The following is a 112,453-nucleotide window of genomic DNA, read 5'->3' on the forward strand; positions in this document are numbered from 1 at the left end:
TGCACCACCTTTCATCACCCGGTGCAGGCGATCGGCCGGAGCGGTCCGGCCCGGTGCCCCGCGCGCCCTTCATCCCCGAAGGACGCAAGGTGCCTCATCCACACCCCCGGCCCGTCAGGGCGCGGGGCGATTGGTGCTGGGGGAGAGGCCATCGCGTCACCTTCTCCGCCGCCCGGAACAGGCCTCCGTCATGCTGAGGTGCCGGCCATCGGGCCGGCCTCGAAGCACGCAGGCGGGTGCCACGAGCCAAGGCCAGCGCCCTGCACCGGCCGTCTGCGCGTCCCTCAAAGCTCGCTGCGCGAGCGCCTCGGGATGACGAGATGGTGAGCCGTCCCGCGATCCCGGAGCGGCCGCTGGGCGCGCGGAAGCGTCAAGGACACGACACCGAGGCGGTAAGTTGGGAACCCGATCCTATTCCGCCCAGAGCCGCGCATAGACGGCGTTGATGCGGCGGGCCTCCTCGGCGATGGAGTGCTCCTCCAGCGCCTGCGTCCGCGCCGATTCCTCCATGGCGCGGCGGGCATTGTCGCCCTGGTCCATATAGGCGGCGATGGCGGCGGCCATGGCGGAGACGTTGCCCGGCGGCACCAGCGTTCCCGTCACCCCCTCGGCGATGAGCTCGGGGAACGCGCCGACCGTGGTGGCGACCACCGGCACGCCGCACGCCATCGCCTCCAGAGGGGTGACGCCGAAGCCCTCCCAGCGCTGGGGCGACACATAGAGGTCTAGGGCGCGGTACCAGGCCGGCGTCTGCGACGTGGCGACCTCGCCGGGCATCAGGATGCGGTCGGCGAGGCCGGCGTCAGCGATGCGGCGGCGCAGATCCTGCTCGAACTCGCCATGCTGGCCGGTGGCGCGGCCGAGCACCACGCCGCCCCAGTCCGGCCGGGCGGGGAGCACCTCGATGAGCGCGTCGACAAAGACGTCGGTGCCCTTCTGACGGCGCACGCGCCCGAAGCAACCGACCATGCGGAGTGGCGGCAGGCCGAGCGCGGCGCGGGCCTCGGCGCGGTCCGCCGCCGGGCGGAAGGTCTCGGTGTCGATGCCGTGCAGGATGACCGTCGAGGGCCGCTCGAGATAGTCGGCGGTGGCGCCGGAGGTCGAGATCACCGCGTCCATGCGGGAGATCAGGAACCTGGTCCAGCGCGTGTGATGGCGCTGCGAGGCGGAGGTGAAGACGAGCCTCAGCGGCATGCGCAGCAGGTCGCGCAGCACGACGCCGGCCAGCATCTCGACATTGCGCCGGGCGTGCCAGATGCGCCGGGCGTGCCGCTTCGGCCGTCGCCACAGGGCGGGGAGCTGATGCCAGCCGATGCGCGGCACGCCGGGCGCGAGGTTCGGCCCGAGCGCGGCGATGCCGACCTCGCCGGCCTGCACCGGCACCACGCGCTCCAGCGTCGCGGTGACGCCGGACAGGCGGCGCTTGAAGTTCGGCGCCACGACGTCGATCTCGGCCATATCGCGAACGGCGACGTCGGGCACGGCCGCGTCGGGCATGGCCGGCGCGGCGTCCGCCCGGTCCCCGTCGGCATTGCTCAGCGCGTTCGCCATGGCAACGCTCGCCCCCCGTGGCATCTCTCAGAACGGCAGGGCGAGGCCGCCCGTCACCGTGTGCTGCTGGTTCTCCGGCGCGATGTCGCCGCTGTAGCGCAGCGCGCTACGCCAGCGCGACTCGGCGAAGGCCGCGTCGAAGCCGGCCCGCACCACCAGCGAATTCTCCGCCAGCGGCACGCCGGCGACCGGCACCGGGCCGTCGGCACCGAAGAGCAGAAGCGGATCGACGTCGCCGACGACGTGCTGCCAGCCGAGGTCGAGGCGCGGCGTCACCAGCGCGGCGCCGAGATCGAGCGTGCCGGAAAGGCGCAGGCCAATCACCGTGAAGGGCCAGGCCGCCTCCTGCGTCGCGGTGAGGCCGGTCGCGCCGTCGGCCAGGCTGTCGAGCTGCACCCAGGAGGCGCCGGCGGCGCCATAGGGGGCGAGCGAGACGGCATCGCCGAGCACATAGACATAGCTGAGCTCGGCCCGTGCCTCGGCATAGCCGGCGGTGACCTCGGCACCGTCCGCGAAGCCGGCGTCGAGCCTGGAGGCGGCCGGCGCGGCGAAGGCGGCGAGCGGGTCGGCGACGGTGCCGTATTCATAGGCTATGAGGCCGGAGGCCTGCCAATTGTCCTCCCGCGTCACCGCGTAGAAGGCCGAGCGCCAGTCCTCCGCCTCAAGCCGCCCGTCGCCGCCGTCGATGGCGAAGCGCGAGCGTATCCAGCCGCCGGCGAGGCCGATGGCGAGGTCCTCGTCGAGCGGCAGCTCGATGCCGGCGAGGTCGCCGTCGGCGCCGGCCGGATCCGGCAGGACCGCGTCGAAGGGCAGGGCGGTGCCGAGCGCGCGGCTCCAGATGAAGTTCGGCTCGATGCGCGCGGCGGGAGCGGGGCGGGCGGTGAGGTCGGCGCCCGGTCCGCCGAGGCTGCGGTCGAGCACGGTGAAGGGATTGGCGTCGCCGGAATCGGGATCGGGCGCGTAGCCGAGGGTCTTCTCCGGCGCGCCGCCGCGCAGGCGGTCCGGGATATCGCCGGTACGGGACGGGGAGGCGAGGCATTCGCGGGGCAGCGGCCAAGCGATGGTGACGTCCGGCGACCAGGTCGCGGTGCTGGCGGGCAGGCCGGCGCGGTCTGCGGGCTGGGCCATCATCTCGCTGCCCGGCAGCCGGGTCTCGGCGCCCGGCGGGGGCGGCGGCGAGGCGCAGGGAAAGCGCATCTCAAAGCGCGGTTCGGCGTATGCCCCGCCCTGCGCGAGCACGACGATGGTCGCCGTTGCCGCGGTGAGACAAGCGGTGCGCCTGAGGTGCCGCATTCGTCTGTCCCCACACAAACCCACACCGACGTCGCACGGCAGGCCGACGACCTTTGCGCGAGACGATCCCCCCATTCCCGCAACGGCTGCCGCGCCCGCGAAGAAAGCGCGGGGCGCAGGCAACCACGTGCGGGCAGGCAGGTCAATCGGCGAAGAAGGTTCCGTCAAGGAATCGTTAACGCTCGGAAGGATGCGGATGGAGGCCGTGGCGGGCGGTCGCGGGCACCGTCATGTCCGGCCCGGTATCCGCGTCCCGCCGAGGCCGGCAACCAAAGACGTGAATGGCCGGGACGAGCCCGGCCATGACGAAAGTTGTCCTGAATCTCGAGGATCCGTCAGACGAACCGCACCTCGGTGATCTCGTAGGAACGGGCGCCCCGCGGGGTGACCACCTCGACCGAGGAGCCGGATTTCTTGCCGATGAGCGCCCGCGCCATTGGCGAGGAGATGGAGATGCGCCCGGCCTTGGCGTCGGCTTCCATGTCGCCGACGATCTGCCACACGCGCTGCTCCTCGGTGTCCTCATCGATCAGCGTCACGGTCGCGCCGAATTTCACGATGTCGCCCGAGAGTTTGGTCACGTCGATGATGTCGGCGCGCGACAGCTTGTCCTCGAGCTCGGCGATCCGGCCCTCGTTCAGCGCCTGCTGTTCCTTGGCCGCGTGATATTCGGCATTCTCCGAAAGGTCGCCATGCGAACGCGCCTCGGCGATCGCCGCGATGATGCGCGGACGCTCAACCTGCTGGCGCTCCTTCAGTTCCAGTTCGAGCGCGGCATGACCCTTCGGGGTCATCGGTATCTTTTCCATAGGTCTTCCGACCTCCCTAAAGGCAATCGCGCCCCCGCGGCAGGCCTTCGACGTCCTTCATGGACATCGAAGTCCTCCCGCGACGGCGGCGGTGTTCGGTGGGCGCCGTCGTCCAGGCCGCTACAGCGGTCAGGAACGCTCGGCGCCGAAGTAGTCCTGCAGCGCGCGCACTTCGAGATCGCCGCCGATATAGGCCTTGATCCCGCGCGCGGCTGCGACGGCACCTGATAGCGTGGTGTAATACGGCACTTTGTGCAAGAGGGCGGCACGGCGCAGCGACCGCGAGTCGGCGAGCGCCTGGGCCCCCTCGGTGGTGTTGAAGACGAGCTGGACGTCGCCGTTCTTGATGGAATCGACGATGTGCGGCCGGCCTTCCAGTACCTTGTTGATCTTGGCGCTGGGGATGCCGTTCTCGGCGAGATAGCGCTGCGTGCCCGAGGTGGCGATCACCTTGAAGCCCAGCGCGAGCAGGAGGCGCACCGAATCGAGGATGCGCGGCTTGTCGTCGTCGCGCACCGAGACGAAGACGGTTCCGGACTTGGGCACCTTGGTGCCGCCGCCGATCTGGCTCTTGGCGAAGGCGACGTCGAAATTGCGGTCGAGGCCGATCACCTCGCCGGTCGAGCGCATCTCCGGGCCGAGCACGGTGTCGACGCCGGGGAAGCGGGCGAAGGGGAATACCGCCTCCTTCACCGCGACATGATCGAGCTTCACCGGCTTCAGGCCGAACGAGGCGAGTTTCTCGCCGGCCATCACCCGCGCGGCGATCTTGGCGATCGGCCGGCCCACCACCTTGGCGACGAAGGGCACAGTGCGCGAGGCGCGTGGATTGACCTCGAGAACGTAGATGTCGCCGTTCTTGATGGCGTACTGCACGTTCATCAGTCCGCCGACCTTGAGCGCGAGGGCAAGGTCGCGGGTCTGCTTCTCAAGCCTCTCCACCATCTCGGGCGAGAGCGAATAGGGCGGCAGCGAGCAGGCCGAATCGCCGGAATGGATGCCGGCCTCCTCGATGTGCTCCATGATCCCGCAGACATGCGTGTCCGTGCCGTCGGCGAGGCAGTCGACGTCAACCTCGATGGCGTCGGACAGATAGCGGTCGAACAGCAGCGGGTTTTTGCCGAGCACCGTGTTGATCTGGCCGGTCTTGTCGTTCGGGTAGCGCGCCTTGACGTCGTTGGGCACCAACTCGGGCAGGGTGCCGAGCAGATAGTCGCCGAGCTGGGAATCCTCGTGGATGATCTGCATGGCGCGCCCGCCCAGCACATAGGACGGACGCACGACGAGCGGATAGCCGAGATCGCCGGCCACCAGCCGGGCCTGCTCGACCGAATAGGCGATGCCGTTGGCCGGCTGGCGCAGCTTGAGCTTGTCGAGCAGCGTCTTGAAGCGATCGCGGTCCTCGGCGAGGTCAATGGCGTCCGGCGAGGTGCCGAGGATCGGCACGTCGGCCTCTTCCAGAGCGCGGGCGAGCTTCAGCGGCGTCTGCCCGCCGAACTGCACGATCACGCCGTGCAGCGTGCCCTTGCTGCGCTCGCGGTCGATGATCTCGATCACGTCCTCGGCGGTCAGCGGTTCGAAATAGAGCCGGTCCGAGGTGTCGTAGTCGGTCGAGACGGTCTCCGGGTTGCAGTTGACCATGATGGTCTCGTACCCGGCGTCCCTCAGCGCGAAAGCGGCGTGGCAGCAGCAATAGTCGAACTCGATGCCCTGGCCGATGCGGTTCGGACCGCCGCCGAGGATCACCACCTTCTTCGCATCGGAGGGACGCGATTCGTCCGCCGGCGCGCCGATGAAGGGCGCCTCATAGGTCGAGTACATATAGGCGGTGGGCGAGGCGAACTCGGCCGCGCAGGTGTCGATGCGCTTGTAGACCGGGCGCACGTCCAGCGCGCGGCGGCGCTCGGCCACTTCGTGCTCGGAGAGCCGGGCGAGGCCGGCGAGGCGGCTGTCCGAGAAGCCCATGGCCTTGAGGCGCCGGAAGGCGCCGGCGGTGGACGGCAGACCGTGCTGGCGGACCTTCTGCTCGGTCTCGACGATGCCGCGGATCTGCGCGAGGAACCACGGGTCGATCTTGCAGCCGGTGTGGATCTGCTCGTCGTCGAGCCCGAGGCGCATGGCCTGCGCCACCTTCAGCAGCCGGTCGGGCGTCGGGGTGCCGATTGCGGCGCGGATAGCGTTCTTGTCGTCGCCCTGGCCGAGGCCCTCGATCTCGATCTCGTCGAGGCCGGTGAGGCCGGTCTCCAGCGAGCGCAGCGCCTTCTGGAGCGACTCCTGGAAAGTGCGCCCGATCGCCATCGCCTCGCCGACCGACTTCATCGAGGTGGTCAGCACCGGGTCGGCGCCGGGGAACTTCTCGAAGGCGAAGCGCGGGATCTTGGTGACGACGTAGTCGATGGTCGGCTCGAAGGAGGCCGGGGTGGCGCCGCCGGTGATGTCGTTGGCGATCTCGTCGAGCGTGTAGCCGACGGCGAGGCGCGCGGCGACCTTGGCGATCGGGAAGCCGGTCGCCTTGGAGGCCAGCGCCGAGGAGCGCGACACGCGCGGATTCATCTCGATGACGATCATCCGGCCGTCCTCGGGATTCACCGCGAACTGCACGTTGGAGCCGCCGGTCTCCACCCCGATCTCGCGCAGCACCGCCAGCGAGGCGTCGCGCATGACCTGATATTCCTTGTCGGTCAGCGTCAGTGCCGGGGCGACGGTGATCGAATCGCCGGTATGCACGCCCATCGGGTCGATGTTCTCGATGGAGCAGACGATGATGCAGTTGTCCGCCTTGTCGCGGACCACCTCCATCTCGTACTCCTTCCAGCCGAGCACGCTCTCCTCGACCAGCACCTCGTTGGTCGGCGAGGCGTCGATGCCGCGCTCTATGATCTCGATATATTCGGCCTTGTTGTAGGCGATGCCGCCGCCCTGTCCGCCCATGGTGAAGGAGGGGCGGATAATCGCCGGCAGGCCGATCTCGTCCAGCACGCCGAGCGCCTGCGCCAGCGTCTTGATCTGCTGCGAGCGCGGCGTCGACAGGCCGATCCTGGTCATCGCGTCGCGGAACAGTTCGCGGTCCTCGGCCTTGTCGATGGCCTCGGCGGTGGCGCCGATCATCTCGACGTCATACTCGTCGAGCACGCCCATCTTCTTCAGCGACAGCGCGCAGTTGAGCGCGGTCTGGCCGCCCATGGTCGGCAGCAGGGCGAAGCCGCCCGGAACGGCGTGGCGCTCCTTGGCGATGATCTTGGCGACGATTTCCGGCGTGATCGGCTCGACATAGGTGGCGTCGGCCAGATCCGGGTCCGTCATGATGGTGGCCGGATTGGAATTGACCAGCACCACCCGGTAGCCCTCGGCCTTCAGCGTCTTGCACGCCTGTGTGCCGGAATAGTCGAACTCGCAGGCCTGGCCGATGACGATGGGGCCGGCGCCGATGATGAGGATGGTGGAGATATCTGTGCGTTTCGGCATCGGATCCCGTGCGGCTCGCGCATTCCACCGGGCACACGAAAAAGGACGCGCGAGTGACGCGTCCTTGGCTGGACCCGGGTCAATTTCTTGGCGCGGGAGGCTCCCGCGCGACGGCTCGTCTAAACGTGGCGCCTCCCATAGACCAGATTCCCCGGAGGGGGAAGGGCGGCATGCGACGCCCCGCCGTCGGCCGCCGCCGAAGCCCGCTTGACGGCGGCGTTCATTCTCCACTATTCGATAGTCGTTGAAATATCGGATTGATGAGATGGACGCCGCCACCGTGGTGGATGCTTTGGCCGCGCTCGCCCACGAGCACCGGCTCGCCGCCTTCCGCCTGCTGGTGGAGGCGGGACCCGCCGGGCTGCCGGCGGGAACGATCGCTGAGCGCCTCGGCATCGCGCCGTCATCCCTGACCTTCCACACACGAGAGCTCATGCAGGCCCGTCTCGTCACCCAGCGCCGGGTCAGCCGGCAGCTCTTCTACGCGGCGAATTTCGACGCGATGAACGATGTCCTCGGCTACCTGACCGAGAATTGCTGCGCCGGCGAGGCCTGCGGGCTCGAATGCGGCCCGACCGGATCGGCCGGCAGCGCGGCGCGATAGATCAGCACCGGCAGATGCGGGTTGTTGGGCACGCCGCCGGAAGGTGAAAGGACCAGCGTTTCAGGTTCCGACATGGTGCGATCTCCCGCGTCCGCGGACACAACCCGGCGCCGGTCCCGCGGTTCCCGCCGGAAGCCTCAGCCCTTCCTTTCGTCGAACAGCCGGCGGGAGGATTCGATGCGGTCGAGGTTCTTCTCGGCCCAGATCCACACGCCGCAGAAGGCCTCCGCGAGGCTGAGGCCGAGATCGGTCAGCCGGTACTCGACCTTGGGCGGGATCACCGGATGGACGGTGCGGACCACCAGCCCGTCACGCTCCATCTGACGGAGCGTCTGCGTCAGCATCTTCTGGCTGATATTGCCGGCAAGCTCGCCGATGCGGGTGAAGCGCAGCTCGCCATGCTCGGTCAGCACCTCGAGGATGATCATCGTCCATTTGTCGGCGACGCGGCCGATGAGCTCGTTCACCAGCGCCTCGACGCGCGGATCGGTCGGCGCCGACGCGCCGTCGGGATGCGCGTGGGGCGAGGGGCGGGCACTTGTAGAGACCATGACGCTCTCCATCAGGTAAGTATAGATATTTTGGGTGCCTACTTTCTATCAGTAAGTGACGTTCATATAACACGCCGCATCGCAGACACCAGCATCCGGGAGACAGTCATGAACATCACCGGCAACACCATTCTCGTCACCGGCGGCAATGCCGGCATCGGCCGCGCGCTCGCCGAGGCGCTGCAGGCGGAAGGCAACAGGATCATCATCACCGGCCGTCGCGAAGACACGCTGAAGGCCACCGCCACCGCCAATCCGGGCATGGACTGGCGCGTGCTCGACATGGCGGATGCGGGCGCGGTTGCCGCCTTCGGCGCCGCGGTCACGAAGGACTACCCGGCGCTGAACGTCGTCATCAACAATGCCGGCATCATGGTCACCGAGGACTGGACCGCCGATGCGGTCGACCTCGCGGTGGCGGAGGCGACGATCGCGACCAATCTGCTCGGGCCGATCCGGCTCACTGCGGCGCTGCTGCCGCATCTGCGCCGCCAGCCGGACGCCACGGTCATCACCGTGTCGTCAGGCCTCGCCTTCGTGCCGCTGACGATCACGCCGACCTACAACGCGACCAAGGCGGCGATCCATTCCTGGAGCCAGTCGCTGCGCCACCAGTTGCGCGGCACCACGGTCGGGGTGATCGAGATCGTGCCGCCGGCGGTGGCGACCGACCTGATGCCGGGGCATGCGGCGAACCCGAACTCGATGCCGCTCGCCGACTTCATCAGCGAGACGGTCGAGCAGCTCAAGGCGCACCCGAAGGGACCCGAGAACCGCGTAAAGCGGGTCGAGTTCCTGCGCGGCGCCGAGGCGCGGGGCGACTATGAGGCGGTGTTCGGCATGCTGAACGACGGCGCGCACTGAGACGGTGGACGCGTCAGGCGTATTTCCGCGCTAGGCCGACGCACAGTACGACGGCGCCGGTCGCTGCAACCATGGTCCACGCGACCGGCTCGCCGAGCAGCAGCCCGGCGAGCGCAAGGCCGAAGAACGGCTGCAGCAATTGCAACTGCCCGACGCGGGCGATGCCGCCGCGCGCGAGGCCGCGATACCAGAACACGAAGCCGACCAGCATGCTGAACACCGAGACATAGCCGAGCCCGACATAGGCCGGCATGCCGATGTCCTGCCACGAGGCGGGCAGCGTCAGCAGGGTCAACAGCGCCATCAGCGGCGCGGCGAGCACCAATGCCCAGGAGATGACCTGCCAGCCGCCGAGCCGGCGCGCGAGCTTGCCGCCCTCGGCATAGCCGAGACCGCACAGCAGGATGGCGGCGATCATCGACAGATCGCCCATAGGCGAGCCCGAGCCGCCGCCCGACAGCGCGAAGGCCACCACGGTGGCGCTGCCGAGAATTGAGAACAGCCAGAACAGCGGTTTCGGCCGCTCGCCGCCGCGCAGCACGCCGAACACGGCGGTTGAGAGCGGCAACAGCCCGATGAACACGATCGAATGCGCCGAGGTCATGTGCCGGAGCGCCAGCGCGGTGAGCAGCGGGAAGCCGATTACCACCCCCAGCGCGACCACGGTGAGCGAGGCGAGGTCCTTTCCGGACGGCCGCGGCTGTCGCAGCGCGAAGAGCAGGACGGCGGCGAGCAGCGCCGCGATCAGGGCGCGTGCCGAGGTGAGGAACAACGGCGTGAAGCCGGCGACCGCCACCCGCGTCGCCGGCAGCGAGCCGCTGAAGATGATGACGCCGAGCAGGCCGCTTCCCCAGCCGTCGAAGGCGCCCGGCTCGATCCGTGTGGTCGCGATCGCGCGCGTTTCGACCGATTCGGCGTCCACCATTGCCACGTGTTCCTCGCTTCGGGCCCTCCTTCAGGCAATAGGCGCTTTGCGCTGGCCGCGACAGCCACGGAACGGTACAGTTTGGTCAAACTGTATGGATAAAGGAATCCGAACGGTTGACGCGCTCCCGACCCATCCTCCCGCGCAGCAATACGCGGACCGCCGATGTCATGGCGTCGATCCGCGCCCGGGTGGCGAGCCGTGCGCTCGCCGCCGGCGACCGGCTGCCCTCGATCCGCCGCTTCGCCGCGACCATGGGCGTTTCGCCCTCGACGGTGGTCGAGGCCTATGACCGCCTCGTCGCCGAGGGACTGATCCGGGCGCGGCCGGGGTCGGGCTTCTACGTCTCGGCGACCGCCCTGCCGCCGCTGGCGCCGGCAGCGGACAGACCGCCGCGCGAGCGTGCGGTCGATCCGTTCTGGGTCTCGCGCCAGTCGCTCGATGCCGATCCGACCGCGCTGAAGCCGGGCTGCGGCTGGCTGCCTGCCGACTGGATGCCGGTCGAGGCGCTGCGCCGCGCGGCGCGGGGGCTGGCGCGCGCGGACGAGGCCCTTCTCGCCGACTATGGAAGCACGCGCGGCTCCCCGGCATTGCGCCGGCTGCTGCTGGGCAGGCTTGCCGGCGAGGGGCTCGATCTTTCGGCCGATCAGCTCATGCTGACCTCGTCCGGCACGCAGGCCATCGACCTCATCTGTCGCCATCGGCTCACCCCCGGCGACGCGGTGCTGGTCGACGATCCCTGCTATTTCAATTTCCGCGCACTGCTGCGGGCCCATCAGGCGAGGATCGTCAGCGTGCCCTACACCGCCTCGGGGCCGGACATCGCGGCGTTCGAGGCGGCGCTCGTCCGCGAGCGTCCGCGCCTCTACATCACCAATTCCGCGCTGCATAACCCGACGGGCGCTACCCTTTCGGCGTCCACCGCCCATCGCCTGCTCAACCTCGCCGCCGCTCATGACCTGACGGTGGTGGAGGACGACATCTTCGCCGAATTCGAGCCGGAGAGCTCGGTGCGGCTCGCCGCGCTTGACGGGCTCAGCCGGGTCATCCGGATCGGCAGCTTCTCGAAGACGCTCTCCGCTTCGGTGCGCTGCGGCTATGTCGCGGCGCGGGCCGACATCGTCGCCGATCTCGTCGACCTTCAGGTCGCGACCAGCTTCGGTGGTCCGAGCCCGGTGGCGACGGAACTGATCGCCAGCGTCCTTTCCGGGGGCGGCTATCGCAGGCACATCGAGGAACTGCGCCGGCGGCTCGCGAAGGCGCGGCGCGACATCGCCGAAAGCCTGCGGGGGCTCGGCATCGAGCCGTGGCTGATGCCGCGCGGCGGCTTCTATCTGTGGTGCCGGCTGCCGGAGGAGCGCGATTCCGCCGAGGTCGCCCGCGCGGCGCTGGCGGAGAGCGTCGTGCTGGCGCCCGGCAACGTGTTCAGCGCCTCACAGTTCGCCGGGGCCTTCATGCGCTTCAACGTCGCCCAATGCGGCGATCCACGTCTCATGGCGACGCTTGCGCGGGCTCTCGGCCGCGATGCCGGCCCGGCGTGAGCGGTGCTCACGCCACCTTCTTGTTCTTCGCGATCATCTCGACGAAGCGGTCGAACAGGTAGTGGCTGTCCTGCGGGCCGGGGCTCGCCTCGGGGTGGTACTGCACCGAGAACACCGGCCTGTCGGTAAGCTGGATGCCGGCATTCGAGCCGTCGAACAGCGAGACATGCGTTTCCTCGGCATTGGCCGGCAGGCTGTCGCGGTCGACCGCGAAGCCGTGGTTCATCGAGGTGATCTCGACCTTGCCAGTGGTCTGGTCCTTCACCGGGTGGTTCGCGCCGTGGTGGCCCTGGTGCATCTTCATGGTGCGCCCGCCGACCGCGAGGCCGATCATCTGGTGGCCGAGGCAGATGCCGAAGGTCGGTACGCCGCGCGCGATGATCTCGCGGATCACCGGCACCGCATATTCGCCGGTCGCCGCCGGATCGCCGGGGCCGTTCGACAGGAACACGCCGTCCGGGGCCAGCGCGAGGATGTCCTCGGCCGAGGTGGTCGCCGGCACCACCGTCACCTTGCAGCCGGCGCGGGCGAGCAGGCGCAGGATGTTGCGCTTGATGCCGTAATCGACGGCGACGACGTGGTGCGCCGGCGCGGTCTGGCGGCCATAGCCCTCCGGCCACTGCCAGGGCGTCTCGTCCCAGGTGAAGCGCTGGGCGCTGGTCACCATCGGCACGAGGTCCATGCCGACGAGGCCGGGCCACTCGGCCGCCTCCTTCTTCAGCGCCGGCAGGTCGAACCGGCCGTCCGGCGCATGGGCGATCACCGCGTTCGGCATGCCCTTGTCGCGGATCAGCGCGGTGAGCGCGCGGGTGTCGAGCCCGGCAATGCCGATGATGCCGCGCGCCTTCAGCCACAGGTCGAAGTTGCGCGTGGCGCGATAGTTCGAGGGATCGGTGATGGAGGAGTGCAGCACCACCCCGCGCACGCCCGAGGCGCCGGCCATCGAGACGGTCTCGATGTCCTCTTCGTTGGTGCCGACATTGCCGATGTGCGGGAAGGTGAAGGTGATGATCTGGCCGGCATAGGAGGGATCGGTGAGGATCTCCTGATAGCCGGTCATGGCCGTGTTGAAGCATACCTCGCCCACCGCATGGCCGGCAGCGCCGAGGCCGAAGCCTTCGAGCACCGTGCCGTCGGCGAGCACGAGAATGGCGGTGGCCGTGGGCTCTGCCCACACGTCGCCGGCGGCGCCAGCGCCGCTGATGTGGTCTTGTTCCTGCGTCATGGGTGCCCTAATTAGTCGTTCGCCGCGGCGGACGCCAGCGCGAAGCGTGCAGGCTAGACCCGAGAATCGTGAATGACCGGTCTTTGCCGGCGGCGACTCACAGAACCAGAACGAGGCATATGTGCTGCGCGACGTGATCAACGCATCGCTGAAGGATGCGCTCAAGGCCCAGGACAAACGGCGGCTCGGCACGCTGCGGCTCATCAATGCGGCCATTAAGGACCGCGACATCGATGCGCGCGGCCATGGCCGCGACCCGCTGTCGGACGACGAACTGCTCGGCCTGCTGACCAAGATGATCAAGCAGCGCGAGGAATCCGCGAAGATCTACGAGGAGGCGGGACGCGCCGACCTGTCGACGCAGGAGCGCGAGGAGATCGACGTCATCCTCGGCTTCCTGCCGAAGCAGATGAACGACGCCGAATCGAAGGCCGCCATCGCCGCCGTCATCGCCGAGATCGGCGCCCATGGCCTGAAGGACATGGGCCGCACCATGGCGGCGCTGAAGGAGCGCTATACTGGGGTAATGGACTTCGGCAAGGCGAGCGGCACGGTCAAGGAACTGCTGACCGCCGGCTGAGGACGCGCCACCTCCGAAGATCGGCATCGCCATGGCCCAGTCCCCCGAATCGCATCGCGGCGGCGCGGTGCTGACGCTCGACGGCGTGCGCCGCGGCGCGCTCGCCATGGGGCCGGTGCTGATTCCCATCTTCGTCTTCGGCGCGGCCTTCGGCATCGCGGCGCGCGGCGCCGGCCTCGAGGGATGGGCGGCGGCGCTGATGAGCGCCGTCGTGTTCGCCGGCGCCTCGCAATTCGCGGTGCTCGACCTGTGGCAGACGCCGGTGCCGTGGGTGCCGCTGCTCCTGGCGACCTTCGCCATCAATGCGCGGCATCTGCTGCTCGGCGCGTCGCTGCGCATGCTGACGCGGGGACTGGCGGCGTGGAAGCGCTACGCCGCCATGCTGGTGCTGAGCGATCTCAACTGGGCGGCGCTGATCGCGGCGGAGGCGCGGGGCGAGCGTGACCTCGGCTATCTGGTCGGCGGCGGCCTCGCCATGTGGGTGGTGTGGCTGGGGGCCACCGTCCTCGGTGCGGTGGCCGGCGGGCTCACCCTCGCCGACGTCCAGCGCTACGGCCTCGACCTCGTGCTGGTGGTGTTCTTCACCACCACGCTGGTGGGCCTGCACCGCAAGCGGATCGACGATCTGCCCTGGCTGGTCGCCGGCCTCGCCGCGCTGGCGGCGGTGTGGTGGCTGCCGCCGAACTGGCATGTTCTGGTCGGCGGCCTTGCCGGCGGCATCGCCGGCCTGATCCAGCACGGGCGGCGCCCATGAGCACGAACGATGCCGTGCTGGTCATCCTGGCGATGGCGCTGGTGACCTACGCGACCCGCGCGGGCGGCCTCTGGCTGGTGGGCTTCATGCCGATGTCGCCCCGGCTGGAGGCCTTCCTGCGCTATCTGGCGGGCGCCGTGCTGGTCGCCATCGTGGTGCCGGCGACGGTGCGCGGCGGCGCCGCCGCCTTCGTCGCGGTCGGCACCACGCTCCTCGCCGTGCTACTCATGCGCCGCGCGCTGCCCGCCATGGCGCTCGGCATTCTCGCCGCCGCGCTCTACCGCGGCTATGCTGGAGTGTGAAGAGCGGGGAAAAGGCCCGCGCGCAGGCGCGCCGCAGTTCCACGCCGTGCGACCGTCAATCCCGAGCCGAGACATCCGAATCGTCATGCGCTTCCCGCCCTCGTTCCTCGACGAGATACGCACCCGCCTCCCGGTCTCGGAGGTGGTGGGAAAGCGCGTGCAGCTCAGGAAGCAGGGCCGCGAGTGGCGCGGGCTCTCGCCCTTCAACCCGGAGAAGACGCCGTCCTTCTATGTCAACGACCAGAAGGGTTTTTACCACTGCTTCTCATCGGGCAAGCACGGTGACCAGTTCGACTTCCTGATGGAGACCGAGGGCCTCGCCTTCCCCGAGGCGGTAGAGCGGCTCGCCAATATGGCCGGCGTGCCGATGCCGGCGGTCTCGCGCGAGGAGGAGGCGAAGGAGACCCGGCGCAAGACGCTGCACGAGGTGATGGAGCTCGCCGCCAAATATTTCGAGGCGACGCTGCAGGGCCGCGCCGGCGCCAAAGGCCGCGGCTATCTCGCCGATCGCGGCCTCGGCCCGCCGACGCAGGCGCGTTTCCGGCTCGGCTATGCGAGCCCCGAGCGCTTCGCGCTGAAGGAGGCGCTGGGGGCCAGGGGCGTGCCGGTCGAGGACATGGTCGAGGCGGGGCTGCTGGTCCATGGCGACGACATTCCGGTGCCGTATGACCGTTTCCGCGACCGGGTGATGTTCCCCATCACCGACCTGCGCGGGCGTGTCGTCGCCTTTGGCGGGCGGGCGCTGGAGAAGGATGTCGCCGCCAAATATCTCAACTCGCCGGAGACCTCGCTCTTCCACAAGGGCTCGCTGCTCTATAACGGTTTCGGTGCCCGTGCGGCCGCCCACAAGGGCGCGCCGGTGATCGTCGCCGAGGGCTATGTCGACGTCATCGCGCTGGTGGAAGCGGGCTTTCCCGGCGCGGTCGCGCCGCTCGGCACCGCGCTGACCGAGGAGCAACTGGCGCTGGCGTGGAAGATGGCGCCGGAGCCGGTGCTGCTGTTCGATGGCGACAAGGCGGGTCGCCGCGCCGCCTGGCGGGCGCTTGATCTCGCTTTGCCGCATCTGAAGCCCGGCGTGAGCCTCGGCTTCGGCACCCTCCCCGAGGGGCAGGATCCCGACGATCTGGTGCGCAAGGGCGGGCGCGAGGCGGTCGAGGCCGTGCTGGCGCAGGCGCGACCGCTCGCCGACGTGCTGTGGTCGCGCGAGACGGAGGCCGGCAGTTTCGAGACGCCCGAGCGCCGCGCGGCGCTGGAAGCGCGGATCGGCGAGATCATCAGCGTGATCCAGGACGAGACGGTGCGCCGGCATTATCGCAGCGAATTGATGGAGCGGTTCCGCCGTCTCTTCGCGCCGACCTCCGCCAATGCCGGTGGCTCGCGGCGCGGGACGGGGGATTATCGCGGCGGAACCGGCCGGGCAGGGGACCGGCGCGGCGGCAATGTCCGCGAGGCGATCGGCATGCGCGGCGAGAGCCTGCGGCGCTCGGCGCTGCTGCGCGGCACGGCGGCGGAGATTCCGCGCAACGAGGCGCTGCTGCTGTTCGCCGTGCTCAACCATCCCTGGCTGCTCGACGACGGCGCCGAGGAACTGGCCGACCTGCCGTTCCTCAACCGCGAGGCCGACCAACTGCGCCGGGCGCTGCTCGACGCGCATATGGAAGGCGAGGCCGAGGATCGCGAGCGTCTTGGCGCGCGGCTTGCTTCCGAAAAGCTCGACGGAGCGGTCGCCCGCGTGCATGCGGTAGCGGTGGCGCGGCACGACTGGCCGACCTTCGCCGATGCAGGCCGGGCGGACGTCGCGTTGTGGTGGCGGCAGCGCACGGCCTTGCACCGGCGCTCGCACGCTCTATCTAAGGAGCTCAAGGAAGCCGAGAAAGCGCTGGCCGACGACCCCACGGAGGTCAACTGGGCACGCTTCCTCGATGTTCAAAATCGAATCGCGGCTCTTGACGGAACCGAAGCTTTGGTAGAGGGGTTCGGCGCCGCGTCGGGCCGTCCGGTGCGGTCGATGTAAGGAATCTGGGTCGCCCGCCCGCGAGCGTCGTGTACGCCGTGGAGCGTGTGGCCCTGTTTGCGTCGGTCGTCCGTCGGGCGTCGACGTGCGGTTGGTCAGGGTTAACGCGCGGTCGGGACGAGGCGGTCACTCGTCCTGTCAGTTGGTTGTCTGGGCGGAGCGGATGGCGTCCGCCGCGCGTCGCGGCCGAATGGCCCCGGCGGTCAAGGAGCACATGCATGGCAAAGCAGGCGGCGGAAGCGACGGAAGCCCCGGAGAAGGACGGCGAGACCCCGGACAGCCCGTTGCTCGATCTCTCGGACGCCGGCGTCCGGAAGATGATCAAGCTCGCCAAGAAGCGCGGCTATGTGACGTATGACGAGCTGAACGAGGTGCTGCCCTCCGACCAGAACACGTCGGACCAGATCGAGGACATCTACGCGATGCTCAGCGAGATGGGCATCAATGTCGTCGAGGCCGAGGAGGCCGAGGGCGAGGAGACCGAGGAGGCCGAGCCGGTCGCCGACGACGAGGAGGAGAGCGGCGGCGAGATCGCCGAGACGACCTCCCGCGCCGTGGTCCGCTCGGAGACCAAGTCGGAGCCGGGCGAGCGCACCGACGACCCGGTGCGCATGTATCTGCGCGAGATGGGCTCGGTCGAGCTGCTCTCCCGCGAGGGCGAAATCGCCATCGCCAAGCGCATCGAGGCCGGCCGCGAGGCGATGATCGCCGGTCTCTGCGAGAGCCCGCTGACCTTCCAGGCCATCATCATCTGGCGCGACGAGCTGGTGGAGGGCAAGGTCCTCCTGCGCGACATCATCGACCTCGAAGCGACCTATGCCGGCCCCGAGGGCAAGAACGCCCCGATCGTCGACGGCGGCGCGCTGGCGCCCGACGGCGACGAAGAGCGCGAGCCGACGCTCGGCGAGAGCATCGCTTCCGACGATGAAGACGACATGGAGAACTCCCTGTCGCTCGCCGCCATGGAAGCCGAGATCAAGCCGAAGGTGCTGGAGACCTTCGACCGCATCGCCGACGCCTACAAGAAGCTGCGCCGCCTGCAGGACCAGAACGTCGAGTCGAAGCTCAAGAACGAGAGCCTCTCGCCCTCGCAGGACCGCAAATACAAGAAGCTCAAGGACGACCTGATCCTCGACGTGAAGTCGCTGTCGCTCAACCAGGCGCGCATCGACAACCTCGTGGAGCAGCTCTACGACATCAACAAGCGCCTCGTCTCGCTCGAAGGCCGGCTGATGCGCCTTGCCGAGAGCTTCGGCGTCTCCCGCGAGGACTTCCTCAAGCAGTATCAGGGCTCGGAGCTCGATCCCAAGTGGATCAACCGGGTGAAGAACCTTGCCACGCGCGGCTGGAAGGGCTTCATCGGGCAGGAGCTCGACACCATTCGCGACCTGCGCTCGGAGATCCACGCGCTCGCCACCGAGACGGGGCTGGAGATCCAGGAATTCCGCAAGATCGTGCAGATGGTGCAGAAGGGCGAGCGCGAGGCCCGGCAGGCGAAGAAGGAAATGGTGGAGGCGAACCTGCGCCTCGTCATCTCCATCGCCAAGAAGTACACGAACCGCGGCCTGCAGTTCCTGGACCTGATCCAGGAAGGCAACATCGGCCTGATGAAGGCGGTCGACAAGTTCGAGTATCGCCGCGGCTACAAGTTCTCGACCTATGCCACCTGGTGGATCCGGCAGGCGATCACCCGCTCGATCGCCGACCAGGCCCGCACCATCCGCATCCCGGTGCACATGATCGAGACGATCAACAAGATCGTGCGCACCTCGCGCCAGATGCTGCACGAGATCGGCCGCGAACCGACGCCGGAGGAGCTGGCCGAGAAGCTCGGCATGCCGCTGGAGAAGGTGCGCAAGGTGCTGAAGATTGCCAAGGAGCCGATCTCGCTCGAGACGCCGATCGGCGACGAGGAGGACAGCCACCTCGGCGACTTCATCGAGGACAAGAACGCGATCCTGCCGATCGACGCGGCGATCCAGTCGAACCTGCGCGAGACCACGACGCGGGTTCTGGCCTCGCTCACGCCGCGCGAGGAGCGCGTGCTGCGCATGCGCTTCGGCATCGGCATGAACACCGACCACACGCTGGAAGAGGTCGGCCAGCAGTTCTCGGTCACGCGCGAGCGCATCCGCCAGATCGAGGCGAAGGCGCTGCGCAAGCTCAAGCACCCGAGCCGCTCGCGCAAGCTCAGGTCGTTCCTCGACAACTGAGGACGCGAAGCCGCTCATGGCTCGCAGGGAAACATCGGGGGCGGCGCCCCGGACGGAACGTCCGGCGCCGCCCCTTTCGTTTTTCCGGCGTCTCGGCCAGCCTTACACCACGCGACGCGTCTTCTTCGGGCGCCTCGGCAACGCGGTCGCGATCTGGTTCGCGATCATGCTGTTCGGCCTGGCCGTCGGCATGGCCGGCTATTCGGGCTTCGAGGGGATGGGTCTCACCGAGGCCTATCTCAATGCCGCGATGATCCTCTCCGGCATGGGACCGGTCTCCGAACTCCACACCGAGGCCGGCAAGATCTTCGCCGGTTCCTACGCCATCTTCTCCGGTCTCGTCATCGTGCTGGCGACCGGCGTCGTGCTCTCGCCGATCGTCCACCATGTGCTGCATGTCTTCCACGCCGACATGGACGATGACGGCCGGCCGGACGAGCCGAACTGACGCTCACAGCGTCTTCGCCAGCGCCACCAACTGATCCAGCGCGGTGGCCCAGCCCTGGTGGAAACCCATCTCCTCGTGCTGCTTGCGCGCGGCTTCGTCCTTGTGGACAGCGCGGGCGATGTAGAGCGTCCCGGTCGCGGTCGGGCTGATGGCGACCGAGCCGGTCATGAAGCCTTCGCCGGTGGGGCGATAACCCGGTCCGAGCGCGTCAGTGAACACCAGCAGGCTCTGCGGCACGACGGCGAGCACGCAGCCGGTGCTGTCGTGCCGCTCGCCGTTCGGTCCTTCCATCACCGTGCGGAATCTGCCGCCGGGCCTGAGATCGAGCTCGCAGGCGGTGGTCCGCCATGGGGCCGGAGTGAACCACTTCATCAGCAGCTCCGGTTCGGTCCACGCCCGCCAGACCAGATGTGGAGGAACGTCCACCTCTCGCCTCAGCTCGAGATCGAGTGCCGGGTCGAAGACGGTTTCCGGGGTAGGCATCATCGCGTTTCCTCCTGGTTCTTCAGTTGCAGCAGCAGGGCGTCGAGCTGGTCGAGCCGCTGCGTCCAGAGCGAGCGCTGGGCCTCGAGCCAATGGCCAGCGGCCGCCAACGGCTCGGCGCGCAAGGTGCAGGTCCGTACCCGTCCGACTTTGCGTGTGGCGACCAGCCCGCTGTCCTCCAGTACTTTCAGATGCTGGAGGAAGCTCGGCAGCGCCATCTCGAAGGGACGGGCGAGATCGCTCACCGACGCCGGCCCGCGGCCCAATGCTTCCAGCACCGCGCGACGGGTCGGATCGGAAAGGGCGCGGAAGGTGTCGTCGAGGGCGGGTTGCGCGGCCATCATGACGCAAGGTTATGCCGGGAAAATAGTTAGGTCAATGCCTAACTATATGCGTGTCGCGGCTTCGGCGCGGAACGATCGATGCGCCCGGTCATTGTCTTCCGAGGGGCATCACCAACCATGGAGAACGATCATGCCGGGACCACTGGAGGGTAAGCGCATTCTCATTCTGGCGGCCAACGGCTTCGAGCAGTCCGAGCTCGAAGTGCCGCGCGACCGGCTGCGCGAGGCCGGCGCTACGGTCGACGTGGTTTCGCCCGAGACGGGGGAGATCAAAGGCTGGCAGATGAAGGACTGGGGCCGGCCGGTGAAGGTCGACAAACCGCTGAGCGAGGCGCGCGAGGCCGACTATGACGCGATCGTACTGCCGGGCGGCCAGATCAACCCCGACCTGTTGCGCGTCAACAAGGACGCCCTGAAGCTGATCAAGGCCTTCTACGATGCGGGCAAGGCGGTCGCCGCCGTCTGCCATGCGCCGTGGCTGCTGGTCGAGACCGGGATCGCCAAAGGGCGCCGGATGACGTCCTACCAGTCGATCAAGACGGATGTGATCAACGCCGGCGGGCGCTGGGAGGATGCCTCCGTAGTGGCGGACGCGGGCGTCGTAACCTCGCGCAATCCCGGTGATCTGGAGGATTTCTGCCGCAAGATCATCGAGGAGATTCGTGAGGGCCGGCATCAGCGTCAGGCCGCGTGAGGGATGGCGACCTCGGCGTCCGATGAGATCCACTGACGGCGGGCGGCTGACGGGCCGCCCGTCGCGTTCGGCAGCCGAGGCGCGCGGACAATCCGGAAGGGTACGACTTGCTGCGGTGCCGCGTGGCGGATATATAGTTTAGATCAATTCTAAATTATGAAATCCAGCCATGCTCCCCAGTTTCGGTTCCCGCCGCCGCTTCTCCGATCTTTCGGAGGCCGAAGTCCTAGCGCTTGCCATCTCCTCGGAGGAGGATGACGGGCGCATCTACGCCACTTATGCCGAGCGTCTTCGCGCCGACTATCCCGACACCGCCTCCACCTTCGACGCCATGGCGGCGGAGGAGGACCGGCACCGCTCGCTGTTGATCAGTGAGTTCGAGCGGCGCTTCGGCAAGGTCATCCCGCTCATCCGGCGCGAGCACGTGGCCGGCTACTACACGCGCCGGCCGGTCTGGCTCGTCGAGAACCTCGGCATCGACCGCATCCGAGGGGAGGCGGCACGGATGGAGGACGACGCGGCGGAGTTCTATGTCCACGCCGCGCAGGCCAGCACCGATCCCGGCACGCGGCGCCTGCTCGGCGATCTGGCGGCGGCCGAGCGCCAGCATTACGACATGGCCGAGCACATGGAGACCGCTCGCACCGGCACCGAGGCGCGTGAGGAAGAAGACGACCGCGCACGACGGCAATTCGTCCTCACCTGGGTGCAGCCGGGCCTTGCCGGGCTGATGGACGGCTCGGTCTCGACGCTGGCGCCGATCTTCGCCACCGCCTTCGCGACCCAGAGCTCATGGACGACACTGCAGGTCGGCCTCGCCGCCGCGCTGGGCGCCGGCATCTCCATGGGCTTCACCGAGGCGGCGCATGACGACGGGGTCATCTCCGGGCGCGGCTCGCCGATCAAGCGCGGCATCGCCTCGGGCGTGATGACCGCGATCGGCGGGCTCGGCCACGCGCTGCCCTATCTGATCCCGGACTTCTGGACGGCGACGATCATCGCGGTGGCGGTCGTGTTCGTCGAGCTCTGGGCGATCGCCTTCATCCAGAACCGCTACATGGAGACGCCGTTCCTGCGCTCGGTGGTGCAGGTGGTCATCGGCGGCCTGCTGGTGCTGGCGACCGGCATCTTCATCGGCGGCAGCTAGAGCCCTTTCCGATCAGGTGGAATCCCCTGATCGATAAGAAAGTGCTCTATTTCAATACGTTGGAGCATGTTCTCATCGCGAAAGTCTCTCAACTTTCGCGGAACATGCTTCAGCCGCCGCGCCCTCACTCGCCAGGAATGGGGTTGTGCTTCCGGCGCGCCTCGGCGGTGCGCAGGTCGGTGATGATCAGCGTCGCCATGAAGCCGCCGAAGGCGAGCAGCGTGATGGCGAGAAAGATGATGGTCTCTGTCGGCATTGGGGCATTCCTCCTTGAATCGGAGGCAGCTTCCGACGCGGCCGGCGCCATCGCCTTGCGGAAGATCAAACTGCGGTGAGACCGTCCGGCGGGTGGAACGCGCCAGCGCCACGCAGGTTGGCAGAGAGCGCCTTCAGAAGGCGCCGTTCCAGCGGACAGGAGACCGCCATGCTCGACCGTCGCACGCTTCTCGCCGCCAGTGGCACCGTCGCTGCGGCGGCGCTGTTCCGCCCGCACATCGCCCGCGCCGCCGCGCCCTTCGCCCAGCCGCCGCTGCCCTATGAGGAAAGCGCGCTCGCTCCGACCATCTCGGCGCGCACCGTCGGGCTGCATTACGGCAAGCACCACAAGGGCTATTTCGACAAGCTGAACAAGCTTGTCGACGGGAAGCCCTATGCCGGGATGACGCTCGAGGAGGTGATCGTCGAAGCCAAGAAGGCGGGCGACACCGCGGTCTTCAACAATGCCGGGCAGGCGTGGAACCACAATTTCTACTGGGCCCAGTTCGAGGGCGGCGCGGCCGCGCCGCCGCGGGCGCTGGTCCAGGCGGCCGAGCGCGATTTCGGCGGCTTCGACGCGCTGAAGGCGAAGATGGTGGAGGTCGGCGACGGCGTGTTCGGCACCGGCTGGGTCTGGCTGGTGCGCGACGGCGACAAGCTCGCCATCCTTGGCCTGCAGGATGCTGGCAACCCGGTCGCCGAAGGCAAGGCGCCGCTGGTCGGCGTCGACGTGTGGGAGCACGCCTATTACCTCGACTGGGAGAACCGCCGGACCGCACATATCAAGGCGGTGCTGGACGATCGGGTGAACTGGTCCGCAGTCGGCGAGAAGCTGGCCGGGTAGGGCGGCTTGCGCTCAGGCGCCGTCCGAGCGGCCGTCTTGCGGGGCGAGCGGATCGACGTCCTCGACAGCCTCTTCGCGGGGCGCCGCAGGATAGCGCGAGGCGGCGGGCGGCGTTTCAACCGGCGCGGGTGAGGGGGCGGAGGTGCGCCTCATATCGGCCTCGGGAACGCCGACCATGCCGACCGGCGCGGCGGGCACCAGTTCGTGGCTGGCCTTGCGCGCATCCTGGGTCGGCGACTTGCGATGCATGCGCCACAGCACGAACAGCAGCAGCGACGTGTAGCAGACGCTCATGAAGAGGAAGAGCGCACCCGGTCCGAACTGCGCCATGCCGATCGAGGCGATGGACGGGCCGGCCACCGAACCGATGCCATAGGCGAGCAGGATGCCGGCGGCGGTCTCGACCGCCTCTTCAGGCGCCGTGCGGTCATAGGCATGGGCGGCGGCGAGGGAATAGGCCGGGAGTGCCAGCGCGCCGAAGAACAGGCCCAGCGCACTCAGGCCCGCGAGGCCGGCTGACACCAGACCGAGCGTCAGGGAGGCGAGCACCGCGCCGACGAGGATGATGGCGAGGACCCGGCGTCGGTCCATGCGGTCGGAAAGGCGACCCACTGGCCACTGCGCCAGCGCGCCGGCCACCACGATGGCGCTCATGAAGGTCGCGGCGGCATCGGCGGTGAGGCCGCGCCCGATGCCGAAGATCGGCCCGAGACTCCACAGCGAGCCGTTGGTGAGGCCGATGACGAAGCACCCGACCATCGCCACCGGCGCTGCGCGCAGCAGGCGGATGGGGCGAATGCGCGCCGCCTCTATCGGCGAGGGCTGGCCGGTGCGCGAGATGGTGACGGGCAGCGTCGAGACCGCGAACAGCAGCGAGGCCACCGTGAAGAGCTCGAAGCCGCGCACCGGATAGACGGTGATCAGCATCTGGCCGGCGGTGAGCGCGGCATAGTCGACCATGACGTAGACCGACATGACGTAGCCGCGCGTCTGGTTCGTCGCGCGGTCGTTCAGCCAGCTCTCGATGACGAGATAGAGGCCGGCGAAGCAGAAGCCGGTGATAGTGCGCAGCACGAACCACACCGGCGGGGCAAACCACAGCGAATGGGCGAGCATGGCGGCGATCGCCGCCGAGGTCAGCGCCGCATAGGCGCGGATATGGCCGGCGCGCCGCACCAGCCGCGGCACCAGCAGGCAGCCGAGCACGAAGCCGAGGTAATAACAGGAACCCAGTATACCGAGATTGACGGCGCTGAAGCCCTCGAACGCGCCGCGCAGCGGCAACAGCGTGTTCTGCAGGCCGCTGCCGGTGACGAGGAAGAACACGCCGAGCAGCAGCGCGACGACAGGGCCGAGAGTCTGGGCCATGATGGAACCGGTGATGCGTGAGGCCTGCGGCGCCGCAAGGGGCGCGCAGGGGTTCGGTTAGACCCGAACCAAGGCATTGTCGAGATGGCCGTTGGGCTTGTGGGACACGTGACGAAACATGGTTGATGGACCGGTGAAACTGACCTCGCCGCTGATGTCGGCACAGATCGCGCCGCTCGGCGCCGAACTGGTACGCCTTGCGGATGCGGAAGGGCGCGAACTGCTGTGGAACGGCGATCCCGCCTTCTGGAGCGGGCGGGCGCCGCTGCTCTTCCCGATCGTCGGGCGCCTGCCGGGGGACGAGCTGAGGCACGAGGGCGTCGCCTATCCTATGGCGCAGCACGGCCTCGCCCGCCGGCGCAGCTTCGCACTGGTCGAGGCTGACCCCGGCCGCGCGCTGTTCCGGCTGGAGGCGGACGAGGAGACGCGCCGGCAATATCCCTTCGCCTTCCGGCTGGACGTGACCTACACGCTCGCCGAGGCGACACTGTCGATCGAGGCGAAGGTGATCAACACGGGGGTGGTGCCGCTGCCGGCGAGCTTCGGCTTCCATCCCGCCTTCCGCTGGCCGCTGCCTTACGGGGGGACGCGCGCTGACCACGTGCTCATCTTCGAGAAGGCTGAGGTGGCGCCGATCCACCGTCCCGTCGGCGGCCTGCTCTCGCGCGCAACCGAGCCGAACCCGGCGATCGAGGCGGTGTTCACGCCGACCGATGCGATGTTCGAGCGCGACGCGCTGATCTTCACGCAGGTCCGCTCGCGCCATGTGCGCTTCGGTGTGCCGGGCGAGCCGGGACTGGAGGTCGCCTTTCCCGGCATGCCGCAGCTCGGCATCTGGTCGAAGCCGGGCGCGCCGTTCCTGTGCATCGAGCCATGGTTCGGCTATGCGAGCCCGGAGGGGGACGAGGGGCCCTTCATCGAGAAGCCCGGCCTCGCGCATATTCCGCCCGGTGCCGAGCAGAGCTTCGCCATGTCGGTGCGCTGGCTGCCAGACGTGGGCCGTGAAAGCGGCGCGAGTCTGCATTCACCTTGACCCGGCCGGAATGCGCCCGCCGCAGGCCGGCTGAGGATCAGACGAGGCGCAGATTGCGGCGGCCGGCATCGTCCGGCGGCTGCCATGCCATCACGCGGTCGCGTCCGCCATGCTTGGCCTCGTAGAGCGCGCTGTCGGCCGCCGCCACCAGCGCGGCGGTGCTGGCGTCGCGCCCGGCGAAGGTCGCCACGCCGATGCTGGCGGTCACCCTGGCCTGGGTGGGATGGGGAATGGCGGCCTGCTCCAGAAGCCGACGGACGAGCTCGCCGATGTGCCGCGCGCCGGCGGCGTCGGTGTCCGGCAGGACGACGGCGAATTCCTCGCCGCCATAGCGGCACACCGCGTCGTAGGGGCGCGAGACCGCGCCGGCGAGAAGGCCACCGAGCCGGCGCAGCACATCGTCGCCGGCGGGATGGCCGAGCCGGTCGTTGAGCGTCTTGAAATGGTCGATGTCGATCAGCAGCAGCGACAGCGGCATCTCGGTCCGCCGGGCGCGGCGCACGGCCCGGTCGAGCGCGTCGTCGAAGCCGCGCCGGTTGGCGAGGCCGGTCAGAGCGTCGACGCGGGACAGGCGCGTCAGTTCGAAATTGAGCTTCCACAGCTCGATCTCGTCGACGGCGATCGCCGCTAGCTCGATCAGCGGGGTGAGGTCGAAGGCCTGCTCGTCCCCGGGGTCGCGGCGCATCACGCACATCGAGCCCAGCACCAGATTGGGCTCCATGACGAGCGGTACGCCGGCGTAGAAGCGCAGCGAGAGGCGCGGCACCACCGGGTGACCCTGCAGGCGCGGATCGGTCCTGAGGTCGCCGACCACCAGCGGCCTGCCGCTCTGGACGATCATGTTGCAGATGCTGTCCTCGCGCACGATGAAGGGCGCGATGTCCTCGGAATTGACCGACTTCATCCACTGGAAGCCGCTGTCGACCAGCCCGATGAAGGCGACGTCGGCCTGATAGAAGCGGGTGGCGAGCCGGGTCAGCCGCTCGAAGCGCTCGTCGCGGCCGGTATCCATGATGTTGCAGGCGGCGAGGACTTGGAGGCGTTCGGCCTCGTTCGCCGGCGGTTCAGGCAGCTTCCACACCATGGCATCGCTCTCGGCTATTCAGGCAGCCCGGCGCTCCGGCCCCTCGGGGAGCGGAGTTTCGCTCGAAAGGTCTGAAAGGAAGGTGTCGCACCAGGCGTGAATCGTATTGGACGACACCTTGTCCATGTTGGCCCGCCAGCGTTCCAGCCGTTCCTCGAGTGGCATGGTGAGCGCGAGGTCGAAGGTCTCGGCCATGCCCTCCACGTCATAGGGGTTCACGAGCAGGGCGCCGGTGAGCTCGTCGGCCGCGCCGGCGAAGCGCGAGAGCACCAGCACGCCGGGGTCCTCGGGATCCTGCGCGGCGACATACTCCTTGGCGACCAGGTTCATTCCGTCGCGCAGCGGCGTGACGAGGCCGAGGCGCGCGGTGCGGTAGATGGCCGCCAGCGTCGCACGCGGAAACGGCTTGTTGAGATAGCGCAGCGGCACCCAGTCGAATTCGGCATAGCGCCCGTTGATGGCGCCGGCCGATTCCTCCAGCTCGCGCCGCAGCGCCTGATATTCGGCCACCTCGCCGCGGCTGACCGGGGCGATCTGCATCATCGTGACGTGCGAGCGGTGCTGCGGGTAGCGCTCCAGCAGGTTCTCGAAGGCGTGGAACTTGTTCGGCAGGCCCTTGGAATAGTCGAGCCGGTCGACCCCGACGGCGAGCGCCCGGCCGGCGAGGCTCGCCAGCAGGCGCTGGGTGTCCTCGCTGTTGGCGGCGGCCTCGGCGTCGGTCACGAAGGCCTTGGCGTCGATGCCGATCGGATAGGCGGAGACCCGAAAACGCCGCTCCCTGATGCCGACCACGCCGCCCGGGCCGATCCAGCCCTTCGCCTCGGCGGAGATGTAGGTCAGCAGGGCCCGCACATCGTGTGCGGTCTGCAGGCCGACGAGGTCGTATTGCGACAGGTCGCTGACCAGCGCCGCGTGGGAAGGCAGCGAGTAGAACACCTCGGGCGTCGGCCACGGAATGTGGTGGAAATAGCCGATCCGGCCGCCGAAGCCGAGCTTGCGCAGCTCTGCGGCCAGCGGGATGAAGTGATAGTCATGCACCCAGACGATGTCGCTGGGCTTCAGCAGCGGCATTAGAGAGCGCGCGAAGGTCTGGTTGACGCGCCGGTAGCCCTCGAAGTCGCTGCGGCGGAACGACAGGGCGCCGAGCCGGTAATGGCAGAGCGGCCAGAGCGTACCGTTGGCATAGCCGGCGTAATGCGCGCGCTGGTCCTCGGGATCGAGCGTCTGCAAGGCATAGGTGACGCGCCCGCTCTTCATCAGCTTGGGCGCCTGGGGCGGGTTGACCTCGGTCTCGCCGCTCCAGCCGAACCAGAGTCCACCCCGCCGGCTGAGCGCCTCGCGCAGGGCGACGGCGAGGCCGCCGGCCTTGGCTGCGCGCTCCTTCGGAGACGCGACGCGGTTCGATACGATCACGAGCCTCGCCAGAACGCTTCCTCCCACGTCTTGGACAGCCGCATCGCGGTGTCGATCAGGCCGACCATCGAATAGGTCTGGGGGATGTTCCCCCACAGCTCGAGGGTCCGGTTGTCGATGTCCTCGGAAAGCAGGCCGGCGCTGTTGCGGCGCGCCAGCAGGCTTTCGAACATCGCGCGCGCCTCGTCCCGGCGGCCGATCATGTCGAGCGCGCCCGCATACCAGAACGAACAGATGGTGAAGGAGGTTTCCGGCACCCCGAAATCGTCCTCGCCGGCATAGCGCATCAGATAGCCGTTGCGTTTCAGCTCGCGACCGACAGCGTCGACGGTGGCGACGTAGCGCGGGTCGTCCGGACGTACAAAGCCGAGTTCGGCGAGCAGCAGCAGGCTGGCGTCGAGCTGGCCGTTCTCGTCGGCGTCGACGAAGCTGCCCATCTCCTCGTTCCAGGCGAATTCGAGGATGCGGGCGCGGATGGTGTTGGCGTTCTCGGCCCAGAACTGCGCGCGGTCCGAGAGCCCGAGCACGCGGGCGATGCGGGCGAGCCGGTCGCAGGCCGCCCAGCTCATTGCGGCCGAGTAGGTGTGCACACGCCGCTTGCCGCGCAGCTCCCACAGGCCGGCATCGGGCTCGAAAGCGTGTTCGACCGCCCGCGTGCCGACCCCTTCCAGCAGGCGGAACAGCGCCTCGTCGCCGCGATTAGGCAGGCGGCGGTCGAAGAACATCTGCGCCGCAGCCAGCACGACATGGCCATAGCCGTCGTTCTGCACCTGCTCGGCGGCCTGGTTGCCGACGCGCACCGGCCCCATGCCGCGATAGCCCGCGAGCCCTTCCGCAAAGCCTTCCTCAAGCGTCGTGCCGGGCACGATGGAATAGACTGGCGCCAGCCGGCCGGACGGTTCGGAGGCGATCACCGTGGTGAGATAGCGGATGAAGTCCTCCATCGTCCGGGTGGCGCCAAGCTGATTCAGCGCGCGGACGGTGAAGTAAGAATCGCGCAGCCAGCAGTGCCGGTAGTCCCAGTTGCGGATGGAATGCGGCGCCTCGGGAACCGAGGTGGTGAGCGCCGCGACGATGCCGCCGGTCTCCTCATAAGCGCAGAGCTTGAGCGAGATAGCGGCGCGGATCACCGCGTCCTGCCACTCGAAGGGAACCGAGAGGTAGCGGACCCATTCGTACCAGTAGTCGCGGGTCTTCTCCTCGAATGAGCGGGCGGTCTCGGAAAGGCCGGCGGCGAAGGGCTCGTCCGGACCGAGCACGATGGTCGCCGCCTTGCTCAGCACGAAGGGCCGCTCCTCCATCAGATAGACGATGGGCAGGTCGGTGGTCGCGCGAATTGTGACGTCGCCGCCGGAGAAGCGGATGTGGTTGCTGCCGCGCACCGGCGTCGGCTTCTGCCGACCCCAGTCGAAATGCGGGCGCAGGCGCACGGTGATCCGGCAGGTGCCGCCAAGCGGCTCGATGCGCCGCGCCAGCATCGCCGGGCGGTAGATGCGGTCATAGAGCTTGAAGCGCGGTGCGAAGTCGGTGATGCGCAGCTTGCCGCCCCGCGCATCCTCGACGATCGTCTCGATGATCGCGGTGTTCTCGACATAGCGGCGGCTGATATGGGTGGCGCCGTCCACCTCGATGTCGAAGAAGCCGCTCGACGGCTCCTCGCCGCCAAGCAGGCTGGAGAAGATCGGATCGCCGTCGATCCGCGGCCAGCAGCACCAGGCGAGGCGGCCGGAGCGGTCGATCAGCGCGGCGATGGTGCCGTTGCCGATGGCGGCGAGGTCGAGATCCGCGCTCACGATGTCACCGCCTCCAGCGCCTGCGGGATGCGGTGCAGCCAGGAGCGCACCTCCACCGGGCCGGCGAAGTGATGATCGGCCTGCCGCGTCGGGCGCGGGCCGACCGCCACCGCGATGCCGCCGGCGGCGCGGGCGGCGCGGAAGCCGTCTTCGTCGGTCACGTCGTCGCCGACGAAGACCGGCGTGCGGCGGGCGAACACCGCCGTCTTGAGGAACTGGTCGACCGCGGTGCCCTTGTCGTGGCCATGCTCGCGCACCTCGATGACGAAGCGGCCCTTGAGGAATTCGACGTCGGGGTCGAGCCCGCGGCCGAGCTCAACAACGCGCTCCATCACCGCATCGCCGAACTCCGGCACGGCGCGGAAATGCACGGCGAGGGACAACGCCTTGTGCTCGACGAAGACGCCCGGCCAGGAGGCGAGATGCACCTTCAGCGCCTCTTCGAGCGGCGCACGCCATTTCGGCATGGGGATGGGCACCGCCGGCGTATCGGGAGCGAGGCGCAGCTCGGAGCCGTGCTGGCCGGCCGCGGCGAGCCTGGCGGGGGCGAGCTTCTCGTCCATCCAGTCGATGGTGCGGCCTGAGACCAGCGCCACCGCGCCGTTGAGCGCCTTCTGCACCGCCATCAGCCGTTCGGGAAGGTCCTTCGGTATGAACACCCCTTCGGGGTGGTCGGCGTGCTCGATGAGCGTGCCGTCGATGTCGAGGAAGAGCGCCCAGTCGGGCCGTGGTGAGAGGGACATGCCGTTTCCCGATGCCATTCCGATCGCTGCACCGACCTATAGACGCTGGAGGGCCCGGCGCGGTGGTAATCCACGCCTCGCAGCAAGAGCGGCCATTGCGATGCAGCATCACGGTAACGCGGTATCGGAGCGCCTGTTCCATCGATGCGGCCGGAAAAGCGCGCCGCGCGGGGTGCGGACGCGCGGATACGGAGTCCGTCTATGGCGCGCGCCCTTGCCCCTTCGGGGCGCGGAAGCTACATAGCGCCCGACCCCATTTTCCCGCTGCGATACGGCTCCGCCATCACGCGCCGGCGCGGCCCGAAGCCCTTGCGACGAGGCACCCCCGACATGGCTTCCTATCAGTACGTCTATCACATGCACGGCATGACCAAGGCCTATCCGGGCGGCAAGAAGGTGCTGGAGAACATCCATCTCTCCTTCTACCCGGACGCCAAGATCGGCGTGCTCGGCCCGAACGGCGCGGGCAAGTCGACCCTGCTGAAGATCATGGCCGGCATCGACAAGGACTTCTCGGGCGAGGCCTGGGTCGCCGAGGGCGCGCGCGTCGGCTACCTGTCGCAGGAGCCGCAGCTCGATCCCACCAAGAGCGTGCGCGAGAACGTGATGGACGGCGTTGCCAAGCAGAAGGCGATCCTCGACCGCTACAACGAACTCGCCATGAACTACTCGGACGAGACGGCGGACGAGATGACCGCCCTGCAGGACGAGATCGAGGCGCAGGGCCTGTGGGACCTTGATTCCAAGGTCGACCAGGCGATGGATTCGCTCGGCTGCCCGGCTGACGACGCTGACGTTTCCAAGCTGTCGGGCGGCGAGCGCCGCCGCGTCGCGCTGTGCCGCCTGCTGCTGGAGCAGCCCGAGCTCCTCCTCCTCGACGAGCCCACCAACCATCTCGACGCCGAGACGGTGAACTGGCTGGAAGGGCATCTGCGCACCTATCCGGGCGCGATCCTGATCGTCACCCACGACCGCTACTTCCTCGACAACGTGACGAGCTGGATCCTCGAGCTCGATCGCGGCCGCGGCATCCCGTACGAGGGCAACTATTCCTCGTGGCTGACGCAGAAGCAGAAGCGCATGAAGCAGGAAGGCCGCGAGGAGGAGGCGCGCCAGCGCGCGCTCGCCGCCGAGCAGGAGTGGATCGCGGCGTCCCCGAAGGCGCGCCAGGCCAAGAACAAGGCCCGCATCCAGCGCTATGACGAGCTCGTCAAGAAGGCCTCCGAGAAGGCGCCGACCACCGCGCAGATCATCATCCCGATCGCCGAGCGGCTCGGCCAGAACGTCATCGACTTCAACGGGCTGACCAAGGGCTTCGGTGACCGGCTGCTGATCGACGACCTGTCGTTCAAGCTGCCGCCCGGCGGCATCGTCGGCGTCATCGGCCCGAACGGCGCCGGCAAGACTACGCTGTTCCGCATGATCAACGGCCTCGACAAGCCCGATGCCGGCACCATCACCATCGGCGAGAGCGTGCAGCTCGGCTATGTCGACCAGAGCCGCGACGCGCTCGACGACAAGAAGACCGTCTGGGAGGAAATCTCGGGCGGCAACGAGGTGCTTTACCTCGGCAAGCGCGAGATCAATTCGCGCGCCTATTGCGGCGCCTTCAACTTCAAGGGCGGCGACCAGCAGAAGAAGGTCGGCATGCTCTCGGGCGGCGAGCGCAACCGCGTGCATCTCGCCCGGATTCTCCAGAAAGGCGCCAATGTGCTGCTTCTGGACGAGCCGACCAACGACCTCGACGTCGAGACGCTGCGCGCGCTGGAAGAGGCGCTGGAGGATTTCGCCGGCTGCGCGGTCATCATCAGCCATGACCGCTTCTTCCTCGACCGCATCGCCACCCACATCCTCGCCTTCGAGGGTGACAGCCATGTCGAGTGGTTCGAAGGCAACTTCGCCGATTACGAAGAGGATAAGAAGCGTCGCCTCGGCACGGATTCGATCATCCCGCACCGGCTGAAGTACAAGAAGTTCACGCGGTGACGGACGGAAGGGGGTGGCGATGCGTCAGGCAAACGAAGACTGGAAGCCGACCCTCTATCTGAAGTTCGAGGATGAGCGCACGCGCCCCTCGCGCGATCTCGTCGCGCAGGTGCCGCTGGAGCGCCCGCGCCTCGCGGTGGATGTTGGCTGCGGGCCGGGCAACTCCACCGAGCTGCTGGCGCAGCGCTGGCCGCAGGCCGAGGTGATCGGCATCGATTCCTCGCCCAACATGGTGAAGCAGGCGAGCGAGCGCATGCCCTCGCTCCGCTTCGAGGTCGCCGACGTCGCCACCTGGCAGCCGGCGGCCGGCACCGACCTCATCTTCGGCAATGCCGTGTTCCAGTGGGTGCCGGACCATCTCATCGTGTTCGAGCGGCTGCTCGACACGCTCCCCGAGGGCGGCGTGCTGGCCGTGCAGATGCCGGATAATGTCGAGGAGCCCTCGCACCGGCTGATGCGCGAGACCGCCGCTTCCGGCCCTTGGGCGGGCAAGCTCGCCAATGCCTCGCGCGACGTGCTGCCGACGGTCGGCGAATATTACGACCGCCTGAAGCCGCACGCACAGCGCGTGGAGATCTGGCACACCAACTACAACCACGCGCTGGACGGCGCGCCGGCGATCGTCGAGTGGTTCAAGTCGACGGCGCTGAGGACCTATCTGTCTGCGCTCGACTCCAGCGAGCAGGCGGCTTTCCTCGATGCCTACACCGCCCGTATCACCGAGGCCTATCCGGCACGGGTGGATGGCAAGGTGCTGCTGCGCTTCCCGCGCCTGTTCATCGTGGCGGTACGGTAGGGGGCTTCGCCGGCTTCAGGATGGTGCCGGCGGTTCCCTTCACGGCGGGCTTCGGCTATTGCGAAAAGATGCGCCGCCTGCTCATCGCTCTCGCGCTGACGCTCGCCGTCACGCCCGCCCACGCCGATCCCGGCTTCGACCGCTGGCTGGCTGCGCAATGGCCGGCGGCGCAGCAGCTGGGCATCTCGCGTGCCACCTACGAGCGCGAGACGCGGGGTCTGGAGCCGGATTACGGGCTGCCCGACCTTGCCATCCCCGGCAAGCCGAAGAAGCCGGACGGGCAGGCCGAATTCGTGCAGACGCCGGCCGCCTATGTCTCTGACGCGACCATCGGCAAGCTCGCCGCGCGCGGACGGCAGATCGCCCGCCAATATGCAGGCGAACTTTCCGCTATCGAGAAGCGCTTCGGCGTGCCGGGCAGTGTGGTGCTGGCCATCTGGGCGCGCGAGACCGCCTATGGCACGGCCAAGCTGAACTACGACGCGCTCCGCGTGCTGGCGACGCAGGGCTATGTCGGCCGGCGCAAGGAGCAGTTCCGCGAGGAATTCCTCTATGCGCTGAAGGTGCTCGACGAGGGCCATGTCAGCCGCGGCCAGATGAAGAGCTCATGGGCCGGGGCGATGGGGCTGACCCAGTTCCTGCCCTCCGACTATCTGCGCTACGGCGTCGACCTCGACGGCGACGGCACCGCCAATATCTGGACCTCGGTGCCAGAGGCGCTGGCGGCGACCGCGAGCCTGCTTGCCGAGAAGGGCTGGCAGCGCGGCAAGCGCTGGGGCTATGAGGTCCGCGTGCCGCGCGGCTTCGACTGCACGCAGGCCGAGCCCGATGTGACAGCGAGCATCGGTGAATGGCTGAAGCGCGGCGTCACCATCGCCGATGGGCGCAAGGTGCCGGCGTCGGCGCTCGCCGACGAGGCCTCGATCATCATGCCGGCGGGGCCGTTCGGGCCGGCCTTCCTCACGCCGAAGAACTATTTCGTGCTGAAGGGCTACAATTTCGCGGATCTCTACGTGCTGTTCGTCGGCCATCTGGCGGACCGCATCGAGGACGACCGGCCCTTCGCTCAGGGATGGCAGGACATCCGCCTCGTGAAGACGCGCGACCTCGAATACATGCAGAAGGTGCTCACCCAGCGCGGCTTCTACGACGAGAAGATCGACGGCAAAGCCGGCATGAAGACCCGCGCCGCGCTCGGCGCCTACCAGAAGGCGAACGGCCTCGCGCTGGACTGCTGGCCTACCCAGGCGCTGCTGGAGCATATGCGCGGCGGGTGAGGGCGCCCGCCGTTAGCCTGCCACCCGCGCGAGCGCCGCTTCCGAAGCGGGACCCGCTCCCGCGGGCAGATGGGCGGAGATCGCGCTGATCGCCACCGCATAGGCAAGGACGATGACGATAAGCATGCGCGCGGTCATGAGCGGCTCCCCTGTCGTTCGCCATGGCGACGTCATGGGAAAAGCTACCGGGCGCCGCCCGGCGACGACATCATCCGCAGGCGTGGGCGGCTGACACGTCGATATCGGCGCCTCATCCGTTGGTTGGTGGCGGGCGCCGCTGCGATCACTTCAGGCGGTCGAGCATCCCCGGCAGCTCCGCCAGCATCGCGTCGCGGGCGCGGAAGCTGGTCGGCGTGTCTTGCTGCTTCTCGTCGCGTTCCAGTTTCGCGAAGGTCACCGAGCGCCCGTCCTTCTGCGCCCAGCCGACAAACCAGCCATAGGGCCGCCCGCGCACCGGCTTGCCTTGCTTGTCGAGGGCAAAGCCCATGCCGGTCTTGCCGTGTACCTGCCAGCCATTGGCGGTGTCGGGGAAGCGGCTGATCGCGGCGGTCATCTCCACCGCCCGCGTCGACACCGGCAGCTCTCCGCGCAACATGCGGCCGAGGAAGCCGAGCTGCTCCAGCGGCGAGATGGCGAGGGAGGTGGAGAGCCAGGCCTGCGTCAGCCCGTCATCCTTGCCTCTCGTGCCGGACACGTCCTCATTGCCGTAGCCGAAACCCTCAACATACCGCCGGAACCGCTCCATGCCGAGCCGGGCCGTGATCTGCTGCGAGTACCAGACCACGGATTCCTTCATCCACCAGGTCGGATCGGTGTCGCGCTTCCATTCTTCGCGCCAGTCGGCATAGCCCGGCTTGAACGGCCAGACGGGGTAGCGCGCGTCGGTCAATATGCCGGCGTCATAGCCCATTAGCGCGATGGCGATCTTGAAGGTGGAGGCGGGGGTGACGCGGCCGGCGCACTCGCCCTTCTGCTCGATCACGCTACCCGTCCGCGCGTCCGCGAGCGCCGTGCAGACGGTCTTCGCCTCGGCGGGGAACGCCGCGAGGAGAAAGGCGAGGGCGGCAGCGAGACGCGGGAACATAGCGGCGGCTTATGGCTGGCGGGGAGGGAACTCGATCACCGCGGCATGGCGACAATCCGGCGATGGTGGGACAATCCACCGCCGCCGCCATTCATCACCTCGGCATGCGGCTGTCACCTCAGGTCCTTGCCGGCGCCGAGATCGCGGGCGGTGAGCCAGAACACCTCGCCCTCGCTGTCCTCGGTGTCGAGCCAGAGGAAGGGCAGGTGGGGGTATTCCTCGTCGAGGATCTCGCGCCCGGTGCCGATCTCGCAGATGAGCCCGCCCGCGCGCGCCAGATGCGCCGGCGCCTCGGCGAGGATGCGACGCACGATGTCGAGCCCGTCCGGTCCGCCGGCGAAGGCGAGGCTCGGCTCATGGCGGTATTCCGCCGGCAGCGCCGCCATAGCTTCGGCGTCGACATAGGGCGGGTTGGTGATGATCAGGTCGTAGCGGCGGCCCTTGAGCGGCGCGAAGAGATCACCCTCGAACAGGGCGATGCGATCGGCGAGGCCGTGTTCGGTGACATTCTCGCGGGCCAGCGACAGCGCCGCCGGCGACAGGTCGACGGCGTCGACCTCGGCATTCGGGAAGGTGAGGGCGGCAAGGATGGCAAGGCTGCCGCCGCCGGTGCAGAGGTCCAGCACGCGCTCCACCGCATCGGGGTCCGGGACGAGCGAGAAACCCTCGCCACCGAACAGGCCGCCGGCCAGCAGTTCGCCGATGAAGGAGCGCGGCACGATGGCGCGTTCGTCGCTGCGGAAGGGCACGCCCCGGATATAGGTGCGCCCCAGCAGATAGGCGGCCGGCTTGCGGCTGGTGCAGCGTTCCTCGATCAGCTCGGCGAGGCGCGCGCGCTCCGCGCGGGTGAGGCGGGCGTCGAGCCACGGGTCGAGCGCATCGACCGGCAGATGGAGCCCCTCCAGCACGATGAAGGCGGCCTCGTCCAGCGCCGTGGTGGTGCCATGACCGAACACGATTTCGGCCGCGTTGAAGCGGCTCACCGCATAGCGCACGAAGTCGCGCACCGTCCTCAGATCGTCCGCCGCCGTCACGCCTGCCTCCTCGAAACGAGGGCGCAGCAGCAGCACGCCGCGCCACGGAATGCAAGACGGCTGGGCCGCGTCATCCTCCTGAGACATGGAGGCGGCAGGGAACGCGCGCGCAGGCGCAGGGACGGAGCGCGGGCGAGCGCCGCGTGCTATGCCTTCGCGAGAGCCCTTTCCGATCGGGTGGAATCACCCGATCGACAAGAAAGTGCTCTCACTCAATAGCTTGGAGCATGTTCTCGTCGCAAAAGTCTCTCAACTTTTGCGGAACATGCTCTGACCAGGAGGAGCGAGCCATGGCCGAAACCCCCGCCGACGAGATCACGCTGCGTATCGACCACGATGTCGCCCTGGTGCTGTTCGAGTTCCTCTCGCGCACCATCGACGACGAGGACGGCGAGGCGCTGCTCGACTTCGTGGAGGACGAGGCCGAAATCCCGGCGCTGTGGGCGCTGATGGCCGGGCTCGAGAGCGTGCTGACCGAGCCGATGGCGGCGGATTACGAGCGCAAGGTCGATGCCGCGCGCCGGACGGTGCTGAAGCGTCTCGGCGGCGCGTTCTCCGGAGAGGATGGGGAATGAGCAGCGAGGCGCTCTGGGTCGAGGTCGACGACTACATCACCGGCCATCTCGTGCCGTCCGAGCCCGCCCTTGAAGCCGCGCTGGCGGCGAGCGAGGCGGCCGGGCTGCCCGCGATCAACGTCGCGCCCAACCAGGGCAAGATGCTGATGCTGCTCGCCATGCTGAGCGGCGCGCGGCGCATTCTGGAGATCGGTACGCTGGGCGGTTATTCCACCATTTGGCTCGCCAAGGCGCTGCCGCCGGGTGGCCGGCTGATCACGCTCGAGGCGGTGCCGCTGCATGCGCAGGTGGCGCAGGCCAATATCGCGCGGGCGGGCTTCGCCGATGTGGTGGAGGTGCGGCTCGGGGCGGCGCTCGACACGCTGGCCGATCTGGTAGTGGCGGGCGAGGCGCCGTTCGACCTCGTCTTCATCGACGCCGACAAGCAGAACACGCCGAACTATCTCGCCTTCGCGCTGAAGCTGACGCGGCCCGGCAGCCTGATCGTCGCCGACAATGTTGTGCGCGACGGCGCCATCGTCGATCCCACCGATGATGATCCCCGGGTCGCGGGCGTGCGCGGCTTCTACGAGCTGGCGGCAGCCGAGCCGCGGCTGACGGCGACGGCGGTGCAGACGGTCGGGCTCAAGGGCTACGACGGCTTCGCGCTGGCGCTGGTGACGGGCTGAGGCCTGCTATCCCGGCTCGATGCCGGCATGACGGCGGTCGGGCGGGAATGGTGCCAGGTCGCGCCGTCAGTTCGGCGTCGCCAGCTTCGGGGCGAGCTCGGCCGAGGCCGGCGTTGTGCCGATGCGTTCGCCGGTCTTTCCGCCGGTCTTGCTGTCGAGGCTGGAGCCCGGCTTCGGCGCCGCCTCGGCGGAGCGCTGCTGCGCCTCGACATTGGCGCCGATCGAGCGCGCGAGGTCGCGGGCGAGGCAGTCATAGCTCCAGTCGTTCATGTGGAAGCTGTCCTTGGCGAGGAACGCCTCGAACGGCATGCCGCCTCGCTCGTGCCAGTCGCGCATCAGCGCGAAGCGGTGGAACACCGGCACCGCCTCCTCGGCGGCCACGGTGTTCATTAGCTTCACCATCGGGCCGGAATCGGCGTCAGCGATGACGCGCGGCGCGTATTGCGGATCGATGATGACGAAGTCGGAGCCGATCTGGCGGGTACGCCGGATCGCCTCGCGCAATATGCTCTCGGCAGTGCCGAGGCCATTGTCGCGGAACATCGCGTTCACGCCGCCCTGCCACAGCACCACGGCGGGCTTGAGTGAGACGACGTCGGCGTCGAAGCGGGCGATCATCTCGGGCTGGTCCTGCCCGTTGATGCCGCGATTGACCACCCGGATGTCGCGGCCCGGATAGCGCTCGCGCAGCAGCGCTTCGAGGCGGCTCGGATAGGAGGCCTGGGCCGAACTCGCGCCGGCCCCGGCGGTCGAGGACGAGCCGATCGCCACGATCACCACAGGCTGGTCGCCGGCAAGCCGCGCCGCGAGCTTCGTCAGCGGCATGTCGAGCTTGGTCAGCGCGGTGCTCGCCGGGCAGGCGGCGGGCAGCAGCGAGGCCGCCGCTGCGGGCGGCACGGCGAGGGCAAGCCCGGCGAGGGTGGCGCCGGCGAGGAAGGTGGCTGCGCGTGTGCTCATACTCAGAGGGACCCGGAGGTTTTGACGTCGACGCCGTCCGCGATCATGCGGACCAGCAGGCGGCCGATGCAGCGATGGACGTTGTTGAACAGGGAAGGGCTCGCCCTCAGCGCGTCGAAGTCGAACACGCTCTCCTCGTCCCAGTAGCGCATCAGCGCGTAGCGGTCGAAGAGTGGCACGCCGTTCGAGCGCGCCACCCAGCGCAGCGTCGAGACATAGGGCGAGACGTCGAAGGCGAAGTCGGTGCGCGGTGAATATTGCGGGCTGATCAGCACGACGTCGACATTTGCCGCGCGGGCGATGCTGAGGCCGGTATCGACGCCAGCGCCGAAGTCGTCGACGTCGACGCCTCGAATGGCGTCGTAGGTGCCGGTCTGCCAGATGAGCAGCGCCGGCTTGCTCTGGGCGATGAGGGCGGGCAGCAACGAGACGATCGCCTCGGCGGTCAGGCGCGGCTCGGAATGGGTGACGACCTCGACATTGCCCTCGGGGTAGCGGGCGACGAGGCCGGCCTTGATGTAGGTCTGGAAACTGCGGGGCATTCCGTCTGCGCTTTTGCCATCCGCGGATTTGCCGTCGGCGGGCTTGCCGCCCGCGGTCACGGCGGGCGGGGTGCCCACCGGCGTCTTGGCGGCGCTGTTGAGCACCAGGATGGTGGTCGGTGTGCGCTGCTTCAGCGAGGCGGCGAGGAAGGGCAGCCGGAAGCCGGCGCGGAGCAGCGTCGCCGGAGCGGAGCAGGCGGGCTCCTCCGCCGCGCGCACGGGAACGCCCGCCGCGACCAGCAGCGCGAAAGCGAGCGAAAAAACCAACCCCGTGCGTGCCACTCTCGACCGCGCGTTTGCATCATCCCTTGCGCGCGGCATGCACGCGCTCGACGCGAGCATACCACGACAGCAGGATGGACAGACCAACCATAAGCATGATGCCGGTGACGCTGAGCAGGATCTGCATAGAAAGCGTGCCGACGATCTCGTTGAGCACGAAATGTGCGGCGAAAGAAAGGAAGACCCCGAAACAGAAGATCTCGAGCGAGTTCTGCCCGCACAGGATCATCGGCCGCAGCAGCGGCGAGCGCAGGCCGGACCATTGCTCGGGAACGAGCCGCACCACGACGATGGCCAGCGCCAGGAAGTGCAGCAGCCTGAGCGGGGCGAGGTCGGTCTTGCTGATCGGGTAGATCCATTCGCCGATGCTCTCGGGTACCAGCCCTTCGAGCGGAGGCCACCACCAGCTCACCACCACCGCCAGCGAGACGAGGAGATAGGCGAGGGCGGCGGTGAAGACGAGGCGCGACTGCACGAGGAAGGACAGCCGGTCGCTGCCGCCGATGCCGCACCAGGCGCCGAAGGCGAACAGGAACTGCCAGGCGAAGGGGTTGAAGAACCACATGCGGTCGTCGGGATAGCCCGGCAGGTTCCAGCCGAGCTGGCCGGCGCACAGATGGAGGACAAAGGAGGCGAGCAGCGTCAGGTCGGACCGCCGCTTGAGGCACCAGAGCACGAGCGGAAAGCTCGCCATCAGCACGATGTAGAGCGGCAGCACGTCCATGTTGGCCGGGCGGAACTTCAGGAGCAGCGCCTGCACCAGCGCCACGTCCGGCTCGGAGAGGAATTGCAGCGCGCCCATCTCCTCGGCGTAGAGCGGATTGGAGAAGCGGCCGATGACGTAGGAGATCTCGGCGAGGTAGACGACGAACAGGAAGATGAAGGCGACGTAGAGCTGCCAGGCCCGGCGCAATATGCGCGCGGAGGTGACGAAGCTGCCGTGCTGCTCCATCTGCCGGCCATAGACCATGGCGGCGGTGTAGCCGGAGATGAAAACGAAGATCTCGGTGGCGTCCGAGAAGCCGAAATTGCGGGTTGTGAACCAGTTCAGCACGTTGTTCGGGATGTGGTTCAGGAAGATGAACCACAGCGCGAGGCCGCGGAACAGGTCGAGCCGCAGATCGCGCCCACTGACGGCGGGCGCGGTCTCGGGAACATTCGGCTCCGCGGCGCCGGGTTCCTGCGGCGCGGGGACGGCGGCGGTGGGTGGCGCAGCCGCGTCGGTCTCGGGCGAGGACGCGGGCCGGTAAGCGGCGCTGATGGCGGCTCCGGCCTGTGCCTCCTTCCTCATCCCGACGGGCGTGCGCGCGTCCACCTGCCCTCCGTCACTTCTTGAGGCGCAGACCGAGCAGCAGCACGGCGACGCCGTTGAACAGCAGGTCGATGCCGAGGAAGAGGCCGAGGATCCAGACCGAGTTCACCGGCCAGCGGATCATGATCTCGATGCCGAGCAGCAGCGTGATGGCGGCCGAGAAGGCGAGCCAGCCCCAGCCCTCATGCGGACGGAGCTGGAAGGCGGCGATGCCGCGGAAGATGCCGGCGACGACGAGCGAGACGCCGAGCACCAGCGTGAACACGCCGGCCGCCAGCAGCGGGTTGTTGAACACCATGGCGCCGGCGACGAGATAGAGCACGCCGGCGAGCAGCCAGAAGAAGAATGCGCCCCAGCCCTTCACGCCGAAGGCATGGAAGATCTGGCCGACCCCGGCCACCGCCATCATCACGCCGATATAGAGCACCGACACCAGCGTGCCGAGCATCAGATTGGCGAGGGCGATGAGGCCGGCGATTATCATCAACGCGCCGAGCGCGACGAACCATCCCCATTTGGCGCGCAGCGTGCTCAATTGTCCGGCAAGCGAGCCGGCCGGCGTCGGCGACAGCGAATCCGTCGGAAGAGACATTGGACTGATCCCCAGTGTGCACGTCCGGCAACCGGCGAAACCAGAACGCTTCTGGCCGACCTCTGTTCCGGGCGACTCGTCCCATGCGAGCGGCGCCATGTTACAGCCGGACCATCGGACGGTCTGTAGGTGGTTCACAGGATCGCCGACCAAGGAGGAGAGAAGATGGCCGAGGCAGAACTCTTCGCGGACATGGCCTTCCCTGCCGCTTCCGCCGTGCCGGCGCGGCGCCTGAAGGCCCGGCTCGCGCGGCTCCTCGTCGCCGACGGGGAAGGATTCGCGACGCGGGACGTGCCGCGGCTGGCGCTCGAGCTCGACGGCATTCCGGGCGACCGGCACCACGGCGCTTCGCGGCCGGCGGATTCGCGTGTGCCGTGGTATCCGCGCGGCGCGCCGATCCGCAACAGCCGGCAGGTGTCGATGGTGGCGGCGGACGAGCTCGGCGAGGTTGCCCGCCGGCTCGCCATCCCCGAGCTCCGGCCGGAATGGATCGGCGCCAATCTGGTGGTCGAGGGCGTGCGGCGCCTGACGCTGCTGCCGGCCGGCACGCGGCTGCATTTCCCCGGCGGGGCGGCGCTGGCGGTGGAGGGCGAGAACGCGCCGTGCCGCCATGCCGGCGCATCGGTCGCAGCCGCGCTCGGTCTTGGTGGCGATGCGGCGGCGCAACTGGCGCTGGCCTTCGTCGAGGCGGCGCGGGGCTGGCGCGGGCTGGTCGGCTGGGTAGAGCGCGCGGGCGAGATCATCGCCGGGGACGAGATCAGCCTGCGCGTGCCGGCCCAGCGACTATGGCGCGGGTAGCGTCCCCGGCGCGAGCCCCATCTCGGGAGGCAGACGAAAATGCCCGGCGCGAGGCCGGGCATTGGATCGTCTCAAGTCCAGCAATCGCCGGAGATCACCGGGTGGCAACGCCGCCGGGATCGGTGCCGGGCAGCGGCTCGGGCGTGCTGGCCGCAGTCTTGGCCGGCGGGTTGCCCGGGAGCACCACCACGCGGGTGCCGATCTTCACCTTGTCGTACAGGGCCTCGACATCCTCGTTGAGCATGCGGATGCAGCCCGAGGACATGAACTGGCCGATGGTCGAGGGCTGGTTGGTGCCGTGGATGCGGTAGATGGTGCCGCCCAGATACATGGTGCGCGCGCCGAGCGGGTTGCCCGGGCCGCCGGCCATGAAGCGCGGCAGATAGGGCTGGCGCTCGATCATCTCCGCCGGCGGACGCCAGTCGGCCCATTCCTTCTTACCGGAAATCTTCTCGGTGCCGGCCCAGGTGAAGCCCTCGCGGCCGACGCCGATGCCGTAGCGCTCGGCCTTGCCGCCGCCCAACACGTAATAGAGATAGGTGTTCGGCGTATCGATGATGATGGTGCCGGCCGGCTCCTTCGACACATAGTCGACGACCTGGCGCTTGAGGTTGGCCGGCAGCTCCTTAGGCGGGCCTTCCTCGGGCTGGTCTTCCGGCGGCAGCATCGCCACCGTCGAGCCGTTGGCGCCCGAGGCGCTGCTGTCGTAGCCGCCGCCATAGGGCGCGGCCGAGCTGACGGGGGCTGGAGGCGCATAGCCGCCATTCGCCGGCGGCTGGGCCGGATAGGCGGCCTGCTGCTGCGGCGCCTGCTGATAGGTGGGCGCGTTGCCGTAGGGCGAACTCATGCCCGCCGGCTGCTGCCCGGAATAGGCGCCTGCCGGATAGCCGGAACGCGAATAGCTCGGCGGCTGGGTCGCGGCCGGCGGAGCCTGATTCGGAGCGCCATAGCCCGGCGCCGGCGCGGCGGCGACCGGCGGCGCGTAGACGCCGCCCGGCTGCGCATAGGGCGCGTTCGCGGGCGGGGCGGCGACCGGGCCGGTCGATGCGGAGGTTCCATAGGGATCGTAAGCGGCCGGAACCTCGACATTGTCCGCCGGCGGCGCGTAGGTCGGCTCGGCGCTCTGCTCGGGCGGATAATACTGGGCGCTGGCGACCCCGATCGATGCAACCATCGAGAGGGCGACGGCGGAGGCGAAACCAAGGCGAAGGGCCATCATCGAGCCTGCGTTCACTGTTCCGGAGTGTTGTTGACCTTGCAGATGACGCAGGAACAAGGCGGGTTCAAGACCAGAACTGCCCTGTCTGTGTCACGGATGTGTCAGATATGCGTACAGCGCAGAGGCGATGCAGGCCTGCAACACTCCTGCCGCCTGTGCCGCCTTCATTAACCCAGTCTGCCGACGCTCCATTAACCAAAGCTTGCTTGCTCGCCGCTTTCGCGCCTTTGCCGCCAGCCGACCACCGCCTCGGGGATCGCGTCGGTCGAGGCGAAATAGGGCTTGATGTCGAGCAGCGGCGTGCCGTCGAGGCAATCGAGGCCGACCACCGAAAGGTGGTTGCCATCGATGCCGAGCAGACGCACGGCGCTCATCGCGATCGGATTCGGCCGTGCCGGCGAGCGCAGCGCAAACGTGCCGCGCCCCGTCCCATAATGGCGGGGTGTCTGGACGAGCAGGTCGCGCGGCGCACGGTCCATGAAATAGAGCAGCCAGAGATGCGTCGTGCCGTCGAGGTCCTTCAGCGCGGGCGCGAAGGCGGGATCGAGCTCGACGGTGCAGACGGCATCCGATTCGCGCCCGTTCTTCGGGCAGGCGGCGCGCTCGGTCCAGGGCGTGCGGATGCGGCCGATGAAATAGAGTCCGGCGTCGAAGGAGGGCGGCAGGTCGACGGCGATCTCGCCGGGGCGGGGGCCGAACTCCGGGTAGGGACCGGCGCCGGGGGGCGCTTCGTCGTCTGCTTCCATGTCGCCCGCTCCCATCGGCCTGATCGTGCTCATCGTCCATCCGCACGGATACGGGTCGCGCAGTCAGCCCTTGCGCAGTTGATCGAAAAGACATAAAGATATCTTTATATCTGTTTTCGAGGCCGCCGTGTCCGGATCGCTCCTCAGTTTCGCGCTGCTGCTCGACGGCCTCAAGGCGGCCGGCGAGGATACGCGCCTGCGCCTTCTGGCGCTGATGAGCGAGGGCGAACTCACGGTCTCCGAGCTTACCGACATTCTCGGCCAGTCGCAGCCTCGGATTTCGCGCCATCTCAAGCTTCTGGCCGAGGCGGGGCTGGTCGAGCGGTTCCGCGAGGCGAGCTGGGTGTTCTACCGCCGTGCCACCGACGCGCCCGGCGCCGCGCTCACCGACGCCCTGATCGCGCTCATGGATTTCGACGATCCCGTGCTCGCCCGCGACCGTGAGCGGCTCGCCGAGGTGCGCGCCGCCCGCGCCGCCCATGCGCAGGCCTATTTCCGCGCCCATGCCCATGAGTGGGACGCCATCCGCCGCCTGCACGTGCCGGAGGCGGAGGTCGAGAGCGCCATCCAGAAGATACTGCAAGGCGTTGAAATCTCGTCGCTCCTCGATCTCGGCACCGGCACGGGCCGCATCCTCGAATTATTCGCTGGCGAGATCGAGCGCGGCGTCGGCATCGATCTGTCGGCCGACATGCTGGCCGTCGCCCGCGCCAATCTGGAGCGCGCGGGAGCCCGGAACTGTACGGTGCGGCAGGGGGATATCTACAATCTCGCGCTGCCGCGCGACGCCTTCGATGTGGTGATCGTGCATCAGGTGCTGCATTTCCTCGAGGATGCACCGCGCGCTTTGAGAGAAGCGGCGCGGGTGCTCCGGCCCGGCGGGCGGCTGCTGGTGGTCGATTTCGCGCCGCATGACCTCGAATTCCTGCGCGAGGAGCAGGCGCATCGCCGCCTCGGCTTCGCGCCGGAGACCGTCGAGGGCTGGCTCGCCGGCGCCGGGCTGGCGCCGCAGGCGTATCGACAGCTCGCCCCGCAGGCGGACGGCAAGCTCACCGTCTCGCTCTGGCTCGCCCGCGATCCGCGCATTCTTCTCGCCGAAGGCGAAAACACCAATAAGCATAAGGAGGTCGCCTGATGTCGTCCGAGGTGGAGCGCCGCAGCCGCCGGAGTGGCGGGCGGCCGATATCCGTGTCCTTCGAGTTCTTCCCGCCGAAGACGCCGGAGATGGAGGCGACTCTGTGGAATTCGGTGACGCGGCTCGCACCGCTGGCGCCGAAATTCGTCTCGGTCACCTACGGCGCCGGCGGCTCGACGCGCGAGCGCACCCACGCCACGGTCGAGCGGATCGTGAAGGAGACGCGCCTCGCTCCCGCCGCCCATCTGACCTGCGTCGCCGCCTCGAAAGCAGAGGTCGACGAGGTGGTACGCGGCTATTGGGATGCCGGCGTGCGCCATATCGTGGCGCTGCGCGGCGATCCGCCGGGCGGCGTCGGCCATGCCTATGAGCCGCACCCGCAGGGCTACCGGACCTCGGCCGATCTGGTGGCCGGCCTGCGGCACATCGCCAATTTCGAGGTGTCGGTCTCGGCCTATCCGGAAAAGCATCCCGAAAGCCCGTCCTTCGACACCGATCTCGACATCCTCGCCGCCAAGGTCGAGGCCGGCGCGAGCCGGGCGATCACCCAGTGCTTCTTCGATAACGACCTCTATTTCCGCTATCTCGACAAGGTGCAGGCGCGCGGCATTGACGTGCCGGTGGTGCCGGGCATCCTGCCGGTGAGCAATTTCAAGCAGGCGAGGAACTTCGCTGAGAAGACCGGCACTTATATGCCGGCCTGGCTTGCCGGGCGGTTCGAGGGGCTCGACGACGATCCCGAGACGCGCAAGCTGATCGCGGCGGCGGTCGCGGCCGAGCAAGTGTTCGACCTCGTCGACCGCGGCGTGACGGAGTTCCACTTCTACACGCTGAACCGCGCCGACCTCGTCTACGCGATCTGCCACCTGCTCGGCGTGCGCCCGCCGCTCGCCGTGGAGGGGCAGGCAGCGGCGTGAGGGTCTAGGTCCCCTCACCCCAACCCTCTCCCCGACGGGCAGAGGTCGGCTCGAAGAGCCGGGTGAGGGGGCGTTGAGCGATCGAATTGAGAGAGCCAGACGTCTGCGCCGAGACCAGACGGAAGTCGAACAGCTCCTCCGGTCGCATCTTCGGGATCGGCGGCTGGACGGTTGGAAGTTTCGACGGCAAGCACCAATTGACTGCTTCTTCGTCGACTTCCTCTGCCCCGACGCCAAACTGGTGATCGAACTCGACGGTGGCCAGCATACCGACGAGAACGACGCTGAAAGGACACGGATGATCGAAGCCTGTGGCTATCTGGTCATCCGTTTCTGGAATAACGACGTACTGACGAACATAGACGGCGTTCTACTGCGCATTCTTGAGAACCTGCGCGGTGGCACCCCTCACCCCCACCCTCTCCCCGTCGGGGAGAGGGAGTAGAAAGTGCTCCGCCATGGCTGACGCCGCGATCCAGTCCGACACCTTTGCCGCCCTCCGTGCAGCCGCTTCCGAGCGCATCCTCATCCTCGACGGCGCCATGGGCACGATGATCCAGCAGCTCAAGCTGGACGAGGCCGGCTATCGCGGCGAGCGTTTCAAGTCGTGGAACCGTGACCTCAAGGGCAACAACGACCTGCTCAACCTCACCCGGCCCGAGGCGGTGCGCGACATCCATCTCGCCTATTTCATGGCCGGGGCGGATATCGTCGAGACCAACACCTTCTCCGGCACCACCATCGCCATGGCCGATTACGGCATGGAGAGCCTCGTCTACGAACTGAACTTCGAGGGCGCGCGGCTCGCCAAGGAGGCGGCCAAGCTCGCCGAGGCGAAAGACGGCCGCCGCCGCTTCGTCGCCGGCGCCATCGGTCCGACCAACCGCACCGCCTCGATCTCGCCGAACGTCAACGATCCCGGCTTCCGCGCCACCTCGTTCGACGAGCTGGCGACCGCCTATGGCGAGCAGGCCGGCGCGCTGATCGACGGCGGCGCCGATGTGCTGCTCATCGAGACTATCTTCGATACGCTGAACGCCAAGGCGGCGGTCTTCGCAATCGAGCGGCTGTTCGAGGCGCGCGGCATCCGCGTGCCGGTGATGATCTCCGGCACCATCACGGACTTGTCCGGGCGCACGCTGTCGGGCCAGACGCCGGCGGCGTTCTGGAATTCGCTGCGCCATGCGCAGCCCTTCTCCATCGGCCTCAACTGCGCGCTCGGCGCCAAGGAGATGCGTGCCCATATCGACGAGCTGTCGCGCATCGCCGACACCTTCGTCTGCGCCTATCCCAATGCCGGCCTGCCCAACGAGTTCGGCCTTTATGACGAGAGCCCGGAGGCGATGGCGAAGCTGGTCGGCGAGTTCGCGGCCTCCGGCCTCGTCAACATCGTCGGCGGCTGCTGCGGCACGACGCCGGACCATGTCGCCGCGCTGGCGAAGGCGGTGGCGCCGCACAAGCCGCGTGCACTGCCGGAAATCGAGCCGCGCCTGCGGCTCTCGGGGCTGGAGCCCTTCGAGCTGACGCCGAACATTCCGTTCGTGAATGTCGGCGAACGCACCAACGTCACCGGCTCGGCGCGCTTCCGCAAGCTGATCACCAATGGCGACTATACCGCCGCGCTGGCGGTGGCCCGCGACCAGGTGGAGAACGGCGCTCAGGTCATCGACGTCAACATGGACGAGGGCCTGCTCGATTCCGAGAAGGCGATGGTGACCTTCCTCAACCTGCTCGCCGCCGAGCCGGACATCGCCCGCGTGCCGGTCATGGTCGACAGCTCCAAGTGGAGCGTCATCGAGGCCGGCCTGAAGTGCATCCAGGGCAAGGGCATCGTCAATTCGATCTCCATGAAGGAGGGCGAGGACGCCTTCCGGCACTACGCGCGGCTGGTGCGCGCCTATGGCGCCGCCGTCGTCGTCATGGCCTTCGACGAGAAGGGGCAGGCCGATACCTATGAGCGCAAGGTGGAGATCTGCTCGCGCGCCTACCGCATCCTGACCGAGGAGGTCGGCTTTCCCCCTGAGGACATCATCTTCGACCCCAACATCTTCGCGGTGGCGACCGGCATCGAGGAGCATGCCGGCTACGGCGTCGCCTTCATCGAGGCGACGCGCGCCATCCGTCAGCAGCTTCCGCACGCCCATATCTCGGGCGGCGTGTCGAACCTGTCCTTCTCGTTCCGCGGCAACGAGCCGGTGCGCGAGGCGATGCACGCCGTGTTCCTGTATCACGCCATCGGCGCGGGCATGGACATGGGCATCGTCAATGCCGGCCAGCTCGCGGTCTATGACGAGATCGAGCCGGAGCTGCGCGAGGCCTGCGAGGACGTGGTGCTGAACCGCCGCGAGGATTCGACGGAGCGCCTTCTCGCCATCGCCGAACGATTCCGGGGCGGGGGCAAGGAGAAGAAGGAGGCCGATCTCGCCTGGCGCTCATGGCCGGTCGAGAAGCGGCTGGAGCATGCGCTCGTCAACGGCATCACCGAGTTCGTGGAGGTCGACACCGAGGAGGCGCGCCAGTCCGTCGCCCGGCCGCTGCACGTCATCGAGGGGCCGCTGATGGCCGGCATGAACGTGGTCGGCGACCTGTTCGGTTCCGGCAAGATGTTCCTGCCGCAGGTGGTGAAGTCGGCCCGCGTGATGAAGCAGGCGGTGGCCTATCTCATGCCCTTCATGGAGATCGAGAAGCAGGAGATGGGCCTGACCGACGCCCCCGCCGCCGGCAAGATCCTGATGGCGACGGTGAAGGGCGACGTGCACGACATCGGCAAGAACATCGTCGGCGTCGTGCTTCAGTGCAACAACTACCAGGTGATCGACCTCGGCGTGATGGTGCCGGCGGCGAAGATCCTCGAGGTCGCGCGCACCGAGAAGGTCGACGTCATCGGCCTGTCCGGCCTGATCACGCCCTCGCTGGACGAGATGGTGCACGTCGCCTCCGAGATGGAGCGCGAAGGCTTCGAGGTGCCGCTGCTGATCGGTGGCGCCACGACCTCGCGCGTCCACACGGCGGTGAAGATCGCCCCGCAATATGTGCGCGGACCGGCGGTCTATGTGACTGACGCCAGCCGCGCGGTGGGCGTCGTCTCCAGCCTGCTCAACGACAATGCGCGCGCCGACTATGCCGCCAATGTGCGGGCCGAATACGCCAAGATCGCCGACGCGCATGCCAGGAGTGACCGCAACAAGGTGCGCGTGGCGCTGGAGGATGCGCGTGCCAACCGCTTCGCGCCGGACTTCTCCGCCTATCGGCCGCCGGCGCCGAGTTTCGTCGGGACGAAGGTGTTCGAAGCCTACGACCTCGCAGAGCTGGTGCCCTATATCGATTGGACGCCGTTCTTCCAGTCATGGGAGCTGGTCGGCACCTATCCGGCGATCCTCGACGATCCCAAGGTCGGTGTGGCGGCGCGGGCGCTCTATGACGACGCGCGGCGGATGCTCGAGAAGATCGTCGCCGAGAAGTGGCTGGCGGCTCGCGCGGTGATCGGCTTCTGGCCGGCCAACGCGGTCGGCGACGACATCCGGCTCTACGCCGACGAGACCCGTCTCGCGCCGCTCGCGACGCTGCACACGCTGCGTCAGCAAATGGCGAAGAGCACCGGGCGCGCCAATTTCGCACTTGCCGATTTCGTCGCGCCGGAGGCGAGCGGCCTGCCGGACTACGTCGGCGGCTTCTGCGTCTCGGCGGGCTTCGGCGAGCAGGAGCGCTCGGACGCCTTCAAGGCCGCGCATGACGACTATTCCTCGATTCTTCTCAAGGCATTGGCGGATCGTCTTGCAGAAGCGTTTGCGGAGCGCATGCATGAGCGGGTGCGCAGGGAGTTCTGGGCTTATGCACCGGATGAAGCCCTTGATAATCAGAATCTGATTCAGGAAGCCTATCGCGGCATCCGGCCGGCGCCGGGTTATCCGGCACAGCCCGACCACACCGAAAAGGCTACCCTTTTCAAGCTTCTGGACGCGACGGCGAAGATCGGAGTTGAACTCACCGAGAGCTTTGCCATGTGGCCCGGGGCGGCGGTGTCGGGGCTTTACTTCTCGCATCCGGACGCCGCCTATTTCGGGCTCGGCCGGATCGAGCGGGATCAGGTCGAGGACTATGCCCGACGCAAGGGCATGAGCGTCGAGGAAGCGGAGCGTTGGCTTGCGCCGAACCTCAATTATGATCCGGCGAGCCTGAAGGCGGTCGCGGCCGAGTGAGGCCGGCGAAACGGAAGTGGCAGTGAGGTCATGGCAGTGCGGACGGGGCGGACCTTCCACAGGGTCCTGAAGTGGGGGCTCCTCGTCCTTATCGTCTGGGCCGCTGCCGCCTATGTGCTGCTGCCCATCGCCTGGACCCACTACGAGCATCAGCCGAAGCTCGCCGACAGGCCGATGGTGACGCGCACCGGGCAGGGCATCCCCGGCGACCCGATCAATGTCGGGCTGGTCGGCTCGAAGGCCGACATCATCCGCGCCATGTACGCCGCCGGCTGGCGGCCGGCCGATCCGGTGACCCTGCGCTCCAGCATCGAGATCATCGGCTCGGTGCTGCTCGACCGTCCGGACCCGCAGGCGCCGGTCAGCCCGCTCTATTATGACGGCCGCATCGAGGACCTCGCCTTCGAGAAGGAGATCGGCCGCAGCGCCGACCGGCGCGACCATGTCCGCTTCTGGCAGGTGCTGGAGAAGGGCGAGGAGGGGCGGCCGATGTGGCTCGGCTCGGCCACCTATGACCGCGGCGTCGGTCTCAGCCACTATACCGGGCAGGTGACGCACCATATCGGCCCCGACGTCGACGCGGTGCGCGACCTGCTGATCGACGATCTCAAGGCCGCCCATATGGTGCAGGCGACCTATCAGGTGACGGGCGTCGGCCCGACGCTGAACGGCCGCAACGGCGGCGGCGACCGCTACTACACCGATGGCGAGGTGTGGATCGCCCGGCTGATGCCGAACGGCGAGACCAACCCGAAGCCGCCGGAAGTGATTCCTCCGCCGGCTCTGGTCGGCTTCAAGGATGCAGTCTGGCAGGGCCTTGCGGGCCTCGCCGGCTCCTGATCGGGCGGTCCGGCCTCACTGGGAGGCCGGCTGCCAGATGGTGGCGACGGCGGTGTCGACCGGCTTCGGCAGCAGGCCCGCCTCGAGGAAGACGTCGGCGATCTTCTGCTGCTCGGAGAGGCCGGCCTTGGTGACGGCGCCGACGGCATAGCTGCGCCGGCCATTCGCTACCTCGATCGCCGCGGCGTCGATATTCCAGAGCCCTGCCAGCAGCGCGGCGGCGTCCTTCGGATTCGCCTTCACCCAGGCGCCGGTCGCCTTGAGCTTGTCGAACAGCACGGCGAGCACCGGCGCGCCCTCCGCCGCGAAGGCCTCCGAGGCGAGATAATAGCGCTTGTAGTTGGCGAGGCCGCCCGAGCCATCGGCCAGCACCTTCGCGCTGGACTGCGCCTGCGCGGTGGCGAGGAAGGGGTCCCACGCCACCCAGGCGTCGACATTGCCGCCGGCGAAGGCGGCGCGGCCGTCGGCGGGCGCGAGATAGGCGGGATCGATGTCCTTGAAGGACAGCCCGCCCTTGGCGAGGGCGGCGATCAGCAGATAGTGGCTGCCCGCCCCCTTGGTCACGGCGACGCGCTTGCCCTTCAGGTCGGCGAGGCTCGTGATAGCGGAATCCTTCGCCACGAGGATCGCCTGCGCGGTGGGGGAGGCCGCCTCCTCGGCGTAGAAGACCAGCTTGGCGCCCGCGGCCTGCGCGAAGACCGGCACGGTGTCGGCGACGTCGGCGCTGACGTCGATCTTGCCGATGTTCAGCGCTTCGAGCAGCGGCAGGCCGCTGGTGAATTCGTGCCAGGTCACCTTCACGCCGAGCGGCGCCAACGCCTTCTCGAGTTCGCCATTGGCCCTCAAAATGGCGATGAGCGTCGAGGAGCGCTGATAGCCGATCCTCACCGTATCGGGCGGCGCGGCAATGGCGCCGCCGAGACCGAAGCCAAGGCTCACGCCAAGGCCGAATGCGGCGCCAGCCATATGCAGCACGGAACGGCGGCTGGGCCTGACAAGCAGGCGCGCCTGGGGCGGAAGGCTCATCGCGAAATCTCCTAATAGTTCATCGAAAAAATAGTCTAATTGGAAATACGTAAATGCCAAGAGCCAGCCGGCTCCGGCACGCGTCAATGGCTGGAGATGGTCCAAACGCAAGACGCCGGAGGATCGCTCCTCCGGCGCCTGCCGCTCGCTGTTCCCCCGCGGCTTGTCCCGATGAACCGCAATGCGGATGTTCTTGTTTCTGGCGTGGGCAACTCGGAATCAGAACATGCCGAAGATCATGGCGCCGACAAAGGCGAAGGCGGCGCAGATCGCCAACATGTTGAGTTTGTAAGCGATACTCATGGTGATCGCCTCCTCATCGCTCAACATGAAATGAAGCGTAACAGCCTGTGAGGACCGCCGGGAAGACGCATAATGTGCTGCGCCGCCGAAGCGGGGGCCTCTTCTCGTGACGCAGTGCGTGAAGTGCCTGAACGCGCTTGCCCATCGGCCGGTCGCCCCCCGAGAAATCCTGCGCGGTGGTCAGCGTTCCACGATGGCGCGTTCGAGGAAGGCGGCGGCCGCGAGCAGCGCGCGGTCGCGGCCGAAGCGGCCGACGAGCTGAACGCCGATCGGCAGGCCCGTCGGGCCGCTCAACCCGGCCACGTTCACGCAGGGCGAGCCCATCAGCGTCCAGAGCCGGTTGAAGACCGGCGAGCCGGTGCTGGCATGGCCTTCCGGCGCCTCGCCGGTTGCGGCGAAGGTGAGCACGGCATCGAAATCCCGTGTGGCGTCGGCCAGCGCGTGACGGGCGCGGCGGGCCGCGCGGCGGGCCGCGTCATAGGCGTCCGGCGTGACGTTCCTCGCGTCGTCGAGATAGGCGGAGAGCTGCGGCGAGAGGCGGTCGCGGTGCCGATCCCACTCGTCGGCAAGCGCGTGCGCAGCCTCGAAAGCCTGGATGACGGCGTGGGTGTCGTCGCCGGTCTCGACCTCGTCGGGCAGCATGAGGGTCTTCATCCGTGCGCCGGCTCTCGCCGCTGCCGAGGCGGCTTCCTCCAATGCGAGGCGGGCGGCTGGCGACGCCTGGTCGGCGCGAGCCGTGAACACCAGCGCGATGCGAGGAGCACTGGCGGCCTCGTCAAGCTGCAGGTCGCGCCCGGTGATCGCGCTTGCGGCGAAGGCGGCATCGGCGACACGCGCGGCGAACAGGCCGACTGTGTCGAGCGACCACGCGAACGGCTTCACGCCCACGGTCGGAATGAGCTTGAAGGACGGCTTGTATCCGGTCACGCCGCAATAAGCCGCCGGGCGGATGACCGAGCCCGCGGTCTGGGTGCCGACAGCGATGGGCAGCATGCCGGCAGCCACCGCCGCCGCCGATCCGGCCGAGGAACCGCCCGGCGAATGTGCAAGCCGCCGCGGATTGCGGGTCGCCGCCGGCTGCATGAAGGCGAGCTCGGTCGTCGCGGTCTTGCCGGCGATGATGCCGCCGGCGCGCCGGGTCATGCGCACCACCGTCGCGTCGCTCGCCGGCCGGTGTCCGGCGAAGACCGGCGAGCCGCGCCCCGTCGGCAGGTCGGCGGTGTCGATGATGTCCTTCACGCCGACGGGCAGGCCGGCAAGCGGCAGCTCGGCAAGTCCCGGCAGGCGCGCCTGTGCCCGCAGCGCCTCGGCATCGAAGGCGGCGAAGGCCGCGACATCCGCTTCATGGGCCTCGATGGTCGCGATGCAGCGTTCGGCGAGGTCGGCAGGGGTGAGGCGCCCGGCGCGGATTTCCCCGGCGAGCGTCGCGGCGTGGAGCAGCGGCGCTTCGCGGATCTCCAGGGGCGTTCGGGCGGCGGCGGGTGCATCCATCATGGGCGCGCTCTCGCATGCGTGCCGCGTGCTGACAAGGCCCCTATGGCGCCGGCGCCACGCATCACGCCAACAATATGAATCGGCTCACGTAAATTCGTTTGAGCGCTTGCCTTCGGGGGCTTATGCGCGGATCGTTGGCAGGCTGTGGGGCGCGTACAATGAATATTCTCTCGATCCAGTCGTGGGTTGCCTATGGTCATGTGGGCAACGCGTCGGCGATGTTTCCCATCCAGCGGCTGGGCCATGAGGTGTGGGGCATTCATACCGTCCAGTTCTCCAACCATACCGGCTATGGCGCCTGGCGCGGCGAGGTGTTCAGCGCCGGGCTGATCCGCGAGCTGGTCGGCGGCATGGAGGATCGCAACGTCCTGCCGCGCTGTGACGGCGTGCTCTCCGGCTATATGGGCGCGGCTGATATCGGCGAGGCCATTCTGGACACGGTCGGCCGAGTGAAGGCGGCGAACAGCGCCGCGCATTATTGCTGCGATCCGGTGATCGGCGACGTGGGCCGCGGCGTCTTTGTGCGTCCCGGCATTCCCGAGTTCATGCGCGAGCGCGCGGTGCCGGCGGCCGATCTCATCACGCCGAACCAGTTCGAGCTCGATTATCTGTCCGGCCGCACCACGGCGACGCTTTCCGACGCCATCGCCGCCTGCGACGCCGTGCACGCCACCGGCCCGCGCGTCATCCTCGTCACCAGCCTTCATACGGAGGATACGCCGGCCGATTCCATCGACCTGATGGCGTCCGGCCCCGACGGGCGCTTCCGGGTGCGCACGCCGAAGCTCGACATCTCGGTGAACGGCGCGGGCGATGCCATCGCGGCCCTGTTCTTCGTGCACTGGAAGACCTCGCACTCCACCGCCGAGGCGCTCTCCAAGGCAGCATCATCCGCTTATGGTCTGCTGGCCCGCACCGCCGCGGCCGGCTCGCGCGAGATCCTCACCGTCGCCGCGCAGGACGAATTCGTCACGCCGTCCCGCCTGTTCACACCGGAGAAGCTCTGACCGCCATGGCCGCCGCCATTTCCCGACGCTACGTCACCCTCGACGTCTTCACCGATCGCGCGCTGTCGGGCAATCCGCTGGCCGTGGTGCTCGAGCCCGAAGGGCTGGATGGCAACCAGATGCAGGCCATCGCCCGCGAATTCAACCTGTCCGAGACGGTCTTCGTGCTGCCGCCCTCCGGCGAGGAGAGCCGGGCGAAGCTGCGCATCTTCACCATCAATCACGAGCTGCCCTTCGCCGGCCATCCCACGGTCGGGGCGGCGGTGCTGCTGGCCACGCTCGACAAGGTGACGACTAGCACGGATTTCGTGCTGGAGGAGAATGTCGGCCCGGTGCCGTGCCATGTGACGGTGAAGGGCGAGCGCTTCGGCAGCGCCACCTTCGCGGTGCCGCGCCTGCCGGAGATCGTCGATCCCGCGCCGGTGAGCGTTGAGGCCTGCGCGCAGGCCCTGGGGCTGGATGTGTGGGACATCGGCTTCGACGGCTACGTGCCGGTCGTCGCCTCGGCCGGCGTGCCCTTCATGTGCATCCCGCTCGCTTCGCGCTCAGCGCTGGCGCGCATCAGCCCGAGCGCGGGGCGGCTGATCGGCACCTTCGGCGGCTCGGCGGATTCCGTCTACGTCTTCTGCCGTGACGAGGACGGGGAGGGCGATTTCCGCGCCCGCATGTTCGCCGCCAATATGGGCATCGACGAGGATCCGGCGACCGGCTCGGCCGCCGCCTCGCTGGCGGCGGTGCTGATGGCCGGGGAGAAGCCGGGCGACGGCTTCCATGCCTTCGACATTCTCCAGGGCGTCGAGATGGGGCGGCCGAGCCTCGTGCATCTGGGCCTCGAGGTCACCGGCGGCGCCCTCGCCGGAGTGACCATCGGCGGCAGCGCGATCATCCTGTCGGAAGGTGTGATCCACATCTGACCCGGACGCGTGAAGGAGCCCGCGCATGGATGTCATCGCGCTCGACCGCGCCGAGGTGACGCTCGACCCTCGTCCGTGGCAGTTCGGTGCGGAGCGGCAGGCCGAGATCGACGCGCATTATGCGGGTCTCCAGCGGGCCAATCCGAGCCTCTGGAACGGCCGGATCCTGCTGCTCGGCGAACATCGCGTCGAGGGGCGGGTGTTCTCCGGCAGCTACCGCGCGACCGATTTCGCCACCCTGCTTTGGTGGCGTGACAACGGTTTTCCCGAGCCGGCGATGAAGAATGCCTTCGCCATGGGCGCGCTGGTCGGCGCGGATGGCGCCTATGTGCTCGGCCGCATGGCGGCATGGACCGCGAATGCCGGGCGCATCTATTTCGCATCAGGTACGCCGGAGCCTTCCGATGTGTTGGCCGACGGCCGCGTCGATCTCGAAGGCAGCGTGACGCGCGAGCTGGCCGAGGAGACCGGTCTTACTTCCTCCGATGTGGTGCTCGATCCGGGCTGGCACGTGGTGCTGGCGGGCCCGCGCGTCGCCTTCATGCGGCGGCTCGTCGCGCCGGTGAGCGCGGAAGAGCTGGCGGCACGGATCCGCGCGCATATCGCGCGGGAGGAACGCTCCGAGCTCGACGACGCGGTCGTCGTGCGCTCGCCGGACGATATCAGCGGCGCCATGCCGGAGTTCGTCGGCGCCTATCTGCGCGCAATGTGGGGTGGATGGGCCGCTGACGCCGGGTGACAGCGGGCGCGGAATAGTTCGAAAATGGCACGCCGCTCGCATGAGGGATCGGCTTCACGGGGACCCGCAGTCCGGGCGCGCCCGTCCTTAGTCGGGGAGAGAAGAGATGGTGCTCAAGTCGTCGCGGTCCGGCCTGTCGCGGGTTCTGCCGCTTTTTTCGTCAGGAACGATCGATCGGCGTCAGTTGCTGGCTTTCGGCGTGGGGGCGGCGGCGTTTTCCGCGCTGGGCGGGCCCGCTTTCGCGCAGAAGGCCAAGCCGATCAAGGTGGCGGCCATCTACACGGTGCCGGTTGAGCAGCAATGGGTCTCGCGCATCCACAAGGCGCTCAAGGCCGCCGAGGCGCGCGGCGACATCACCTACAAATTCTCCGAGAACGTCGCCAACACTGATTATGAGCGCGTGATGCGCCAGTACTCGCAAGAGGGCGCCGACCTCGTGGTCGGCGAGGTGTTCGCGGTCGAGCGCCCGGCCCGCAAGGTGGCGGCGGACTATCCCAAGACCGCCTATCTGATGGGCTCCTCCTTCGGGCCGACCAAGCCGAACTTCTCGGTGTTCGACAACTTCATCCACGAGCCGTCCTTCCTGACCGGCATGGTGGCGGGCAAGGCGACCAAGTCGAACGTCATCGGCCTCGTCGGCGGATATGCGATCCCCGAGGTCAACCGGCTGATGCAGGCCTTCATGGAAGGCGCCAAGTCGGTGAATCCGAACGTGAAGTTCCTCGTGACCTTCATCAACTCATGGTACGACCCGCCGAAAGCCAAGGAGGCCGCCTTCGCCCAGATCGACAAGGGCGCGGACGTGCTCTACGCCGAGCGCTTCGGCGTCTCGGACGCCGCCAAGGAACGCGGCGTGAAGGCGATCGGCAACGTCATCGACACCTCCTCCCAGTATCCGGGCACGATCATCGCCTCGGCGCTGTGGCAGATGGAGCCAACCATCGACAAGGCGATCAAGGAGGTCATCGAGGGCAGCTTCGTCGCCGCCGATTACGGCCCCTACAGCTATATGGCCGAGGGCGGCGCGAGCCTCGCCCCGCTCGACCCGAAGCTGGTGCCGCCGGAGGTCATCGAGCTGGTGCTGGCGAAGGAAAAGGAGATCAAGGACGGCCTGTTCCGCGTCAATGTGAACGACGCGGAGCCCAAGCCGACCCTGTGACGACTGCCTTGTTCGTCATCCCGGCCGAAGCCTGAAGGGCGTAGAGCCGGGATCGCGTCAAGCGAGCCAATGTCCCCTGCGATCCCGGATCGCCGCGATGCGGCGTCCGGGATGACGGGGATGAGAAGGTTCTCCATGCATCCCGACCCTCGCCCGCTCGTCCTGTCGCTCGCCGGCATCACCAAGCGCTTCGGCCCGCTGGTCGCCAACGACGCGATCGATCTCGACGTGCGCGCCGGCGAGATCGTCGCGCTGCTCGGCGAGAACGGCGCCGGCAAGACGACGCTGATGAGCATCCTGTTTGGCCACTATGTCGCCGACGAAGGCGAGGTCTTCGTTGCTGGTGCGGACGGCAGGCTGGCGCCTCTGCCCGGCGGCTCGGCCGAGGCTGCGCTGCAGGCTGGCATCGGCATGGTCCACCAGCATTTCGCGCTCGCCGAGAACCTCACGGGCCTCGAGAACATCCTGCTCGGCACGATGCCGCTCTGGAAGCTGTCGCTCGGCCGCCGCGCGGCGCGGGCGCGCATCGAGGCGCTGATGGTCGAATCCGGCCTGCAGGCCGATATCGACACGCCGGTCGGCCGGCTCTCGGTCGGCGAACAGCAGCGCATCGAGATATTGAAGGCGCTCTACCGCAATGTGCGGGTGCTGATCCTCGATGAGCCCACGGCGGTGCTCACTCCGCAGGAGGCGGACGGGCTGTTCGCCACCGTGCGCCGGCTCGCCGAAAAGGGGCTGGCGGTGATCTTCATCAGCCACAAGCTGCACGAGGTGCTGGCGCTGTGCGAGCGCGTCGTCGTGCTGCGTGGCGGCGCCAAGGTGGCGGACCGGCCGACCGCCGGCGCCGACCGGGCCATGCTGGCCGAGTTGATGATCGGCCGCGCCATCCCCGCACGGGAGCGCGTGCCGGGCGCGCCCGGCGCGGCGGTTCTGCGGCTTGCCGGTGTCTATGTCGGCCGGCCGGGCGAGCGCGATCGGCTGGAGCATGCCGGCCTTGAGGTTCGAAGCGGGGAGATCGTCGGCATTGCCGGCGTGTCCGGCAACGGGCAGGGGGCGCTTGCCGCACTCGTCGCCGGTCTCGCGGCGGCGCGCGCGGGGCGGGTGGAGATCGCCGGCGAGGCCGTCACCGGGGCCGATCCGTTGGCGCGGCTGCGTGCCGGCGTCGGCCGCATCCCGGAGGATCGCCACCGCGACGGCACCATCGGCGGGCTGACCATCGCCGAGAATTATGTGCTGGAGACCATTGGCGCGCCGGAGAACCAGCGCGGCGGCCTCGTGCGGCGCGCCGAGATCCGCGCCCGGGCGAGCGCCGCGATCAAGGCCTATGACGTGCGCTGCCCTGGGCCTGACGCAGCAATCCGCTCGCTGTCCGGTGGCAACATGCAGAAGGTGGTGCTCGCCCGCGTGCTGGAGCGGGCGCCGAAGCTGGTGCTGGCCCACCAGCCGACGCGCGGCCTCGACATCGGCGCCACCACCGACGTGCACCGGCGGCTGCTTGCGGCACGGGCGCGCGGCGCGGGCGTGTTGCTGATCTCTGAGGACCTCGACGAGCTTTTCGCGCTCTCCGACCGCATCGCGGTGATCCATGCCGGGCATCTCTCGGCTGCCATGCCGACCGATGGGCTCGATGTGCGCACGGTCGGCCTGATGATGGCCGGCCACGGACTGGAGGACGCGGCGTGAACGGGGAGCGTACATGATCCGCTTCGTCCCGCGCGAACGCACGCCGGTCTGGCTCAGCCTCGCCGTTTCCATCGGTGCGGGGTGCGCGGCCTTGCTGCTGACCATGATCCCTCTCGCTCTGTCCGGTGCGCCGGTCTTCAGTGCCTTCGCGCTGATGGCGGAAGGGGCGGCCGGCTCCGGCTTCGCGCTGGCCGAGACGCTGACGCGGGCGACGCCACTCATCTTCACCGGTCTCGCCGCTGCCGTCGCCTTCCGCGCCAAGCTCTGGAACATTGGCGCGGAGGGCCAGCTCTACGCCGGTGCGCTGGCGGCGGTCGCCATTGGTGCGGGGGCGATCACCGCGCCGCCCTATCTCCTCGTGCCGCTGGTGCTGATCGGCGCGGCGGCGGCCGGCGCGATGCTGCTGCTCCTGCCGGTGCTGTTCAAGACCCGCTTCGGAGCCGACGAGGTGGTGGTGACGTTGCTGATGAACTTCGTCGTGCTGCTCTTCGTGCAGATGATGCTCGAAGGCCCGATGAAGGACGAGATGGCGCTCGGCTGGCCGCAATCCGCGCCGCTGGTCGACGAGGCGACGCTGCCCAAGCTGTTCGAAGGGCTGCGCCTGCACTCAGGGCTGATCCTGGCGCTCGCCTGCGCCGTGGGCCTGCATGTCTTCATCACACGCACGGTCTGGGGCTTCCGCATCCGGGCAGTTGGCGAAAACGCCCGGGCGGCGCGCTATGCCGGTCTGCCGGTCGGGCTGTCCATGGCTCTGGTCGGGGCGATCTCCGGTGGGCTCGCGGGGCTTGCCGGCGCCAGCGAGGTGGCCGGGCTGAAGGGGTATCTGACCGCCGATCTCTCGCCCGGCTTCGGCTATGCCGGCATCGTGGTGGCGACGCTCGCCAACCTCTCGCCGCTCGGCGTGGTGCCCGCCGCGATCTTCGTCGCCGGCGTGTTCGTCGGCGCGGATTCGATGAGCCGGGCGATCGGCGTGTCGAACTACCTCGCCGATCTCGTCGTCTCCTTCGCGCTGCTCTGCGTGCTGGTGGGCGGGCTCGTGACGCGCTTCCGTATCGTCTATGTCCGCCGGAGCGCCGCGTGATGTGGTGGGACGCGTTTGACATCCTCCTGCAGGCGAATTTCTGGGCGGCGACCATCCGCATCGCGACGCCGCTGATCTTCGGCGTGCTCGGTGCGCTGATCTGCGAGCGGGCGGGCGTGCTGAACCTCGGCATCGAGGGCATCTTCGTCGCCGGCGCCATGGCCGGCTGGCTGGCCGTCTATCTGGGGCTGTCGCTGTGGGGCGGCGTCGTGGTGGCGGCGCTGGTCGGGGCGGCTTTCGGGCTGATCCACGGCACGCTGACCGTGCCTCTCGGCCTGTCGCAGCATGTGACGGGCATCGGCGTGACGCTGCTCGCTACGTCCGCCGCCTATTTCGGCTATCGCGTCGCCTTCCCCAATGTGGCGACGCCGCCGCGCATCGAGCCTTTTCCGACGCTCGATGTGCCGTTGCTGCGCGACCTGCCTTTCATCGGGCCGATCGCCGGCCAGCAGACCGCCTTCACCGTGCTCGCCTTCCTGTGCGTCGCCGTCGTCGCCTTCGTGCTGGCGCGCACGCCGCTCGGCCTGTCGCTGCGTGCCGTCGGCGACAATCCGGAGGCGGTGGAGGCGCAGGGTCTCTCGGTGGTCGGGCTGCGCATAGGCGCGGTGATGGCCGGCTCGGCGCTGATGGCGCTGGGCGGCGCCTTCCTCACGCTTTCCGCCTTCAACGCCTTCTATTTCGGCATGATCAACGGGCGCGGCTGGGTGTGCATCGCGCTCACCGTCTTCGCCTCGTGGCGACCGGGGAAGGCGCTGCTCGGCGCGCTGCTGTTCGGCGCGCTCGACGCTTACCAGCTCCGCATTCAGACCATCGCCGGCGGCATGGTGCCGAGCCAGATTTTCCTGATGCTGCCCTATCTCTTCTCCATCGCGGCTCTGGTACTGGTGGCGCGGCGCGCCGACTATCCGCGCGCGCTGATGAAACCGTACTTCAAGGGCCAGAGATGAGCGTCGACCTGCTGCTCCGCAACGCCACCCTGCCGGACGGGCGGACCGGCATCGACATCGCCTGCGAGGGCGGAAAGATCGTCGGCGTCGAGCGCGGCATCGAGGCCGAGGCCGGGCAGGTGATCGACGCGGACGGGCGCCTCGTCGCGCCGCCCTTCGTCGACGTGCATTTCCACATGGACGCGACGCTCTCGCTCGGCCTGCCGCGCATGAACCAGTCTGGCACCCTGCTCGAAGGCATCGCGCTGTGGGGTGAGCTCAAGCCGTTGCTGACCCACGAGGCGGTGATCGAGCGGGCACTGCGCTATTGCGACCTCGCGGTGAGCCAGGGGCTGCTCGCCATACGCAGCCATGTCGATATTTGCGACGACCGGCTGCTGGCGGTCGAGGCGCTGCTCGACGTGCGCGAGAAGGTCAAGGATTACATAGACCTACAGCTCGTCGCCTTTCCGCAGGACGGCTATTTCCGCTCGCCGAACGCGGCCGCCAATCTCGAACGCGCGCTCGACATGGGTATCGACGTGGTTGGCGGCATCCCGCATTTCGAGCGCACCATGGCGGACGGCGCCGCTTCGCTGAAAATCCTGTGCGAGATCGCCGCCGCGCGCGGGCTGCTGGTCGACATCCATTGCGACGAGACGGACGACCCGCTTTCCCGCCACATCGAGGCGCTGAGCTACGAGACGCAGCGTCTGGGGTTGCAGGGCAGGGTGGCCGGCTCGCACCTCACCTCCATGCACTCCATGGACAACTACTATGTCTCGAAGCTGATCCCGCTGATGGTCGAGGCTGGCGTGCACGCCATCGCCAACCCGTTGATCAACATCACGCTTCAGGGCCGGCACGACACCTATCCCAAGCGCCGGGGGCAGACACGGGTGCCCGAGCTGCGTGCCGCCGGCGTCAACGTCGCCTTCGGGCACGACTGCGTCATGGACCCCTGGTACTCGCTCGGCTCGGGCGACATGCTGGAAGTGGCGCACATGGCGCTTCATGTCGGGCAGATGACCTCGCGCGCGGCTATGACCTGGTGCTTCGAGGCGGTGACCACCAATCCGGCACGCATCATGGGGCTGGAGGGATACGGGCTGGAGCCGGGCTGCAACGCCGATTTCGTGGTGCTGCAGGCGGCCGACCCGATCGAGGCGATCCGGCTCAAGGCGGCACGGCTGTTCGTGATCCGGCGCGGGCAGGTGATCGCCGAGGGCGTGCCGCGCGTCTCCGCGCTGAACCTTCCGGGCCGGCCGGGGCTGGTTGATCCGGCGGCCTATGCGCCGAAGGCCGGCGGCGTCTCGTAGAACGGGCGGAAGCGACGGTTTTCGTAGAGCCAACAATAGCGACGTCATCCTGAGGTGCGAGCGGAGCGAGCCTCGAAGGATAACGGTGACTGTGGGTGAGGCGCCGAGGCTTCTGCGCCGCGCCTCCCCGCGCGGCCGGATGGGCTTAATGCCCCGGCAGCACCAGCACGGTCGGCTTTGCGGGCAGTGTTGCGCGGGAGAGGGTGATCCGCGGACCGGGATTGCGCGCGACCGCGTATTTGCTGTCGCCGAGCCGGTTCAGGAAGCGGTTCAGCGTGCTCTCGTTGAAATAGTGCATGGGGATTACGAGCGGCGCCTCCAGCGCTTTGAGCACCTCCACCATGCCGTCGACGTCGAGCGTGTAGCTGCCGTCGACCGGGGCCAGCACCACATCGATGCGGCCGAGGACGGCGATGTCGTCCTCAGTCAGCGTGTGGTGCAGATGCCCGAGATGGGCGATGCACAGGTCGGCGGCGCGAAACACGAAGATCGAGTTGCCGAACTTCTCGGTGCCGCCATTGTAGTCGCGGATGTTGGTCGGCACGTTGCCGACCCAGAGATCGCCGACATCGAGATTGTAGCGCGCCGGCGTGCCGTCCGCGTCGGCCCAGCCCTTCAGCACGTGCTCGATGCCGGGATCGGGCACGTTGGTGTAGTGGGTGGAATGCGCGTGGTTCATCGTGGCGACGCGCGGCACGATGTCGGGGCGGACATGATCGTTGTAGTCGGTCAGCGCCGTCACGCCTCCGGGCGTCTCGATCAGGAAGGTCGAGTGCCCGATATAGGTGAGGCTGACCTCGGTCGGCTGGAGCGCGGCCAGCCTGAAGGCCGGTGGGATCTCCATCGGCGGGAACTGCGCCACCATCTTGGGGCAGCGTTCGGCCTCGGCGCGGGCGGCGGTCGGCGCGGCGAGATGGACGGTCAGGATGGTCAGTGCGGTCAGTGTCGTCGCTACGAGGCCCCTGCCGATCATGCGCCACTCCCGTAAGGTCGGGTCATGATCGACATTGCTGCGCTGCGGCGCGAGTCACGATTTCGCGTTTGCGATGCCGCTCGTTCGCCATGTCATCCTTCGAGGCTCGCCCTGCGGTCGAGCACCTCGGGATGACGGTGCTTTTCGGGGCGGGCGCTCAGCGCAGCTCGGCAGTCACCGCTTCAGGAACGGGTTGGCCGTCTTCTCCGCGCCAATGGTGGAGGCGTTGCCGTGGCCGGGCAGGATGGTGACCTCGTCGCCCAGCGTCAGCAGCTTGCCCTTGATGCCTTCGATCAGCGTCTCGTGGCTGCCATAGGGAAAATCGGTGCGCCCGACCGAGCGGTTGAACAGCGTGTCGCCGACGATGGCAAAGGAGGCCGGCTTGTGCACCAGCACGATATGGCCGGGCGTGTGGCCGGGCACGTGCAGCACGTCGAAGGCGAGGTCGCCGATGTCGACGGTGTCGCCCTCCTTCAGCCAGCGGTCGGGCCGCACGGGCTGGCCGGGGATGCCGGTGCGGGCGCCGGCGGCCTCGAGATCGTCCAGCAGGAACTCGTCGGCCTCGTGCGGCCCCTCGATCGGCACCCGCAGCGCCTGCGCGAGCTCGGCGGCGCCGCCGGCATGGTCGATATGGCCGTGGGTCAGCAGGATCTTCTCGGCCGTGACCTCGAGTTCCTCAAGCGCCGCAAGGATTTGCGGGAGGTCGCCGCCCGGATCGACGACGGCGCCGCGCTTGGTGGCCTCGTCCCAGACGATGGAGGCGTTCTGCTGGAACGGGGTGACAGGCACGACGGCAACGCGCAATTCCGGCATCGGGTTTCCTCGGGGGCGGATCGACGCGGACTGTCGTCGATCCTATACCGCACTGCAAGAAGAACCGCGCCTTATGGCGAATGGTGGGCATGCCCGCGGCTTGTGAGCCGGTTGAGCGGATGCTATCTGCGCCGGCCATGAGCACCCGTGCAATCGACAACATCCGCAACTTCTCGATCGTCGCGCATATCGACCACGGGAAGTCGACCCTTGCCGACCGTCTGATCCAGACGACCGGCGGGCTCTCCGAGCGCGAGATGACCGAGCAGGTGCTCGATTCCATGGACATCGAGCGCGAGCGCGGCATCACCATCAAGGCACAGACGGTGCGGCTGTCCTATAAGGCGAAGGATGGCAGGGACTACGTCCTCAACCTCATCGACACGCCCGGCCATGTCGACTTCGCCTATGAGGTGAACCGCTCGCTCGCCGCGGTGGAGGGCTCGCTGCTCGTCGTCGACGCCTCCCAAGGCGTAGAGGCGCAGACGCTCGCTAACGTCTATCAGGCGATCGACAACAATCACGAGATCGTCCCGGTCCTCAACAAGGTCGACCTGCCGGCCGCCGAGCCGGACAAGGTGAAGGCGCAGATTGAGGATGTGATCGGGCTCGACGCCTCCGATGCGGTGCTGATCTCCGCCAAGACTGGCCTCGGCATTCCCGACGTGCTGGAGGCGATCGTCACTCGCCTGCCGCCGCCCAAGGGCGACCCGGAGGCGCCGCTGAAGGCGCTGCTGGTCGATAGCTGGTACGACGTTTATCTCGGCGTCGTGGTGCTGGTGCGCATCGTCGACGGCGTGATGAAGAAGGGCCAGCGCATCAAGATGATGCAGACCGGCGCCTCCTACGAGATCGACCGGGTCGGCGTGTTCACCCCGAAGCTCACCGCCATGGCGCAGCTCGGGCCGGGCGAGATCGGCTTCCTCACCGGCTCGATCAAGGAAGTGGCCGATACCCGCGTGGGCGACACCATCACAGAGGAGAAGCGCCCGACCGACGCGCCGCTGCCGGGCTTCAAGCCGGCACAGCCGGTGGTGTTCTGCGGCCTGTTCCCGGTCGACGCCGCCGACTTCGAGGATCTGCGCGCGGCCATGGGCAAGCTGCGCCTCAACGACGCCAGCTTTTCCTTCGAGATGGAGACCTCGGCGGCGCTCGGTTTCGGCTTCCGCTGTGGCTTCCTCGGTCTCCTGCATCTCGAAATCATCCAGGAGCGGCTGGAGCGCGAGTTCAATCTCGACCTCATCGCCACCGCGCCGTCGGTGATCTACGAGATCGAGATGAACGACGGCACCGTGCTGGAGTTGCACAACCCCGCCGACATGCCGGACGTGGTGAAGATCAAGGAGATCCGCGAGCCGTGGATCCGCGCCACGATCCTGACGCCGGACGACTATCTTGGCGCGGTGCTCAAGCTCTGCCAGGACCGGCGCGGCAACCAGATCGAGCTCACCTATGTCGGCTCGCGCGCCATGGTCACCTATGACCTGCCGCTGAACGAGGTGGTGTTCGATTTCTACGACCGGCTGAAGTCGATCTCGAAGGGCTACGCCTCCTTCGACTACCAGATCACCGAATATCGCACCGGCGACCTCGTGAAGATGTCGATCCTGGTCAATGCCGAGCCGGTCGATGCGCTCTCCATGCTGGTGCACCGGACGCGGGCCGAATATCGCGGCCGGGCGATGTGCGAGAAGCTGAAGGACCTGATCCCGCAGCACCTGTTCCAGATCCCGATCCAGGCGGCGATCGGCGCCAAGATCATCGCCCGCGAGACCATCCGCGCGCTGCGCAAGGACGTGACCGCCAAGTGCTATGGCGGCGACATCACCCGCAAGCGCAAGCTTCTGGAGAAGCAGAAGGAAGGCAAGAAGAAGATGCGCCAGTTCGGCCGCGTCGAGATTCCGCAGGAAGCCTTCATCGCCGCGCTGAAGGTCGACGACTGACATCCGGGGGCGAGCTGGCATCCGCAGGCAATCGCGGGCTTGTTTTAGAGCGCGGTTGCGCGCTGCCTGACCGCACGCCGAGCGCGCGGCTTTCGAATCGATGGTATTTGTGCTCCCATCGCACTGTTCGCATACAGCGATGGGGAGGTGCTCAAATGGCGTATAAATTCGAAGTCTACGAGGACAAGGCTGGCGGTTTCCGGTTCCGCTTCAAGGCGTCGAACGGCGAGAACATGTTCGCGTCGGAAAGCTACAAGGCCAAGGCTTCGGCGCTGAGCGCCATCGAGTCGATCAAGAAGAACGCGCCCGGTGCCGAGGTGGTCGAGCTGCCGAAGGACGAGAAGAAGGCCTGATCGACATTCGCTCATGCAGAAAAGGCCGGAAGGGCCCGGCCTTTTCCGTCATGGGGCTATGCCGTAGCGGGCTCAGATGAGGTAGGGCGGGACGTTATAATAGTCGTCCACCTTGCGGCCCCAGTCGCGGTCCGCCCAGTTGCCCTCCTCCGCGCTGCTCTGGCGCGGCGCGCCACGGAGCTGTTCCTCGGTGATGTCGACGACGTAGCCGTCGAAGTTCTCGTCATATTTCAAGAGCGACCACGGCAGCGGATAATAGTCCTCGCCGAAGCCGAGGAATCCGCCGAAGCTCATCACCGCATAGGCGGTCTGGCCGGTCAGCTTGTCGATCATCACCCGCGCGATCGAGCCGATGCGCTCGCCGTCCGGACGATAGACGGCGGTCCCTTCCACCTTGTCGCTGGCGATAAGGGTAGCGGTCTCGCGGGCTTCGAGATTCTGCTGCGTGCTCTGCATCTTATCCTCCAGTTCGTGTCGTTTGCCATGGCTGGAAAACGCCTGCCGCCCGCGACAGTTCCACGGAAATCTTGCGCATGACCTGCATCGGGCCGGATGAATAGAGTAACAGTGTCGAATGACTTCCGAATTCTTATCAAAATACCTTTGACGGCATGGGCGGAGGCGGTTGCCGTGAGGTCGCCTCCTCCGGTATTTTGCCCTGCCTTTCTGGAGGAGCGGATCGATGGCGGGCAGTAACGGGCGCTGGACGATGAACCGGCGCGGCGCGCTGAAGGCCGCCGGCGTGCTCGCGCTGCTCGGTGTGCCGATGGCCTCGCGCTCGGCGAGCCTCGACGATCCGGCGCTGGTCGACATCGCCGCGCTCAAGCCGGGCGAATATGTCTGGTATCCCGACCGCGCGCCGCAGGGGCTCGTCGCCATCATCGTGTCGCTGCCGGACCAGCGCGCCTATGTCTATCGCAACGGCATCCGCATCGGCGTGTCGACGGTCTCGACCGGCAAGGCGGGGCACGAGACGCCGGTCGGCGTGTTCACCATCCTGCAGAAGGACGCGAACCACCATTCCTCGCTCTATAACGACGCGTCGATGCCCTATACCGAGCGGCTCACCTGGTCGGGCGTCGCTCTGCACGCCGGCGGGCTGCCGGGCTATCCCTCCTCGCATGGCTGCGTGCACCTGCCGCTCGCCTTCGCCAAGCTGCTGTTCGGCGTCACCCATTACGGTACGCCGGTGATCGTCGCCGATGCGCATTCCCAGCCGGCGGACGTGCTGCATCCGGGCCTCATCCTGTCGAAGGACGCCGATGCGGTGGTCGCCACCGCCGAGGCGAATTCGAGCGCCGCGCCCGGCAATTCGCCGGCGGGGCAGGGCAGCGCGCCGGCCGATGCCGTCGCGGTCTCCATGGTCATCAGCCGCGCCGACGCCGCGCTGACCGTGCTGAAGGGCGGCGACGTCGTCTACACGGCACCGGTCACCATCCGCGATCCCGGAACGCCGCTCGGCAACGTCGTCTATGTGCTGAAGGACGTGAAGGGCGACATCGCCTGGACGGCGGTGTCCTTCGAGGGCAACGGCAACGGGCCGGGCAAGGTCGGCGACGCGATCGACCGCGTCACCGTCGCCAAGGAGGCGAATGCGAAGCTTGCGACGCTGCTGGTGCCGGGCTCGACCATGCTGATCACCGATCTGCCGGCGCATCCCGGCACGCGCTCGGACGACGATTTCGTGGTCGTATCCGCGGCGGCGAGTTGATCGGCGGCCGTTCCGGAACGATCTTCGCCGCATCGGGGGCTGGTCGATGCGATTCGCTTTGTTTTCCTGCGTGGCATTGGGCCTTGCGCTGACGGCGGGGACGGCAGCGGCGCAGGCGCTCGACACCACGCCCGCCAAGCAGCTCTTCGGGGGTATGAAGGTGGCCGCGCCGATGGAGGCGCGGGCGATCGGCTTCTATGCCAAGGGCTGCCTTGCCGGTGCCGAGCCGCTCGCCGTCAACGGTCCGGCCTGGCAGGTGATGCGCCTGTCGCGTAACCGCAACTGGGGGCATCCCGAGCTCGTCGCCTTTCTGGAGCGCTTCGCGACGCGGGTGCCCGAGGTGTCGGGCTGGCCGGGCATCCTCGTCGGCGACATGTCGCAGCCGCGTGGCGGCCCGATGCTGACCGGGCACGCCTCGCATCAGGTCGGGCTCGATGCCGACATCTGGCTCACCCCGATGCCGAAGCGCGAATTCACCCGGGAGGAGCGCGAGAGCGTCTCCGCCACCATGATCGTGCGGCCGGACCGGCTCGACGTCGACGCAAAGGTGTGGACGCCCTCGCATGTTGCGGTCATCCGCGCTGCGGCGCAGGACAGGGAGGTTGAGCGCATCTTCGTCAATGCGGCGATCAAGAAGGCGCTCTGCCGCGACGCCAAGGGCGACCGGGGCTGGCTCGCCAAGGTGCGGCCCTATTGGGGGCACGACTACCACATGCATGTCCGGCTCGGCTGCCCGGCCGGGCAGGAGGGCTGCCGGGATCAGGACCCGGTGCCGGCGGGCGAGGGCTGCGGCAAGGAACTGGACTGGTGGTTCTCCGACGCGGTGCTCCACCCCAAGCCCGCGCCGCCGCCGAAGGAGCCGCCGAAGCCCAAGCCGCCGATGATGCTCGCCGACCTGCCGACCGCCTGCCGGCAGGTGCTGCTGGCGCGGTGAGGATGCTGCTGGAGCGGCGTCAGCCGCGCGGCTGGCGCGCTGACATTGCGCACCGCCGCCGTTCGGCGCGAGGCGCCGGAGGGGCGCCCCGACGCGGTTCAGTCCTCGAGCTTGCTGGCGAAGTAGACGATCGCCTTCTGGTAGACGCCTGCCTTGTTCCAGCCCGCCAGCGCGCCCATGTTGTTGGCCGGCGACTTGCCGCTCCAGCCATAGCCGCGCAGATAGTTCGCGGTGGAGGCGAGCACGTCCGGCACGCTGCGGATGAGGTCACGCCGCCCATTGCCGTCGAAATCGACCGCGAAGCGATAATAGGAGGTCGGCATGAACTGGGTCTGGCCGAGCTCGCCGGCCCAGGCGCCGCGCATCTCGCCGAGCGAGAGGTCGCCGCGCTGGTAAACGCGCAGCGCGTCGAGGAGCTGGCCGGTGAAGAAGGCCGAGCGCCGGCAGTCATAGGCGAGGGTGGCGAGCGAGCCGAAGATCGGCTTGCTACCCTGATTGGCGCCGAAATCGGTCTCCATGCCCCAGATCGCCACCAGCACCGAACCCGGCACGCCATATTGCTGCTCGATGCGGGACAGCAGCGCGGCCTGCGACTTCATCAGCGAGCGGGCCTTGTTGACGCGCCCGGCGCCGACGCGGTTGGCGACGAACTGCTCGAAGCTGACGCTGAAGTGCTTCTGGTTGCGGTCGAGCCGGATGACGCCGGTGTCGTAGCCCACGCCGTCGAGCGCGCGCAGGGCCGAAGGCGATATGCCCTGACCGGCGGCTTCCTGGCGGAAGGCGGCGAGCCAGGCATTGAAGCCGGAGGCATCGTTTCCGCATTGCGCGGCGAAGGCCGGCGCGGCGAGAAGGGACAGGAGGAGAGTGAAGACCCCGGCCATGAGCCGGACCGGAGCCGACCGAATCGAACGCCGCGACATGTGTACAGCCCGCCCTTGAGGGAACCCGCGGCGAGCCTATGCCGGCCGCCTCGGATCGCGCAAGACGGTAGGCCGGGATGGCCGAGCCCGGATATGGACGGGGTGAGCGAAGGGTAAACCCCTCGGACGGTATAGAATCGCTCCGAGTCCCTCTCCATCAACCATGCCCTTGAGCCGGACCTGCCTGCTTCCATCTGATTCGCGGGATGGAGAGGGCGCTATGGCCGAACGCACCGAAGACATCTGCCGGGAGCGCCGCCGCCAGCGGCGGCGCCTATTCCACGGCGGCGACCTCATAGGTCCATACCCGGAAGGACTTCAGCAGGTGGGGACCGAAGGAATTGATCAGCGGTATGTCGGTGGCGTCGCGGCCGCGGGCGACGACGATGCGGCCGATCCGCCGGGCGTTGTTGCGCGGATCGAAGGTGCGCCAGGCGCCGTCGAGATAGACTTCCATCCACGCGCTGAAATCCATCGGATCGACGACCGGCACGCCGATGTCGCCGAGATGCCCGTTCACATAGCGGGCCGGAATGTTGAGGCAGCGGCAGAAGGCGACGGCGAGATGCGCGTAGTCGCGGCAGACGCCGACGCGCTCGTGATACGCCTCGAAGGCGGTGCGGGTCGACCGCGCCTGCATGTAGTCGAACCTGATGTGCCCGTTGACGAAATCGCAGATCGCCTGGACCCGGCCCCAGCCGGGCTCTATCGCGCCGAACAGGTCCCAGGCGATCTGGCTCAGGCGATCGGTCTCGCAGTAGCGGCTGCCCATGAGATAGACGAGACACTCGTCCGGCAGCTCCGGCACCGGCACTTCACGTGCGGCGGGAAGCACGGGGTCGAGCTGGCCGTCATCCTCGATCGTGGCGTCGCCCCAGATCGTCAGGTCGCCGATCGGGGCGACAAGCCGCCGGCACTTGTTGCCGAACAGGTCGCGATAGGTCGATGTCGGCACGTCAGGTGTGGTGAACACCGTTTCCGGCGCCCGGATATCGGCGGCGCGATCCTCGTGGACGGACAACAGGCAGACAAGCGCGGTCGCCTGCTGGCACATCAACGTAATCTCATAGCCGTAGCGGATCAGCATGCGCGTTTCCCGGGAGCGTGAAGCCGCTTGCCGGAAATCGGCGGCAGTCAGCACGCGGACCCCACCGTACCACGAGCACCGCAATAACCATTGTACGTGACATGCGGCCGGGATTCACATCCCGACGCGGCCGAAGCCAGGTATCTTGATACCCGGCCGGCGCAGGTCGAGGCCGGCGACGGCGCCGAGGACGTTCAGCTCGACGCCCTCCACCCAGGCGAGGGTGAAGCCGCCATAGCCGGCGAGCGACACGCGGATGCCGGTGCGCGAGGGCGAGAGGCCGAACCAACCGCCGTCGAGCGGATAGTCCTTGCCGATGGCGGTCGGCGGCAGCGCGGCGCCCATCTCCGGTACGGCGGCGATGACCGAGGCGACGAAGGTGTTCGAGTTCGGCCCCGGCCAGGCCGCATAGTCGCCGGCGTGGCTGTAGGGATAGGCGCCGACCGCCGCGCGGATGCGGGGGATCAGCTTCGCAGCGGCCTCGCCGTCCACGGCGAAGACGGGCTCCGGCGCGTGGCCGAACCAGCGCCCGTCCGGCGGATAGGCGTTACGGCGAATCGGCATGCCCCAGCCGACCTTGTCGAAGCGCTCGTAGTGCCCGCCCGCCTCCTTCAGCACGATCCAGCTATGAACGGCGAAGATGCCGCGCCATCGTCCGACGCGGGCGGCGTAGATGCGCACCATGGCGGCAGGGTTCTCCGCGGCGGGCGGCAGGGTGCCGGTGCTGGACCAGTCGGCGGCGTACCAGTTCGTCTCGAAGTCGCCGTCGCGCCACTGCACCAGCGCATGGGCGCCGAGCGGCAAGGCGAACAGGATGAGAAAGGCGAGCGTGGCAATGCGCAGCGGGCGAAGCATTGCCGACAGAATGCCGCCAATTCCGGCGGAATCATAGCGGGCGCAACGGTTTGCAGCGCGGGTCGCAGCTAGATGCAAATCATTCGCAATACCATTGACAGGGCAGCACGGCTTGCCCATTCTTAATGCGAATGGTTCGCATGTGCGATTGCTTGCGGCGGGGCATTGGCTGCGCGCGCGGAGAGGCGGGAATGAGCATGCTGGAGCGGCTGGGTGGTGGTGCGGACCTCGGCTGGCGGCGGGAGCGGGGGGACCCGGCCCTGTCGGAGGTGCACGGCTCGATCGCGGTGCCGAAGCGCTCCGGCCTGTGGCGCGTCTTCGCCTTCATGGGGCCGGGCTATCTCGTCGCCACCGGCTATATGGACCCCGGAAACTGGGCGACCTCGCTCGCCGGCGGCTCGAAGTTCGGCTACGGGCTGCTCACCGTCGCGCTGCTCTCCAACATGATCGCCATCCTCCTGCAGGCGCTGTGCTCGCGGCTCGGCGTCGCCTCGGGGCGCGATCTCGCGCAGGCCTGCCGCGACGGCTTTCCGCGTCCGGTAGCGTGGGTGCTGTGGGTGCTGGCGGAAGCCGCCATCTGCGCCACCGACCTCGCCGAGGTGATCGGCACGGCGATCGGCCTCAACCTCCTGTTCGGCATTCCTCTGGAGCTCGGCGTGGTGCTGACCGCACTCGACGTGTTCCTCATATTGTGGCTGCAGAATCTCGGCTTCCGCTGGATCGAGGCGCTGGTGGTGGCGCTGCTCGCGGTCATCGCTGCCTGCTTCGGCATCCAGATTGCGATGGCCGATCCCGACTGGGGGCAGGTGATCCGTGGCTTCGCGCCGACCACCGAGATCGTGCGCAACCCGGACATGCTCTATCTGGCGCTCGGCATCCTCGGCGCGACGGTGATGCCGCACAATCTCTATCTGCACTCGGCGATCGTGCAGACGCGGCGCCACGACGGCACGGAGAGCGGCAAGCGCGAGGCGATCAAGCTCGCCACCCTCGATTCGACCGTGGCGCTGATGTTCGCGCTCACCATCAACGCCTCGATCCTGATCCTCGCCGCCAGCGCCTTCCATCATGGCGGCGTCGGCGAGGTGACCGATCTCGGCAAGGCGCACGAGCTGCTCAATCCGCTGCTCGGCTCGACGCTGGCGCCGACCCTGTTCGCCATCGCGCTGCTGTGCTGCGGCCTCAACTCGACGGTGACCGCCACCATCGCCGGCCAGGCGGTGATGGAAGGCTTCCTTCAGATCAAGCTGGCGCCGTGGCTGAGGCGCCTGATCACCCGCGGCATCGCCATCGTGCCGGCGGCGGGCGTCACCATCGCCTATGGCGAGAGCGGGGCGGGCGCGCTGCTGATCCTCAGCCAGGTGATCCTCAGCCTGCAACTGCCCTTCGCCATCGTGCCTCTGATCGTGTTCACCGCCGACAAGCGCAAGATGGGCATCTTCACCGCGCCGCTGTGGCAGACCGTGCTCGCGGCCATCGCGGCGGCGCTGATCATCAGCCTCAACATCAAGCTGCTGTTCGACCTCGCCACCGGCTGACCCACGTTCGCGCGGTATTGAGGCGGGGGCGACCAAGGTCCGGCTTGCCGGCCTCCCCATCGCAAGCTCCCATGCTAGGCTGTCGTCACCGGCATGGCATGGGGGCCAGATGAACGCCTCGAACACGAGTTTCTTCGGTGATCTGCTCGGCACCATCGCCGAGCGCGGCCGCGCGCTGCTGGACATGGGGCGCGACAAGAAGCCGGCCGGCGCCGTGCGCGCCGCCACCATGGTCGCGTCCTGCGAGCAGCTTCTCTCGGGCAAGGGCGAGGCCTCCGGCGTCGCGCTGGCGCGGGAGATCCTGCAATCCTACGCCCGGCTGAAGACGGGCGAGCGCATCGCCTTCTTCGAGGCGCTGCACGATGTGTTCGGGCCGGACAGGGACCGGCTCGACAAGGCGATCGCCGCCTATGGCGCCAAGCCGGGCGACCGCACCGCCGGCGAACTGCACGCGGCGAGCGAGCCGCGCCGGCAGGAACTCTTCCGTCGCTTCAATCTCGCGCCGGGGGGGACCGCCAATCTCGTCGCCATGCGCGGGCATCTGCTCGACATTCTCGGCCGGCGGACCGATCTGGTGGCGGTCGACCGCGATTTCACGCATCTCTTCACGTCATGGTTCAATCGGGGGTTCCTCGTGCTGCGCCGGATCGACTGGTCGACGCCCGCGAGCGTTCTTGAGAAGATCATCCGCTACGAGGCGGTGCACGCCATCCGCGACTGGAACGACCTGCGCGCGCGCGTCGACAGCCCGGACCGGCGCTGCTACGCCTTCTTCCATCCGGCGCTGGTCGACGAGCCGCTGATCTTCGTCGAGGTGGCGCTGATGAAGGACGCGCCGGGCGCCATTGCGCCGATACTGGAGGAGGGGCGCACCCCGCTCGATCCGGCCAAGGCGGGCGTCGCCGTGTTCTATTCCATCTCCAACTGCCAGCCGGGGCTCGGCGGGGTGAGCTTCGGCAATTTCCTCATCAAGCAGGTGCTGGAGGAGATCTCGCGCGAGCTGCCGAACCTCAAGACCTTCGTCACGCTCTCCCCGGTGCCCGGCTTCCGAGCCTGGATCGAGGGCGAGCGGCGCAACGAGGCCTCGGTCGCACTCACGGCGGCCGACCGCGAGGCGCTGGCGGCACTCGACGCGCCGGGCCTCGAGATGGACGCCGACCGGCAGGCGCAACTCGCGCCGGTGCTGAGCGCCTTGGCGGCGCATTTCTTCCTGATCGGGCGCACGGCCAAGGGCCGACCGCTCGATCCGGTGGCCCGCTTCCATCTCGGCAACGGGGCGCGGCTGGAGCGGATCAACCCGTTCGGCGACCTCTCGCCCAAGGGCATCAAGCAGGCGGCCGGGCTGATGGTGAACTACCGCTACGTGCCCGAGGAGATCGAGGCCAACCACGAGGCCTTCTTCGACAAGGGGCAGGTCGTCGCCAGCCCGGCGGTGCGCAAGCTGCTGCGCGCCGGTACGCAGCAAAGGGCGCTGGTGGCGAATTGAAGCGCGGCCGAGCACGCTTCGTGCATCGCCGTGTATGAAGCAATCCGGTGAATGGCGGGCGAAGGCGGGGGCCGGCGCGGTGAGGCGATCGATCGAGTTGCGCGCGCGGTTCGAGCGGAACGGCAATAGCGCGCGCACGGTACTGGAATTCGGCGGCGACTCTCCGCCGACGCCCGACATCTATTTCGCCTTCGAAGGGCCGGCGGTGCCCACCGCTATGCCGCATGGCGGGTTCGCCGTTCTGGCCGCCCTGCCGCTCGCGATGCGCCTCGACATGGACATCGTGGTGGACCTGCCGGTCGAGCGTTCGCTGCTCGAAAACATCGACGCCTATCAGGTGGCGTGGTCGCGCTGGCGGCCGGACCTGTTCCGCCCGGTGGGCATCCGTGTCGGCGAGGAGACGGTGACGCCACCGAACGGCTCGCGCCGGGCCATCGCCTCCTTCTCCGGCGGGCTGGACGCCACCTACACAATCCACGCGCACCGGCGCCGCCTACTGGGGCGCCGCAGCCTCGACATAGAGGCCGCGGTGCTGGTGCAGGGCTTCGACCTGCCGCTGGACCGGCCCGACATCTTCGCCGCCGCCCATGCGTCCTGCGAACGCATCCTGTCGCATTACGACGTGCCGCTCAGCATCGTGCGAACCAACTGGCGGGAGGTCTGCGTCGATTGGGAGATGACCTTCGCCCTGGCCGTCGCCACCGTGCTGAGCCAGTTCCGCGCCGATTTCGGCTTCGGCGTCTACAGCGCCGATCTCGCCTATGCCCACGAGGTCATGCCGTGGGGCAGCAACTCCTCCACCAATGCGCTGCTGACCTCGTCCGGCTTCCCGATCGTCTGCACCGGCTTCGAGGCGAGCCGCACCCGAAAGGCGGCCGTGGTGGGGGGCGAGCGGCCGGTGCTGGAGAATCTGCGGGTCTGCTGGGAGAGGCCGGAGAGCCTCGGCAATTGCGGGGTTTGCGAGAAGTGCCGGCGCACCAAGCTCAACTTCCTCGCCGCCGGGGTGGACGCAGTGCCCGCGCTCGGCCCCATGCCGACGGTGGAGGAGGTGCGCTCCATCCGCACCAAGAGCCCGATCTCGCGCTACCGCAACATCGTGGATGACGGCGATTGGTCGACCTGGCCCGAGATGCGGGCGGCGGTTGAGCATGTCATCGCCAGCAATCCGGCCAATACGAATCAGATATTCGCGGCGCCGTGGATTCCGCCGGCATCCAGGCAGGGGCCGGATGCGCCGACACCCATTCCCGCCCTGTCCGCACCTGCGCAGACGCAAGTCGGTTCCGCGGGCACGCCTCCCGCATCATGGGCGCGGCTGAAAGCCCTGCTGCGCGCCCTGCCGACCGCGATCGGCTAGCCCCATCCGGACGATCGGGAAGCGCCATGATCCATTGAGCTGGAGCATGTTCTCATCGCAAAGGCCCGCCGGCCTTCGCGGAACATGCTCCGACAGGCGGCGCCGGCGGGGGCCGTCTTGACACCGGAGCCGGCTCGTTGCCCTTTGACGCCCCCGGAGGGACAGCATGCGATTTCTTCCCCATCTGCTGAAGCGCTTCATCCGCAATGGCCGGCTGACGGTCGTCGCGCCGGACGGCACGCGCGACGTCTATGGTTCGGGGGAGGGCGGGCCGAGTGTCACGATTCGGCTCCATGACGACAAGCTCGACCGCGAGCTGTTCTTCAACCCGGAGCTGGTGGCGGCCGAGGCCTATATGGACGGGCGGCTGACCTTCGAGGACGGCTCGGGCGTGTACGACTTCCTGCTGCTGTTCTCGGTGAACCGCACCGGCCTCGCCTCGCACCCGGTGCAGCAGGCGCTGCGCAAGGCGTGGCGGGGGCTGAAGCGCTGGCACCAGTCGAATCCGCTCGGCCGCGCGGCGAAGAACGCGCAGAGCCATTACGACCATCCGCCGGAGTTCTACCGGCTCTGGCTCGACAGCCAGATGATCTATTCCTGCGCCTATTTCCCTGACCCCGAGGCCTCGCTGGAGGAGGCGCAGCACGCCAAGCTCCGGCACATCGCCGCGAAATTGAAGCTCGAGCCCGGCATGCGGGTCGCCGAGATCGGCTCGGGCTGGGGCGCGCTCGCCATCTATCTCGCGCAGCAGGGCGCGCATGTCACCGCCATCAACGTCGCCACCGAGCAGCTCGCGGAATCACGCAAGCGCGCCGAGGCGGCGGGCGTCGCCGACCGCATCACCTTCTTCGAGCGCGACTACCGCGAGCTCACCGGCACCTTCGACCGCGTCGTTTCGGTCGGCATGATGGAGCATGTCGGCGTCAATCATTTCGACGACTATTTCAGCACCGTGAAGCGGCTGCTGGTGCCCGGCGGATTTGCGATGATCCACGCCATCGGGCGTATGTCGCCGCCCGGCTCCACCGGGCCGTTCATCCGCAAATACATCTTCCCCGGCGGCTATGTGCCGGCGCTGTCCGAGGTCTTTGCATCGCTCGAGCGGGTGGGGCTGTGGGCGGGGGACTGCGAAATCCTGCGCCTGCACTACTATTGGACCATCAAGCACTGGCGCGAGAACTTCGAGGCCAGGCGCGCCGAGGTGGTCGCCATGATGGGCGAGCGCTTCGCGCGGATGTGGGAGTTCTATCTCGTCGCCGTCGAGCTCGGCTTCCTGCACGGCTCGAACATGGTGTTCCAGCTTCTGCTGGCCAACGAACGCGACGCCGTGCCGGTGATCCGCGACTTCATCACCGACGACGAACGGGCGCTGGCGGCGACGGGACAGTAGCTCCCGGTGTCAGGCTGCGGGCTTCGTCCCATAGGCGGCGAGGAACACCTTCACGCCACTGGAGACGGTGCGCTCGATCTTCTCCTCGACCGGCTGCGTGTCGCCACCGAACAGCAGGCCCTTCACGATATTGCCCTGGCACAAATTGAAGAACTGGTAGGCGGCCATCTCGCAGTCCTCGACGGCGAGATGCCCAAGCTCGGTCTGGCGCGCCAGCAGATCGGCGAGGCGGCGCCCGCCATAGCAGGGGCCGGTCTCGAAGAAGGTGCGTCCGACCGCCGGGAATTTCTCGGCGACGCCCATCACCATCCGCACCATGCGGATGTGGTCGGGGCGCACCATCATGGTCATGAAGGACACGCCGATGCGATGCAGTAGGCTGGCGACGTCGGGATCGGAATCATCGATCTCCCACAGCCGCTCGGCCGACTGCCGGCGATCCGCCTCGACGAGGGCCTGGAAGAGGTCTTCCTTGCTGTCAAAATAGACGTAGATCGTCGCCTTCGAGACCGAGCCCGCGCGGGCGATCTCGTCCATGCTCGCGCCATCGAAGCCCTTGTCGAAGAAAACCCGGCGCGCGCCGTCGATGATGTCGCGGCGTTTCTTCGCTTCCGGCTCGGCTCGTTCGGCCGCGGGAGCGATCACGGCTGCGGCGCTGCTGCTCGAATGGGTCATCATGGCCTCCAGAAATCGTGAATAGGTCTATCCCGGTGCGATGTCAAAGAATTTGACTAAACCGTTTAGTTTGATATGGTGCACTCCGCAATTCACTAAACCGTTTAGTTCGAGACACGTAGGTCGGAGGCGGGCACATGGCACAGGTCGAGCGAATGAGAGAGACGGAGAAGCCGTCATCGGACGCCGGAACGTCGGCGGTCGCCTTGACCTTGCTCAAGAAGCCGGAAGCCGAGGCGGCGCCGCCGTCGACGCCTGAGGCGGCGGTTCAGGCCGCGCCAGCGCGCCGGCGCTCGCGCCGTCCGCTGATCTTCGGCGGCATCCTCGCCGTGCTGCTTGTCGGCGGCGGCTGGTACGGGGTCGACTGGTGGCGGGTGGGGCGCTTCGAGGTCTCCACCGACGATGCTTATGTCGGCGCCGACACCACCGTGCTTGCCGCCAAGGTCGGCGGCTATGTGAAGAGCGTCGAGGTCGCGACCAACCAGCCGGTGAAGGCCGGCGACGTGATCGCGCGCATCGACGACGGCGACTACGTGCTGGCACTGAAGGCGGCCGAGAACAAGATCGCGACGCAGCAGGCGGCGCTCACCCGCTTCGACGAGCAGATCAAGGCCGGGCAGGCGAGCGTCGACCAGTCCAAGGCGCAGCTCGTCTCCACGCAGGCGGAGCTGAAGCGCACGCAGCTCGAATTCGACCGCCAGGACCAGTTGGCGCGCTCCTCCTTTGCCAGCCGCTCGGCGCTCGACAATGCGCGCGCCGACCGCGACAAGGCGCAGGCGAGCGTCGACGCGGCGGATGCCGCCGTGACCTCGGCGCAGGCCGCAATCGCCGTGCTCGAGGCGCAGCGCGCCGAGGCGGTGCGGGTGCTCGACGAGTACCGCACGGCGCGCGACCAGGCGCAGCGCGATCTCGACTTCACCGTTGTGCGCGCGCCGGTCGACGGCGTCGTCGGCAATCGCGCGGTGCAGGTCGGCCAGCTCGTGCAGCAGGGGACGCGGCTCGCGGCGGTGGTGCCGCTTGGCGCGGTCTATGTCGATGCCAATTTCAAGGAGACCCAGCTCGGGCGGCTGCATCCGGGGCAGAGGGTGCGCGTCGAAGTCGATGCCTATCCGGACGAGGATTTCGAGGGGCAGGTGCTCAGCGTCTCGCCGGCCTCCGGCTCGGTGTTCAGCCTGCTGCCGCCGGAGAACGCCACCGGCAACTTCACCAAGATCGTGCAGCGCGTTCCCGTGCGCATCGAGCTCGACGCCGCCGCCCTGGCCAAGCGCGAGCTCAGGCCCGGAATGTCGGTGACGACGGTCGTCGACACGCGCGGCAGCGCCTCCTGACGGGACGCGGCTGAGGAGACGGTCCCATGGCCGACACGCTGACAGCTTCCGGCGGACGGGCGGTGCCGAGCACCGACGGGCGGCGCATGTTCGCCTTCCTGTGCATGGTGTTCGGCATGTTCATGGCGATCCTGGACATCCAGATCGTCTCGGCCTCGCTCGCGGAGATCCAGGCCGGCCTTGCCGCCTCGTCGGACGAAATATCCTGGGTGCAGACCAGCTACCTCATCGCCGAGGTGGTGATGATCCCGCTCTCCGGGTTCCTGTCGCGCGCGCTCTCGACCCGCTGGCTGTTCGCCGCTTCGGCCGCCGGCTTCACCGTCATGAGCTTCATGTGCGCAACGGCGACGTCGATCGACCAGATGATCGTCTATCGCGCGCTGCAGGGCTTCCTCGGCGGCGGCATGATCCCGACCGTGTTCGCCGCCGCTTACTCGGTGTTCCCACGCGAGAAGCAGCCGATCGTGGCGCCGCTGATCGGGCTCGTGGCGACGCTGGCTCCGACCATCGGGCCGACCATCGGCGGCTATCTCACCGACCTGTTCTCCTGGCACTGGCTGTTCCTGGTGAACATCGTGCCGGGCATCTTCGTCATCATCGCCACCGTGACGCTGGTCGATTTCGACGAGCCCGATCTCGCTTTGCTCGACCGCTTCGACTGGTGGGGCCTGCTCTTCATGGCCGGCTTCCTCGGCAGCCTCGAATTCGTGCTGGAGGAGGGCCCGACCAACGACTGGTTCGAGGACGAGGCTATCCTCTTCTTCGCCATCGTCTGCGCCGTCTCGGCGATCGCCTTCTTCGCGCGGGTGTTCTCGGCGCGCGAGCCGGTGGTGGACCTGCGCGCCTTCGCCAACCGCAACTTCGCCGTCGGCTCGGTGTTCAGCTTCGTCGTCGGCATCGGCCTCTACGGGCTGACCTATCTCTATCCGCTCTATCTCGCCCGCGTGCGCGGCTACTCGGCGCTGATGATCGGCGAGACGATGTTCGTCTCGGGTCTTGCCATGTTCCTCTGCGCCCCGATCGCGGGGCGGCTGATGGGCAAGGTCGATCCGCGGCTGATGATCGGATTCGGCTTCGCCGCCTTCGCGCTGGGCACCTGGCAGGTGACCGGGCTGACCAAGGACTGGGACTTCTGGGAACTGCTGTGGCCGCAAATCCTGCGCGGCGTCGGCATCATGATGGCGATGATCCCGATCAACAACATCTCGCTCGGCACGCTGCCGCCGGCGCAGCTCAAGAACGCCTCCGGCCTGTTCAACCTGATGCGCAATCTCGGCGGCGCGGTGGGGCTGGCGTTGATCAACACCGTGCTGAACGATCGCTGGGACCTGCATCTCGCCCGCCTGCACGAGAATGTGCAGTGGGCGAGCGAGGTCGCGGTGGAACGGCTCGACGCGATGACGCGCTCGTTCTCCGCGCTCGGGTCGGATGCTGACGCCGCCGCGCTCAAGACGCTCTCCGGGCAGGTGCGCATCCAGGCCGAGGTGATGGCGTTCTCCGACGTGTTCCTCGTGCTGACAGTGCTGTTCGTCGCGCTCCTTCTCGCCTCGCCGCTGATGCGCCGGCCGGCGCCCGGCGGCGGCGGCGGCGGAGGGCACTGATGGGGCGGGTGCTGCGTCTGTCGACACGGCGCCTCTTGCCACGAGGCGGGCAAGTCCGGTAAACACGCGCCATCGAGAGCCTTCGCGAGAGCCGAGCCGTGACGCACATGTCCGCCCGCCGCACCGCGAACCCGGCCGCCAGGCGGATTCCGGGTGGCGCTCTCCTTTTGTCCGGTCTCCTTCTTCTTAGCCGCCCCTGAGGGCCGGCCGGGCTTGATGCCTGGGCGCTCAGGGGACGCCGCCGCTCCGACCTAGACAACAGCCAGACCTGATGTGCCGGACGAAGCCGAGATGCGGCTCCCGGTGCCCGCGACGAGAAGGAAGCCGTTCATGTCCACCCGTTCCGATGCCGACCGCGTCGTCATCTTCGACACCACGCTGCGCGACGGCGAACAGTGCCCCGGCGCCTCGATGACCTTCGAGGAGAAGCTCGATGTCGCCGAGCTGCTCGACGAGATGGGCGTCGACATCATCGAGGCGGGCTTCCCGATCGCCTCCAATGGCGACTTCGAATCCGTCGCCGAGATCGCCCGGCGTACCAAGCGGGCCGTGATCGCCGGCCTCGCCCGCGCCATCCCTGCCGACATCGCCCGTGCCGGCGAGGCGGTGAAGCATGCGCAGCGCCCGCGCATCCACACCTTCGTCTCGACCTCGCCGATCCATCTCGAGCATCAGATGCGCAAGACGCAGGAGCAGGTGATCGAGATCATCACCGCCACTGTCACGCAGGCCCGCAACCTCGTCGACAACGTCGAATGGTCGGCGATGGACGCGACGCGCACGCCGATCGACTATCTGTCGCGCTGCGTGGAGACGGCGATCAAGGCCGGTGCCACCACGATCAACCTGCCCGACACCGTCGGCTACGCGACGCCCTCGGAATATGAGGTGATGTTCCGTCAGGTACGGGCCTATATCGCCGATCGCGTACCGAACGCCGATCAGATCGTCTTCTCAGCGCATTGCCACGACGATCTCGGGCTCGCGGTCGCCAACTCGCTGGCGGCGCTGGCTGGCGGCGCGCGGCAGATCGAGTGCACCATCAACGGCCTCGGCGAGCGCGCCGGCAACGCCGCGCTGGAAGAGGTGGTGATGGCGATCCGCACGCGCGGCGACGTGCTGCCCTACGCGACCGGCATCAATGCCGGCATGCTCACCCGCGCCTCCAAGATGGTGTCGGCGGTGACGTCGTTCCCGGTGCAGTACAACAAGGCGATCGTCGGCCGGAACGCCTTCGCCCATGAGAGCGGCATCCACCAGGATGGCATGCTCAAGAACAACACCACCTACGAGATCATGACGCCGGAGAGCGTCGGCGTCTCCAAGACCTCGCTGGTGATGGGCAAGCATTCCGGTCGCGCCGCCTTCCGCGACAAGCTGAAGGCGCTCGGCTACGAATTGGGCGAGAACGCGCTGAACGACGCCTTCGCGCGGTTCAAGGATTTGGCCGACCGCAAGAAGGTTGTCTATGACGAGGACATCGAGGCGCTGGTTGATCACGAGATCGCCGTCGCCCATGACCGGATGAAGCTGGTCTCGCTCACCGTCATCGCCGGCAGCCACGGCCCGCAGCGCGCCACCATGAAGATGGAGGTCGACGGCCACGTCATCACCGAGGAGGCGGCGGGCAACGGGCCGGTCGACGCCACCTTCAACTGCATCAAGGCGATCGTGCCGCATGCGGCGAAGCTGGCGCTCTACCAGGTGCACGCGGTGACCGAGGGCACGGACGCGCAGGCGGAGGTCTCGGTGCGGTTGGAGGAGGGCGACAAGGCGGTGACCGGCCGCGGCTCCGATCCCGACACGCTGGTCGCCTCGGCGCAAGCCTACATCATTGCGCTGAACAAGCTGCAGTCGAAGCGCCAGAGCGTGAACGCGCAGGCCCAGCCCGCGGCGGAGTGACGGCGCCCGTCCGTCGACATGGAACGGCCGGGGCTTGCCCCGGCCGTTCTGTTTCGAGAGTCACTGTGGCGGGAATGGCTGTCGTCCGCGCGGGTCGGGCTGACCGCCGTCTCCCGGCTGCGGCTGATCGGGACGCTGCTGCTGGCGACGCTGGGGCGGCGGCTGATCCGGCGCGCCCTGGCGGCGTCGCTCCATCTCCTGACGCCGCTGCTCCTGCTGTTGGCCGCGTTGCTGCTCGATTTCCTGCCGGCGCTGATCCTGCTGCTGGCGCCGCTGCTCCTGTTGCTGATTGCGCTGCTGCTCGATCTCCCGCCGGCGCTGGTCCTGCCGCTGGCGCTGCTGCTCCTGCTGCTGGCCACGCTGGCGCTCGATCTCCTGCCGGCGCTGGTCCTGCTGCTGGCGCCGCTGCTCCTGTTGCTGATTGCGCTGCTGCTCGATCTCCTGCCGACGCTGGTCCTGCTGCTGGCGCTGTTGCTCCTGCTGCTGGCCACGCTGGCGCTCGATCTCCTGTCGGCGCTGATCCTGCTGCTGACGCCGCTGCTCCTGTTGCTGATTGCGCTGCTGCTCGATCTCCTGGCGGCGCAGGTCCTGCTGCTGGCGGCGCTGCTCAGTTCCGGCTCCGGCCGGCGGAGCGGGCGCCATGCCGGGCGCGGCCGGGCGCTGCATATCGGGCCGCTGTCCTGCCGGGCCACCCTGATCGGGACGGGGCTGATCGGGACGGCCCTGCACCTGACCGGCGCGCTGCCGACGCTCGTCGCGCACCCGCTCGAGCTGGTCGCGGCGCTGCTCGATCGCCTGCCGGCGCTCGCGCTCGAGATCGTCGTTGCGCGTGGCCGCCTGCTGGCGCAGCTCCCTGATGCGGTCTGCCCGCTCGCGCTCGAGGGTCTGGAGGTCGCGCCGATAAGCGTCGCGGTCGGAAAAGCGACGTTCGCGCAGCTCGCGCCGGCGGCTCTCGTCGAGCGAGGTGAGGAGTGCCGCGGAGGGCGCCGCCAGGCCGCGTCGATCGCCCGGCACGTCGTCGCGCACATACTGGCGCACCACGACACGACGATCCGGCTCGACCGTTCGGGCGACGCGGGGCGGTGGCGGCAGCCGGTCGCCGAGCGTGATGCGCGGCGCGAAGACGCCGATCTGTCCGGCATTGTCGTCGTAGAAGAGATCGTCCTGCCGGTCGACATAGACGATGTCGCGCGTAACGATGCGGGTGCGCACGACATTGTCGAAGGCCGTCGGGGGGAGCGCGCGGTTGACGTAATAGCCGTTCTCCCAGACCGGGTCGTATTCGTCGGTCGCGGCGCGCAGATAGACACTGATCTCGGGGATCGGCGCGGCATAGGCGGCAAGGTCCGTCTCGCCGAAATACTGGTCCTGCACGAAGACCCAGCTCTCCGCGATCGGCGGCTCGTAATATTGCGCGCGTCCGATGGCGAAGCCGGCACGCTCCGGGGCGACCGGCGCCCATCCGGTTCGGCCGCCGCCACGCCGCCAGGTCACCCAGGCCGGCGACCAGGTGTCGCCCGGCACCCAGAACCAGCCATAGGCCGGATCATAACCCCAGCGTCCGTAATGATAGGTCGCCCAGCCGAAGGGTTCGTCGGATTCCCAGTACGAGCCATAAGCGTCGGTCCAGACCCAGCGGCCCTCCTGATAAGGCCGCCAGCCGGCGCCGACATCGTTCGGGATGAAGACGTAGCGATAGTCGGGATGCTCGACCCAGGTGCCGTAATCGGCGAGCTGATCATAGAAAACGCGCACGTCCATGGGAGCGCCCGCGGAGGGAGGTCCGGCCTGCGAAAGTCGAGCCGGGGGCAGTGGGGTCTGGCCGTTCGCCGGGACCCCGAGCGAGCTCGCGAGAAAGCTTGCCGCCAGGCCCGCGATCAGCAGCGGGTGGTGAAGTTTGATCATGTCCGAACCTCGTGACGCAGACGTAGAGTGCGCCTTCAACGTCGGACGTTGAGGATCGTTCCAGTCATATCAGTAATAATGGAAATATTACGCCAATTGTGGCAAATTACGGCAGCAAAATGAACAAGTAAAATAGCGTTTCTCTGTGTTTCAGATGAGGGCTCATGTTTGAACGTCAACAAACTCTCATGATGCTCGCGATAGTTTTCCTGGGCCGGAAGGTTCAGGGCTGCTCGACCCGTTGAGGTGGGTCGACGATGTCGCGCCTTATTCCTGCCGAGGCCGCTGGCGATAGTCCGCTCTCCTCACCAAGGGCCATGACGTGTCATGACGCATGACGCACGCTGCGACCGCTCCGGATGTCATGCTGCATGCGCGGGACCGGCGAGGGTCGCAATCTGACCCGAACACCGGCCGCCGTCGCGGCGCCGTCACGGGCATCGTCGGATCGGCCGCGCTCCATGCGGGGCTCCTGGCCATGGCCGTGCTTCTGGCCGCCGCGCCGGTGCTGGAATCCTCGCGCGAGCCGGCGATGGAGGTCGAGGTGATCGGGGCCCGCGAACTCGCGGCGCTGCTGCCTGCCAAGCCGCCGCTTCCTGCCGGGCCGCTCGAAGAGGTGTTGCCGGGCGCGTCGTCGGCGCCGCCATCCGCCTCGCCGCACATGTCGCCGGCGCGCCCCTCGCAGCCGGACATGATCGAGGCATCGCGCATGCTGTCGGAGCGGGCGCTTGCCGATCCGCGCAGCCGCGGCACGCGGCGGGCGCTAACCGAGCTCACCGACGAGGAGCGCATCGCCCAGCTCTGCGATCTGGAGGCGATGGAGCAGATCCACGCGTGGCGGCAAAGCTTCCAGCCCGACCGTCTCGTCGACTACGCCCGCGCCGACGCGCGGATGCAGGACAACACGCTTATCGCTTCGGGCGGAGCGTTCCGCAGCCATCTGCGCTGGTTCGAGGTGTCCTATCGCTGCGATCTCGACGAGGGCATGCGCAAGGTCGTCGGCTTCGCCTTCCGGGTCGGGGATGAGATTCCACGCGAGGAATGGACGGCCCTGAACCTTCCTTCCCGGCATTGAAGCGGCGGTTCAGGGCCGGACGCCGCGTTCCATCTCCACCCCAGCGAACAGGGCGGCGCTGAGCGTGTCGAGGGTGTCCGTCGCCTGCATCCTCAAGGCGACGCCGTCGAGGGCGGTGACACGGCGGATGAAGCGCAGGCTGTTGGTCAGGAACACCGCGTCCGCCTCGCGCAGGTCTGAGGGACGCAGCGGCGCCTCGTCGAAGGCCAATCCTTGTCCGGCGGCGAGATCGGCAACCAAGGCACGGACGATGCCGGGCAGGCAGCCCTCGCGGAGCGGCGGCGTGACGAGGCGCCCGTCCTTCAGGATGAAGATGTTGGCGATGGTGCTGCAGGCGATCCGTCCGCCGGTGTTAAGCAGCAGCGCGTCGTCGGCGCCGCGCTCCGCCGCTTCGCGCGCCGCGAGAATGTTGTCGAGATAGTTCAGTGACTTGAGGCTGGCGGTCGGGGAGCGCTCGTTGCGCGGCGCGCCGGCGGTGACGAGCCTGGCCGGCTGACCGAGCAGGGCGGGGCTCCACGGCGCGGTGGTGACCACGACGGTCGGCGTGCCGGCGGTGGCGGGCCACAGGCCGCGCGCGGCGGTGCCACGAGTCACGGTGGTGCGGATGATGGACGGCGCGGGACCGACCGCCGCATCCACGGCCGCCTCGACCGATGCCCGCAGCGCGCCGGGCTCGCCGATGCCTATGGCCTGCGCCGAGGAAAGCAGCCGCGCGAGATGGCGTTCGCGCGCGACCATCACGCCACCCAACGCAAGGGCGGTGTCGAACACGCCGTCGCCGAGCGTGAAGCCGCGGTCTTCGACGCTGACGGTCGCGGTCATGCCGGCGCCTTCGCGAGCGCCAGGAAGTTCTCCAGAATCCGGTAGCCGTGCTCGGTCAGCACGGATTCGGGATGGAACTGCACGCCATAGGTCGGGTGCGTGCGGTGGGCGAGGCCCATGATCTCGCCGTCCTCGCTCCAGGCGGTGGCGACGAGGGGCTCGCCGCCGGCGAGCTCCACCGCGAGCGAGTGGTAGCGTCCGGCCGCGAAGGGGGAGGGCAGGCCCTCGAACACGTCGCTGCCGCGATGCGTGATCGCCGAGGCGCGTCCGTGCATCGGCTCCTTCGCCCGCACGACGCGCCCGCCGAAGGCCTGGCCGATGCACTGGTGGCCGAGGCAGATGCCGAGGATCGGCAGCCGCCCCGAAAGCGCGTGGATGGCCGGCAGCGAGATGCCTGCCTCGTTGGGCGAGCAGGGACCGGGCGATATGACCAGCGCCTTCGCGCCGCTGGCGGCGATCGCCCCGACATCGAGGGCATCATTGCGTGCGACCTTCACCTCCTCGCCGAGCTCGGTGAGGTAGCGCGCAACGTTGAAGACGAAGCTGTCGTAATTGTCGATGACGAGGATCATCCGGCCACCGTCCCGGCGGGTTGCCCCACCTCTTGCCGGAAGGCGCGGAACAGGCGCTCGGCCTTGGTCAGGCTCTCGGCATGCTCCAGTGCGGGGTCGGAGAGCACGGTGACGCCGCCGCCGACGCCGAAGCTCGCCTCCCCACCCTCGACCGTGACGGTGCGGATGGCGATGTTGAGGTCGGCCGTGCCGTCGAAGCCGATATAGCCGATCGAGCCGCAATAGAGGCCGCGCGGACGTCCTTCCAATTCGTGGATGATCTCCATGGCGCGGATCTTCGGCGCACCGGTGATCGAGCCACCGGGGAAGGAGGCGGCGATCAGGTCGAGTCCGTCGCGGCCCTCTGCTAGCTCGCCGGTCACCACGGAGACGAGGTGATGGACGTTGGCGTAGGTCTCGAGGCCGCACAGGCGCGGCACCTGAACCGTGTGCGGCTTGCAGACACGCGAGAGATCGTTGCGCAGCAGGTCGACGATCATCACGTTCTCGGCGCGGTCCTTCTCGCTGGCGGTGAGCTCGCGGCCGCGGAAGGCGTCGAGCGTCGGCTCCACCGAGCGCGGCACGGTGCCCTTGATCGGCCGCGTCTCGACCGCGCGGCCCTCGATGCGCACGAAGCGCTCCGGCGAGGAGGAGGCGACGATGCGGTCCTCGTTCACGATCAGCGCGGCGAAGGTCGCCGGATTGGCGCGCCGCAGCCGGTCGTAGAGCGCGAGCGGGTCGGCCTCGCCGATCTCGGCATGGAAGCGCTGGGTGAAGTTCGCCTGGAAGATGTCGCCGGCGCGGATGTAGTCGATCACGCGCGCCACCGCGGCGCGGTAGCCCTCGGCGGTGAAGTTCGAGGCCCATTCGGGCTCGGCGATGGCATCGTCGAGCGGCGGCTCGGGGGTGGCGAGGCGCTCCACCGCATCCTGCAGCCGCTCGCGGGCGCGGGCCTGCCGTCGCGCCGGATCGGCCTCCGGCCAGCCGGTCGAGATCACATAGGCGCGCCGCGCCACCTGATCGAAGGCGATGACGACGTCGTAGAAGCCGAGATCGATCTCCGGGCCTTCGCCGGCCTCGGGGGCGGTCACGGGGAAGCGGTCGAAAAGCCGGCCGGCCTCATAGGCGAAATAGCCGGCGGCGCCGCCCTGGAAGCCAGCGTCGAGCGGGAGGGGCGCCTGCCGGAAGGCGGCGAGCCGCTGCCGGAGGGCCGGAATGGGCGCAGCCTGCTCCGGCGCGTCATTCCACCTCGCCCGGCCGTCCTCGACGCGGAAGCGGCCGAAGGGCTCGGCTATCAGATAGCTCCAGCGGCCGAGCAGCGGGTGCACCATGGCGCTGTCGAGGAAGACGAGCCCGTCGACCCGCCTGCCGTGTCTGTGGGCAAAGCGTCGCGCCGCCCGCCAGGGGTCCTGGTGGTCGATCTCGACGACGAGGGGCGGCGGCTCGTGAATCATGAACGCAATATGGGACGGCGGGCCTGCGTTTCCTAGCGAGATGCCAAACCGGCGGAAATCGCATGAATGCGCCCTTCGGACGGCTTGACGCTGCTGCATGCGGATGTTGGGTTTGTCGCATCGGCAAGCGCCGCCGCGAGAACGGGTGTCGGCGCGTCATCGACAACGTTCGGACATAGTCTCGGGAGGGACGCAATGAAAAGCTGGAACATCGCTTCCGCCGGACGCGCCGCGCTCGCCGTCGCGGCGCTCGCCCTCGGCGCGGGGGCTCTGACGGCCGTATCGGCCGACCGTGCGCAGGCGCAGGATTATCCGACCCGTCCGATAACCATGGTCGTGCCATTCACGGCGGGCGGCCCCACCGACACGGTGGCCCGACTGATCGCCGAATCCATGTCGCGCAGCCTCGGCCAGCAGGTGATCGTGGAGAATGTCGGCGGCGCCGGCGGCACCCGCGGTGCCGGCCAGGTCGCCAAGGCCGCGCCGGACGGCTACACCATCCTCGTCCACCATATCGGCCAGGCCACCGCGGCGACGCTCTATCGCAAGCTGCCCTACAACGTGCTGACCGACTTCGAGGCCGTCGGCCTCATCACCGACGTGCCGATGACGGTGCTCGGCAAGAACGGGCTGGCGCCGAAGGATGCCACCGAGCTGGTCGCCTTCATCAAGGAAAACAAGGACAAGGTCATCTACGGCAATGCGGGCGTCGGCTCGGCCTCGCATCTGTGCGGCATGTTGCTGATGTCGGCGCTCGGCACGCAGATGACGACGGTGCCCTATCAGGGCACGGGCCCGGCGATGAACGACCTCGTCGGCGGCCAGATCGACCTTCTGTGCGACCAGACCACCAACACCACCGGCCAGATCAAGGCCGGCAAGGTGAAGGCTTATGGCGTCACCACCAAGACCCGGCTGAAGTCGCTGCCCGACATCCCGACGATGGAGGAGGGGGGTGTGAAGGGCTTCGAGATCGCCGTCTGGCACGGCGCCTATGCGCCGAAGGGCACGCCGCCGGCCGTGGTCGCCAAGCTCAATGCCGCCCTCAAGACGGCGCTGCAGGACCCCAAGGTGATCGCCCGCTTCGCCGACCTCGGCACCGAGCCGGTGTCGCAGGATCGCGCCACGCCGGAGGTCCACAAGGCGTTCCTCGCCGCCGAGGTCGCCAAGTGGAAGCCGATCATCGAGCAGGCCGGCGTGTTCGCCGACTGATTCTCGCGAGCCGATACGAGGCCGTCCCAGGACGGGCGGCCTCGCCGTCCCGGCAGGGACGCACCAACAAAACGGGCGAAAGCCAGAGCGGACGAGGGGCAGACCGCATGAGCCGGTTCATCAAGAGCGAGAAGGACGTCCTCTCCGGCGTCCTTCTCTTGGCGCTGGCCGCCATGTTCGCCTATCTGACCCTCGACCTGCCGATGGGTACGGCGATCCGTATGGGGCCGGGCTATTTCCCGCTTCTGCTGGCCGGCCTACTCGGCGTTCTCGGGCTGATCGTGCTGCTGACCGGCATCGCCTTCACCGGCGATGCTCCCGCAAAGGGCGAAGACGACGACGCCAAGGCACCACCGATCCCGTGGATGGCGCTGGGGCTCGTCACCCTCGCGGTGGTGATCTTCGGTCTCGGCATACGTCCTCTTGGACTGGGTCCCTCCATGGGGCTGGCAGTGTTCATTTCCGCGCTCGCCAGCAAGAAGTTCCATCTGCTGACCGCGCTCGCGCTCACCGCGCTGATGGTGGTGTTCGCCTGGGCAGTGTTCATCAAGGGCCTGGGGCTTCCGCTTCCCATGCTCGGGCCTTGGCTCGGCGGCTACTGAGGGGTGGGGGTCATGGAAATCTTCGACAATCTGGCGCTCGGCTTCTCCGTCGCGCTCACCTTCCAGAACATCCTCTACTGCTTTATCGGCGTGCTGCTCGGGACGCTGATCGGCGTGTTGCCGGGCCTCGGGCCGGTGGCGACCATCGCCATGCTGCTGCCAATCACCTTCGGCCTGCCGCCGGTCTCGGCGCTGATCATGCTCGCCGGCATCTATTACGGCGCGCAATATGGCGGCTCGACCACGGCGATCCTGATCAACCTGCCGGGCGAGAGCTCGTCCGTCGTCACCGCCATCGACGGCTACCAGATGGCGCGCAAGGGCCGCGCCGGCGCCGCGCTTGCGACCGCGGCGCTCGGCTCCTTCTTCGCCGGTACGGTCGCCACCTTCCTCTTGGCGCTGTTTGCGCCGCCGCTCGCCGACCTCGCGCTGCAGTTCGGCGCGCCGGAATATTTCGCGCTGATGGTGCTCGGCCTCGTCGCCTCGGTGGCGCTGGCGTCCGGCTCGGTGATCAAGGCGCTGGCCATGGTGGTGCTCGGCATCCTGCTGGGCCTCGCCGGCCAGGACGTCTACACCGGCACGCCGCGCTTCACCTTCGACATCACCGACCTTGCCGACGGCATCGAGTTCGTCGCCCTCGCCATGGGCGTGTTCGGGCTCGGCGAGATCATCCGCAATCTTGAGGACGAGCACGGCCGCAGTGTTCTGGTGCAGAAGGTCACCGGGCTGATGCTGACCAGGGAGGACCTGAAGCGCATCGTCGGGCCGGTGCTGCGCGGCACCGCGCTCGGCTCGCTGCTCGGTATCCTGCCGGGCGGCGGCGCGATGCTTTCCTCCTTCGCGGCCTATTCGATCGAGAAGAAGATTTCCAAGGAGCCGCAGAGCTTCGGCCGGGGCGCCATCGAGGGCGTCGCGGGTCCCGAATCGGCCAACAATGCCGGCGCGCAGACCTCCTTCATCCCGATGCTCACCCTCGGCATCCCCTCCAACCCGGTGATGGCACTGATGATCGGCGCGCTGATCATCCAGGGCATCGTGCCCGGCCCGAACGTGGTGAACGAGAAGCCGGACCTGTTCTGGGGCATCATCGCCTCGATGTGGATCGGCAATCTGATGCTGGTGCTGCTCAACCTGCCGCTGATCGGCATGTGGGTGCGCCTGCTGACTGTGCCCTATCACGTGCTCTATCCGCTGATCGTCGGCTTCTGCTGCATTGGCGTCTACAGCGTGAACAACAACGCCTTCGACGTGTTCGCCATGGCGCTGTTCGGGGTGGTCGGCTACGTGCTGGTGCGCCTCGAATGCGAGCCGGCGCCGCTGCTGCTCGGCTTCATCATCGGCCCGATGCTGGAGGAATATCTGCGCCGCGCACTGCTGATCTCGCGCGGCGACCCGATGGTCTTCCTCTCACGCCCGCTCTCGGCGACGCTGCTGCTGATGGCGGTCGCCGCGCTCGCCGTGGTGCTGCTGCCCTCGATCAGCAAGAAGCGCGAAGAGGCGTTCAAGGAGTGAGTCCATCGCTGCCGGGTAAAACCGCGCCGCGCGCTATGGACAGGCCGGGATGCCTCTGCTACACGACCGCGGCTCGCGAGACGGAGTGCTCGCGCGCTGTTCGGGCGCATAGCTCAGTTGGTAGAGCAGCTGACTCTTAATCAGCGGGTCCAAGGTTCGAGTCCTTGTGCGCCCACCATCTTATCCCTTGATAGGGTTAGGGTTCTCCGAACATCGATACCTGGTGACGGCGCCGCCTCGCGCCGAGGCTGTAGCTTGCCCATCAGTTCCCGGTAGCTCGGCGGTTCGTCCATCACGTCACGCCGGAGCGCCGCGACGGGCCCGATATCGTCGATCCGCGCGCCTCGCAGGGAGATGTCCCATCACGGCGCGACGATGGCTCCGTCGGACAGAACCGCCTTTTTCAGCCGGTCGGTCAGGCTGCGCACCAGCGGTGCCGAGATGTGGTCCCCATCCATGTAGGCGGGGATGCCGCCGATGACGGCGTGGCACTTCTGCTCGTCGCAGAAGACGTCGCGCATCCTGACGAAATGGAACCGGTCATCGGCGATCTTCGCGGCGGCCCGGGCGAAGACGGTCTCGTGCGGGATGCGCTGGGCGGGATAGCTGCACGGGTCGTCGGACGCCGCTGTCCTGGCGAGGCAGTCCGGCAGGCGTTCGGGTAGCTCGGGAACGTCGTCCATGACCACGACCCGCTTGCCCGCCGCCAGAAATTGCCGCCAGGCGTCGGCAAATCCCTGTCCGTCGTCCTCGGCCCATGTTCCGTTCGCGAACGATCTGGCTTGATTGTAGGCATTGCCCGACACGACGACGACATCGATCGACGGATCATTGGCCACCGCGTTGATGGCGGCCTTGCGCCACTTCACGCAGCCGGGCCGACGCTCGGGGGTGAGGTAGGTCGCGAAGGAGGCGTCGTCCAGCGTGGCGGCGCAGGAGGACGCCAGATAGCCCTTCACGTGCAGGGGGATATCCCGGGCCATCTCGATCAGCGCCGCGCCCCACATGCCGGCGTGGGAATCTCCGATCAGCGCGATGCGCAGCGGGTTTTCCGATTCGGGACGACCGAAGCCGCACGGGTTCAGCCGCTCGTCTCCCGGCGGGTTCTGGCAGAGGCTGCCATTGGGCGGTCGCACGATCTGCGTATCCCAGGTCTGCAGGGCGAAGTCGCGCTCCAGCAGGCGGTGCGAGTGCTGGCAGTCGGCTTCGGCCCCCGCGGCCCGCGCGCCGAAGCAGGACCCCTGCGGGTATTGCGACAAAGCGTAAAGCCGCTCGGCCACCTCGCGCGCCCTCTCGATCATCCGCCCCGCGGCGAAATAGGAGCCGAGCGCAACGGTGGCCGACAGCAGGACGAGGGCGCCGAGAGCCGGCACCGGCCGCGACAGCAGGCCGGTCCGCCCAAAGCGGAAGCGGTCCTCGATGAACGGCTTGGTGAGCGCCGACAGGGCCAGGCACAGCGCGATCGTCAGGGCGATGTGGGTCGCCCCGTGACCACTGATGCCGAGAGCGAACGGCATGATGACGACGAGTGGCCAATGCCAGAGATAGATAGCGTAGGACCTGTCGCCGAGCCATTGCACGATCCGCAGCCGGATCACGGCCGCCGGCGTGCCGATGCCGGGACGATCCCCGATCATGAGCAGCACGGCGGTCGCGGCCACGGGGGGGATCGCGGCGAACCCGGGAACGCCGGATTGCGGCCCGAGAAGCCAGCCGCACACGGCCAGCATCGCCCAGCTCGGCAGGGCGAGGTGCCTGAGCGCGGCGACCGATCCGCCATGCGAGCGCGCGATCAGCGCGGCCAGACCGCCGGCCGCAAACTCCCAGGCGCGCGACTGCGTCTCGAAATAGATGGCGGCGCGCGACACCTGCGGGGCCAGCACCACCGCGGCAAGCGAGAGCACGATCACCAGCGCCAGCACGACCGGCAGCCGATGTTCGCTCCGCATGCGCCGGAGCGGACTCCTGGGATGCAGGGAAAGGAGAAGCAGCGCCGGCCAGACGAGATAGAACTGCTCCTCCACCGAAAGCGACCAGAAGTGGGTGACGGGCGAAGCGGCCGCACCCTCGGCGAAATAGTCGACCGAATTGTTCGCCAGCCGCCAGTTCACGACATAGAGGGCGGCCGCCGCGACGTCGTTCATCGCCGAGGCGATGCGGGCCGGCGGGAGCCAGAGCCAGACCGCGATCGCGGTTGCCAGAAGGACGGTCAAGGCCGCGGGCAGCAGCCTGCGCGCGCGGCGGGCGTAAAAGCCGGCGAAGCTGAAGCTGCCGCCCTCCATCTCGCGGACCAGATGCATCGTGATCAGGAATCCGGAGATCACGAAGAAGATGTCGACGCCTATGAAGCCGCCGGGCAACGCTTCCGGCACCAGGTGGTTCGCGAACACAAGCGAGACCGCAAGTGCGCGAAGGGCTTGATACGCCAGAACGATGGAGCCTCGTTCGGCCGGCGCCCCCGATTTGTCCGACAACATAAAACTTAAACCCGTCCGGCTGCGGGGCGGTTCATATCAGGTTCTAGGTGCCGCACGCCATCCGTTCATGCCCGGCTCGTCCCGGATCGGCGATGCCGGGGGGCGCGGCCTTGCGCGCGGCATCATCTTGCGGGTACGGCTTTCCCGGACGGTAATGACCGTCGCGGCTGGCGGATCTTGGCATCGGCGATGCAGTAGCGGCCGTGCAATTCGGCGCGTTCGGTCAGCAGCGCGTTCATGCGACAGAGCTGGTCGAGGATACGTTTGAGAATGTTCGGCATGGCCTGCCTCTGACGGTTCCGGCGCCGATCCGTGGCGTCGGCTCATCATGTGCGGGGGCAGACATAGGCTTTCGATCGTGATTTCGCGCTTCGCGCATAAAGGCGGCATGATGAAATCATCCGGCAACGCCCGCGGGCGGAGATGGACGGAATGAAACACGAACCGCCGACGCTCTGCGCCGAGTGCCTGCGCTGCGGTCAGCGCTCCATCCTCGGGCGTGCGCTCCCGCAGCTCGCGGGCGGAGCGATGCCGGAGGGCGGGCGGCTGCGCTGCGACCTCTGCGGCGGGCGGCGCGTGCGCCTCGTCCCGGCGCGCGGCCCGGCGGAGATCATCGCCTTCGTCGCGCGGCGGCGGTGATCCGCGGATCGCTTCAAGGACTTTTCCATACGGCCTTTCCGACGACGCGGAAGTGGTGCCGTCGAAGTGGCGAAATGCGCGCAACCTATGCGAGAATATGATTGATATTCTTCTATAAGATGTAATCATCCTCTCCCTGCACGCCCGACGCGTGAGGCGACCCGCGGGTCGCTCCCGCGGGGCCTGCGTGTCATGTCGGGGGGAGGGGCGGATGACGGCTTTCGTCGACCAACTGGTGCAGGTCTGCAAGAACGAGTACGCGCGATGGGACAATGGCGCGGGGCGCGAAACCTGGGGACGGCCACAGCACAGCAAGGACTACTATCTCTTCGTGAAGGACTACTGGGTCTCTATAGGCAATAACAACCTGACCGGCCGCACCGTGGTCGACGGCAAGAGGCCGGCCTGGTCGTCAGCCTTTGTGTCGTTCTGCGTCAAGACGGCCGGCGCGTCGGCGAACCAGTTCCGCTTCACGGAGGCGCATTGCCACTATGTCGACCGGGCGATGAAGAAGGCGGCCGGCGGCCTGCCCAATTTCGGCTATACCGCCATGCGATCCGATGCCTATAAGCCTCGGGTCGGCGACATCTGCTGCGCCGGGCGCGAATACGCCAAGAGCTACACCTACGATCAGGCGGCGCTGATCTACGAGGCGGACAGCTTCTACCCCTCCCACGGCGACATCGTCATCGACGTAACCGCCACACACGTCCACACGATGGGCGGCAACATCTCCAACAATGTCGATCGCAAGTCGCTGCGACTGACCGATATGGGCTATCTGCGCAACCGCTTCACGGAGGCGGGAACCGAACTGCCCTGGATCGCCATCCTGCGCTGCGATCTCTAGCACAATGGAGGACGTGGCGCTGCGGCCGGCAAGCGGCCGGCGGCGGGCTCGCCTCCCACGCCGTCGATCGAACCAATCCACGCGCGGCGCGTTGTCGGGGCGGCGATCGGCAGCATGGAGAGGCGGCAATGGCGGAACGTTCGAAGGACAACATCACGAACCTCGGCAAATCGGGCCGCGAGACGGTGCGGAACGCCGAAGATGCGGTGCGTTCCGTCGGCGATGAGGTGCAGAACCTCGCCGAAGACGCCGTTGCCGACCTCGCGCCGGAGCGGCGCTACTCCTTCCACGCGCTCATCGCCGCCGGCCTGATCGGCTTCGTCGTCGGCCGCATGTGCGCCTGAGGAACTATCCAGCTATATATCCGCGACCGTACCGGTTCGCCGGGCGGTCGTTTGTGCTTTTGAGGAATGGCCATGCAGACGCTCACCGTGCGTCATCTGACGAAATACAGCTACGCCAACCCCGTCACCTTCCAGACGCACCGGCTGATGCTGCGGCCGCGCGACAGCCATGACCTGCGCCTCGTTCATGCCGACCTCATCCTCTCGCCGAGCGCCAGCGTGCGCTGGCTGCACGACGTGTTCGGCAATTCCGTCGCCATCGCCGATTTCCATGAGCCCGCCAGCGAGCTGGTGATCGAAAGCCTGCTGACCATCGAGCGCTATGGGCTCGGCGGGCTGAACTTCGAGCTCGACGAGGGCGCGCGCGACTACCCCTTTGTCTATTCCACCGACGACCGTACCGATCTTGGCCGCATGCTCGAATGTCACTATTCCGATGCGCAGGGCGAGCTCGATGCCTGGGCGCGCGGCTTCATCGCCACGCGGCCGACCGACACCATGGCGCTGCTCGCCGACATCAACCGCGGCATCCGCAACGGCTTCGCCTATCAGGTGCGCTACGAGCAGGGCACGCAGCCGCCGACCGAGACGCTGCGGCTCGGCAGCGGCTCGTGCCGCGACTTCGCGCTGCTGCTGATCGAGGCAGCACGTGCGCTCGGCTTCGGCGCGCGCTTCGTCACCGGCTATCTCTACGATCCGGCGCTCGACGGCGAGAATGCCGGGGTGATCGGCGCCGGCGCCACCCATGCCTGGGCCGACATCTATCTGCCGGGCGCGGGCTGGGTCGAGTTCGACCCGACCAACGGCACGATCGCCGCCGACAATCTTATCCGGGTCGCGGTCACGCGCGATCCGGCGCAGGCGGTGCCAGTCGCCGGCGGATTCACCGGGGCGATCGGCGACTATCTCGGTCTGATCGTCGACGTGTCGGTGCGTTTGCAGCCGGAGCCGCTGGCGGCGTGAGGGCGGCTGACGGGGCGCATAGGCCGGGATAGGCTTCCGGCATGTTCGATTCTGCTCCGCTCCTCCCGCTGTTCCACATGATCGAGGGTGCACCGACCCCGGTCGCGCCTTTCAGCCATGCCGTTCAGATCGGGCCGTGGCTGTTCGTCACCGGCCAGATGCCGACAGATCCGGCCGACGATTCCGCGCCGCTGCCCGAAGGCATCGAGGCGCAGACCCGGCGGGTGATGGACAATCTGATCCTCGTGCTGGCAGGCATCGGCTTCACGCTGGCCGACGTGGTCCAGGCGCGTATCTACCTCACCGAATTCGAGCGCGACTATCCCGCGATGAACGCCGTCTACCGCTCCTATTTCGAGACGGGCCGTCTGCCGGCGCGCACCTGCGTCGGCGTCACCGGTCTGGCGCGGGGCGCGGTGGTGGAGATCGACCTCGTCGCCTATCGGGCCTGACCGGCAGAATTGTTGACGCTCCCTGTGCCCCGTGGCCTCATACCTCTCAGAATAGCGGGGACGGGGACATGGGGCTGACGGAATGGGCGTGGATCGCCCTCATCGCCTATGCGGTCCACATCATGGAAGAATACATGTTCGACTGGCGCGACTGGGCACGCGCCGTGATCAGGCTGCCGGTCGAGTGGGGGGATTTCTACGTCACCAATTCCGTGGTGGTGGTGTTCGGCATCGCGCAGGGGGCGCTGGCGCCGACCGTTCCGCTCGTTCCGCTTACCTTCGCCGCGCTGATGATCATCAACGCGACCTTCTTCCACGTCCTGCCGATGATCGTGACGCGCGGGCGCTGGTCGCCGGGCGTGTTCACGGCCGCGGTGCTGTTCTATCCGGTTGGGATCGAGGTCTTCCGCGCGGCCAGTGCCGAAGGCACGCTCACCACCGGCACGCTGATCGGAGCTTTCGTCATCGGTGCGCTGCTGATGGCCTATCCGATCGTCATGCTGCACCTGAGGGGCCTGCCGTATTTCCGGCAGACCCCATAGGTGACGAAGGCGGATCAGGCCGCCGCTTCCTCGAGCGCGGGATAGTCGATGTAGCCCTTCGCGCCGCCGCCATAGAGATGGTCGCGGTCGAGCTCGTTCAGCGCCGCGCCGCGCTTCAGCCGCTCCACCAGATCCGGATTGGAGATGAAGTTCTTGCCGAAGGCGACGAGGTCGGCCTTGCCGCTCGCGACCACGGCTTCCGCCATGACCCGGTCATAGCCGTTATTGACCATCCAGGTGCCGTCATAGCGCTTGCGCAGCGCCTCGAAATCGAAGCCCGGCACGATGTCGCGCGGCCCGCCGGTCGCGCCCTCGATGAGGTGCACATAGACCGGGCCGAGCGTGTTCAGCACATCCGCCACATGCTCAAACAGCGGCTGCGGGTTGCTGTCGCTGAGGTCGTTCGCCGGGGTCACGGGCGAGATGCGGATGCCGGTGCGCTTGGCGCCGATCTCCTGCGTCACCGCCGCGACCACCTCGCGCAGGAAGCGCGTGCGGTTCTCGATCGAGCCGCCATAGGCGTCGGTGCGCTTGTTGGCGCCGTCGCGCAGGAACTGGTCGATCAGGTAGCCGTTGGCGCCGTGGATCTCGACGCCGTCGAAGCCCGCTTCGAGCGCCTTCGCCGCGGCGCGGCGGAAGTCGTCGACGATGCCGGGGATTTCCTCGATCTCCAGCGCGCGCGGCTCGTCGACATCGGCGAAGCCGCCATTCACGAAGGTCTTGGTGTTGGCGCGCACCGCGGAAGGCGCCAGCGGCGCCGCGCCGCCCGGCTGCAGGGAGCGGTGCGAAACGCGGCCGACATGCCAGAGTTGCACGAAGATGTGCCCGCCCTTGGCATGCACGGCATCGGTGACGGCGCGCCACCCGGCGACCTGCGCGTCGGTGTAGACGCCAGGCGTGTCCTGATAGCCCTGCGCGGTATCGGAGATCTGCGTCGCCTCGGTGACGATCAGCCCGGCCTGTGCCCGCTGGCCGTAATACTGGGCCATCAGCGGGGTCGGGACGAGGCCGGCGCCCGCGCGGTTGCGCGTCAGCGGGGCCATGACGATGCGGTTCGACAGGGTGACGTCGCCGAGCTTGTAGGGCTCGAAGAGGGACGGCGTGCCGGTGCTCATGAAGCGATCCTATGGCTGGAAGGGTGTTACATCGTGCACGACATATGTGCGCCGCACCAATTCCGCCAGAGCCCGCTACCCATGAAAATTTGCATGGTGGGATTGGGGAACGCTTATGCCCATGCCGGAGGCATTCCAATGTCGCGGGCGGCACCTGCAATTTCGGGCGGCATGCACTAGAAGGGACGCCGGGAACTGGGGTCGTCCTCGATGATCGACATCGCCACGCGCGTCTACAACCACACCTGGAAGATCGATCCGATCGTCCGCTCGGTGCTCGACACCGACTTCTACAAGCTCCTGATGGCGCAGACGATCTTCCGCCGGCATTTCGAGACGCGGGTCACCTTCGGCATCATCAACCGCACCAGCCGGGTGCGCATCGCCGATTTCGTCGACGAGCGCGAACTGCGCGAGCAGCTCGACCATGTGCGCACGCTCTCGCTGACGCGCGGGGAATCCACCTGGCTGCGCGGCAACATGTTCTACGGCAAGCGGCAGATGTTCGCGCCGGACTTCATCGCATGGCTCGAGGGTTTCCGTTTCCCGCCCTATCACCTCGAAAAGCGTGACGGGCAATACGAGCTGACCTTCGAGGGGCCGTGGATCGAGACCACCATGTGGGAAATCCCGGCGCTCGCCATCATCAACGAATTGCGCTCGCGTGCGGTGCTGCGCAGCATGGGACGCTTCGAACTGCAGGTGCTCTATGCCCGCGCCATGACGCGCGTGTGGGAGAAGGTCGAGCGGCTGAAGGCGCTGGAGGGCGCCAATGTCGCCGATTTCGGCACGCGGCGGCGGCACGGCTTCCTGTGGCAGGACTGGTGCGTACAGGCCGTCATGGAGGGGCTGGGTGCCGGCTTCCTCGGTACCTCGAACTGTCTCATCGCGATGCGCCGCGAGGTCGAGGCGACCGGCACCAACGCGCATGAGCTGCCGATGGTCTATGCCGCGCTGGCCGAGAGCGACGCCGAACTCGCCGAGGCGCCCTACGAGGTGCTCGCCGACTGGCAGGAGGATTACGACGGCAATCTGCGCGTCATGCTGCCCGACACCTACGGCACCACCGGCTTCCTCGCCCATGCCCCGGACTGGGTGGCGCGCTGGACCGGTATCCGCGTCGACAGCAAGGACCCGATCGAGGGCGGCGAGGAGGCGATCGCCTGGTGGCGCTCCCGGGGGCAGGACCCTTCGACCAAGCTGGTCATCTTCTCGGATGCGCTCGACGTCGACGCCATCGAACGCATCTACCGCCATTTCGCCGGGCGCGTGCGCATGGGCTTCGGCTGGGGCACGCTGCTCACCAACGATTTCCGCGGTTTCGCCCCGAACGGGGCGCTGGACCCGATTTCCATCGTCTGCAAGGTGATTTCCGCCAATGGGCGCCCGACGGTGAAGCTCTCCGACAACCCCACCAAGGCGATGGGACCGCCGGAGGAAATCGAGCGCTATAAGCGCGTCTTCGGGGTTGGAGCGCAGCAGGAACGCGCGGTCCTCGTCTGAGCGCGGCCGGCCCCTAGCGCCATGTGCGGCGAAAAAGCAGGTGACGTCGGGCCAAGACTTGCCGCAATTAAAGGTCAGTTTAAATATCGGCCGTGTCAATTCTGCAACGATTCCAATCGGCACGCCGTTTCGGGCCCTCTCTGGAGGGGTTAAGGGGAAAAGGGGCGCAAGGTGCAGGCAAGGGGCGGCCTGCCGGAGCGAGCGACAATTTCATGGTAAATGCGCAGATTCGAGATCGCGAGGCCGTCGGCCATGAGCCGTCCGGCGCCGGCGAATGGGTACCGGCCCCTGGGCATGAGGATCGTTCCTACGTCCGGTTCGCCCGCGACCCCCGAATCATCGCATCGTCCGACGGGCCCGGCCTTGTGCCGGCCGGCGCGGGCGAGGATGCCGTCGAGGCCGAGCATCTGCTGAGTGATCTGCAGGCGTTCATGGCCTCGCTGGCCACCGAGAAACGTACGGACGGAGGGGTGGACGTGCCGGGAGGACATGAGACCGACACGGGCACCTCGGTGCTCGGGAGCGGGTTCGGTGCGCGCCTGATCGCCGCCGAGGCTGCCCGTATCGCCGCCGAACGCACAAGGCTGATGCAGGAGAACGGCGAGACCGACGTGCCGTGGCCCGACGAGGAACGGATCGACCGCATGGCCGCGGCCGCCTTCACCTATGTCGGGGTTCCCGACAGCGAATTCGCTCCCAAGCACGCGCGGGCGGCCGACGCCTCCCGCCCGCAGCCCGCCACTGAGGCCACCGCCGCCTTCGGCTCCGTCGTCCGCGCGGCAGCCGCGCCGGTCGAAGCCTCCATCCAGAAACAGCTCGAAGAGACCGGCCGCACCGATCCGTTCCTGTTCGAGGCGCCGAAGCCGATCCCCGAGAAGCCGCGGCCGGTCGCTCCAACCCTGCGCGCGCCGGCCGATGCCGATGCCGCCGCGGTGCCGGCCGCCAAGCCCACCGCTGCTCAGCCTTCGGCCAAACAGGCCGCGAAGCCTCGGGCGGCGAAGGTCGAGCCGACCGTGGAGCCGGCGCCGCGCCGGGAGGGCGCGCGGGTCAGCGCCTTCGATCCGGCGCTGAAGCCGGAGAAGCGCACCCGGCGCGCGCGGGCCTCCGAGGCCATTACCTGGACACGCTTCGCGGTGCTCGCGGTGATCATCGCGGCGGTCGGCGGAGCGGTCATAGCCCTGCAGTCGCTGGCGGCGCGAAACGACAACGCTTCGGCCGCACCGACGGTTACGGATGCCGCGATCGCTAGTGTCGCACCCTCGCAGAACGCCTCCGAGCCGCCCGCGAACCCGAACGCTGGAGCTCCGGAGCCGCGCATCGTGACGGCGCCGGCGCCGGATTCGACGGCACAGAATTCAGGCGCGCCGCAGCAGCAGGACAGTGCGGTCGCGGCGGCGCAGGCCGACGCCCAGCCGGCCGATGCTCAGGCGACGCCCCCTGAAGCTCAGGTGACCGCCGTCGGCCCGGACATGACCGCTCCGGTGCAGGCTGATGCCGTCGCGCCCGAAGGCGCCGCCGTTCCCGAGGCGACGCAGGCCGCGAATGATCCGGCCCTCGCGCCGGCCGGCAACGAACCCGCCGAGCCCACCGTTCCGCAGATGCAGGGCTTCGCGCCCGCCGATCCGCCCGTGGCGGTCCCGGATGCCGTCGTGCCGACGCCGCCGGCCAAGCCCGCGCCCCCGAAGCTCGCGGCCGCGAAGCCTCCGGCCCCGGCCGCGCCCGCGAATCAGCCGAGCGCCGATTCGTCGAACGATGCCGCTGCAGATGATTCAGCGGCCTCCGGCACCGTGCAGGCGGGCAAGGCGACCATCCGGTCCAGCGTGACGCTGCGTGCCAAGCCGGATAACAGCGGCGCCGCGCTCACCACGCTGAAGGCCGGTGAGCAGGTCGATCTGGTCAGTTGCAACATCTGGTGCGAGATCGTGGCCGACGGCAAGCGCGGCTTCGTCTTCAAGCGCTTCGTCCAGGCCGGCGGCTAGTTCGCCGGCCGCTTTCCCCAGTTACAAATCATTGTCGGATAAAGGTTTTCCTTGTCCGACGGTGCCGCCTCCGGGCTGGTTCGGGGGCCATCCTTCGCTGCGCCGCGGGCGACGATATCTCCGCTTCTCGAAGCGGACTGCCGGCTGTGCTTGCCGGCGCGCGCCGGACGCGGTCGGGCCCCGCCATGTAACACGTCGCAGCAATTCTTGATGGCCGCGGCAGGATTTGACGAATCTCGTCCGCTCGCCTGCGTTCACGGCACATGCTAGACCGCGCCGGGCGAGCTTTAAGGAATTTTTGAAGGACAGTCAGAATGGCTCAGAGCGCTGTTCCCGCCGCGCGGGCGCCGATCCGGGTCGGCGTCGTCGGCGTCGGTGTGATGGGGGCGAACCATGCCCGCGTGCTCGCCGATCTGCCCGGCGCCAGCCTCGTCGGCATCGCCGATCCCGATCTCGCCCAGGGTGGCAAGGTCGCCGAGTTCCTCGGCTGCAAGGCGGTGCCGGATGTCGGCGGCCTGCTCGGGCTGAAGGTCGACGCGGTGGTGGTGGCGGCGCCGACCCATCTGCATCACGAGATCGCGCTCACCGCTATCAATTCCGGCGCGCATGTGCTGGTCGAGAAGCCGATCGCGCCCACCGTGGAGGAGGGCGAGGCGATCGTCGCCGCTGCGAAGGAGCAGGGCGTGACGCTGATGGTCGGCCATGTCGAGCGCTTCAATCCGGCCGTCGAGGCGATCAAGAATGCCATTCGCGGCGAGGAGATCCTCTCCATCGGCATCACCCGAGTCGGGCCGTTCCCGCCGCGCATGTCTAATGTCGGCGTCGTCATCGACCTCGCGGTGCACGACATCGACCTGATCTGCCACTTCACCGGCTCGGAGATCGCCGAGGTGCAGCCGCAGGTGAAGGCGGCGGTGGCCGAGCGCGAGGACATCGCGCTGCTGCAGTTCCGCACCGCCAACGGCGTGCTCGCGCACATCAACACCAACTGGCTCACCCCCTTCAAGGCGCGTACCGTGCATGTCGCGACGCGCAAGAAATATGTGAGCGGTGACCTGCTGACGCGGCAGGTGACAGAGTGCTTCGACTATCGGCCGGACGGCAGCTATTCGATGCGCCACCTTCCCGTCGCCTATGCCGAGCCGCTGCGCGTCGAGCTGACGCGCTTCCTCGACGCCATCCGCACCGGCGAGCCGCCGGCGGTGACCGGCGAGGACGGGGTCGCCAGCCTCGCCACCGCCATCCGCTGCCTGCCGACACCGAGTGCCGCGCCGGAAGCCGCGCCGGCGCGCATCCGCGTCGCGGGCTGAGCAAGGGATTCTGCATGAACACGCATGTGAAGATCGAAACCGCTCCGATCCCCTTCATCGACGTCGCGGCCCAGCGGGCGCGGCTCGGGACCCGGATCGACGAGGCGGTGACGCGGGTGCTGAACCACTGCCGTTTCGTGAATGGGCCGGAAGTGGCCGAGCTGGAGACGAAGCTCGCCGCCTTCGCCGGCGCCAAGCACGCCATTGCCTGCGCCAGCGGCACCGACGCGCTCGCCATGCTGCTGATGGCGTGGGGCGTGAAGGCCGGGGATGCGGTGTTCTGTCCCTCCTTCACCTTCTGCGCCACCGCCGAGGTGGTGCCGTGGGTGGGCGCGACGCCGGTCTTCGTCGACGTGAAGGCCGACACCTTCAACATGGACCCGGCGAGTCTCGAGGCCGCCATCGCGGTGGCTAAGCGCCAGGGGCTCACCCCGAAGGTCGTCATCCCGGTCGACCTGTTCGGTCAGGCAGCCGATTACGACGCAATCCTGCCGATTGCGAAGGCCCATGGGCTGAAGGTGTTGTGCGACACTGCGCAGGGCTTCGGCGCCACCTGGAACGGCAAGCGCACCGGCTCGATCGGCGACGCCACCGCGACGAGCTTCTTCCCGGCCAAGCCGCTCGGCTGCTACGGCGACGGCGGGGCGGTGTTCACCGACGACGACGACCTCGTGCCGGTGCTGAAGAGCGTGCGCGAGCACGGGCAGGGCGTCGACAAGTATCAGAACGTCCGCATCGGCATGACAGGGCGCCTCGACACCATCCAGGCGGCGGTGCTGATCGAGAAGCTTGCCATCTTCGCCGATGAGACCGCCGCCCGCGATGCCGCTGCGAAGCGCTACAACGCGGCGCTGGCCGACCTGTGCATCGTGCCGGTGGTCGACAGCCGCGCGACCTCGGTGTGGGCGCAGTACACGATCCGCCTTCCCGCTGGCCGGCGCGACGCGCTCGCGAGCGCGCTGCAGAAGGAAGGCGTGCCGACGGCGGTCTATTACCGCATCCCGATGCACCGCCAGCCGGCCTATGCGCAGTATCCTTCCGCCGGCAACGGCCTGCCGGTGTGCGAGCAGCTCGCTGAGGAAGTGATCAGCCTGCCGATCCACGCCTATCTCGACGAGGCGACGCAGGACCGCGTGATCGCGGCGGTGCGGCGCGCGCTCACCGCATGAGATAGCGCCATGTATGGCGAGGGCGGGGGATCGCGGCGGGACCGCATCGTCGCCAACGCCATCGCCGCGGTGCGCCGCAACTTTTCGGCCCAGCTTGCCAAGGGCGACTGCCGCGTCTGGACCGGCCCTTGGACGTTCGGTGGTCAGGGCTGGACCAGGGAGCTGCGGGCGGACGTCACGCTGATCTGGAAGGTTCCTTCACCGATCCCGGAGACGGCGCGGCTCGCCATTGTCGTGCTGGACGAAGCCGAGCCGGTGCCGGACCTGCTGTTGCGGCTCGATCTTTTCCGGGCGACGCAGGTGCTGGCGCATCTGCTCGTCGCGGAGACGGCGCGCCCGCGCATCCTCTCGCACGCGAACTCCTCGTCTGGGCCGTGGCACGGCTTCTCGGTCTTCGACCGCATCGAGGACGCCATCTGGCTGCATCATCTCGGTGCGGTGATCGGACTGCGCGAGTTCTATTTCGGCATCTTCCCGGAGGCAGGCTCGGGGTTCGGGACGTAACGGGTGCCTGAGCCGTTTCCACCGGATCGGGAAAGGCTCTAGGTTCCGCCGGGCGGCGCTGGCCGTCGATTCGCGACGGCAGAGGGCATGATTCGTTCCATCTTCTCGGTCGGCGGCTGGACGCTGCTCTCGCGGCTCACCGGCTTCGTGCGCGACATCTTCATGGCGGCGGTGCTCGGCGCCGGGCCGATCGCCGATGCCTTCTATATCGCCTTCCGCCTGCCGAACCATTTCCGTGCCATCTTCGCTGAAGGGGCGTTCAATGCCGCCTTCGTGCCGGCCTATGCGCGGGTGAAGACGCAGGAGGGGCCGGGCCGGGCCAAGGCGTTCGCCGACGAGATCCTCACCGGCGTCGTGGTGGTCCAGCTCGTCATCCTCGCGGGGGCGTTGCTCGGCACGCAGTGGCTGGTCGGCGTGCTGGCGCCGGGGCTCGATGCGGAGCGCTTCGATCTCGCTGTCGCCTTCACCCGTATCACCTTTCCCTATCTCGGACTGATCGCCGTGGTGACGCTGCTCGGCGGCGTCCTGAACGCCAATGACCGCTTCTGGGCGGCGGCGGCGGCCTCGATCCTGCTCAATATCGCGATGGTGGCGACGCTCAGCGTCGCCGGGCTGTTCGAGACGGCCGGGCACGCGGCCGCCTGGGGTGTGCTGATCTCGGGGTTCCTCCAGGTCGGGCTTTTGCTGTTCGACGCCGAGGGGCATGGGCTGCATCTGCGGTTCGGGTGGCCGCGCCTCGATGCCGACATGCGTGCCTTCCTCAAGGCGCTCGGTCCGGCCATTGTCGGCTCGGCCGGCGTGCAGCTCGCTCTCTTCGCCGACACGCTGATCGCCTCGTTTCTCCCGCAAGGCGCCGTTGCCGCGCTGTTCTATGCCGACCGTATCAACCAGCTCCCCATTGGCGTGGTCGGCATCGCGGCCGGCATTGTGCTGCTGCCGGAGATGTCGCGCCGTCTGGCCGCCGGCGACGAGGGGGGCGCGCGCCTCGCGCAGGCGCGGGCGATCGAGCTCACGCTGGTGCTGGCGCTGCCCTTCGTCTGCGCCTCGCTCGCCATCCCTGAGCTGATCATGCGCGGCCTGTTCCTGCGCGGAGCCTTCACCCCCGAAGCGGCGGCCGCCGCCGCCGCGACGCTGGCGGCCTATACGGTGGGGCTGTTTCCGTTCGTGGTGATGCGCGCCTTCTCGGCGCCCTTCTACGCCCGCGGCGACACCCGCACGCCGGTCATCGCGACGCTGCTCGCGGCGGTGATCAACATCGCGCTGAAGGTGCTGCTCATGGACCGGTTCGCGCAGGTGGGCCTCGCCTTCGCGACCTCGGTGGGAGCATGGATCAATCTCGGGCTTCTAATGTTGTTCGCCCGCCGGCAGGGCATCGCATTCGGTGACGGCGCGCTGTTGCGCGCCTTGCCGCGGCTCGCCTTGGTCGGCCTTGCGCTCGGCGCCGCGCTTTATTTCACCGCGGAATGGGCGCGGCCGGCGCTCGCCAGCCTGCCGGCATTGCGCGAGGAGGCGCGACTTTTCGCCTGCATCATGGTTGGCGGCGCCGTTTATGCCGTTCTGCTCTGGTTCATCATCGGGCCCGCACAACTACGCGCGCTCGTCCGGACACCACCGGCGGGGAAGGTAACCAAAGTTATCTGATGCGGCTTTCGCATCGCAACAAAACTATGGTAAGGGCAACGCCCTCGGGGAGCCGCTGCGGGACGTGACTCTCCGATCGGTCGTACGATCGGCCTTCCAGATCGCCTCGGAGAAGTCTTATGACGGTCGCGTTCCCGCGCCTTGCTTCCCTGACCATTCTCGTCGCCACGCTCGGTCTCGCCGGCTGCGGACAGCCGCAGCAGGCCCAGCAGGCGCCGCCCGCGCCGCCGGTCACCGTGGCCAAGCCGCAGGTGAAGCCGGTCACCGACTACGACGAATATGTGGGGCGCTTCGCCGCGGTCGATCTGGTGCGCATCTACGCGCGGGTGTCGGGCTATCTGGCGAGCATCAATTTCACCGACGGACAGTTGGTGAAGCAGGGTGACCTGCTGTTCACCGTCGACAAGCGGCCGTTCCAGATCGCGCTCGAACAGGCGCAGGCCAACCTCGCCAAGTCGCAGGCCGATCTCGATTTCGCCATCTCCGACCTGCAGCGCGCGCAGACGCTGCTGCAGGACCGTGCCTCCACAGCGATCTCCAAGCAGACCTTCGATCAGCGCCAGCAGACCGAGCGTTCGGCGCGCGCTCAGGTCGCCGCCAACGAGGCGGCGGTGCGGGCGGCCCAGCTCGACCTCGAATTCACCGAGCTGCGCGCTCCGGTCAGCGGCCGCATCGGCGACCGGCAGGTCTCGGTCGGCAACCTCGTGACCGGCGGTACCGGCGGCGTCAACACCAACACGCTGCTGGCCACCATCGTCTCCATCGACCCGATCTATTTCGACTTTACCTTCGACGAGGCCTCGTTCCTGCGCTACCAGCGCCTCGCCAAAGGCGGTGCGCCGTCCGACGGGCAGGTGCTGCCGCCGATGCCGGTGAAGTTGGAGCTCATCGACGAGACCGGCTTCCCGCATGCCGGCACGATGGACTTCGTCAACAACACCATCAGCGAGACCACCGGCACCATCCGGGGCCGCGCCAAGTTCAGCAACCCGAACGGCACGTTCACCCCCGGCATGTTCGGCCGCGTCCAGCTTCCGGCTTCCGAGCCGAAGGACACGCTGCTGGTGCCGGACGTCGCCATCGGCACCGAGCAGACGCGCAAGTTCGTCTATGTCATGGGGCCGGGCAGCGAGCCGCAGGCGCCGCAGATGAAGTACGTGACGCTCGGCCGCGTGGTCGACGGTCTGCGCGTCATCAAGAGCGGCCTCGACCCCAATGATCGGGTCGTCGTCAACGGTCTGATGCGCATCCGGCCGGGCTCGAAGGTGGTCGCGCAGGAGGAGGGGGCAGCTCCGGCCGCCGCCGCGCCCGCCAAAGCCGCCACGAACTGAGCGCGGGAGGCATCCATGCGCTTTTCGCACTTCTTCATCGATCGCCCGATCTTCGCCTCGGTCGTCTCGGTCGTTATCATGATCCTGGGCGGCGTGGCCTTCTTCGCGCTGCCGATCGCCCAATATCCGGACATCGCTCCGCCGGTCATCAACGTGACCGGGCAGTATCCCGGCGCGAGCGCGGAGACGGTGGCGGACACCGTCGTCGCGCCCATCGAGCAGCAGATCAACGGCGTGGAGGGGATGCTCTACATCTCCTCCAACTCCAGCGCCGACGGCCGCTTCTCGATCAACGTGACCTTCGAGGTCGGCACCAACCTCGACATCGCGCAGGTGCAGGTGCAGAACCGCGTCGCCATCGCGCAGCCGCGCCTGCCGCAGGAGGTGCAGCAGATCGGCGTCGTCGTGGCGAAGAGCTCGCCCGACATCCTGATGGTGGTGAGCCTGTTCTCGCCGGATGATTCCCGCGACTCGCTGTTCATCTCCAACTACGCCAACCTGCAGATCAAAGATCAGTTGCAGCGCGTGAACGGCGTCGGCTCCATCACGGTGTTCGGCTCGCGCGACTATGCGATGCAGATCTGGCTCGATCCGGACCGGCTGCAGTCGCTGAATCTCACCGCGACCGACGTCACGGCCGCCCTGCAGGCGCAAAACATCCAGGTCGCGTCGGGCGTCCTGAACGCGCCGCCGGTGCCGCAGCAGCTCGCCTTCCAGGTGGCGGTGCGCACGCTCGGACGCCTGTCGACGCCCGAGGAGTTCGGCAACATCGTCGTGCGCCAGACCGGCGACGCGGTGGTGCGGCTGCGCGATCTCGCCCGCATCGAGATCGCGGCGCAGGACAATTCCTCGATCTCCTATTTCGACTCGAAGCCTTCCGTCGCGCTCGGCATCTTCCAGCTTCCGGGCTCGAACGCGCTGGCGACCGGACAGGCGATCGAGGCCGAAATGCGGGAGATCTCCAAGGGGTTCCCGAGCGGCATCACCTATTCGACGGCCTACAACCCCACCACCTTCATTGCCGAATCGGTGCGGGCGGTGGAGGACACGATCATCGAGGCGGTCATCCTCGTGGTGATCGTCGTCATCCTGTTCCTGCAGACCTGGCGGGCGGCGATCATCCCGATCCTCGCCATCCCGGTCTCGCTGATCGGCACCTTCTTCATCATGAGCCTGTTCGGCTTCTCGCTGAACAACCTGTCGCTGTTCGGCCTGGTGCTCGCCATCGGCATCGTGGTCGACGACGCCATCGTGGTGGTGGAGAGCGTCGAGCACAACATCTCGACTGGGCTCAGTCCGCGCGACGCCGCCTACAAGACGATGGATGAGGTGGGCGGCGCGCTGGTCGCGATCTCGCTGGTGCTTGCCTCGGTGTTCGTGCCCTCAGCCTTCATCACCGGCATTTCCGGTGAGTTCTACCGCCAGTTCGCGCTGACCATCGCGGGCTCGACGCTGATCTCGCTGCTGGTTTCTCTCACCCTGTCGCCGGCCATGTGCGCGCTGCTTCTGCGGCCGCACCGCAAGGACCACAAGCCGGCTTGGTATGCCCGGCCGATCACCGGCTTCTTCTGGGGCTTCAACAAGGGCTTCGACGGCCTCTCGCGCGGCTATGGCTGGCTCACCGGCCGGCTGGTGCGTTTCGCGGCCATCGTGCTGGTCGTCTATGCCGGCATCCTGTTCTTCGGCTTCCAGTTGTTCCGCGACACGCCGCAGGGCTTCATCCCGGCGCAGGATCGCGGCTATCTCATCGTCGCCGCGCAGCTTCCCGGCGGAGCCGCGCTCCAGCGCACCAACGAGGTGATGACGCGGGCCGCGCAGGTCGCGCTGAAGACGCCGGGCGTCGCGCATGTCGTTAACATCGTCGGCTTCTCCGGCGCGACCTTCACCAATGCGCCGAATGCCGGCGCCATGTTCGTCATCCTCGGCCCGGCTGCCGAGCGGGCCAAGGATCCGCGCCAATCGGCCGGCGCGATCCAGGGCGCGCTGTTCCAGCAGCTCGGCGTGTTCGAGGAAGCGTTCATGATCGTCGTGCAGCCGCCGCCCGTGTCGGGCATCGGCAATGCCGGCGGCTTCCGCATGATGGTCGAGGACCGCGGCGGGCGTGGTTCCGGCGCGCTGCAGGGCGCGGTCTATGCGATGATGGGCCGTGCCGCCCAGACCCCGGGCCTGACGCAGGTGTTCTCGCTCTTCGAGACATCGACGCCGCAGCTCTTCCTCGACATCGACCGCACCAAAGTGCAACTGCTCGGCGTGAACATGGCGGACGTGTTCGCGGCGCTGCAGATCTATGTGGGCTCGTCTTACGTCAACGACTTCAACTTGTTCGGCCGCACCTACCGGGTGCAGGCACAGGCCGACGCGCCCTACCGCCTGACGCCCGAGGACGTGCTCAAGCTCAGGGTGAAGAATTCGGCCGGTGAGACGGTGCCGATTGGGGCCTTCACCACCGTGCGCGACATTTCGGGTCCCTTCCGCGTGCCGCGCTACAACCTCTATCCGGCGGCCGAGCTCGACGGCAACACGGCGCCGGGCGTGTCGCAGGGCCAGGCGATCCAGCTCATGGAGCAGATCGCGCGGGAGACGCTGCCCGACGGTTTCGCCTTCGAATGGACGACGCTCGCGTTCCAGCAGATCCGGGCCGGCAACACCGCCATCTTCGCCTTCGGGCTCGGCGTGGTGTTCGTC

General features: G+C 68.0%; 102 protein-coding genes and 1 tRNA gene (1 of these 103 cut by a window edge). 63 read left to right on the forward strand and 40 right to left on the reverse strand.

Annotated features, from left to right (window positions below):
• Positions 1 to 411 precede the first annotated feature (411 nt).
• The 4 genes from U742_RS0100005 to carB form a co-directional block, all read right to left on the reverse strand.
• A complete protein-coding gene (locus tag U742_RS0100005; protein WP_156034092.1) occupies positions 412 to 1,497 on the reverse strand; it encodes a glycosyltransferase family 4 protein in 1,086 nt (361 codons plus the stop codon).
• A gap of 81 nt (positions 1,498 to 1,578) precedes the next feature.
• The gene (locus tag U742_RS0100010; RefSeq protein WP_029348779.1) at positions 1,579 to 2,844 is read right to left on the reverse strand and encodes an autotransporter outer membrane beta-barrel domain-containing protein; all 1,266 of its coding nucleotides are present in this window, start codon (positions 2,842 to 2,844) and stop codon (positions 1,579 to 1,581) included.
• A gap of 335 nt (positions 2,845 to 3,179) precedes the next feature.
• The gene (gene greA / locus U742_RS0100015) at positions 3,180 to 3,653 is read right to left on the reverse strand and encodes a transcription elongation factor GreA (protein WP_029348781.1); all 474 of its coding nucleotides are present in this window, start codon (positions 3,651 to 3,653) and stop codon (positions 3,180 to 3,182) included.
• A 129-nt stretch (positions 3,654 to 3,782) separates the two neighbouring features.
• A complete protein-coding gene (carB, locus tag U742_RS0100020; protein WP_029348783.1) occupies positions 3,783 to 7,118 on the reverse strand; it encodes a carbamoyl-phosphate synthase large subunit in 3,336 nt (1,111 codons plus the stop codon).
• Between the two features lie 265 nt (positions 7,119 to 7,383).
• Between carB and U742_RS0100025 the strand changes: the two genes are divergently transcribed.
• Complete coding sequence (locus U742_RS0100025) at positions 7,384 to 7,722, forward strand: ArsR/SmtB family transcription factor (RefSeq protein WP_029348785.1); 339 nt, start codon at positions 7,384 to 7,386, stop codon at positions 7,720 to 7,722.
• A gap of 137 nt (positions 7,723 to 7,859) precedes the next feature.
• Here the strand turns inward: U742_RS0100025 and U742_RS0100030 are convergent, their stop codons facing one another.
• Positions 7,860 to 8,273, reverse strand: coding sequence for a winged helix-turn-helix transcriptional regulator (locus U742_RS0100030; protein ID WP_029348787.1), 414 nt, complete (start codon positions 8,271 to 8,273; stop codon positions 7,860 to 7,862).
• A gap of 108 nt (positions 8,274 to 8,381) precedes the next feature.
• Between U742_RS0100030 and U742_RS0100035 the strand changes: the two genes are divergently transcribed.
• Positions 8,382 to 9,137: an SDR family oxidoreductase gene (locus tag U742_RS0100035; protein WP_029348789.1), complete on the forward strand. Its 756-nt coding sequence runs from the start codon at positions 8,382 to 8,384 to the stop codon at positions 9,135 to 9,137.
• Positions 9,138 to 9,150: 13 nt separating this feature from the next.
• Here U742_RS0100035 and U742_RS0100040 read toward each other — a convergent pair whose 3' ends face one another.
• Positions 9,151 to 10,062, reverse strand: a complete 912-nt coding sequence (locus tag U742_RS0100040; RefSeq protein WP_081852740.1) for a DMT family transporter — start codon at positions 10,060 to 10,062, stop codon at positions 9,151 to 9,153.
• A gap of 170 nt (positions 10,063 to 10,232) precedes the next feature.
• On the opposite strand from U742_RS0100040, the gene U742_RS0100045 reads away from it, so the two are divergent.
• Entirely contained in the window at positions 10,233 to 11,603 is a 1,371-nt protein-coding gene (locus U742_RS0100045; RefSeq protein WP_051660734.1) for an aminotransferase-like domain-containing protein, read from the forward strand.
• Positions 11,604 to 11,610: 7 nt separating this feature from the next.
• Here U742_RS0100045 and carA read toward each other — a convergent pair whose 3' ends face one another.
• On the reverse strand, positions 11,611 to 12,828 hold the full coding sequence (gene carA, locus U742_RS0100050) for a glutamine-hydrolyzing carbamoyl-phosphate synthase small subunit (RefSeq protein ID WP_248310214.1): 1,218 nt from the start codon (positions 12,826 to 12,828) through the stop codon (positions 11,611 to 11,613).
• A gap of 121 nt (positions 12,829 to 12,949) precedes the next feature.
• Here carA and U742_RS0100055 point away from each other — a divergent pair, with 121 nt between their 5' ends.
• The 6 genes from U742_RS0100055 (at position 12,950) to U742_RS21790 (ending at position 19,139) form a co-directional block, all read left to right on the forward strand.
• Positions 12,950 to 13,408, forward strand: a complete 459-nt coding sequence (locus tag U742_RS0100055; RefSeq protein ID WP_029348798.1) for a GatB/YqeY domain-containing protein — start codon at positions 12,950 to 12,952, stop codon at positions 13,406 to 13,408.
• Positions 13,409 to 13,439: 31 nt separating this feature from the next.
• A complete protein-coding gene (locus U742_RS0100060; protein WP_029348800.1) occupies positions 13,440 to 14,162 on the forward strand; it encodes an AzlC family ABC transporter permease in 723 nt (240 codons plus the stop codon).
• Positions 14,159 to 14,464, forward strand: coding sequence for an AzlD family protein (locus tag U742_RS0100065; protein ID WP_029348803.1), 306 nt, complete (start codon positions 14,159 to 14,161; stop codon positions 14,462 to 14,464). The genes U742_RS0100060 and U742_RS0100065 overlap by 4 nt, the downstream gene beginning before the upstream one ends.
• An 85-nt stretch (positions 14,465 to 14,549) precedes the next feature.
• Positions 14,550 to 16,478, forward strand: a complete 1,929-nt coding sequence (gene dnaG / locus U742_RS0100070; RefSeq protein WP_029348805.1) for a DNA primase — start codon at positions 14,550 to 14,552, stop codon at positions 16,476 to 16,478.
• A 218-nt stretch (positions 16,479 to 16,696) separates the two neighbouring features.
• Complete coding sequence (rpoD, locus tag U742_RS0100075) at positions 16,697 to 18,691, forward strand: RNA polymerase sigma factor RpoD (protein WP_029348807.1); 1,995 nt, start codon at positions 16,697 to 16,699, stop codon at positions 18,689 to 18,691.
• Positions 18,692 to 18,707: 16 nt separating this feature from the next.
• A complete protein-coding gene (locus U742_RS21790; protein WP_081852741.1) occupies positions 18,708 to 19,139 on the forward strand; it encodes a hypothetical protein in 432 nt (143 codons plus the stop codon).
• 3 nt (positions 19,140 to 19,142) lie between these two features.
• Here U742_RS21790 and U742_RS0100085 read toward each other — a convergent pair whose 3' ends face one another.
• Both U742_RS0100085 and U742_RS0100090 read right to left on the reverse strand, forming a co-directional pair.
• Positions 19,143 to 19,622 carry an SRPBCC family protein gene (locus U742_RS0100085; RefSeq protein ID WP_156034093.1) on the reverse strand — a complete coding sequence of 160 codons (480 nt, stop codon included), beginning with the start codon at positions 19,620 to 19,622 and terminating at the stop codon, positions 19,143 to 19,145.
• Positions 19,622 to 19,966 carry an ArsR/SmtB family transcription factor gene (locus U742_RS0100090; protein ID WP_029348810.1) on the reverse strand — a complete coding sequence of 115 codons (345 nt, stop codon included), beginning with the start codon at positions 19,964 to 19,966 and terminating at the stop codon, positions 19,622 to 19,624. The genes U742_RS0100085 and U742_RS0100090 overlap by 1 nt, the downstream gene beginning before the upstream one ends.
• Before the next feature lie 130 nt (positions 19,967 to 20,096).
• Here U742_RS0100090 and U742_RS0100095 point away from each other — a divergent pair, with 130 nt between their 5' ends.
• Together U742_RS0100095 and mbfA are read left to right on the forward strand one after the other, a co-directional pair.
• Complete coding sequence (locus U742_RS0100095; RefSeq protein WP_029348811.1) at positions 20,097 to 20,660, forward strand: type 1 glutamine amidotransferase domain-containing protein; 564 nt, start codon at positions 20,097 to 20,099, stop codon at positions 20,658 to 20,660.
• A gap of 169 nt (positions 20,661 to 20,829) precedes the next feature.
• Positions 20,830 to 21,807 carry an iron exporter MbfA gene (gene mbfA, locus U742_RS0100100; protein ID WP_029348812.1) on the forward strand — a complete coding sequence of 326 codons (978 nt, stop codon included), beginning with the start codon at positions 20,830 to 20,832 and terminating at the stop codon, positions 21,805 to 21,807.
• 124 nt (positions 21,808 to 21,931) lie between these two features.
• Here the strand turns inward: mbfA and U742_RS23665 are convergent, their stop codons facing one another.
• On the reverse strand, positions 21,932 to 22,063 hold the full coding sequence (locus tag U742_RS23665) for a hypothetical protein (RefSeq protein WP_282568305.1): 132 nt from the start codon (positions 22,061 to 22,063) through the stop codon (positions 21,932 to 21,934).
• 168 nt (positions 22,064 to 22,231) lie between these two features.
• On the opposite strand from U742_RS23665, the gene U742_RS0100110 reads away from it, so the two are divergent.
• On the forward strand, positions 22,232 to 22,906 hold the full coding sequence (locus U742_RS0100110) for a superoxide dismutase (RefSeq protein ID WP_029348813.1): 675 nt from the start codon (positions 22,232 to 22,234) through the stop codon (positions 22,904 to 22,906).
• Between the two features lie 12 nt (positions 22,907 to 22,918).
• Here the strand turns inward: U742_RS0100110 and U742_RS0100115 are convergent, their stop codons facing one another.
• The gene (locus U742_RS0100115) at positions 22,919 to 24,274 is read right to left on the reverse strand and encodes an MFS transporter (protein ID WP_029348815.1); all 1,356 of its coding nucleotides are present in this window, start codon (positions 24,272 to 24,274) and stop codon (positions 22,919 to 22,921) included.
• Positions 24,275 to 24,407: 133 nt separating this feature from the next.
• On the opposite strand from U742_RS0100115, the gene U742_RS0100120 reads away from it, so the two are divergent.
• Positions 24,408 to 25,307: an aldose 1-epimerase family protein gene (locus U742_RS0100120; RefSeq protein ID WP_248310215.1), complete on the forward strand. Its 900-nt coding sequence runs from the start codon at positions 24,408 to 24,410 to the stop codon at positions 25,305 to 25,307.
• 37 nt (positions 25,308 to 25,344) lie between these two features.
• Here U742_RS0100120 and U742_RS0100125 read toward each other — a convergent pair whose 3' ends face one another.
• The 4 genes from U742_RS0100125 to otsB are packed head-to-tail and all read right to left on the reverse strand — an operon-like array spanning position 25,345 to position 30,340.
• Positions 25,345 to 26,391: a sensor domain-containing diguanylate cyclase gene (locus tag U742_RS0100125; protein ID WP_156034085.1), complete on the reverse strand. Its 1,047-nt coding sequence runs from the start codon at positions 26,389 to 26,391 to the stop codon at positions 25,345 to 25,347.
• Positions 26,392 to 26,409: 18 nt separating this feature from the next.
• Positions 26,410 to 27,816, reverse strand: coding sequence for an alpha,alpha-trehalose-phosphate synthase (UDP-forming) (locus U742_RS0100130; RefSeq protein ID WP_029348821.1), 1,407 nt, complete (start codon positions 27,814 to 27,816; stop codon positions 26,410 to 26,412).
• Positions 27,801 to 29,597: a glycoside hydrolase family 15 protein gene (locus U742_RS0100135; protein WP_029348823.1), complete on the reverse strand. Its 1,797-nt coding sequence runs from the start codon at positions 29,595 to 29,597 to the stop codon at positions 27,801 to 27,803. The genes U742_RS0100130 and U742_RS0100135 overlap by 16 nt, the downstream gene beginning before the upstream one ends.
• Positions 29,594 to 30,340 carry a trehalose-phosphatase gene (gene otsB, locus U742_RS0100140; protein WP_029348825.1) on the reverse strand — a complete coding sequence of 249 codons (747 nt, stop codon included), beginning with the start codon at positions 30,338 to 30,340 and terminating at the stop codon, positions 29,594 to 29,596. Before otsB ends, U742_RS0100135 begins: the two co-directional genes overlap by 4 nt.
• 330 nt (positions 30,341 to 30,670) lie before the next feature.
• Here otsB and ettA point away from each other — a divergent pair, with 330 nt between their 5' ends.
• From ettA to U742_RS0100155, 3 genes are all read left to right on the forward strand, one after another.
• Positions 30,671 to 32,326, forward strand: a complete 1,656-nt coding sequence (ettA, locus tag U742_RS0100145) for an energy-dependent translational throttle protein EttA (RefSeq protein ID WP_029348827.1) — start codon at positions 30,671 to 30,673, stop codon at positions 32,324 to 32,326.
• Positions 32,327 to 32,345: 19 nt separating this feature from the next.
• On the forward strand, positions 32,346 to 33,122 hold the full coding sequence (gene tam / locus U742_RS0100150; protein WP_051660736.1) for a trans-aconitate 2-methyltransferase: 777 nt from the start codon (positions 32,346 to 32,348) through the stop codon (positions 33,120 to 33,122).
• A 68-nt stretch (positions 33,123 to 33,190) separates the two neighbouring features.
• On the forward strand, positions 33,191 to 34,399 hold the full coding sequence (locus U742_RS0100155) for a lytic murein transglycosylase (protein ID WP_029348831.1): 1,209 nt from the start codon (positions 33,191 to 33,193) through the stop codon (positions 34,397 to 34,399).
• Between the two features lie 12 nt (positions 34,400 to 34,411).
• On the opposite strand, the gene U742_RS23670 is transcribed toward U742_RS0100155, so the two are convergent.
• From U742_RS23670 to prmB, 3 genes are all read right to left on the reverse strand, one after another.
• Entirely contained in the window at positions 34,412 to 34,537 is a 126-nt protein-coding gene (locus U742_RS23670) for a hypothetical protein (protein WP_282568306.1), read from the reverse strand.
• Positions 34,538 to 34,682: 145 nt separating this feature from the next.
• The gene (gene blaOXA, locus U742_RS0100165; RefSeq protein ID WP_029348833.1) at positions 34,683 to 35,483 is read right to left on the reverse strand and encodes a class D beta-lactamase; all 801 of its coding nucleotides are present in this window, start codon (positions 35,481 to 35,483) and stop codon (positions 34,683 to 34,685) included.
• A 113-nt stretch (positions 35,484 to 35,596) separates the two neighbouring features.
• Positions 35,597 to 36,517 carry a 50S ribosomal protein L3 N(5)-glutamine methyltransferase gene (prmB, locus tag U742_RS0100170; RefSeq protein WP_029348835.1) on the reverse strand — a complete coding sequence of 307 codons (921 nt, stop codon included), beginning with the start codon at positions 36,515 to 36,517 and terminating at the stop codon, positions 35,597 to 35,599.
• A gap of 290 nt (positions 36,518 to 36,807) precedes the next feature.
• Between prmB and U742_RS0100175 the strand changes: the two genes are divergently transcribed.
• Both U742_RS0100175 and U742_RS0100180 read left to right on the forward strand, forming a co-directional pair.
• Positions 36,808 to 37,092 (forward strand): hypothetical protein, encoded by a 285-nt coding sequence (locus U742_RS0100175; protein WP_029348837.1) that lies wholly within the window; start codon positions 36,808 to 36,810, stop codon positions 37,090 to 37,092.
• Positions 37,089 to 37,760: an O-methyltransferase gene (locus U742_RS0100180; protein WP_029348838.1), complete on the forward strand. Its 672-nt coding sequence runs from the start codon at positions 37,089 to 37,091 to the stop codon at positions 37,758 to 37,760. Before U742_RS0100175 ends, U742_RS0100180 begins: the two co-directional genes overlap by 4 nt.
• 66 nt (positions 37,761 to 37,826) lie before the next feature.
• Here U742_RS0100180 and U742_RS0100185 read toward each other — a convergent pair whose 3' ends face one another.
• The 4 genes from U742_RS0100185 to U742_RS0100200 are packed head-to-tail and all read right to left on the reverse strand — an operon-like array spanning position 37,827 to position 41,445.
• Positions 37,827 to 38,717, reverse strand: coding sequence for an SGNH/GDSL hydrolase family protein (locus U742_RS0100185; RefSeq protein WP_051660737.1), 891 nt, complete (start codon positions 38,715 to 38,717; stop codon positions 37,827 to 37,829).
• A gap of 2 nt (positions 38,718 to 38,719) precedes the next feature.
• A complete protein-coding gene (locus U742_RS0100190; protein WP_029348843.1) occupies positions 38,720 to 39,526 on the reverse strand; it encodes an SGNH/GDSL hydrolase family protein in 807 nt (268 codons plus the stop codon).
• Between the two features lie 34 nt (positions 39,527 to 39,560).
• Positions 39,561 to 40,856 (reverse strand): OpgC family protein, encoded by a 1,296-nt coding sequence (locus tag U742_RS0100195; RefSeq protein WP_248310216.1) that lies wholly within the window; start codon positions 40,854 to 40,856, stop codon positions 39,561 to 39,563.
• A gap of 10 nt (positions 40,857 to 40,866) precedes the next feature.
• Entirely contained in the window at positions 40,867 to 41,445 is a 579-nt protein-coding gene (locus U742_RS0100200) for an HdeD family acid-resistance protein (protein ID WP_038360076.1), read from the reverse strand.
• Between the two features lie 165 nt (positions 41,446 to 41,610).
• Here U742_RS0100200 and U742_RS0100205 point away from each other — a divergent pair, with 165 nt between their 5' ends.
• Entirely contained in the window at positions 41,611 to 42,243 is a 633-nt protein-coding gene (locus U742_RS0100205; RefSeq protein ID WP_029348848.1) for an MOSC domain-containing protein, read from the forward strand.
• 94 nt (positions 42,244 to 42,337) lie between these two features.
• Here U742_RS0100205 and U742_RS0100210 read toward each other — a convergent pair whose 3' ends face one another.
• Together U742_RS0100210 and tsaA are read right to left on the reverse strand one after the other, a co-directional pair.
• Entirely contained in the window at positions 42,338 to 43,459 is a 1,122-nt protein-coding gene (locus U742_RS0100210) for a L,D-transpeptidase family protein (protein WP_038360150.1), read from the reverse strand.
• A gap of 194 nt (positions 43,460 to 43,653) precedes the next feature.
• Positions 43,654 to 44,208 carry a tRNA (N6-threonylcarbamoyladenosine(37)-N6)-methyltransferase TrmO gene (gene tsaA / locus U742_RS0100215; RefSeq protein ID WP_051660753.1) on the reverse strand — a complete coding sequence of 185 codons (555 nt, stop codon included), beginning with the start codon at positions 44,206 to 44,208 and terminating at the stop codon, positions 43,654 to 43,656.
• Between the two features lie 127 nt (positions 44,209 to 44,335).
• On the opposite strand from tsaA, the gene U742_RS0100220 reads away from it, so the two are divergent.
• From U742_RS0100220 to U742_RS0100245, 5 genes are all read left to right on the forward strand, one after another.
• The gene (locus U742_RS0100220; protein ID WP_029348853.1) at positions 44,336 to 45,343 is read left to right on the forward strand and encodes an ArsR/SmtB family transcription factor; all 1,008 of its coding nucleotides are present in this window, start codon (positions 44,336 to 44,338) and stop codon (positions 45,341 to 45,343) included.
• Positions 45,343 to 46,260: a methylenetetrahydrofolate reductase [NAD(P)H] gene (metF, locus tag U742_RS0100225; protein WP_029348855.1), complete on the forward strand. Its 918-nt coding sequence runs from the start codon at positions 45,343 to 45,345 to the stop codon at positions 46,258 to 46,260. The genes U742_RS0100220 and metF overlap by 1 nt, the downstream gene beginning before the upstream one ends.
• 73 nt (positions 46,261 to 46,333) lie before the next feature.
• A complete protein-coding gene (locus U742_RS22725; protein WP_081852742.1) occupies positions 46,334 to 46,705 on the forward strand; it encodes an endonuclease domain-containing protein in 372 nt (123 codons plus the stop codon).
• Positions 46,706 to 46,718: 13 nt separating this feature from the next.
• The gene (metH, locus tag U742_RS0100240; RefSeq protein ID WP_029348859.1) at positions 46,719 to 50,459 is read left to right on the forward strand and encodes a methionine synthase; all 3,741 of its coding nucleotides are present in this window, start codon (positions 46,719 to 46,721) and stop codon (positions 50,457 to 50,459) included.
• 30 nt (positions 50,460 to 50,489) lie between these two features.
• Complete coding sequence (locus U742_RS0100245) at positions 50,490 to 51,299, forward strand: LssY C-terminal domain-containing protein (protein WP_029348861.1); 810 nt, start codon at positions 50,490 to 50,492, stop codon at positions 51,297 to 51,299.
• A 15-nt stretch (positions 51,300 to 51,314) separates the two neighbouring features.
• On the opposite strand, the gene U742_RS0100250 is transcribed toward U742_RS0100245, so the two are convergent.
• Positions 51,315 to 52,325, reverse strand: a complete 1,011-nt coding sequence (locus U742_RS0100250) for an aliphatic sulfonate ABC transporter substrate-binding protein (protein WP_248310217.1) — start codon at positions 52,323 to 52,325, stop codon at positions 51,315 to 51,317.
• Between the two features lie 171 nt (positions 52,326 to 52,496).
• Here U742_RS0100250 and U742_RS23050 point away from each other — a divergent pair, with 171 nt between their 5' ends.
• Positions 52,497 to 52,679, forward strand: a complete 183-nt coding sequence (locus U742_RS23050) for a hypothetical protein (protein WP_156034086.1) — start codon at positions 52,497 to 52,499, stop codon at positions 52,677 to 52,679.
• 129 nt (positions 52,680 to 52,808) lie between these two features.
• Here the strand turns inward: U742_RS23050 and U742_RS0100260 are convergent, their stop codons facing one another.
• Positions 52,809 to 54,122, reverse strand: coding sequence for an amidase family protein (locus U742_RS0100260; protein ID WP_248310218.1), 1,314 nt, complete (start codon positions 54,120 to 54,122; stop codon positions 52,809 to 52,811).
• Positions 54,123 to 54,280: 158 nt separating this feature from the next.
• Here U742_RS0100260 and pdxY point away from each other — a divergent pair, with 158 nt between their 5' ends.
• From pdxY to U742_RS0100300, 8 genes are all read left to right on the forward strand, one after another.
• Positions 54,281 to 55,129 carry a pyridoxal kinase PdxY gene (gene pdxY / locus U742_RS0100265; protein WP_029348866.1) on the forward strand — a complete coding sequence of 283 codons (849 nt, stop codon included), beginning with the start codon at positions 54,281 to 54,283 and terminating at the stop codon, positions 55,127 to 55,129.
• 17 nt (positions 55,130 to 55,146) lie between these two features.
• Positions 55,147 to 56,043 (forward strand): PhzF family phenazine biosynthesis protein, encoded by an 897-nt coding sequence (locus U742_RS0100270; protein ID WP_029348868.1) that lies wholly within the window; start codon positions 55,147 to 55,149, stop codon positions 56,041 to 56,043.
• A gap of 25 nt (positions 56,044 to 56,068) precedes the next feature.
• Positions 56,069 to 56,782, forward strand: a complete 714-nt coding sequence (locus U742_RS0100275; RefSeq protein WP_038360079.1) for a hypothetical protein — start codon at positions 56,069 to 56,071, stop codon at positions 56,780 to 56,782.
• 106 nt (positions 56,783 to 56,888) lie between these two features.
• Positions 56,889 to 57,941, forward strand: coding sequence for a BMP family protein (locus tag U742_RS0100280; RefSeq protein ID WP_029348872.1), 1,053 nt, complete (start codon positions 56,889 to 56,891; stop codon positions 57,939 to 57,941).
• A gap of 135 nt (positions 57,942 to 58,076) precedes the next feature.
• Positions 58,077 to 59,624, forward strand: a complete 1,548-nt coding sequence (locus U742_RS0100285) for an ABC transporter ATP-binding protein (RefSeq protein ID WP_029348875.1) — start codon at positions 58,077 to 58,079, stop codon at positions 59,622 to 59,624.
• Between the two features lie 13 nt (positions 59,625 to 59,637).
• The gene (locus tag U742_RS0100290; RefSeq protein ID WP_029348878.1) at positions 59,638 to 60,705 is read left to right on the forward strand and encodes an ABC transporter permease; all 1,068 of its coding nucleotides are present in this window, start codon (positions 59,638 to 59,640) and stop codon (positions 60,703 to 60,705) included.
• Entirely contained in the window at positions 60,705 to 61,652 is a 948-nt protein-coding gene (locus U742_RS0100295) for an ABC transporter permease (protein WP_029348880.1), read from the forward strand. The genes U742_RS0100290 and U742_RS0100295 overlap by 1 nt, the downstream gene beginning before the upstream one ends.
• Positions 61,649 to 62,950 carry an amidohydrolase family protein gene (locus tag U742_RS0100300; protein ID WP_029348883.1) on the forward strand — a complete coding sequence of 434 codons (1,302 nt, stop codon included), beginning with the start codon at positions 61,649 to 61,651 and terminating at the stop codon, positions 62,948 to 62,950. The genes U742_RS0100295 and U742_RS0100300 overlap by 4 nt, the downstream gene beginning before the upstream one ends.
• A gap of 145 nt (positions 62,951 to 63,095) precedes the next feature.
• Here the strand turns inward: U742_RS0100300 and U742_RS0100305 are convergent, their stop codons facing one another.
• Positions 63,096 to 63,923, reverse strand: a complete 828-nt coding sequence (locus U742_RS0100305; RefSeq protein ID WP_081852743.1) for an MBL fold metallo-hydrolase — start codon at positions 63,921 to 63,923, stop codon at positions 63,096 to 63,098.
• A gap of 174 nt (positions 63,924 to 64,097) precedes the next feature.
• Positions 64,098 to 64,736 (reverse strand): MBL fold metallo-hydrolase, encoded by a 639-nt coding sequence (locus U742_RS0100310; protein WP_029348887.1) that lies wholly within the window; start codon positions 64,734 to 64,736, stop codon positions 64,098 to 64,100.
• Positions 64,737 to 64,873: 137 nt separating this feature from the next.
• Here U742_RS0100310 and lepA point away from each other — a divergent pair, with 137 nt between their 5' ends.
• Positions 64,874 to 66,679 (forward strand): translation elongation factor 4, encoded by a 1,806-nt coding sequence (lepA, locus tag U742_RS0100315; RefSeq protein ID WP_029348889.1) that lies wholly within the window; start codon positions 64,874 to 64,876, stop codon positions 66,677 to 66,679.
• Positions 66,680 to 66,834: 155 nt separating this feature from the next.
• A complete protein-coding gene (locus U742_RS0100320) occupies positions 66,835 to 67,032 on the forward strand; it encodes a YegP family protein (protein WP_029348891.1) in 198 nt (65 codons plus the stop codon).
• A 72-nt stretch (positions 67,033 to 67,104) separates the two neighbouring features.
• Here U742_RS0100320 and U742_RS0100325 read toward each other — a convergent pair whose 3' ends face one another.
• Positions 67,105 to 67,488, reverse strand: coding sequence for a PRC-barrel domain-containing protein (locus U742_RS0100325; protein ID WP_029348893.1), 384 nt, complete (start codon positions 67,486 to 67,488; stop codon positions 67,105 to 67,107).
• Positions 67,489 to 67,714: 226 nt separating this feature from the next.
• Between U742_RS0100325 and U742_RS0100330 the strand changes: the two genes are divergently transcribed.
• Positions 67,715 to 68,743 (forward strand): L,D-transpeptidase, encoded by a 1,029-nt coding sequence (locus U742_RS0100330; RefSeq protein WP_029348895.1) that lies wholly within the window; start codon positions 67,715 to 67,717, stop codon positions 68,741 to 68,743.
• A 46-nt stretch (positions 68,744 to 68,789) separates the two neighbouring features.
• Positions 68,790 to 69,677: a penicillin-insensitive murein endopeptidase gene (mepA, locus tag U742_RS0100335; RefSeq protein WP_029348897.1), complete on the forward strand. Its 888-nt coding sequence runs from the start codon at positions 68,790 to 68,792 to the stop codon at positions 69,675 to 69,677.
• A gap of 98 nt (positions 69,678 to 69,775) precedes the next feature.
• Here the strand turns inward: mepA and U742_RS0100340 are convergent, their stop codons facing one another.
• The 3 genes from U742_RS0100340 to U742_RS0100350 form a co-directional block, all read right to left on the reverse strand.
• Positions 69,776 to 70,558 carry a lytic murein transglycosylase gene (locus U742_RS0100340; protein ID WP_029348899.1) on the reverse strand — a complete coding sequence of 261 codons (783 nt, stop codon included), beginning with the start codon at positions 70,556 to 70,558 and terminating at the stop codon, positions 69,776 to 69,778.
• Positions 70,559 to 70,871: 313 nt separating this feature from the next.
• On the reverse strand, positions 70,872 to 71,684 hold the full coding sequence (locus U742_RS0100345; RefSeq protein ID WP_029348901.1) for a transglutaminase-like domain-containing protein: 813 nt from the start codon (positions 71,682 to 71,684) through the stop codon (positions 70,872 to 70,874).
• Positions 71,685 to 71,798: 114 nt separating this feature from the next.
• The gene (locus U742_RS0100350) at positions 71,799 to 72,539 is read right to left on the reverse strand and encodes a DUF3750 domain-containing protein (protein ID WP_029348903.1); all 741 of its coding nucleotides are present in this window, start codon (positions 72,537 to 72,539) and stop codon (positions 71,799 to 71,801) included.
• A gap of 197 nt (positions 72,540 to 72,736) precedes the next feature.
• On the opposite strand from U742_RS0100350, the gene U742_RS0100355 reads away from it, so the two are divergent.
• The 4 genes from U742_RS0100355 to U742_RS0100370 all read left to right on the forward strand — a co-directional run bounded on the left by U742_RS0100355 (position 72,737) and on the right by U742_RS0100370 (position 78,310).
• Positions 72,737 to 74,077, forward strand: coding sequence for an Nramp family divalent metal transporter (locus U742_RS0100355; protein ID WP_029348905.1), 1,341 nt, complete (start codon positions 72,737 to 72,739; stop codon positions 74,075 to 74,077).
• A 109-nt stretch (positions 74,078 to 74,186) separates the two neighbouring features.
• A complete protein-coding gene (locus U742_RS0100360; RefSeq protein WP_029348907.1) occupies positions 74,187 to 75,563 on the forward strand; it encodes a malonyl-CoA decarboxylase in 1,377 nt (458 codons plus the stop codon).
• A 34-nt stretch (positions 75,564 to 75,597) separates the two neighbouring features.
• Positions 75,598 to 76,920, forward strand: coding sequence for a hypothetical protein (locus tag U742_RS22340; RefSeq protein WP_051660740.1), 1,323 nt, complete (start codon positions 75,598 to 75,600; stop codon positions 76,918 to 76,920).
• Positions 76,921 to 77,086: 166 nt separating this feature from the next.
• Entirely contained in the window at positions 77,087 to 78,310 is a 1,224-nt protein-coding gene (locus tag U742_RS0100370; protein ID WP_029348910.1) for an SAM-dependent methyltransferase, read from the forward strand.
• 9 nt (positions 78,311 to 78,319) lie between these two features.
• Here U742_RS0100370 and U742_RS0100375 read toward each other — a convergent pair whose 3' ends face one another.
• On the reverse strand, positions 78,320 to 78,985 hold the full coding sequence (locus U742_RS0100375; protein ID WP_051660754.1) for a TetR/AcrR family transcriptional regulator: 666 nt from the start codon (positions 78,983 to 78,985) through the stop codon (positions 78,320 to 78,322).
• A 206-nt stretch (positions 78,986 to 79,191) separates the two neighbouring features.
• On the opposite strand from U742_RS0100375, the gene U742_RS0100380 reads away from it, so the two are divergent.
• From U742_RS0100380 to U742_RS0100390, 3 genes are all read left to right on the forward strand, one after another.
• Positions 79,192 to 80,313 (forward strand): HlyD family secretion protein, encoded by a 1,122-nt coding sequence (locus U742_RS0100380; RefSeq protein ID WP_248310219.1) that lies wholly within the window; start codon positions 79,192 to 79,194, stop codon positions 80,311 to 80,313.
• 26 nt (positions 80,314 to 80,339) lie between these two features.
• Entirely contained in the window at positions 80,340 to 81,914 is a 1,575-nt protein-coding gene (locus U742_RS0100385) for a DHA2 family efflux MFS transporter permease subunit (RefSeq protein WP_029348917.1), read from the forward strand.
• A 330-nt stretch (positions 81,915 to 82,244) separates the two neighbouring features.
• Positions 82,245 to 83,816 carry a 2-isopropylmalate synthase gene (locus tag U742_RS0100390; protein ID WP_029348919.1) on the forward strand — a complete coding sequence of 524 codons (1,572 nt, stop codon included), beginning with the start codon at positions 82,245 to 82,247 and terminating at the stop codon, positions 83,814 to 83,816.
• 60 nt (positions 83,817 to 83,876) lie between these two features.
• On the opposite strand, the gene U742_RS23055 is transcribed toward U742_RS0100390, so the two are convergent.
• Positions 83,877 to 85,577 carry a DUF6600 domain-containing protein gene (locus U742_RS23055; RefSeq protein WP_029348921.1) on the reverse strand — a complete coding sequence of 567 codons (1,701 nt, stop codon included), beginning with the start codon at positions 85,575 to 85,577 and terminating at the stop codon, positions 83,877 to 83,879.
• Positions 85,578 to 86,199: 622 nt separating this feature from the next.
• Between U742_RS23055 and U742_RS23455 the strand changes: the two genes are divergently transcribed.
• The gene (locus U742_RS23455; RefSeq protein WP_248310220.1) at positions 86,200 to 86,796 is read left to right on the forward strand and encodes a DUF930 domain-containing protein; all 597 of its coding nucleotides are present in this window, start codon (positions 86,200 to 86,202) and stop codon (positions 86,794 to 86,796) included.
• 9 nt (positions 86,797 to 86,805) lie between these two features.
• Here U742_RS23455 and U742_RS0100405 read toward each other — a convergent pair whose 3' ends face one another.
• Genes U742_RS0100405 through pabB form a run of 3 tightly spaced genes read right to left on the reverse strand, consistent with a single transcriptional unit; the run spans position 86,806 to position 89,623 of the window.
• Positions 86,806 to 87,618, reverse strand: a complete 813-nt coding sequence (locus U742_RS0100405; protein WP_029348925.1) for an aminotransferase class IV — start codon at positions 87,616 to 87,618, stop codon at positions 86,806 to 86,808.
• On the reverse strand, positions 87,615 to 88,190 hold the full coding sequence (locus tag U742_RS0100410) for an anthranilate synthase component II (protein WP_029348927.1): 576 nt from the start codon (positions 88,188 to 88,190) through the stop codon (positions 87,615 to 87,617). The genes U742_RS0100405 and U742_RS0100410 overlap by 4 nt, the downstream gene beginning before the upstream one ends.
• Complete coding sequence (gene pabB, locus U742_RS0100415; protein ID WP_029348929.1) at positions 88,187 to 89,623, reverse strand: aminodeoxychorismate synthase component I; 1,437 nt, start codon at positions 89,621 to 89,623, stop codon at positions 88,187 to 88,189. The genes U742_RS0100410 and pabB overlap by 4 nt, the downstream gene beginning before the upstream one ends.
• Positions 89,624 to 89,818: 195 nt before the next feature.
• Here pabB and U742_RS0100420 point away from each other — a divergent pair, with 195 nt between their 5' ends.
• From U742_RS0100420 to U742_RS0100435, 4 genes are all read left to right on the forward strand, one after another.
• Positions 89,819 to 90,835, forward strand: coding sequence for a tripartite tricarboxylate transporter substrate binding protein BugD (locus U742_RS0100420; protein ID WP_029348931.1), 1,017 nt, complete (start codon positions 89,819 to 89,821; stop codon positions 90,833 to 90,835).
• Positions 90,836 to 90,942: 107 nt separating this feature from the next.
• Positions 90,943 to 91,437, forward strand: a complete 495-nt coding sequence (locus tag U742_RS0100425) for a tripartite tricarboxylate transporter TctB family protein (RefSeq protein WP_029348933.1) — start codon at positions 90,943 to 90,945, stop codon at positions 91,435 to 91,437.
• Positions 91,438 to 91,449: 12 nt separating this feature from the next.
• Positions 91,450 to 92,949, forward strand: a complete 1,500-nt coding sequence (locus U742_RS0100430) for a tripartite tricarboxylate transporter permease (RefSeq protein WP_029348935.1) — start codon at positions 91,450 to 91,452, stop codon at positions 92,947 to 92,949.
• A 102-nt stretch (positions 92,950 to 93,051) separates the two neighbouring features.
• Positions 93,052 to 93,127 (forward strand) — tRNA-Lys (locus U742_RS0100435).
• Positions 93,128 to 93,311: 184 nt separating this feature from the next.
• Here the strand turns inward: U742_RS0100435 and U742_RS0100440 are convergent.
• Positions 93,312 to 95,426, reverse strand: coding sequence for an acyltransferase family protein (locus U742_RS0100440; RefSeq protein ID WP_029348938.1), 2,115 nt, complete (start codon positions 95,424 to 95,426; stop codon positions 93,312 to 93,314).
• Positions 95,427 to 95,548: 122 nt separating this feature from the next.
• Complete coding sequence (locus tag U742_RS23060) at positions 95,549 to 95,707, reverse strand: hypothetical protein (protein WP_156034087.1); 159 nt, start codon at positions 95,705 to 95,707, stop codon at positions 95,549 to 95,551.
• 151 nt (positions 95,708 to 95,858) lie between these two features.
• Here U742_RS23060 and U742_RS0100445 point away from each other — a divergent pair, with 151 nt between their 5' ends.
• The 6 genes from U742_RS0100445 to U742_RS0100470 all read left to right on the forward strand — a co-directional run bounded on the left by U742_RS0100445 (position 95,859) and on the right by U742_RS0100470 (position 99,216).
• Positions 95,859 to 96,065, forward strand: a complete 207-nt coding sequence (locus tag U742_RS0100445; protein ID WP_029348941.1) for a hypothetical protein — start codon at positions 95,859 to 95,861, stop codon at positions 96,063 to 96,065.
• A 211-nt stretch (positions 96,066 to 96,276) separates the two neighbouring features.
• Entirely contained in the window at positions 96,277 to 96,915 is a 639-nt protein-coding gene (locus tag U742_RS0100450; protein WP_029348942.1) for a DUF2272 domain-containing protein, read from the forward strand.
• A gap of 128 nt (positions 96,916 to 97,043) precedes the next feature.
• Positions 97,044 to 97,259, forward strand: a complete 216-nt coding sequence (locus U742_RS0100455; protein WP_029348944.1) for a hypothetical protein — start codon at positions 97,044 to 97,046, stop codon at positions 97,257 to 97,259.
• Positions 97,260 to 97,331: 72 nt separating this feature from the next.
• The gene (locus U742_RS0100460; protein WP_029348947.1) at positions 97,332 to 98,222 is read left to right on the forward strand and encodes a transglutaminase family protein; all 891 of its coding nucleotides are present in this window, start codon (positions 97,332 to 97,334) and stop codon (positions 98,220 to 98,222) included.
• A gap of 77 nt (positions 98,223 to 98,299) precedes the next feature.
• Positions 98,300 to 98,674, forward strand: coding sequence for a RidA family protein (locus U742_RS0100465; RefSeq protein WP_029348949.1), 375 nt, complete (start codon positions 98,300 to 98,302; stop codon positions 98,672 to 98,674).
• A 68-nt stretch (positions 98,675 to 98,742) separates the two neighbouring features.
• Positions 98,743 to 99,216 (forward strand): HXXEE domain-containing protein, encoded by a 474-nt coding sequence (locus U742_RS0100470; protein WP_029348951.1) that lies wholly within the window; start codon positions 98,743 to 98,745, stop codon positions 99,214 to 99,216.
• Positions 99,217 to 99,230: 14 nt separating this feature from the next.
• Here U742_RS0100470 and U742_RS0100475 read toward each other — a convergent pair whose 3' ends face one another.
• Complete coding sequence (locus tag U742_RS0100475; protein WP_029348952.1) at positions 99,231 to 100,331, reverse strand: alkene reductase; 1,101 nt, start codon at positions 100,329 to 100,331, stop codon at positions 99,231 to 99,233.
• Between the two features lie 210 nt (positions 100,332 to 100,541).
• On the opposite strand from U742_RS0100475, the gene pncB reads away from it, so the two are divergent.
• The 8 genes from pncB to U742_RS0100515 form a co-directional block, all read left to right on the forward strand.
• Positions 100,542 to 101,834, forward strand: a complete 1,293-nt coding sequence (gene pncB / locus U742_RS0100480) for a nicotinate phosphoribosyltransferase (protein WP_029348954.1) — start codon at positions 100,542 to 100,544, stop codon at positions 101,832 to 101,834.
• A gap of 212 nt (positions 101,835 to 102,046) precedes the next feature.
• Positions 102,047 to 103,813 carry an SH3 domain-containing protein gene (locus tag U742_RS21795; RefSeq protein WP_156034088.1) on the forward strand — a complete coding sequence of 589 codons (1,767 nt, stop codon included), beginning with the start codon at positions 102,047 to 102,049 and terminating at the stop codon, positions 103,811 to 103,813.
• A gap of 314 nt (positions 103,814 to 104,127) precedes the next feature.
• Complete coding sequence (locus U742_RS0100490; protein ID WP_029348957.1) at positions 104,128 to 105,123, forward strand: Gfo/Idh/MocA family protein; 996 nt, start codon at positions 104,128 to 104,130, stop codon at positions 105,121 to 105,123.
• Between the two features lie 14 nt (positions 105,124 to 105,137).
• Positions 105,138 to 106,292 (forward strand): DegT/DnrJ/EryC1/StrS family aminotransferase, encoded by a 1,155-nt coding sequence (locus tag U742_RS0100495; protein ID WP_029348959.1) that lies wholly within the window; start codon positions 105,138 to 105,140, stop codon positions 106,290 to 106,292.
• 9 nt (positions 106,293 to 106,301) lie between these two features.
• On the forward strand, positions 106,302 to 106,796 hold the full coding sequence (locus tag U742_RS0100500) for a hypothetical protein (RefSeq protein WP_029348961.1): 495 nt from the start codon (positions 106,302 to 106,304) through the stop codon (positions 106,794 to 106,796).
• 87 nt (positions 106,797 to 106,883) lie between these two features.
• On the forward strand, positions 106,884 to 108,437 hold the full coding sequence (murJ, locus tag U742_RS0100505) for a murein biosynthesis integral membrane protein MurJ (protein ID WP_029348963.1): 1,554 nt from the start codon (positions 106,884 to 106,886) through the stop codon (positions 108,435 to 108,437).
• 119 nt (positions 108,438 to 108,556) lie between these two features.
• Complete coding sequence (locus U742_RS0100510) at positions 108,557 to 109,768, forward strand: efflux RND transporter periplasmic adaptor subunit (protein ID WP_029348965.1); 1,212 nt, start codon at positions 108,557 to 108,559, stop codon at positions 109,766 to 109,768.
• A gap of 15 nt (positions 109,769 to 109,783) precedes the next feature.
• On the forward strand, positions 109,784 to 112,453 hold the 5' portion of the coding sequence (locus U742_RS0100515; protein WP_029348967.1) for an efflux RND transporter permease subunit. It continues 498 nt past the right edge of the window; 2,670 of the gene's 3,168 nt are visible here — the first part of the coding sequence; the start codon lies at positions 109,784 to 109,786; the stop codon falls past the right edge of the window.

Source organism: Allobosea sp. 117 (genome assembly GCF_000702305.1).
Taxonomy (GTDB): domain Bacteria; phylum Pseudomonadota; class Alphaproteobacteria; order Rhizobiales; family Xanthobacteraceae; genus Ancylobacter.

Bases quoted from the DNA above. Each gene is read 5' to 3' on its own strand.
- U742_RS0100005 (WP_156034092.1), bottom strand. From the start codon at position 1,497: ATGCCCGACGCGGCCGTGCCCGACGTCGCCGTTCGCGATATGGCCGAG.
- U742_RS0100010 (WP_029348779.1), bottom strand. From the start codon at position 2,844: ATGCGGCACCTCAGGCGCACCGCTTGTCTCACCGCGGCAACGGCGACC.
- greA (WP_029348781.1), bottom strand. From the start codon at position 3,653: ATGGAAAAGATACCGATGACCCCGAAGGGTCATGCCGCGCTCGAACTG.
- carB (WP_029348783.1), bottom strand. From the start codon at position 7,118: ATGCCGAAACGCACAGATATCTCCACCATCCTCATCATCGGCGCCGGC.
- U742_RS0100025 (WP_029348785.1), top strand. From the start codon at position 7,384: ATGGACGCCGCCACCGTGGTGGATGCTTTGGCCGCGCTCGCCCACGAG.
- U742_RS0100030 (WP_029348787.1), bottom strand. From the start codon at position 8,273: ATGGTCTCTACAAGTGCCCGCCCCTCGCCCCACGCGCATCCCGACGGC.
- U742_RS0100035 (WP_029348789.1), top strand. From the start codon at position 8,382: ATGAACATCACCGGCAACACCATTCTCGTCACCGGCGGCAATGCCGGC.
- U742_RS0100040 (WP_081852740.1), bottom strand. From the start codon at position 10,062: ATGGTGGACGCCGAATCGGTCGAAACGCGCGCGATCGCGACCACACGG.
- U742_RS0100045 (WP_051660734.1), top strand. From the start codon at position 10,233: ATGGCGTCGATCCGCGCCCGGGTGGCGAGCCGTGCGCTCGCCGCCGGC.
- carA (WP_248310214.1), bottom strand. From the start codon at position 12,828: ATGACGCAGGAACAAGACCACATCAGCGGCGCTGGCGCCGCCGGCGAC.
- U742_RS0100060 (WP_029348800.1), top strand. From the start codon at position 13,440: ATGGCCCAGTCCCCCGAATCGCATCGCGGCGGCGCGGTGCTGACGCTC.
- U742_RS0100065 (WP_029348803.1), top strand. From the start codon at position 14,159: ATGAGCACGAACGATGCCGTGCTGGTCATCCTGGCGATGGCGCTGGTG.
- dnaG (WP_029348805.1), top strand. From the start codon at position 14,550: ATGCGCTTCCCGCCCTCGTTCCTCGACGAGATACGCACCCGCCTCCCG.
- rpoD (WP_029348807.1), top strand. From the start codon at position 16,697: ATGGCAAAGCAGGCGGCGGAAGCGACGGAAGCCCCGGAGAAGGACGGC.
- U742_RS21790 (WP_081852741.1), top strand. From the start codon at position 18,708: ATGGCTCGCAGGGAAACATCGGGGGCGGCGCCCCGGACGGAACGTCCG.
- U742_RS0100085 (WP_156034093.1), bottom strand. From the start codon at position 19,622: ATGCCTACCCCGGAAACCGTCTTCGACCCGGCACTCGATCTCGAGCTG.
- U742_RS0100090 (WP_029348810.1), bottom strand. From the start codon at position 19,966: ATGATGGCCGCGCAACCCGCCCTCGACGACACCTTCCGCGCCCTTTCC.
- U742_RS0100095 (WP_029348811.1), top strand. From the start codon at position 20,097: ATGCCGGGACCACTGGAGGGTAAGCGCATTCTCATTCTGGCGGCCAAC.
- mbfA (WP_029348812.1), top strand. From the start codon at position 20,830: ATGCTCCCCAGTTTCGGTTCCCGCCGCCGCTTCTCCGATCTTTCGGAG.
- U742_RS23665 (WP_282568305.1), bottom strand. From the start codon at position 22,063: ATGCCGACAGAGACCATCATCTTTCTCGCCATCACGCTGCTCGCCTTC.
- U742_RS0100110 (WP_029348813.1), top strand. From the start codon at position 22,232: ATGCTCGACCGTCGCACGCTTCTCGCCGCCAGTGGCACCGTCGCTGCG.
- U742_RS0100115 (WP_029348815.1), bottom strand. From the start codon at position 24,274: ATGGCCCAGACTCTCGGCCCTGTCGTCGCGCTGCTGCTCGGCGTGTTC.
- U742_RS0100125 (WP_156034085.1), bottom strand. From the start codon at position 26,391: ATGGTGTGGAAGCTGCCTGAACCGCCGGCGAACGAGGCCGAACGCCTC.
- otsB (WP_029348825.1), bottom strand. From the start codon at position 30,340: ATGTCCCTCTCACCACGGCCCGACTGGGCGCTCTTCCTCGACATCGAC.
- ettA (WP_029348827.1), top strand. From the start codon at position 30,671: ATGGCTTCCTATCAGTACGTCTATCACATGCACGGCATGACCAAGGCC.
- tam (WP_051660736.1), top strand. From the start codon at position 32,346: ATGCGTCAGGCAAACGAAGACTGGAAGCCGACCCTCTATCTGAAGTTC.
- U742_RS0100155 (WP_029348831.1), top strand. From the start codon at position 33,191: ATGCGCCGCCTGCTCATCGCTCTCGCGCTGACGCTCGCCGTCACGCCC.
- U742_RS23670 (WP_282568306.1), bottom strand. From the start codon at position 34,537: ATGACCGCGCGCATGCTTATCGTCATCGTCCTTGCCTATGCGGTGGCG.
- blaOXA (WP_029348833.1), bottom strand. From the start codon at position 35,483: ATGTTCCCGCGTCTCGCTGCCGCCCTCGCCTTTCTCCTCGCGGCGTTC.
- U742_RS0100175 (WP_029348837.1), top strand. From the start codon at position 36,808: ATGGCCGAAACCCCCGCCGACGAGATCACGCTGCGTATCGACCACGAT.
- U742_RS0100180 (WP_029348838.1), top strand. From the start codon at position 37,089: ATGAGCAGCGAGGCGCTCTGGGTCGAGGTCGACGACTACATCACCGGC.
- U742_RS0100185 (WP_051660737.1), bottom strand. From the start codon at position 38,717: ATGAGCACACGCGCAGCCACCTTCCTCGCCGGCGCCACCCTCGCCGGG.
- U742_RS0100200 (WP_038360076.1), bottom strand. From the start codon at position 41,445: ATGTCTCTTCCGACGGATTCGCTGTCGCCGACGCCGGCCGGCTCGCTT.
- U742_RS0100205 (WP_029348848.1), top strand. From the start codon at position 41,611: ATGGCCGAGGCAGAACTCTTCGCGGACATGGCCTTCCCTGCCGCTTCC.
- U742_RS0100210 (WP_038360150.1), bottom strand. From the start codon at position 43,459: ATGGCCCTTCGCCTTGGTTTCGCCTCCGCCGTCGCCCTCTCGATGGTT.
- tsaA (WP_051660753.1), bottom strand. From the start codon at position 44,208: ATGGAAGCAGACGACGAAGCGCCCCCCGGCGCCGGTCCCTACCCGGAG.
- metF (WP_029348855.1), top strand. From the start codon at position 45,343: ATGTCGTCCGAGGTGGAGCGCCGCAGCCGCCGGAGTGGCGGGCGGCCG.
- metH (WP_029348859.1), top strand. From the start codon at position 46,719: ATGGCTGACGCCGCGATCCAGTCCGACACCTTTGCCGCCCTCCGTGCA.
- U742_RS0100245 (WP_029348861.1), top strand. From the start codon at position 50,490: ATGGCAGTGCGGACGGGGCGGACCTTCCACAGGGTCCTGAAGTGGGGG.
- U742_RS0100250 (WP_248310217.1), bottom strand. From the start codon at position 52,325: ATGAGCCTTCCGCCCCAGGCGCGCCTGCTTGTCAGGCCCAGCCGCCGT.
- U742_RS23050 (WP_156034086.1), top strand. From the start codon at position 52,497: ATGAACCGCAATGCGGATGTTCTTGTTTCTGGCGTGGGCAACTCGGAA.
- U742_RS0100260 (WP_248310218.1), bottom strand. From the start codon at position 54,122: ATGATGGATGCACCCGCCGCCGCCCGAACGCCCCTGGAGATCCGCGAA.
- pdxY (WP_029348866.1), top strand. From the start codon at position 54,281: ATGAATATTCTCTCGATCCAGTCGTGGGTTGCCTATGGTCATGTGGGC.
- U742_RS0100275 (WP_038360079.1), top strand. From the start codon at position 56,069: ATGGATGTCATCGCGCTCGACCGCGCCGAGGTGACGCTCGACCCTCGT.
- U742_RS0100280 (WP_029348872.1), top strand. From the start codon at position 56,889: ATGGTGCTCAAGTCGTCGCGGTCCGGCCTGTCGCGGGTTCTGCCGCTT.
- U742_RS0100285 (WP_029348875.1), top strand. From the start codon at position 58,077: ATGCATCCCGACCCTCGCCCGCTCGTCCTGTCGCTCGCCGGCATCACC.
- U742_RS0100290 (WP_029348878.1), top strand. From the start codon at position 59,638: ATGATCCGCTTCGTCCCGCGCGAACGCACGCCGGTCTGGCTCAGCCTC.
- U742_RS0100295 (WP_029348880.1), top strand. From the start codon at position 60,705: ATGTGGTGGGACGCGTTTGACATCCTCCTGCAGGCGAATTTCTGGGCG.
- U742_RS0100300 (WP_029348883.1), top strand. From the start codon at position 61,649: ATGAGCGTCGACCTGCTGCTCCGCAACGCCACCCTGCCGGACGGGCGG.
- U742_RS0100305 (WP_081852743.1), bottom strand. From the start codon at position 63,923: ATGATCGGCAGGGGCCTCGTAGCGACGACACTGACCGCACTGACCATC.
- U742_RS0100310 (WP_029348887.1), bottom strand. From the start codon at position 64,736: ATGCCGGAATTGCGCGTTGCCGTCGTGCCTGTCACCCCGTTCCAGCAG.
- lepA (WP_029348889.1), top strand. From the start codon at position 64,874: ATGAGCACCCGTGCAATCGACAACATCCGCAACTTCTCGATCGTCGCG.
- U742_RS0100320 (WP_029348891.1), top strand. From the start codon at position 66,835: ATGGCGTATAAATTCGAAGTCTACGAGGACAAGGCTGGCGGTTTCCGG.
- U742_RS0100325 (WP_029348893.1), bottom strand. From the start codon at position 67,488: ATGCAGAGCACGCAGCAGAATCTCGAAGCCCGCGAGACCGCTACCCTT.
- U742_RS0100330 (WP_029348895.1), top strand. From the start codon at position 67,715: ATGGCGGGCAGTAACGGGCGCTGGACGATGAACCGGCGCGGCGCGCTG.
- mepA (WP_029348897.1), top strand. From the start codon at position 68,790: ATGCGATTCGCTTTGTTTTCCTGCGTGGCATTGGGCCTTGCGCTGACG.
- U742_RS0100340 (WP_029348899.1), bottom strand. From the start codon at position 70,558: ATGGCCGGGGTCTTCACTCTCCTCCTGTCCCTTCTCGCCGCGCCGGCC.
- U742_RS0100345 (WP_029348901.1), bottom strand. From the start codon at position 71,684: ATGCTGATCCGCTACGGCTATGAGATTACGTTGATGTGCCAGCAGGCG.
- U742_RS0100350 (WP_029348903.1), bottom strand. From the start codon at position 72,539: ATGCTTCGCCCGCTGCGCATTGCCACGCTCGCCTTTCTCATCCTGTTC.
- U742_RS0100355 (WP_029348905.1), top strand. From the start codon at position 72,737: ATGCTGGAGCGGCTGGGTGGTGGTGCGGACCTCGGCTGGCGGCGGGAG.
- U742_RS0100360 (WP_029348907.1), top strand. From the start codon at position 74,187: ATGAACGCCTCGAACACGAGTTTCTTCGGTGATCTGCTCGGCACCATC.
- U742_RS22340 (WP_051660740.1), top strand. From the start codon at position 75,598: ATGAAGCAATCCGGTGAATGGCGGGCGAAGGCGGGGGCCGGCGCGGTG.
- U742_RS0100370 (WP_029348910.1), top strand. From the start codon at position 77,087: ATGCGATTTCTTCCCCATCTGCTGAAGCGCTTCATCCGCAATGGCCGG.
- U742_RS0100375 (WP_051660754.1), bottom strand. From the start codon at position 78,985: ATGACCCATTCGAGCAGCAGCGCCGCAGCCGTGATCGCTCCCGCGGCC.
- U742_RS0100385 (WP_029348917.1), top strand. From the start codon at position 80,340: ATGGCCGACACGCTGACAGCTTCCGGCGGACGGGCGGTGCCGAGCACC.
- U742_RS0100390 (WP_029348919.1), top strand. From the start codon at position 82,245: ATGTCCACCCGTTCCGATGCCGACCGCGTCGTCATCTTCGACACCACG.
- U742_RS23055 (WP_029348921.1), bottom strand. From the start codon at position 85,577: ATGGACGTGCGCGTTTTCTATGATCAGCTCGCCGATTACGGCACCTGG.
- U742_RS23455 (WP_248310220.1), top strand. From the start codon at position 86,200: ATGGCCGTGCTTCTGGCCGCCGCGCCGGTGCTGGAATCCTCGCGCGAG.
- U742_RS0100405 (WP_029348925.1), bottom strand. From the start codon at position 87,618: ATGACCGCGACCGTCAGCGTCGAAGACCGCGGCTTCACGCTCGGCGAC.
- U742_RS0100410 (WP_029348927.1), bottom strand. From the start codon at position 88,190: ATGATCCTCGTCATCGACAATTACGACAGCTTCGTCTTCAACGTTGCG.
- pabB (WP_029348929.1), bottom strand. From the start codon at position 89,623: ATGATTCACGAGCCGCCGCCCCTCGTCGTCGAGATCGACCACCAGGAC.
- U742_RS0100420 (WP_029348931.1), top strand. From the start codon at position 89,819: ATGAAAAGCTGGAACATCGCTTCCGCCGGACGCGCCGCGCTCGCCGTC.
- U742_RS0100425 (WP_029348933.1), top strand. From the start codon at position 90,943: ATGAGCCGGTTCATCAAGAGCGAGAAGGACGTCCTCTCCGGCGTCCTT.
- U742_RS0100430 (WP_029348935.1), top strand. From the start codon at position 91,450: ATGGAAATCTTCGACAATCTGGCGCTCGGCTTCTCCGTCGCGCTCACC.
- U742_RS0100440 (WP_029348938.1), bottom strand. From the start codon at position 95,426: ATGTTGTCGGACAAATCGGGGGCGCCGGCCGAACGAGGCTCCATCGTT.
- U742_RS23060 (WP_156034087.1), bottom strand. From the start codon at position 95,707: ATGCCGAACATTCTCAAACGTATCCTCGACCAGCTCTGTCGCATGAAC.
- U742_RS0100445 (WP_029348941.1), top strand. From the start codon at position 95,859: ATGAAACACGAACCGCCGACGCTCTGCGCCGAGTGCCTGCGCTGCGGT.
- U742_RS0100450 (WP_029348942.1), top strand. From the start codon at position 96,277: ATGACGGCTTTCGTCGACCAACTGGTGCAGGTCTGCAAGAACGAGTAC.
- U742_RS0100455 (WP_029348944.1), top strand. From the start codon at position 97,044: ATGGCGGAACGTTCGAAGGACAACATCACGAACCTCGGCAAATCGGGC.
- U742_RS0100460 (WP_029348947.1), top strand. From the start codon at position 97,332: ATGCAGACGCTCACCGTGCGTCATCTGACGAAATACAGCTACGCCAAC.
- U742_RS0100465 (WP_029348949.1), top strand. From the start codon at position 98,300: ATGATCGAGGGTGCACCGACCCCGGTCGCGCCTTTCAGCCATGCCGTT.
- U742_RS0100470 (WP_029348951.1), top strand. From the start codon at position 98,743: ATGGGGCTGACGGAATGGGCGTGGATCGCCCTCATCGCCTATGCGGTC.
- U742_RS0100475 (WP_029348952.1), bottom strand. From the start codon at position 100,331: ATGAGCACCGGCACGCCGTCCCTCTTCGAGCCCTACAAGCTCGGCGAC.
- pncB (WP_029348954.1), top strand. From the start codon at position 100,542: ATGATCGACATCGCCACGCGCGTCTACAACCACACCTGGAAGATCGAT.
- U742_RS21795 (WP_156034088.1), top strand. From the start codon at position 102,047: ATGGTAAATGCGCAGATTCGAGATCGCGAGGCCGTCGGCCATGAGCCG.
- U742_RS0100490 (WP_029348957.1), top strand. From the start codon at position 104,128: ATGGCTCAGAGCGCTGTTCCCGCCGCGCGGGCGCCGATCCGGGTCGGC.
- U742_RS0100495 (WP_029348959.1), top strand. From the start codon at position 105,138: ATGAACACGCATGTGAAGATCGAAACCGCTCCGATCCCCTTCATCGAC.
- U742_RS0100500 (WP_029348961.1), top strand. From the start codon at position 106,302: ATGTATGGCGAGGGCGGGGGATCGCGGCGGGACCGCATCGTCGCCAAC.
- murJ (WP_029348963.1), top strand. From the start codon at position 106,884: ATGATTCGTTCCATCTTCTCGGTCGGCGGCTGGACGCTGCTCTCGCGG.
- U742_RS0100510 (WP_029348965.1), top strand. From the start codon at position 108,557: ATGACGGTCGCGTTCCCGCGCCTTGCTTCCCTGACCATTCTCGTCGCC.